General features: G+C 56.5%; 91 protein-coding genes, 3 tRNA genes and 1 riboswitch. Of the genes, 48 read left to right on the forward strand and 46 right to left on the reverse strand.

Annotated elements, in window-relative coordinates; all coding sequences use genetic code 11:
* The 5 genes from ACZYUB_RS12875 to fos form a co-directional block, all read left to right on the forward strand.
* Nucleotides 1–159: DUF7674 family protein (locus tag ACZYUB_RS12875; RefSeq protein ID WP_463948612.1), on the forward strand; the 159-nt coding region annotated here is incomplete at its 5' end.
* A 94-nt stretch (nt 160–253) separates the two neighbouring features.
* Nucleotides 254–502 carry a hypothetical protein gene (locus ACZYUB_RS12880; RefSeq protein ID WP_463948456.1) on the forward strand — a complete coding sequence of 83 codons (249 nt, stop codon included), beginning with the start codon at nt 254–256 and terminating at the stop codon, nt 500–502.
* Between the two features lie 99 nt (nt 503–601).
* Nucleotides 602–1,000 (forward strand): DUF6678 family protein, encoded by a 399-nt coding sequence (locus tag ACZYUB_RS12885; protein WP_463948458.1) that lies wholly within the window; start codon nt 602–604, stop codon nt 998–1,000.
* Between the two features lie 102 nt (nt 1,001–1,102).
* Nucleotides 1,103–1,528 carry a nuclear transport factor 2 family protein gene (locus ACZYUB_RS12890; protein ID WP_463948460.1) on the forward strand — a complete coding sequence of 142 codons (426 nt, stop codon included), beginning with the start codon at nt 1,103–1,105 and terminating at the stop codon, nt 1,526–1,528.
* A 390-nt stretch (nt 1,529–1,918) separates the two neighbouring features.
* A complete protein-coding gene (gene fos, locus ACZYUB_RS12895; RefSeq protein WP_463948462.1) occupies nt 1,919–2,317 on the forward strand; it encodes a FosG/FosC2-related fosfomycin resistance glutathione transferase in 399 nt (132 codons plus the stop codon).
* A gap of 115 nt (nt 2,318–2,432) precedes the next feature.
* On the opposite strand, the gene ACZYUB_RS12900 is transcribed toward fos, so the two are convergent.
* The gene (locus ACZYUB_RS12900) at nt 2,433–3,503 is read right to left on the reverse strand and encodes an ATP-binding protein (RefSeq protein ID WP_463948463.1); all 1,071 of its coding nucleotides are present in this window, start codon (nt 3,501–3,503) and stop codon (nt 2,433–2,435) included.
* On the reverse strand, nt 3,500–4,258 hold the full coding sequence (locus tag ACZYUB_RS12905) for a response regulator (RefSeq protein ID WP_463948465.1): 759 nt from the start codon (nt 4,256–4,258) through the stop codon (nt 3,500–3,502). The genes ACZYUB_RS12900 and ACZYUB_RS12905 overlap by 4 nt, the downstream gene beginning before the upstream one ends.
* A gap of 102 nt (nt 4,259–4,360) precedes the next feature.
* Between ACZYUB_RS12905 and ACZYUB_RS12910 the strand changes: the two genes are divergently transcribed.
* The 5 genes from ACZYUB_RS12910 (at nt 4,361) to ACZYUB_RS12930 (ending at nt 11,429) form a co-directional block, all read left to right on the forward strand.
* Entirely contained in the window at nt 4,361–5,533 is a 1,173-nt protein-coding gene (locus ACZYUB_RS12910; RefSeq protein ID WP_463948466.1) for an efflux RND transporter periplasmic adaptor subunit, read from the forward strand.
* An 18-nt stretch (nt 5,534–5,551) separates the two neighbouring features.
* Nucleotides 5,552–8,695, forward strand: a complete 3,144-nt coding sequence (locus ACZYUB_RS12915) for a multidrug efflux RND transporter permease subunit (protein WP_463948467.1) — start codon at nt 5,552–5,554, stop codon at nt 8,693–8,695.
* A 176-nt stretch (nt 8,696–8,871) separates the two neighbouring features.
* Nucleotides 8,872–9,444, forward strand: a complete 573-nt coding sequence (locus ACZYUB_RS12920) for a TetR/AcrR family transcriptional regulator (protein WP_463948469.1) — start codon at nt 8,872–8,874, stop codon at nt 9,442–9,444.
* A 69-nt stretch (nt 9,445–9,513) separates the two neighbouring features.
* Nucleotides 9,514–10,194, forward strand: a complete 681-nt coding sequence (locus tag ACZYUB_RS12925; RefSeq protein WP_463948471.1) for an NAD(P)H-binding protein — start codon at nt 9,514–9,516, stop codon at nt 10,192–10,194.
* Nucleotides 10,195–10,202: 8 nt separating this feature from the next.
* Nucleotides 10,203–11,429: an MBL fold metallo-hydrolase gene (locus ACZYUB_RS12930; protein WP_463948473.1), complete on the forward strand. Its 1,227-nt coding sequence runs from the start codon at nt 10,203–10,205 to the stop codon at nt 11,427–11,429.
* 159 nt (nt 11,430–11,588) lie between these two features.
* Here ACZYUB_RS12930 and ACZYUB_RS12935 read toward each other — a convergent pair whose 3' ends face one another.
* Nucleotides 11,589–12,473 (reverse strand): LysR family transcriptional regulator, encoded by an 885-nt coding sequence (locus tag ACZYUB_RS12935; protein WP_463948475.1) that lies wholly within the window; start codon nt 12,471–12,473, stop codon nt 11,589–11,591.
* Between the two features lie 203 nt (nt 12,474–12,676).
* On the opposite strand from ACZYUB_RS12935, the gene ACZYUB_RS12940 reads away from it, so the two are divergent.
* The 3 genes from ACZYUB_RS12940 to ACZYUB_RS12950 all read left to right on the forward strand — a co-directional run bounded on the left by ACZYUB_RS12940 (nt 12,677) and on the right by ACZYUB_RS12950 (nt 14,884).
* Nucleotides 12,677–13,753 carry an alpha/beta hydrolase gene (locus ACZYUB_RS12940; RefSeq protein ID WP_463948477.1) on the forward strand — a complete coding sequence of 359 codons (1,077 nt, stop codon included), beginning with the start codon at nt 12,677–12,679 and terminating at the stop codon, nt 13,751–13,753.
* Between the two features lie 238 nt (nt 13,754–13,991).
* Entirely contained in the window at nt 13,992–14,378 is a 387-nt protein-coding gene (locus tag ACZYUB_RS12945; protein WP_463948479.1) for a cyclophilin-like fold protein, read from the forward strand.
* An 86-nt stretch (nt 14,379–14,464) separates the two neighbouring features.
* Nucleotides 14,465–14,884, forward strand: coding sequence for a (R)-mandelonitrile lyase (locus ACZYUB_RS12950; RefSeq protein ID WP_463948481.1), 420 nt, complete (start codon nt 14,465–14,467; stop codon nt 14,882–14,884).
* A 78-nt stretch (nt 14,885–14,962) separates the two neighbouring features.
* Here the strand turns inward: ACZYUB_RS12950 and ACZYUB_RS12955 are convergent, their stop codons facing one another.
* Nucleotides 14,963–15,919, reverse strand: a complete 957-nt coding sequence (locus tag ACZYUB_RS12955; RefSeq protein WP_463948483.1) for a LysR family transcriptional regulator — start codon at nt 15,917–15,919, stop codon at nt 14,963–14,965.
* A gap of 200 nt (nt 15,920–16,119) precedes the next feature.
* On the opposite strand from ACZYUB_RS12955, the gene ACZYUB_RS12960 reads away from it, so the two are divergent.
* The 7 genes from ACZYUB_RS12960 to ACZYUB_RS12990 all read left to right on the forward strand — a co-directional run bounded on the left by ACZYUB_RS12960 (nt 16,120) and on the right by ACZYUB_RS12990 (nt 23,580).
* Nucleotides 16,120–17,277 (forward strand): iron-containing alcohol dehydrogenase, encoded by a 1,158-nt coding sequence (locus ACZYUB_RS12960; protein WP_463948485.1) that lies wholly within the window; start codon nt 16,120–16,122, stop codon nt 17,275–17,277.
* 75 nt (nt 17,278–17,352) lie between these two features.
* The gene (locus ACZYUB_RS12965) at nt 17,353–17,676 is read left to right on the forward strand and encodes a DUF1330 domain-containing protein (RefSeq protein ID WP_463948487.1); all 324 of its coding nucleotides are present in this window, start codon (nt 17,353–17,355) and stop codon (nt 17,674–17,676) included.
* A 37-nt stretch (nt 17,677–17,713) separates the two neighbouring features.
* Nucleotides 17,714–18,262, forward strand: a complete 549-nt coding sequence (locus ACZYUB_RS12970; RefSeq protein WP_463948489.1) for an NAD(P)H-dependent oxidoreductase — start codon at nt 17,714–17,716, stop codon at nt 18,260–18,262.
* 318 nt (nt 18,263–18,580) lie between these two features.
* Nucleotides 18,581–19,501, forward strand: a complete 921-nt coding sequence (locus ACZYUB_RS12975) for an SAM hydrolase/SAM-dependent halogenase family protein (protein WP_463948490.1) — start codon at nt 18,581–18,583, stop codon at nt 19,499–19,501.
* 363 nt (nt 19,502–19,864) lie between these two features.
* Nucleotides 19,865–20,788 carry a homocysteine S-methyltransferase family protein gene (locus tag ACZYUB_RS12980; protein WP_463948492.1) on the forward strand — a complete coding sequence of 308 codons (924 nt, stop codon included), beginning with the start codon at nt 19,865–19,867 and terminating at the stop codon, nt 20,786–20,788.
* Nucleotides 20,778–22,139, forward strand: coding sequence for a basic amino acid/polyamine antiporter (locus tag ACZYUB_RS12985; RefSeq protein ID WP_463948494.1), 1,362 nt, complete (start codon nt 20,778–20,780; stop codon nt 22,137–22,139). The genes ACZYUB_RS12980 and ACZYUB_RS12985 overlap by 11 nt, the downstream gene beginning before the upstream one ends.
* A 559-nt stretch (nt 22,140–22,698) precedes the next feature.
* On the forward strand, nt 22,699–23,580 hold the full coding sequence (locus ACZYUB_RS12990; RefSeq protein ID WP_463948495.1) for an alpha/beta fold hydrolase: 882 nt from the start codon (nt 22,699–22,701) through the stop codon (nt 23,578–23,580).
* Nucleotides 23,581–23,593: 13 nt separating this feature from the next.
* Here ACZYUB_RS12990 and pdxR read toward each other — a convergent pair whose 3' ends face one another.
* The gene (gene pdxR, locus ACZYUB_RS12995; protein ID WP_463948497.1) at nt 23,594–25,018 is read right to left on the reverse strand and encodes a MocR-like pyridoxine biosynthesis transcription factor PdxR; all 1,425 of its coding nucleotides are present in this window, start codon (nt 25,016–25,018) and stop codon (nt 23,594–23,596) included.
* 172 nt (nt 25,019–25,190) lie between these two features.
* Here pdxR and ACZYUB_RS13000 point away from each other — a divergent pair, with 172 nt between their 5' ends.
* The 9 genes from ACZYUB_RS13000 (at nt 25,191) to ACZYUB_RS13040 (ending at nt 37,416) form a co-directional block, all read left to right on the forward strand.
* On the forward strand, nt 25,191–25,628 hold the full coding sequence (locus tag ACZYUB_RS13000) for a rhodanese-like domain-containing protein (protein ID WP_463948499.1): 438 nt from the start codon (nt 25,191–25,193) through the stop codon (nt 25,626–25,628).
* The gene (locus tag ACZYUB_RS13005; protein ID WP_463948501.1) at nt 25,618–26,352 is read left to right on the forward strand and encodes a GNAT family N-acetyltransferase; all 735 of its coding nucleotides are present in this window, start codon (nt 25,618–25,620) and stop codon (nt 26,350–26,352) included. The genes ACZYUB_RS13000 and ACZYUB_RS13005 overlap by 11 nt, the downstream gene beginning before the upstream one ends.
* A gap of 240 nt (nt 26,353–26,592) precedes the next feature.
* Nucleotides 26,593–27,069, forward strand: coding sequence for a YbaN family protein (locus tag ACZYUB_RS13010; protein WP_463948503.1), 477 nt, complete (start codon nt 26,593–26,595; stop codon nt 27,067–27,069).
* Nucleotides 27,070–27,425: 356 nt separating this feature from the next.
* Nucleotides 27,426–29,390: a TonB-dependent receptor domain-containing protein gene (locus ACZYUB_RS13015; RefSeq protein ID WP_463948504.1), complete on the forward strand. Its 1,965-nt coding sequence runs from the start codon at nt 27,426–27,428 to the stop codon at nt 29,388–29,390.
* A gap of 60 nt (nt 29,391–29,450) precedes the next feature.
* Nucleotides 29,451–30,482 (forward strand): FecCD family ABC transporter permease, encoded by a 1,032-nt coding sequence (locus tag ACZYUB_RS13020; protein ID WP_463948506.1) that lies wholly within the window; start codon nt 29,451–29,453, stop codon nt 30,480–30,482.
* The gene (locus ACZYUB_RS13025) at nt 30,479–31,531 is read left to right on the forward strand and encodes an iron chelate uptake ABC transporter family permease subunit (RefSeq protein WP_463948508.1); all 1,053 of its coding nucleotides are present in this window, start codon (nt 30,479–30,481) and stop codon (nt 31,529–31,531) included. Before ACZYUB_RS13020 ends, ACZYUB_RS13025 begins: the two co-directional genes overlap by 4 nt.
* Nucleotides 31,531–32,343, forward strand: a complete 813-nt coding sequence (locus ACZYUB_RS13030; protein ID WP_463948510.1) for an ABC transporter ATP-binding protein — start codon at nt 31,531–31,533, stop codon at nt 32,341–32,343. Before ACZYUB_RS13025 ends, ACZYUB_RS13030 begins: the two co-directional genes overlap by 1 nt.
* A complete protein-coding gene (locus ACZYUB_RS13035) occupies nt 32,337–33,263 on the forward strand; it encodes an ABC transporter substrate-binding protein (protein ID WP_463948512.1) in 927 nt (308 codons plus the stop codon). The genes ACZYUB_RS13030 and ACZYUB_RS13035 overlap by 7 nt, the downstream gene beginning before the upstream one ends.
* A 328-nt stretch (nt 33,264–33,591) precedes the next feature.
* Complete coding sequence (locus ACZYUB_RS13040) at nt 33,592–37,416, forward strand: sensor domain-containing protein (protein ID WP_463948513.1); 3,825 nt, start codon at nt 33,592–33,594, stop codon at nt 37,414–37,416.
* 145 nt (nt 37,417–37,561) lie between these two features.
* Here the strand turns inward: ACZYUB_RS13040 and ACZYUB_RS13045 are convergent, their stop codons facing one another.
* On the reverse strand, nt 37,562–37,750 hold the full coding sequence (locus tag ACZYUB_RS13045) for a hypothetical protein (RefSeq protein ID WP_463948515.1): 189 nt from the start codon (nt 37,748–37,750) through the stop codon (nt 37,562–37,564).
* 251 nt (nt 37,751–38,001) lie between these two features.
* Here ACZYUB_RS13045 and ACZYUB_RS13050 point away from each other — a divergent pair.
* The 5 genes from ACZYUB_RS13050 (at nt 38,002) to ACZYUB_RS13070 (ending at nt 40,643) form a co-directional block, all read left to right on the forward strand.
* A tRNA-Gly gene (locus ACZYUB_RS13050) sits at nt 38,002–38,077 on the forward strand.
* A 10-nt stretch (nt 38,078–38,087) separates the two neighbouring features.
* A tRNA-Cys gene (locus tag ACZYUB_RS13055) sits at nt 38,088–38,161 on the forward strand.
* Between the two features lie 27 nt (nt 38,162–38,188).
* A tRNA-Leu gene (locus ACZYUB_RS13060) sits at nt 38,189–38,275 on the forward strand.
* A gap of 157 nt (nt 38,276–38,432) precedes the next feature.
* The gene (locus ACZYUB_RS13065) at nt 38,433–38,825 is read left to right on the forward strand and encodes a P22AR C-terminal domain-containing protein (protein WP_463948517.1); all 393 of its coding nucleotides are present in this window, start codon (nt 38,433–38,435) and stop codon (nt 38,823–38,825) included.
* 210 nt (nt 38,826–39,035) lie between these two features.
* Complete coding sequence (locus ACZYUB_RS13070; RefSeq protein WP_463948518.1) at nt 39,036–40,643, forward strand: tetratricopeptide repeat protein; 1,608 nt, start codon at nt 39,036–39,038, stop codon at nt 40,641–40,643.
* Between the two features lie 169 nt (nt 40,644–40,812).
* Here ACZYUB_RS13070 and ACZYUB_RS13075 read toward each other — a convergent pair whose 3' ends face one another.
* The 4 genes from ACZYUB_RS13075 to ACZYUB_RS13090 all read right to left on the reverse strand — a co-directional run bounded on the left by ACZYUB_RS13075 (nt 40,813) and on the right by ACZYUB_RS13090 (nt 47,387).
* A complete protein-coding gene (locus ACZYUB_RS13075; protein ID WP_463948520.1) occupies nt 40,813–41,967 on the reverse strand; it encodes a hypothetical protein in 1,155 nt (384 codons plus the stop codon).
* 667 nt (nt 41,968–42,634) lie between these two features.
* Nucleotides 42,635–43,489 carry an energy transducer TonB family protein gene (locus ACZYUB_RS13080; RefSeq protein WP_463948522.1) on the reverse strand — a complete coding sequence of 285 codons (855 nt, stop codon included), beginning with the start codon at nt 43,487–43,489 and terminating at the stop codon, nt 42,635–42,637.
* Between the two features lie 44 nt (nt 43,490–43,533).
* Nucleotides 43,534–44,535 carry a putative transporter gene (locus ACZYUB_RS13085; protein ID WP_463948524.1) on the reverse strand — a complete coding sequence of 334 codons (1,002 nt, stop codon included), beginning with the start codon at nt 44,533–44,535 and terminating at the stop codon, nt 43,534–43,536.
* Nucleotides 44,536–44,555: 20 nt separating this feature from the next.
* Nucleotides 44,556–47,387, reverse strand: coding sequence for a M16 family metallopeptidase (locus tag ACZYUB_RS13090; RefSeq protein ID WP_463948525.1), 2,832 nt, complete (start codon nt 47,385–47,387; stop codon nt 44,556–44,558).
* A 174-nt stretch (nt 47,388–47,561) separates the two neighbouring features.
* Between ACZYUB_RS13090 and ACZYUB_RS13095 the strand changes: the two genes are divergently transcribed.
* On the forward strand, nt 47,562–50,060 hold the full coding sequence (locus tag ACZYUB_RS13095; protein ID WP_463948527.1) for a TonB-dependent receptor plug domain-containing protein: 2,499 nt from the start codon (nt 47,562–47,564) through the stop codon (nt 50,058–50,060).
* A gap of 167 nt (nt 50,061–50,227) precedes the next feature.
* On the opposite strand, the gene cadR is transcribed toward ACZYUB_RS13095, so the two are convergent.
* Entirely contained in the window at nt 50,228–50,659 is a 432-nt protein-coding gene (gene cadR, locus ACZYUB_RS13100; protein ID WP_463948528.1) for a Cd(II)/Pb(II)-responsive transcriptional regulator, read from the reverse strand.
* Between the two features lie 78 nt (nt 50,660–50,737).
* Here cadR and ACZYUB_RS13105 point away from each other — a divergent pair, with 78 nt between their 5' ends.
* Entirely contained in the window at nt 50,738–53,008 is a 2,271-nt protein-coding gene (locus ACZYUB_RS13105) for a heavy metal translocating P-type ATPase (protein WP_463948530.1), read from the forward strand.
* 127 nt (nt 53,009–53,135) lie between these two features.
* Here ACZYUB_RS13105 and ACZYUB_RS13110 read toward each other — a convergent pair whose 3' ends face one another.
* Nucleotides 53,136–53,936: a substrate-binding periplasmic protein gene (locus ACZYUB_RS13110; RefSeq protein ID WP_463948532.1), complete on the reverse strand. Its 801-nt coding sequence runs from the start codon at nt 53,934–53,936 to the stop codon at nt 53,136–53,138.
* Between the two features lie 159 nt (nt 53,937–54,095).
* Nucleotides 54,096–54,521 (reverse strand): ion channel, encoded by a 426-nt coding sequence (locus tag ACZYUB_RS13115; protein ID WP_463948534.1) that lies wholly within the window; start codon nt 54,519–54,521, stop codon nt 54,096–54,098.
* 244 nt (nt 54,522–54,765) lie between these two features.
* Between ACZYUB_RS13115 and ACZYUB_RS13120 the strand changes: the two genes are divergently transcribed.
* Nucleotides 54,766–55,128: a DUF2750 domain-containing protein gene (locus ACZYUB_RS13120; RefSeq protein ID WP_463948536.1), complete on the forward strand. Its 363-nt coding sequence runs from the start codon at nt 54,766–54,768 to the stop codon at nt 55,126–55,128.
* A gap of 68 nt (nt 55,129–55,196) precedes the next feature.
* On the opposite strand, the gene moaE is transcribed toward ACZYUB_RS13120, so the two are convergent.
* The 13 genes from moaE to ACZYUB_RS13185 form a co-directional block, all read right to left on the reverse strand.
* Nucleotides 55,197–55,700, reverse strand: a complete 504-nt coding sequence (gene moaE, locus ACZYUB_RS13125) for a molybdopterin synthase catalytic subunit MoaE (protein ID WP_463948538.1) — start codon at nt 55,698–55,700, stop codon at nt 55,197–55,199.
* Between the two features lie 7 nt (nt 55,701–55,707).
* Nucleotides 55,708–55,953 carry a molybdopterin synthase sulfur carrier subunit gene (gene moaD / locus ACZYUB_RS13130; protein ID WP_463948540.1) on the reverse strand — a complete coding sequence of 82 codons (246 nt, stop codon included), beginning with the start codon at nt 55,951–55,953 and terminating at the stop codon, nt 55,708–55,710.
* 3 nt (nt 55,954–55,956) lie between these two features.
* Entirely contained in the window at nt 55,957–56,439 is a 483-nt protein-coding gene (moaC, locus tag ACZYUB_RS13135; RefSeq protein ID WP_463948542.1) for a cyclic pyranopterin monophosphate synthase MoaC, read from the reverse strand.
* A gap of 1 nt (nt 56,440) precedes the next feature.
* Nucleotides 56,441–56,959, reverse strand: a complete 519-nt coding sequence (gene moaB, locus ACZYUB_RS13140) for a molybdenum cofactor biosynthesis protein B (RefSeq protein WP_463948544.1) — start codon at nt 56,957–56,959, stop codon at nt 56,441–56,443.
* Nucleotides 56,960–56,974: 15 nt separating this feature from the next.
* Nucleotides 56,975–57,715 carry a molybdenum cofactor guanylyltransferase gene (gene mobA, locus ACZYUB_RS13145; protein ID WP_463948546.1) on the reverse strand — a complete coding sequence of 247 codons (741 nt, stop codon included), beginning with the start codon at nt 57,713–57,715 and terminating at the stop codon, nt 56,975–56,977.
* A 2-nt stretch (nt 57,716–57,717) separates the two neighbouring features.
* A complete protein-coding gene (gene moaA, locus ACZYUB_RS13150) occupies nt 57,718–58,893 on the reverse strand; it encodes a GTP 3',8-cyclase MoaA (RefSeq protein ID WP_463948548.1) in 1,176 nt (391 codons plus the stop codon).
* Nucleotides 58,883–59,045, reverse strand: a riboswitch (molybdenum cofactor riboswitch). Its footprint overlaps the gene before it by 11 nt.
* Before the next feature lie 49 nt (nt 59,046–59,094).
* Entirely contained in the window at nt 59,095–59,892 is a 798-nt protein-coding gene (gene moeB, locus ACZYUB_RS13155; protein WP_463948550.1) for a molybdopterin-synthase adenylyltransferase MoeB, read from the reverse strand.
* A complete protein-coding gene (gene moeA / locus ACZYUB_RS13160; RefSeq protein ID WP_463948551.1) occupies nt 59,889–61,190 on the reverse strand; it encodes a molybdopterin molybdotransferase MoeA in 1,302 nt (433 codons plus the stop codon). The genes moeB and moeA overlap by 4 nt, the downstream gene beginning before the upstream one ends.
* Nucleotides 61,191–61,364: 174 nt before the next feature.
* Entirely contained in the window at nt 61,365–61,700 is a 336-nt protein-coding gene (nirD, locus tag ACZYUB_RS13165; RefSeq protein WP_463948553.1) for a nitrite reductase small subunit NirD, read from the reverse strand.
* A complete protein-coding gene (gene nirB, locus ACZYUB_RS13170; RefSeq protein ID WP_463948555.1) occupies nt 61,697–64,213 on the reverse strand; it encodes a nitrite reductase large subunit NirB in 2,517 nt (838 codons plus the stop codon). Before nirB ends, nirD begins: the two co-directional genes overlap by 4 nt.
* A 125-nt stretch (nt 64,214–64,338) precedes the next feature.
* The gene (locus ACZYUB_RS13175) at nt 64,339–65,169 is read right to left on the reverse strand and encodes an ABC transporter ATP-binding protein (RefSeq protein WP_460883581.1); all 831 of its coding nucleotides are present in this window, start codon (nt 65,167–65,169) and stop codon (nt 64,339–64,341) included.
* A gap of 34 nt (nt 65,170–65,203) precedes the next feature.
* Nucleotides 65,204–66,199, reverse strand: a complete 996-nt coding sequence (locus tag ACZYUB_RS13180; protein WP_463948557.1) for an ABC transporter permease — start codon at nt 66,197–66,199, stop codon at nt 65,204–65,206.
* Nucleotides 66,200–66,261: 62 nt separating this feature from the next.
* Nucleotides 66,262–67,626 (reverse strand): CmpA/NrtA family ABC transporter substrate-binding protein, encoded by a 1,365-nt coding sequence (locus tag ACZYUB_RS13185; RefSeq protein ID WP_463948558.1) that lies wholly within the window; start codon nt 67,624–67,626, stop codon nt 66,262–66,264.
* A 422-nt stretch (nt 67,627–68,048) separates the two neighbouring features.
* Between ACZYUB_RS13185 and bluB the strand changes: the two genes are divergently transcribed.
* Nucleotides 68,049–68,789, forward strand: coding sequence for a 5,6-dimethylbenzimidazole synthase (gene bluB, locus ACZYUB_RS13190; RefSeq protein WP_463948560.1), 741 nt, complete (start codon nt 68,049–68,051; stop codon nt 68,787–68,789).
* 16 nt (nt 68,790–68,805) lie between these two features.
* Here bluB and ACZYUB_RS13195 read toward each other — a convergent pair whose 3' ends face one another.
* The 4 genes from ACZYUB_RS13195 to ACZYUB_RS13210 form a co-directional block, all read right to left on the reverse strand.
* A complete protein-coding gene (locus ACZYUB_RS13195) occupies nt 68,806–69,549 on the reverse strand; it encodes a substrate-binding periplasmic protein (RefSeq protein WP_463948562.1) in 744 nt (247 codons plus the stop codon).
* 205 nt (nt 69,550–69,754) lie between these two features.
* Complete coding sequence (locus tag ACZYUB_RS13200) at nt 69,755–70,315, reverse strand: ANTAR domain-containing response regulator (protein WP_463948564.1); 561 nt, start codon at nt 70,313–70,315, stop codon at nt 69,755–69,757.
* A 122-nt stretch (nt 70,316–70,437) separates the two neighbouring features.
* A complete protein-coding gene (gene cobA / locus ACZYUB_RS13205) occupies nt 70,438–71,238 on the reverse strand; it encodes a uroporphyrinogen-III C-methyltransferase (protein ID WP_463948566.1) in 801 nt (266 codons plus the stop codon).
* A gap of 39 nt (nt 71,239–71,277) precedes the next feature.
* Complete coding sequence (locus ACZYUB_RS13210) at nt 71,278–73,968, reverse strand: nitrate reductase (protein WP_463948568.1); 2,691 nt, start codon at nt 73,966–73,968, stop codon at nt 71,278–71,280.
* 499 nt (nt 73,969–74,467) lie between these two features.
* Here ACZYUB_RS13210 and ACZYUB_RS13215 point away from each other — a divergent pair, with 499 nt between their 5' ends.
* Complete coding sequence (locus ACZYUB_RS13215; protein WP_463948570.1) at nt 74,468–74,845, forward strand: hypothetical protein; 378 nt, start codon at nt 74,468–74,470, stop codon at nt 74,843–74,845.
* Nucleotides 74,846–74,944: 99 nt separating this feature from the next.
* On the opposite strand, the gene ACZYUB_RS13220 is transcribed toward ACZYUB_RS13215, so the two are convergent.
* Entirely contained in the window at nt 74,945–76,288 is a 1,344-nt protein-coding gene (locus ACZYUB_RS13220) for an APC family permease (protein ID WP_463948572.1), read from the reverse strand.
* An 802-nt stretch (nt 76,289–77,090) separates the two neighbouring features.
* On the opposite strand from ACZYUB_RS13220, the gene ACZYUB_RS13225 reads away from it, so the two are divergent.
* Entirely contained in the window at nt 77,091–80,099 is a 3,009-nt protein-coding gene (locus tag ACZYUB_RS13225) for a transglycosylase domain-containing protein (protein ID WP_463948613.1), read from the forward strand.
* Between the two features lie 91 nt (nt 80,100–80,190).
* Nucleotides 80,191–80,745 carry a sugar O-acetyltransferase gene (locus ACZYUB_RS13230; RefSeq protein ID WP_463948574.1) on the forward strand — a complete coding sequence of 185 codons (555 nt, stop codon included), beginning with the start codon at nt 80,191–80,193 and terminating at the stop codon, nt 80,743–80,745.
* 132 nt (nt 80,746–80,877) lie between these two features.
* Here the strand turns inward: ACZYUB_RS13230 and ACZYUB_RS13235 are convergent, their stop codons facing one another.
* From ACZYUB_RS13235 to ACZYUB_RS13280, 10 genes are all read right to left on the reverse strand, one after another.
* Nucleotides 80,878–82,527 (reverse strand): alpha-amylase family glycosyl hydrolase, encoded by a 1,650-nt coding sequence (locus ACZYUB_RS13235; protein ID WP_463948575.1) that lies wholly within the window; start codon nt 82,525–82,527, stop codon nt 80,878–80,880.
* 141 nt (nt 82,528–82,668) lie between these two features.
* Nucleotides 82,669–83,115: a GNAT family N-acetyltransferase gene (locus ACZYUB_RS13240; protein WP_463948577.1), complete on the reverse strand. Its 447-nt coding sequence runs from the start codon at nt 83,113–83,115 to the stop codon at nt 82,669–82,671.
* 27 nt (nt 83,116–83,142) lie between these two features.
* A complete protein-coding gene (locus tag ACZYUB_RS13245) occupies nt 83,143–83,583 on the reverse strand; it encodes an Rrf2 family transcriptional regulator (RefSeq protein WP_463948579.1) in 441 nt (146 codons plus the stop codon).
* A 171-nt stretch (nt 83,584–83,754) separates the two neighbouring features.
* Nucleotides 83,755–85,149, reverse strand: a complete 1,395-nt coding sequence (locus ACZYUB_RS13250) for an amino acid permease (protein WP_463948581.1) — start codon at nt 85,147–85,149, stop codon at nt 83,755–83,757.
* A gap of 446 nt (nt 85,150–85,595) precedes the next feature.
* Nucleotides 85,596–86,588, reverse strand: coding sequence for a murein tripeptide/oligopeptide ABC transporter ATP binding protein OppF (gene oppF / locus ACZYUB_RS13255; protein ID WP_463948583.1), 993 nt, complete (start codon nt 86,586–86,588; stop codon nt 85,596–85,598).
* Nucleotides 86,585–87,568: an oligopeptide ABC transporter ATP-binding protein OppD gene (gene oppD, locus ACZYUB_RS13260; RefSeq protein ID WP_463948585.1), complete on the reverse strand. Its 984-nt coding sequence runs from the start codon at nt 87,566–87,568 to the stop codon at nt 86,585–86,587. Before oppD ends, oppF begins: the two co-directional genes overlap by 4 nt.
* 10 nt (nt 87,569–87,578) lie before the next feature.
* The gene (gene oppC / locus ACZYUB_RS13265) at nt 87,579–88,487 is read right to left on the reverse strand and encodes an oligopeptide ABC transporter permease OppC (protein WP_463948587.1); all 909 of its coding nucleotides are present in this window, start codon (nt 88,485–88,487) and stop codon (nt 87,579–87,581) included.
* Between the two features lie 14 nt (nt 88,488–88,501).
* Nucleotides 88,502–89,422: an oligopeptide ABC transporter permease OppB gene (oppB, locus tag ACZYUB_RS13270; RefSeq protein ID WP_463948589.1), complete on the reverse strand. Its 921-nt coding sequence runs from the start codon at nt 89,420–89,422 to the stop codon at nt 88,502–88,504.
* Between the two features lie 91 nt (nt 89,423–89,513).
* Nucleotides 89,514–91,187 carry an ABC transporter substrate-binding protein gene (locus ACZYUB_RS13275; RefSeq protein ID WP_463948590.1) on the reverse strand — a complete coding sequence of 558 codons (1,674 nt, stop codon included), beginning with the start codon at nt 91,185–91,187 and terminating at the stop codon, nt 89,514–89,516.
* Nucleotides 91,188–91,413: 226 nt separating this feature from the next.
* Complete coding sequence (locus ACZYUB_RS13280) at nt 91,414–92,052, reverse strand: YchE family NAAT transporter (protein WP_463948592.1); 639 nt, start codon at nt 92,050–92,052, stop codon at nt 91,414–91,416.
* A gap of 609 nt (nt 92,053–92,661) precedes the next feature.
* Between ACZYUB_RS13280 and adhE the strand changes: the two genes are divergently transcribed.
* Both adhE and ACZYUB_RS13290 read left to right on the forward strand, forming a co-directional pair.
* The gene (adhE, locus tag ACZYUB_RS13285) at nt 92,662–95,325 is read left to right on the forward strand and encodes a bifunctional acetaldehyde-CoA/alcohol dehydrogenase (RefSeq protein WP_463948594.1); all 2,664 of its coding nucleotides are present in this window, start codon (nt 92,662–92,664) and stop codon (nt 95,323–95,325) included.
* Nucleotides 95,326–95,434: 109 nt separating this feature from the next.
* The gene (locus ACZYUB_RS13290; RefSeq protein ID WP_463948596.1) at nt 95,435–96,697 is read left to right on the forward strand and encodes an HD-GYP domain-containing protein; all 1,263 of its coding nucleotides are present in this window, start codon (nt 95,435–95,437) and stop codon (nt 96,695–96,697) included.
* A 78-nt stretch (nt 96,698–96,775) separates the two neighbouring features.
* Here ACZYUB_RS13290 and ACZYUB_RS13295 read toward each other — a convergent pair whose 3' ends face one another.
* Nucleotides 96,776–98,443 (reverse strand): methyl-accepting chemotaxis protein, encoded by a 1,668-nt coding sequence (locus ACZYUB_RS13295; protein ID WP_463948598.1) that lies wholly within the window; start codon nt 98,441–98,443, stop codon nt 96,776–96,778.
* A 189-nt stretch (nt 98,444–98,632) separates the two neighbouring features.
* Here ACZYUB_RS13295 and ACZYUB_RS13300 point away from each other — a divergent pair, with 189 nt between their 5' ends.
* Entirely contained in the window at nt 98,633–99,112 is a 480-nt protein-coding gene (locus ACZYUB_RS13300) for a YchJ family protein (RefSeq protein WP_463948600.1), read from the forward strand.
* 232 nt (nt 99,113–99,344) lie between these two features.
* Here ACZYUB_RS13300 and topA read toward each other — a convergent pair whose 3' ends face one another.
* Both topA and sohB read right to left on the reverse strand, forming a co-directional pair.
* Nucleotides 99,345–101,993: a type I DNA topoisomerase gene (gene topA, locus ACZYUB_RS13305; RefSeq protein WP_463948602.1), complete on the reverse strand. Its 2,649-nt coding sequence runs from the start codon at nt 101,991–101,993 to the stop codon at nt 99,345–99,347.
* Nucleotides 101,994–102,201: 208 nt separating this feature from the next.
* The gene (gene sohB / locus ACZYUB_RS13310) at nt 102,202–103,251 is read right to left on the reverse strand and encodes a protease SohB (RefSeq protein WP_463948615.1); all 1,050 of its coding nucleotides are present in this window, start codon (nt 103,249–103,251) and stop codon (nt 102,202–102,204) included.
* 139 nt (nt 103,252–103,390) lie between these two features.
* On the opposite strand from sohB, the gene ACZYUB_RS13315 reads away from it, so the two are divergent.
* The gene (locus tag ACZYUB_RS13315; protein ID WP_463948604.1) at nt 103,391–104,143 is read left to right on the forward strand and encodes a YciK family oxidoreductase; all 753 of its coding nucleotides are present in this window, start codon (nt 103,391–103,393) and stop codon (nt 104,141–104,143) included.
* 80 nt (nt 104,144–104,223) lie between these two features.
* Nucleotides 104,224–105,189 carry a LysR family transcriptional regulator gene (locus tag ACZYUB_RS13320; RefSeq protein WP_463948606.1) on the forward strand — a complete coding sequence of 322 codons (966 nt, stop codon included), beginning with the start codon at nt 104,224–104,226 and terminating at the stop codon, nt 105,187–105,189.
* Here the strand turns inward: ACZYUB_RS13320 and ACZYUB_RS13325 are convergent.
* Nucleotides 105,160–106,338 (reverse strand): sugar efflux transporter, encoded by a 1,179-nt coding sequence (locus ACZYUB_RS13325; RefSeq protein WP_463948608.1) that lies wholly within the window; start codon nt 106,336–106,338, stop codon nt 105,160–105,162. The genes ACZYUB_RS13320 and ACZYUB_RS13325 overlap by 30 nt on opposite strands.
* Before the next feature lie 115 nt (nt 106,339–106,453).
* On the opposite strand from ACZYUB_RS13325, the gene ACZYUB_RS13330 reads away from it, so the two are divergent.
* Together ACZYUB_RS13330 and ACZYUB_RS13335 are read left to right on the forward strand one after the other, a co-directional pair.
* Nucleotides 106,454–107,599, forward strand: coding sequence for a MalY/PatB family protein (locus tag ACZYUB_RS13330; RefSeq protein WP_463948609.1), 1,146 nt, complete (start codon nt 106,454–106,456; stop codon nt 107,597–107,599).
* Between the two features lie 175 nt (nt 107,600–107,774).
* A complete protein-coding gene (locus ACZYUB_RS13335) occupies nt 107,775–108,758 on the forward strand; it encodes a TAXI family TRAP transporter solute-binding subunit (protein ID WP_463948611.1) in 984 nt (327 codons plus the stop codon).
* Nucleotides 108,759–108,835: 77 nt separating this feature from the next.
* Here ACZYUB_RS13335 and ppnP read toward each other — a convergent pair whose 3' ends face one another.
* Nucleotides 108,836–109,117 (reverse strand): pyrimidine/purine nucleoside phosphorylase, encoded by a 282-nt coding sequence (gene ppnP, locus ACZYUB_RS13340; RefSeq protein WP_460883331.1) that lies wholly within the window; start codon nt 109,115–109,117, stop codon nt 108,836–108,838.
* Nucleotides 109,118–109,371: the final 254 nt, after the last annotated feature.

Genomic DNA, 109,371 nt, shown 5'->3' on the forward strand with positions numbered 1-109,371 from the left:
AGTCCCTATGTTAAAGAGGCGGCCACAATTGGTTTGTTTGAGGGACTTCAAGGCCAAAGTAATACAACATCAATAGAGACCTATCTACATCCAGAGAGCAAAAAGTGGTGGGGCAAAGTAAACGAGTTCTGGGAAAACGGTATATTAATTAGTGAATAACCACCCCTATAACAAGTTGCTTAATTTCGTTACGGATACAAACAACGTATCCTACGCTACGTTGCGGCAGCCAATTAGTAAAGAGTCATAGATCATGCTTGAATTAGTTAAGATACATGGCGACGAGTGGAAGCTGTCAGACATTCAGGAAAATGTAGATTGGTGCAAGGAACAACAATGGATATTCATGAAATATGATAAGCCGAATGATCATGAGCATTGCTTGATTTGCTATTGGACAATTTTTAGATCAGAAAACTGTGAAGATGGTTTTGGATATTACTATGGCGGCAACACTTGGCTGTGCACCGAATGTTATGCCAAATTCATATCAAAAGCATAGCTATAACAAGCGACTTAAAGGCGTTCATACTGCTCACTTGGACGTTCAGCCTTTGGCAGGACGCCTTGTAGTCGACTATTAGAGTTTTCGGAGAGTACAGTGTTAGACAAAGAAATTGCAAATTTTTCATACTCCTGCATGTCCAATTCCAAATGGAGAAAGCTATTTAGCGTGGTAAATGGATCCAATTTAAAGTTCGCCCATTGTGTCTGGAAGCTTGTTGATGAGAGAGAACCAAAAAATGGATTCGTCCCGGATCTCGAACAGTTGGGAGAAAATTATGTCGGCGATTGTGGCGCTTTAAATGGCCCCTTCGAATTCAAACGTATTGAGTGGATTAAACTACCTACTAGCATTGGGTATAAACCATACGATAAAGCTCCAGCTAAATTTTTGACGCAGGATCTATCAGAAATACTGATTCAGCTAAACGCCATAGGAAGTTTTGAGTTAGATGAAAATTCTGAAGGCATAACAATTTATGGTTACAAGCCCTAACAAGTGGTTCAAATCGTTCGCTTCGCTTACATGAGACCAGCTAAAGCCAACCCCTTAACCAAATGTTAGGCACGTGAAATCCCCACCGAGGAAGGACGCATCATGAACGCGGCAGAAATTTTATCCACGCTAAAATATCAAGAAGTTGCATTACACCAAGCCAGTGTCAGAAGCAGCGCAACTGAAGTTTCCAAATTACTGCACGAAAAGTTTTCCGAGTTTGGCCGATCCGGAAATCAATATAATTACGTACAGATCATAAAGTATCTCGTAGACGAAGAACCATCCGATCCAATATTTATATGGTCTCAAGATTATGAAGTTCGATATCAATGTGAAAATACGGCTCTGATAACATACAAATCCGCCCATATCATTGACGACAATGAGCTTATCCATCACACATTGAGAAGCTCACTCTGGGTGAAATCAGATTCTGGCTGGCAATTGATATTCCATCAAGGCACGCCAACCGCTGCATTTGAAAAGTCTCTTGTAAATGAGTCCGCTCAAAATATATGTTCCTAACCTTTCGGTCAACGTGACGACCCAAGGATTCCCTCCACGCCTACGGCGTTCCGGCCGCACGTTACCTCCAACATAATCTATCCTAATCGCGAAGTTAAAATAATGAAAGTGCCGTAGGGCGCAATAGCGCAGCGTATTGCTGCCGGACAAATGACCATAGCAAACCATAAAAACCATCTGCTATTGAAGGTTCTGTAGACTAGTAGACACCTGTTTCTTCCCGTTAACTCGCGACAAAGAAATAACAATGATTGATTGGCAAAGCAAATTATATTATTGGGATATGTCATGAATACTATTATCCTTGGCGCAATACGCTTTGCTATTGCGCCCTACTTGCTCGCTTCACGACCCGGTTATTTAATAATGTTATGTTGAATGGAGAAAACGGTGATCTTAGGTTTGAATCATATAACCATAGCAGTCAGTGATGTCGAGCGCTCTCTTCACTTCTATCGAGATATTCTAGGGTTTACGGCTCATGTTAAGTGGGATAATGGGGCCTATTTATCGGTTGGCGAGCTCTGGTTTTGTCTTTCTGTCGATGCTCCCTGCCCCAAAAGCGACTATACCCATATCGCCTTTGATATAGCACCAGACGAGTTTGAAGCCTTTGCAAAACGCGTCACTTCATCAGGTGTCGAAGTTTGGAAAGAAAATAAGAGTGAGGGGCAGTCACTCTATATCCTGGATCCTGATGGGCATAAATTAGAAATCCATGCTGGCTCACTTCAAAGCCGACTAGCGTCGTTGAAAATAAAGCCATGCAGCGGTCTCATTTGGCTTTAAATATGACTCGCAATTAATATCTAAAACAGAGAATTGAATATTTTATATGACGATACTCCCGATGATTTATATCGGGCTATGGCAAACATTTAATCCGGCGAATCACTAGTAGAAACTAATGCTGACCCGCAGCGCCCTGAATGGGCCAGCAGAGTTCAAAGACGCTACCGCCGCTCGGCGCAGGGTAACAGCGGGCGCTGCCGTGGTGGGCGCTGGCGATGGCGGCGACCACCGCCAATCCCAGGCCACTGCCTGCCGTTTTATCATCGGCAGCCCGACGAAAGGCGGTAAAGATATGCGTCACCAGCTCGGGGGGAACGCCCGGGCCCTGATCCTCAACACACAGATGATAGTGTCCATCCCGCAGCTCACTGCGGACCCGGATAACCCCGGGCAGCGCATAGCAGCGGGCATTTTCCAATAACGCCAGTAGCGCCTGCCGGATCCGGGCGGGATCGCAGCTCACAGGCCCAGCCGTCAGCTCCAGCTCAACGGATTGCTGTGCCAGTTGCAGCATGGGCGCACAGAGCTCGACGACATCCCGGATCTCGGCGGCCAGATCCACGCTCTGCCACTGCAACCGCAGGTGGCCACTCTCCGCGAGACTCACCACCCGCAAGTCTTCCAGCAGGCGCGTCAACCCTTCCACCTGACTCAGCAGGCGGTGAAACAGCGCCTGCTCGGGAGCAAACACCCCATCCGCCAGCCCCTGCAATCGCCCGCGCAAGATGGTCACAGGCGTGCGCAGCTCATGGGCGATCGCCGCATTCCAGAACACCTGCTCCTCACTCATCTGCCGCAGTTTGTCCGCCAGAGTATTAAAGTCATCCACCAGATGTGCCGCCTCCCCCAACGAAGGATCGGCGGCGATCGCCCGTGCTTCCAGATCCCCGCGCGCCATGCAGCGGAGCCCTTCGGCGACTGAATTCAACGGCTGCAGAATTCGCCGCGCCAGCTTGACCGCAACCCCCATAGCCAGCGCCATCGCTGTCAGTACAGTCGCGGCAATCCACGCCCATTCCGGCCACGAAGGAGCCAGCCCCACCTCCTCCGGCACCTGGCTCGGCCAGTAGACAGCCCAGAGGTAATAGAACAAAAAGGAGCCCAGGAGCGCCAACAGCGCGGTGCCCGCGGCGATGAGGATCATCGATAATGCGATCTGACGACTGAGCCCTACCAGCTTCATTCTGCCCCCTGCAACCGGTAGCCCACGCCGCGCACCACGACCGGAATGCCGTGAATATCCAGCGCTTCGAGCTTTTTGCGCAGCTTGCTGATATGGCTATCCACGGTGCGCTCCAGTGCATCCCCCTCGGGTAAACAGGTGGCCAACAGCTCGCCGCGGCTGAAGACCCGTCTGGGCGCCCGGGCCAACTGGACCAGCAGCCGGAACTCGGTCAGGGTCAGCGCCAAGGGGCGATCGCTGGCATTGACCTGAACGCTGACCTCGTGAGAGTCCAGATCGATATGAAATGGCGGTACACGCAATACCGAGTGGGCCTGCCGGGGCGCCTGGTTGCCGGCCCGGCGCAGCACGGCCCGCACCCGGGCCACCACTTCGGCGGGGTTAAAGGGTTTCACCACATAGTCATCGGCACCAATCCGCAACCCGGTCAGCTTGTCGATATCCTGATCCATGGCGGTCAGCATGATGACCGGCGTCTCGCCGCGATGACGCAGTTCGGATAACACGCGCCAGCCATCAAGCCTGGGCATCTGCACATCCAGCAATACCAGATCCGGTTTGAGTTGCAGGTGTAGATCCAGGGCCCGCTGACCATCTGCCGCCTGGACGGTCCTGAATCCATCCCGAGCCAGGTAAGCCGCCAGAATATCGGCAATCTCCGGCTCATCCTCGGCAATCAGGATCAGCGGCTGAAGGGTCGGCACGGGGGTTTGCAACAGGGGATCCGCAACGTGAGGCATTTTTTTAATCTCCATCAGATCTCCATAGTAGCGCAGCAGAAACCCCAATTTCGACATTTAGACTCGCGGAGTAGATCCAGGCATCCATCGTCGTCGGGTCTCACTTCAGGAGATCGCATGAAAACCAGACCACGCTATACCCCGAGCCGCTACTTGTTTCTGCTGGTGCTGCTAGCGGGCTGTCGCCCCCATGATGCCGTCACCGTCGAGGCGACACCCCGGGTTTCCGCCCTGACACTGGCCCCGGTGGCACTCGATGTCACGGAGGAATTACAAGGACGGGTGACGGCCATCCGCGCAGCCGAGATCCGGCCCCAGATCAGCGGCATAGTGCAGAAGCGGCTGTTCGAGCAGGGCAGCGAAGTCAACGCCGGAGCGCCACTGTTCCAAATCAACCCCCGACCGTTCCAGATCGAGGTAGATTCCGCCGCGGCCGCCCTCAAGCGCGCCGAAGCGACCCTGGTGCGCGAGCGTTTACAGGTCAAACGACTTGAGCCGCTATTACGGACCGAGACGATCAGTCGGCAGCATTATGATGATGCGGTCTCGACCCGGGATCAGGCCGCCGCCGATGTGGCCCAGGCCCGGGCCAATCTCGACCGGCGGCAGCTGGATCTGCAGTTTGCCACTGTGGTGGCGCCCATTTCCGGACGGATCGATCAGAGCCTGATCTCCGAAGGCGCCCTGGTCAGCAGCAGCGATAGCTCGCCACTGGCGCGGATCCAGCAGATCGACCAGGTCTATGTCGATGTCCGCCGCCCGGCCTCCTCCCTGGATACCTTGCGCGAAGCCCTGGCCCAGGCTCAAGCACAAGCTCAGGCTCAGGCTCAGGCTCAGGCTCAGAGCGGTCTAACCGTGGCGCTGCTGCGCAGCGATGGCCAGCCCTACCCCGAATCCGGCCGCATCCTGTTCTCGGGGGTCAGCGTCGATCCCGGCACCGGCGACGTGCTGTTGCGCATACAGGTCGATAACCCGCAGCGGCGATTCCTGCCCGGCATGTTTTTACGGGCACGGGTGCCGCAAGCCCGTTACCCCCATGCCCTGACCATTCCCCAGCAGGCTGTGGTCCGCAGCGAGGGCAAAGCCTATGTGTGGACTATTTCGGTGCAGCGCAAGGTTCACCGTCGCGCCATCACCCTCGCCGAGCTGGTGGCTCAGCACTATCGGGTCAGCGCAGGCCTTCGGGCAGGCGAGCGCATCGTTGTCGAAGGCATGGAGCGGCTGACCGAAGATCAGCAGGTCGATGTGCAGGACTGGACGTCCACCGACGCCAGCTCACTCCCCCACTAGCCGCCAGAGGATCCCTGCATGCCACACTTTTTTATTCAACGTCCGGTTTTTGCCTGGGTTATCGCGCTGTTTATCGTGCTGTTCGGGATCCTGGCTATCCCGAAGTTGCCGATCGCCCGCTACCCCTCGGTCGCGCCCACCTCGGTCAGCATCTATGCCACATACCCGGGGGCGACACCGCAAACCATGAACGACAGCGTCCTTGGGCTGATTGAGCGCGAGTTGTCCAACGTCAAGGATCTGCTCTATTTCGAATCCTCGGCGGATACCTCGGGCTCGGCGACTATCACCGCCACCTTCAAGCCGGGAACCAATGCGGATTTGGCCCAGGTGGATATCCAGAATCAACTCAAGGCTATTGAATCGCGCCTGCCCCAGGCGGTCCGGCAGAGCGGGCTGACCGTGGAATCCGCCTCCTCCGGTTTTTTGATGATCGTCGGCCTTAAATCGGAAAGCGGACAATTTGATGAGACCGAGTTGAGCGACTACATGGTGCGCAATGTGGTCGACGAGTTACGACGAGTGGAGGGTGTCGGCAGGATCCAGATGTTCGGTGCGGAAAAAGCAATGCGGATCTGGGTCGATCCCGCCAAGCTGCTAGCATTCGGTCTGACCATGAACGACCTCTCATCGGCCATTAGCCAACAAAACATCCAGATAGCGCCTGGCAGCATCGGCGCCGCCCCCACGCTGGCCGGACAGACGATCACGATCCCGCTGACCATCGAAGGGCAGCTAAGCCGCGTCGAGGAGTTTGCCAATATCGTGCTGCGGGCGACGACTGACGGCGCCAAAGTCGTGTTGGGCGATGTGGCGCGAGTAGAGCTCGGTGCCCAATCCTATGGCTTTATCAACCGTGAAAACGGCAAGAATGCAACGGCAGCGGCGATACAATTGGCCCCGGGCGCCAATGCCGTCATCACCGCCGACAAGATTGCCACCCGGCTCGATGAGTTAAGCCTCAGTTTGCCCGCAGGGATGAGCTACTCGATCCCGTTCAATACCGCGCCCTATGTCAAAGTCTCCATAGAGAAGGTGCTCTATACCCTGCTCGAAGCCATGGCGCTGGTATTTCTGGTGATGTATCTGTTCTTGCAGGATGTGCGCTATACCCTGATCCCGGCCATAGTGGTGCCTATCGCCTTGCTGGGCACCTTCAGCATCATGCTGGTGAGCGGATTCTCCATCAATGTGCTGACCATGTTCGGCATGGTGCTGGCTATCGGCATCATCGTCGATGATGCCATAGTCGTGGTGGAAAACGTCGAGCGGTTGATGGCCCGGGAAGGTTTATCCCCCAAGGCCGCCACCGCCAAAGCGATGCAGGAGATCACCGGCGCCATCATCGGCATCACGCTGGTATTGACCGCCGTGTTTATTCCCATGGCCTTGGCCAGTGACTCGGTGGGTGTGATCTATCGACAATTCACCCTGTCGATGGCGGTCTCCATTCTGTTCTCGGCATTCCTGGCCCTGACGCTGACCCCAGCCCTGTGTGCCACCCTGCTCAAGCCTGTGCTGCGGCCCCACGGCTCCGGCCACGGTTTTTGGCGACGGTTCAACCGTGGCGTGGAGCGGATGACCGAAGGCTATGGCCATAGCGTCCAGACCCTGCTGGATCGCGCCGGTCGCGTCATGCTGGTGTTCGGCCTGCTGTCCCTGGTGCTGGTACTGGCATTCCGGCAACTGCCCTCCGCCTTTTTACCGGAGGAGGATCAGGGCTACTTTGTCACCAGCATCCAGCTGCCTGCCGAGGCAACGGCGGAGCGGACGCTGGCCATCGTCAAACAATTTGAGCAGCATGTGTTGTCCCGTCCGGCCATCGACTCCACCATGGCGGTGGTTGGCTTCGGCTTCTCGGGATCTGGCACCAACACAGCCCAGGCCTTCACCACGCTCAAACCGAACGCCGAACGAGGCAGCTCCTCCACCCGGCAGGAAGTCGCGCTGGCCGACGCGGCCATGGCGAGTGCGCCCGAGGGACAGGTGATGAACCAGATGCCGCCCTCCATTGACGAGCTGGGTACCCATTCCGGCTTTACCTTCTATCTGCAGGACAGAGCCAATCGGGGATATGCGGCGCTGAAGGCGGCGGAGTCGCACTTGCTGGCCCTCGCCGCAGAAAACCCGCGCCTGTCGGAGGTCATGACGGCTGGCTTGCCACCCGGAACCACCATTCATCTGGCGATCGATCGCCAAAAGGCCGAGGCCCTCGGGGTTTCCTTTACCACCATCAGCGATACCCTCTCCACGGCGATGGGATCCCTCTATATCAATGACTTTCCCAATGCTGGTCGGATGCAGCAGGTGATCATGCAGGCCGATGCTTCGGCGCGCATGCAGCTGGAAGATGTGCTCAAGCTCTATGTGCGCAACCTGAACGGCGGCATGGTGCCCTTGTCCGAGGTGGTGATCCCCCGCTGGCAAGATGGCCCTCTGCAGCTGATGCGCTATCAGGGCTACCCCGCGATTCTGATCTCGGGTCAGGCCGCGGAGGGCGTCACCAGCGGGGAGGCCATGGCAGAGATGGAGCGTCTTGCCGAACAGTTGCCCAAAGGCTTCACCATCGACTGGACCGGTCAATCCTTGCAGGAGCGCAGTGCAGCAGCGCAAGCGCCCTGGCTGATGGCGCTGTCGATGGGGGTGGTATTTTTGGTGTTGGCCGCGCTGTATGAAAGCTGGTCCATCCCCTTAGCCGTGATGCTGGTTGTCCCCTTAGGCTTGCTCGGTGCCGTGCTGGCGGTCTTGCTGCGGGATCTGCCGAATGATGTGTTCTTCAAGGTGGGCATGATCACGGTGATCGGCCTGTCCGCCAAGAATGCGATCCTGATTGTCGAGTTTGCCAAGCAACTGCATGAACGGGGACACACGCTGATATCGGCCGCCGTCGAGGCATCGCGTTTGCGCTTGCGGCCGATCCTGATGACCTCGCTGGCCTTTGGCCTGGGCGTTATTCCGCTGATGCTGGCGACGGGAGCCAGTGCGGAAACCCAGCACGCCATCGGCACCGGCGTATTTGGCGGTATGGTGAGTGCCACTCTGCTGGCGATCTTCTTTGTGCCGGTCTTTTTCGTGGTGGTCATGGCTCTGCAACAGCGGCTCCAGGCATGGCGCTCATCCGCGCCCCCGGATCCGCAGCCCGCCTCCTCAATGGACCAGTAGCAGAGAGTGCTCGAAGAGGCCCCCCCGCACGCTGAGCGTTGAAAGCTCCCCGAACCTGCGTCCGGTTTGAAAGCCGGACGCAGTTATCCTCACCATCCACTCCGATTTTTCCCTTGCCTGCCAACGATTGGCCTGCTTAAATGAGCGCGTACTCACTTATTGATTGAAGAAATAGTATGGCCAGACCCCGTAGTGAAGATAAACAACTGGCTCTGCTCGAAGCGGCCACCGAGGTGATTGCGGCGCAGGGCTTGGCGGCGCCGACCTCGCTGATCGCCAAACGGGCGGGCGTGGCCGAAGGCACTCTGTTCCGCTACTTCGCCACCAAGGATGAACTGCTCAACGCTCTGTATCTCTATCAGTGTCGCCGGGCTAGCGAAGCCACCAATACCGCCTGGGATGATTCTCTGCCGATGGAGCCGCGGATGTTGCGCATGTGGGAAGCCTGGATTGACTGGGGGCTAGCCAACTCGGCGGCGTTCAGCGCCATCGCCCAGCTGGAGGTCTCCGACAAGCTGACCACGGCGGCGCGCGATGAGGCGTGGGGGCTGTGTGAATGCGCCCAGCAGTCACTGCATGGTATGGAGTTTCCCGGTATGGATCAGAGCTCCTCGCTGGAGTATTTCAATGCCCTCTCTACCGGCATTGCCCAGGCGACGATCAACTACCTGTTGCAGCACCCGGAACAGGCCGATGCCTGCAAGCGGGCCTCGTTTGCACTGACCTGGCCGCTGCTTCAGCCAAGTTGATTTTTTAACCGTTAGATGAGTGATTAATCAGGCATGTGCCGATTTATTACCCGCTCGATGGAGACCAGGATGCCCACAAACGCCACTTCTTCCCCAACCCACCATACCCGCCGGGTGGCCATTGCCGGAGCGACCGGTCTGGTGGGCCAGCACCTGCTCGAGCAACTGCTGGCCGATGAGACCATCAGCCAGGTGTATGCCCTCGGGCGTCGGGAGCCGGCACTGCGCCATCCCAAACTCACGGCTCTGGTGGTCGACTTTGCTCGCTTGCCCACGCTGCCCGCAGTGGACGAGGTCTATCTGGCCCTCGGCACCACCATTCGCCAGGCCGGTAGCCAGAGTGCGTTCCGCGCCATTGACTTGGAAGCCAATCGGGCAACGGCCGAGGCGGCGCTGGCCGCCGGTGCCCGCCGCATCGCCCTGGTGAGCGCCGCGGGTGCCAATGCCAACTCCCGGGTGTTTTATAACCGCACCAAGGGTGAGCTGGAAGAGGCACTGATGGCGTTGGCGCCCGATGCGTTGCTGATTGCCCGCCCCGCTTTGCTGCTCGGGGATCGGAGCGCACTCGGCCAACCGGTACGGCGCCTGGAGTCTTGGTCGCAACAGTTGCTCCTGCGGGTGGGACACTGGTTGCCGTCCGGTTGGCGTCCGATTGCCGCTGAACGCGTGGCCCGGGCCTTGAGTGGCCTATTAGCCAGCAGCCCTGGCATCCGTATTCTCGGCTCCGCCGAAATGCAGGATCTCCAGTGAGACGGTCGATGATGCAAACCACATCGCGCCGCCGTCGCTATCCCCGCCTCCGCCGCCAATACGGCTGGCTTGGGCTTGCACTATTACTAGGAACCAGCCTGATGACCTATTCCCAATTGTTTGATAGCACACCGCACATCGAGGGCGGACAGGCACTCGCCAGCCGTTATGCCGATGGCCAGTTTCACAATCTGGCCCCGGTACAAGGCTTGAGCTTTGCCGACGGCCTCAAAGGCATGTGGCACTTTTTGATGGATAAATCCGCCGAGGCGGTACCGGATAGCGCCATTCCGCTGCTGCCGCTGACCACCGCCGATCTGCTGGCGGCCGAGGATAACAGCCTGTGGCGGCTGGGCCATTCCACTGTGCTGCTCAAGCTGGCGGGCCAATTCTGGATCACGGATCCTGTGTTTACCGAGCGCGCCTCGCCGTTCGGCTTTGCCGGTCCCAAACGCTTTCATCAGGCGCCGATCACCGTCGACGCGCTGCCGCCCCTGGCCGCGGTGATCCTCTCCCACGATCACTATGACCACCTGGATAAAGCGACGGTACTGACCCTGGCCACCAAGACCCAACTCTTCGTCACCCCCTTGGGCGTCGGTCAGCGACTGCAGGATTGGGGGATTGCAGCGGATAAAATTCGTGAGCTCGACTGGTGGCAATCAACCCGGGTTGGCGCGCTGCAACTGACCGCCACCCCGGCCCAGCACTTCTCCGGACGCAGCCTGAGCGATCGCAACCGCACGCTCTGGGCTTCCTGGGTCATCGCGGCACCGGAGGTAAAGATCTTCTTTAGCGGCGACAGTGGTTACTTTGCCGGCTTCAAGGCCATCGGCGAGCGCTTCGGGCCCTTTGATCTCACGCTCATCGAAAACGGCGCCTACGACAAGGCCTGGGCCGGTGTGCATATGCAGCCGGAAGAGACCCTGCAGGCGCACCGGGATCTGCGCGGCAACTGGCTGCTGCCGATCCACAATGGCACCTTCGATCTGGCGCTACATGCCTGGCGTGAACCGCTGGAGCGCATCACGGCACTGGCCGAGGCCCAGCAGCAGAACATCAGCACACCGCGCTTTGGTGAGCAGGTCAAGATCGCGCAGCCGCAAGTCGCCTACGCCTGGTGGCAGGCCGAACCGGCCCGGGAAGTGGCAAGCCAGAGCAGCAGCGAAGCGGGCTGTCGCTCCAAACTTCTGGATCTTTTTGCCAGCCGCTGCGGATTGAGTGCTGAAAAATAGGCCCCTCATCGCGCGGGTTACGAACCCCTAGGCTGGGGTCACCGGTTTTTTGTAACACTAAGTCCTTTTGCGCGGCTCTCCTATGGCCGCGCTTTTTTTGCCGTATCGTAGCTCAGCTCGATGCAGCTGTGATTGATTTCGGGGCAAGGCTCAGCCGGATCAGAGCTTGAGGGTTTCGATGACCATGCGTAGCGCGGGCGAGACATTGCGGTGCGGGTAATAGAGATGCTGGCCATCCAGGCGATGGCTGAAATTCTGCAACACCTGGATGAGGTTACCGCGTCCGAGATCCTCCGCCACCAGATCCTCGGGCACATAGGCCAGCCCTAATCCCGCCCTTGCCGCCGCCGCCTCCATGTAACTGTCCGAGAAGACCCACTGCCCTTGCGGTTTGTGTTTGACCAACTTGCCTTCATCCCATAGCTCCCACTGATACAAGCTGCCATCGGCAAACTGGTAGGCGATGCAGGGGTGTAGCGCCAGATCGGCCGGAGTCTGTGGAAATCCGTATTGCAGGAAATGCTCTGGCGTCGCCACCATCACCATCTCCATGTCAGGTGCAATCCGCACCGCCACCATGCCTTCATCGACCTCATCGCCCGGCCGGATACCGGCATCAAAACGCTCGTCGATGATATTCACGAAGCGGTTCTCGCTGATGAGTTCCAGGCGAATATCAGGATAGCGTTGCCGAAACGAGGTCAGCTTGGGGAGCAGGACCTTGTCGATGGCATGCTGACTGGCATTGATCCGTACCGTGCCGGAAGGGGTGTCCCGAAAATGGGCGAGCGTGGCCAGCCCGGCATCCAGCGACTGAAAACTGCTCTGGGTGGTTCGATACAACTGTTCACCGGCCGGTGTCAGTGACAGGCGGCGCGTGGTCCGCACCAGAAGTTGCACCCCGAGCCGCGCCTCGAGATCGCGGATGGTACGGCTGACCCCGGACTGCACGAGTCCCAGTCGGGCCGCGGCCTTGGTAAAGCTGCCTTCGCGCGCCACCAGCATAAACACATGGAGATCGTTGTAATTCTCGCGACTTTTCATGGTGTTCCACTCCCTACCATCTACTTTGGGTAGTCGATTTATGGCCTATGGATCGCACCACATTAATCATAAAAACGCATTAATGTTATCAAAAAACCACCTCTAATCATCACTAATTATTCTCCCTAAAATGCAGGGCATGGGTCACAAAACCACCAACGTCTGAGCCACAAACCATGAGTCAACCGCCAAGGAGCCTTGCCATGAATGTTCTACCCAAAAAACTGAGCGCTATCGCCTCTGCCCTGTTGTTGGGCGCAGCATTAACCGGAGTCTCCGCCATGAGTCACGCACAACCAACCGATCCCACAGCCCCCGTCTCCATGGTGACGCAATGGGATAAAACCTTTGCCCAGAGCAGCAAGGTGGATCATCGCAAGGTCACCTTCAAGAACCGTTACGGCATCACGCTGGTGGCCGACCTCTATCTGCCGAAAGACCGGGGAAATAACAAGCTGGCTGCCATTGCCGTCGGCGGCCCCTTTGGCGCAGTGAAAGAACAATCGAGCGGTCTTTATGCCCAAACCCTGGCGGAGCGCGGCCTCGTCGCCCTGGCGTTTGACCCCTCCTATACCGGCGAAAGTGGCGGCCAACCCCGCAATGTCGCCTCCCCGGATATCAACACCGAAGACTTCAGCGCCGCGGTGGATTTTCTCGGCCTGCAAGCCGAGGTCGACCGCAATCGCATCGGCATCATCGGCATCTGTGGCTGGGGCGGCATGGCGTTGAATGCCACCGCCGTGGACAAGCGCATCAAGGCAGTCGTCACCAGTACCATGTACGACATGACCCGCGTGATGTCCAAGGGCTACAACGACAGCATGCCGCTGGAACAGCGTACCCAGATCCTCGAACAACTGGGCCAGCAGCGCTGGAAGGATGCCGAAAACGGGGCTCCTGCCTACCAGCCGCCCTACAACCAACTGAAGGGGGGTGAGGCGCAATTCATGGTGGACTACCACGACTACTACATGACCAAGCGCGGCTATCATGCTCGAGCGGTCAACTCCGGAAATTCCTGGACCCAGACCACGCCGTTGTCCTTCATGAATATGCCGCTCCTCAGTTACATCAAGGAGATCTCGCCACGCCCGCTGCTGCTGGTCCATGGTGAAAATGCTCACTCACGCTACTTCAGCGAAACCGCCTACGCGGCCGCCAATGAACCGAAGGAGCTGTTGATCGTCAAAGGTGCCAATCACATCGACCTGTACGACAACCAGGCGAACAAGATCCCGTTTGACAAGATCGAGCAGTTTTTCAAAACGAACTTGAAATAACCGGCAAGTGCCCGGAGCAAATGGACTCGCTCTGGTCGGTAATACACTAAGTCCTTTGCGCGGCTCGCCTATGGCCGCGCTTTTTTTCAAACAACCTGCCTCGTTCACGACAACGCCTACTGCCAGTAACCCCGAGTTCAAGGGAGGACCTCCGCCAATGTTTGCGTTCCTTCGCCAGCCATTTTTATTGCTGCTTCCGCTATGCAGCCTCGTTGCCCATCACACCCAGGGGGAGACCATGAAGATTCAACTCGAAATCAATGGCCATCACTTGCAGGCCTCGCTCGACGACACACCGAGCGGACGCGATTTCTACGCCCTATTGCCACTGACGCTGAACGTCGAGGAGTATGCTGCGACCGAAACCATTGGTTATCTGCCGCGCAAGCTGACAACCCAGGGAGCACCCGCGGGAATCGATCCGCAGATTGGCGACATCAGCTACTACGCGCCCTGGGGCAATCTGGCACTCTTTCACCACGATTTTGGCTACTCCAAGGGGCTGATCCGCTTGGGTCATATCGACGGATCCCCCGAAGCATTCAAGATCAAGGGGACGACCACTACTCTGATCATCACCCCGATCCCCCATGAAGCCGAGCACACGCAAGAGGCAGCCAAATGAGCCAAGCAGCTCATCATCGCGACCCTGATCATCGGCAATGGCAGGCGTCTCAGCCCTCCCTCATACATCACACAGGAGTAAATAGCATGCACATCCTACGCAATGGTTCCCTGCCCTCCCTGCAAGGCCCTGACACCTGGTTTACCGGCCGCGTCCGTATCGATGGTCTGTATCAACCCGAGGCGCCCGCTCGTTTCTCGGCCGCAACCGTCACCTTCGAGCCCGCGGCGCGAACCGCATGGCATAGCCACCCGCTCGGCCAGATGCTGATCGTGGTGGCCGGTTGCGGCCGCATCCAGCGCGAAGGAGAGCCCATCCAGGAGATCCGGGCCGGTGACCAAGTCTGGATCGCACCGGGCGAACGTCACTGGCACGGCGCGGCCCCCTTGACCGCCATGAGCCATATCGCCATTCAGGAATATGAGGATGGCGAGGCGGCCGCCTGGTTGGAACAGGTCAGCGATGCCGAATATGCCGGGACGCTCGATCAGCCTGCGGCGAAGTAACTACATCGAAGTGACCACTTCAAAGTAACCACATCAAAGTAACCACGTCAAAGTAACTATGACGACCGCTATGCCGCCCTACCGGGCGGCATAATCGTCGAGTGCCGATAGCGGCACATGCAGCGCCTTATCGGCCGCAAAAGCCGCCAATAGATAGTCCACTGTGACCCGGACCCGGGGGGCCATCAAGGCTCGATGGGGGTATTGCAGCACCATCTCGTAATGGCCCGGATCGTGCTGGCCAACCAGCAGCGCCTTGAGCTGTCCAGATTGCAGATAGGACCAGGCATGATGGACCCCGACCTGGGCAATGCCCATGCCCAGCACGGCCGATTGCGTCAAGGCTTCCGGCGCCGAGAGCGTCAGCACGGCGTGCTCCAGATCCTGGGTGATCAGGCTGCCATCGGCACGTCTGAAGCTCCAGGGCGAGACCCGTCCGGCCAGAAAGCGCCGCGCGATAAGCCGATGGGAAGCAAGCGCCTGCGGCGTCGCCGGAATTCCCTGACGCGCCAGATAGTCCGGCGAGGCCACCAGCACCATGTTCAACTGACAGATGGGACGCGCCACCAGCGCAGAATCGGCGACATGCCCACCCCGCAGCGCCAGATCATAGCCATCACGCACCAGATCGATGACCCGATCGTCGAAGTCCACCTCCACCGACAGCGCCGGATAGCGGGTCTGCAATCCTGGCAAGATCGGCATCAGATGATCCCGGCCGAAGGCAGCACTGGTGGAGATCCGCACATGGCCCCGTGTTTCAAAACGCTGCTCGGCGAGCACATCCACCGCCGCATCCAGCGCCTCCAGGGCAATACGCGCCTGTTTCAGGAACAAGGAGCCTTCGTCAGTCAGGCTCAGGGTCCGGGTGGTACGGTTCATCAATCGCACGCCCAGCGCCTGCTCCAGTCCCGCCACATTCTTGCTGACCGCAGCGGCACTGATGCCCAGTGCCCGGCTGGCCGCGGCAAAGCTGCCGGCATCCACCGCTTCGACAAACGATAAAATGGCGCGTACCCGCTGTGATATCTCCATACGGCTTCCTCTCCCTGACCCGCGTTGACCTCGTTCACACCTCGCAATACACAACTCTATGTTACGAAAGCATCAACCATACATCGACTTATGGTTATCAATAATACACGCAATAATGGCGCCCAGATACGGTCAAGCACCCCGCTACCGCTGATCGAAATCCACTGTCGCTTCACCTGAACCTGACGAGGAAACACACCATGTTCAACTTCGAATTTTATAACCCGACCCGCATCGTCTTCGGACGGGAAACAGTCGCCCGCCTGGATACCCTGATCCCGGCAGAGGCGCGCGTATTGATCCTGTTCGGAGGCGAAAGTGCCGAGAAAACCGGCACCCTGCATGAAGTGCGCACCGCTCTGGGAGCACGTCGATTCATGGAATTTGGCGGCATCGAGCCCAACCCGAGCTATGAGACCCTGATGCGGGCCGTGGCGCTGGTGCGCCAGGAGAAACTCGACTTTCTGCTGGCGGTGGGTGGCGGCTCCGTCATCGATGGCACCAAGTTTGTCGCGGCCGCCGCGGAATTTGCCGGGGATCCCTGGAGCATTCTGGAAACCATGGGGCAAGCCGTCACCCGCGCATTGCCACTGGGCGCCGTACTGACCTTACCGGCAACCGGATCGGAGATGAACTATAACGCGGTCGTTACCCGTCAGGAGACCAAGACCAAAGCGTTCTTTGCCTCCAGCCATGTGTTCCCGCGCTTCTCGATCCTGGACCCGGTCAAGACCTATACCCTGCCAGCCCGCCAGTTGGCCAACGGGGTGGTCGATGCGTTTACCCATATCGTCGAGCAGTACCTGACCTATCAGGCAGAGGGTCGGGTACAGGATCGCTTTGCCGAGGGGCTGCTGCAGACACTGATCGAGATTGGTCCCAAGGTGGTCAATGAACCGGCGGATTATGACTCTCGCGCCAACCTGATGTGGACGGCCACCATGGCGCTGAACGGTCTGATTGGTGCAGGCGTGCCGCAAGACTGGTCCACCCACCTGGTAGGGCATGAACTGACCGCGCAATTTGGTATCGATCATGCCCGCACCCTGGCGATCGTGCTGCCGTCCATGCTGCAGACTCGGCGGGCCAGCAAACACGCCAAGCTGCTGCAGTACGCCGAGCGGGTCTGGAACATCACCGAAGGCCGCGACGACGCGCGTATCGATCAGGCGATCGCCCAGACCCGCCACTTCTTCGAGAGCCTAGGGGTTCCCACCCGCTTGCGGGATTACCAGATCAGCGCTGGCGATATCGACACCCTGGTCAGCCGTCTGGAAGCCCATGGCATGACCCAGTTAGGTGAGCATCAGGATGTCACCCTGGCGGTGAGCCGTCAGGTGTTCGAAGCCAGCCTCTAACTCTTCACGAAATAAGTGCGGGCCTGTACGGGCCCGCACCGGATGACTCTTTTACCGAGCCGCAGGAGAACCCGCATGTCCAGACCCGCTTTCTTTATTTTTGATGCCATCGTGCATGATCTTGCCGCCATGAAGCCCTATATGGAACAGGTCGAGGCCACTTATCAGCCCTTTGGTGGCCAACTGCTGGTGCGCGGTGGCTCGCTCGAGATCATCGAGGGCCAAGGTCCGCAGGGGCAGCTGATCATATTGCAGTTCCCCTCACTGGAAGCCGCCCATGCCTGGCATGCCAGTGCAGAGTACCAGGCGATCCTGGCCCACCGCCTGAGTGCAGCAACCACCCACGCCTGGCTAGCCGAGGGTTTATCCCTGGCCCCGCACGCTGAACTGACTGTTTAACCCATTGCCATCCGTTACCCATTTCCGAGGTTCACCCATGAAAACACTGGTTATTGTCTCCCACCCCTACCCTGACCAATCCAATGCCATCAAGGCGCTGCAAGCCGTTGCCGAACAGAGCACGGATGTCACTGTGCGCAATCTGGAGAGTCTGTATGGCTCGGAGCTGGCAGCCTTTGATATGGCCGCCGAGCAACGCGCCGCCGAAGCCGCCGACCGGATTGTCTTCTTGTTCCCGATCCACTGGTTCAACCTGACCCCGATGCTCAAGGCTTATCTCAACGCGGTATGGTCTTATGGATGGGCCTTTGGCCCTGGCGGTACGGCTCTTAAGGATAAGGAGATGCAGCTGGTGGTTACCGCTGGGGCAACGGCGTTTACCTACTCCAGTGCGGGCATGATCCAGAGCTCCATGGAGGAGGTACTGACGCCGATGAAGGCCAGTGCCTACTACATCGGCATGCAGTACAACCAGCCATTGGCTTTCTATGAGGCCATGGGCGCTTCAGGGTCCACCTTGCATGAGATGGAGCGCCGTTTTGCCGAGCGACTGCAGGCGCCCCTGGGCTCTGTGCTAGACCGCTAAACACACCAGCTCTGCTTCCCAATCGCGTTTCCCAATGGCGTAGAGAGCCCGCATCTCATACGCCATTTTTTATGCCGCTTCCTGTACTTGACGACTATCTCATTCTCTCTTGAGCCCCGTGCCGCGCTCTCCCTGGTCCAGCACAGAGCGGCGCTCCGCCATTAGCACACGCCTGCATATCGATTAACACTTTTTTACTAGGTGACGAACGGGCAGAGCAAGACAAGTCTCGCATTGGAATGGCAATATCGGACTGCCGTCCTGTCGGAAACAGGCGGTCGATAACAAGTACTTACGGAAGTTGAATAAGGAAATAACATGTCTCTCCAGAAAACTGCGCTCGCTCTGTTGCTCGGCTCCTGCCTGTTGGCCCCCAACGCCTGGTCTGCCAGCGACACCGATGAAGCCTTGGTGATCCAGACCGATTTTGGCGTCAAAGATGGTGCCGTCTCGGCGATGAAAGGGGTCGCCTTTGGTGTCGATGACGATCTACATGTCTTCGATCTGACACACGAGATCCCGGCCTATAACATCTGGGAAGCGGCCTATCGCCTCTACCAGACAGTGCCGTACTGGCCCAAAGGCACCGTATTTGTCAGCGTGGTTGACCCGGGTGTCGGCACCGATCGCAAATCTGTGGTGCTAAAAACCAAAACCGGCCACTACATAGTTTCACCCGATAACGGCACCCTGACCCTGCTGGCCGAACATCTGGGCATCGCCGAAGTCCGGCAGATCGATGAGAAAACCAATCGCCTGCCAGGCTCCGAGAAGTCCTACACCTTCCACGGCCGTGACGTCTATGCCTATACCGGAGCCCGGTTGGCCGCTGGCAAGATCAGTTACGAGCAGGTCGGCCCCAAGCTGGCCGCTGAGGTGGTCTCGATCCCGTATCAACAGGCTCAGCTCTCGGCCAACGGAGAGATCAAGGGTACGATCCCGGTACTCGATATCCAGTACGGCAACGTCTGGACCAATATCGATGACAGCTTGCTGACCAAGGCTGGCATCCAGAAGGGTGACAAACTCTGCATCCGTATCCTGGAAGGCAAGCAGGAGAAATACAGTGGCAGCGCCCCTTATGTCAGCAGCTTTGGCGATGTGCCCGAGGGACAACCCCTGGTCTATCTGAACAGCCTGCTGCAGGTCTCGCTGGCGCTGAATATGGATAGCTTCTCGGCCAAACATCAGGTCTTCTCAGGAGCCGACTGGCAATTCAATCTGAAGAAATGCCCCTAACAGCCCCCATAGGCTCACGTTTCGGAGTAATGCCTGTCAGTTAGCGCAGGCAAGATAACCATTCGAGCCAACCGTTGGCGGCAGGATTGCCGCCAACAAACGCTCTCCGGTCGCAGCCAGCCACAGGCTAGACACGACGGGAGACGTCCATTCTTCGGCGTACCTTCATTCTCTTCATTCCCTTCATTCCCTTTCTACCCGAGCCGCCTCTTACTTCGCATGCCCTCCTCTATCCCAACGTCATGGACCTGTTGATCGTCGCCAAGCTTGTATTCGTCACAAGAGATGGTAGTCTGGACGTCCAAGTGGCTACACGTCTTAGCGTCTATTTATCGATGCTTAGCGAAAAAATGGAATAACGACATGGAACATCAAACACTCATTCTGGATGGCGGCATGGGCCGCGAATTACAACGTCGTGGCGCGCCGTTCCGGCAGCCGGAGTGGTCAGCCCTGGCCCTGATGGAGGCACCGGAGCAAGTGGTCGCCGCCCATCAGGCGTTTATCGACGCGGGCGCTCAAGTCATTACCACCAATAACTACGCCGTCGTACCGTTTCATATCGGTGAAGGCCGCTTCGCCGAGCGCGGCTCCGAACTGACCGCCCTAGCCGGTAAGCTGGCCCGTCAGGCCAGCCGCGGCAGCCAGACCCGGGTGGCGGGTTCCCTGCCGCCGCTGTTTGGATCCTACCGCGCCGATCTGTATCAAGCCCATCGCGTCACCGAGTTGGCCGCGCCGATCATTGCCGCGCTTTCCGCCCATGTTGATCTCTGGCTGGCGGAAACCCAGAGCCTGATCGCCGAAGTACGCTCCGTGCGCGCCCTGCTTCCCGCCGATGGCAAACCCTATTGGGTCTCTTTTACCCTGCAGGATGCGGTCGTCGATGCCATTCCCCGCCTGCGCTCGGGCGAGCCGGTGGCCGATGCCGTGCGTGCAGCCGTGGAGCTGGGCGCCGAGGCGGTATTGTTCAATTGCAGCCAGCCCGAGGTGATCGAATCGGCCTTGCAGGTGGCCGCCGTCGTGCGGGACGAGCAGCATGCCGAGCTGGCGCTGGGCGCCTATGCCAATGCATTCCCCCCACAACCGGAAGAGGCCACCGCCAATGACGGGCTCGATGAGCTGCGCAGCGATCTGGATCCGCCCGCCTACCTGCAATGGGCCCAGCGCTGGAACCAGGCCGGAGCCACCCTGATCGGTGGTTGCTGCGGCATCGGGCCTGAGCATATCGCCGTGCTCGCCCAAGCCTTTGCCACCACAGCGGCGGAGGTAGCTACCCATGAGCGCTAATCACAAGATTGGGGTCTGGTCGCTGACCGCCCTGGTGTTCAGCTCCATGGTCGGCGCCGGGGTCTTCAGCCTGCCACAGAACATGGCCCAGGTGGCCGCGCCACTGGCCGTGCTCATCGGCTGGGGCATCACCGGCGTCGGCATACTGCTGCTGGCCCTATGCTTCCTGCGTTTGTCCCGGCAGCGGCCGGATCTGGAGGGTGGCATCTACACCTATGCCCGCGCCGGTTTCGGCGAGCTGATCGGCTTTTGTTCGGCCTGGGGCTACTGGCTGTGCGCCACCATAGGTATCGTCTCCTATCTGGTGATCGTGTTTGCCACTCTGGGCCTGTTCACCGATAGCGAGCAGAGCCGGATCTTCGGCGATGGCAACACCTGGCAGGCGGTAGTTTGCGGCTCGCTGTTCGTCTGGGCCGTGCACTGGCTGGTCGCCCGCGGCATCCGCGAGGCGGCCCTGGTCAATCTGCTGGCGACCATTGCCAAGCTGCTGCCCTTGCTGCTGTTTATCGTACTGGCTCTGTTGGCCTTCCGTCTGGATCTAACCCAACTCGACTTTCAGGGCATCAGTCTGGAAGTGCCGGTCTGGGAGCAGGTGAAGCAGACCATGATCATCACCCTCTGGGTCTTTACTGGGATTGAGGGCGCGGTCGTGCTCTCGGCCCGGGCGCAAAAACGCCAGGACATCGGCCGCGCGACGGTATTCGGGGTGCTGCTGGCACTGGTGATCTATGTGCTGGTAACCGTGCTCGCCTTTGGCCTGCAAGCGCGAGAGTCGCTGGCCGGGTTGCACAATCCCTCCATGGCGCTACTGATGGAACAGCTGCTGGGTGAGCCGGGTAAATACATCATTGCCATAGGTCTGGTGATTTCAGTCGCCGCCTCCTACCTGAGCTGGACTCTGTTTGCCGTAGAAGTGCCCTGGAGTGCCGCCACGCATGGCGCCTTCCCGGCTATTTTCCGGCGCCAGAATCGTCAAGGCGTGGCGATCAATTCGCTGTGGCTGACCAGCCTGACGGTACAAGGCTCTCTGTTGGCGGTGCTGTGGAGTGGTGAAACCTACAACACGCTGCTGGCGATTTCGTCCCAGATGATCCTGGTGCCCTATCTGCTGGTGGGTGCATTCTTGCTGCGCTGGAGCTGGCAACAACGAGGTCGGGCACAGGGAACCTTCGGTGTCGGCCAGTATCTGATTGCCGGAGGAGCCACCCTGTACGGGGCCTGGCTACTGTATGCCTCGGGGCTGGATAACCTGCTGTTGTCGCTGTGGCTGTATGTTCCCGGACTGGCCTTGTTCTGGCTCGCCCGACGTGGGGCACAACCGCTTCCCTTGAACGCAGTCGCCAGCGACTGATACCGCATCACAGGCGGGCTATGATCGAGCCATCGGCAACGAGGATCTGTGCATAGCCCGCCGTAGAATAACCTCGTCTATCCCGACGTTGCTGTGGTTGCTACGGATTATTCAGGGAATAACGTACTTTATAGACGAAATAAGGTTTCGGTTATAATTTAAATATAAATGTCACATCTTGGTTATTTCAATATACCTAAAACGCCAACCATCAGGCGGTATTTTTATTATTACAAGTTAATCTGAAATTTATTTAAACCGCAGATCATTTTTAACCAATATTACACCTTAATCATTCAATATAATTCCATGCCGATTGCAGAACCGGATCATGAAAATAACTGCCATGACCTGGATATTAATAGTGGGCGGTTGGAATGCCGCTATCTGGATGACAAGCAACAGGCGCGACCGCGTACGGCCAGGTGTCACCCGTCTGGATACCATGTGAGTGACCCGAACTTCCCACTCCGCTTAAGTTTTGCGATCCATCCGACAACTCTATCCGTCACTTCGTCTAGTATTCCTAGGTTATTTATTGTTCTGGAGGCCCACCGCAATGCCGAATCCCTCTCCGCTACAAAAAAATAATGTCCATATCATGGGTAACCTGTCCGCAGACAACACCATGATTTTTGTACATGGTTTGGGTACCGATCAAACGGCATGGCAACCGATAGCCGCTGAGTTTGAAGCGACACACAGGATCATCTTATTCGACAACATGGGGGCCGGAGCCACGACCCTTGATGAAGACTTTGCCCTGCACTATCACAGCATTGATCGCTATGCGGATGACTTATTGGATATCTGCGGTTATCTGCAAATTGAAAATGCGGTTATCGTCGGTCACTCCGTAGGAGCCATGATCAGTTTATTGGCCGCGATCCAATATCCCGGATGTTTTTCACATCTGATTATGATTGGCGCCTCGCCCTGTTATCTCAACCATCCTGACTATTCGGGTGGATTCACTCCGGCAGATCTTAATAATATCTATAAAGCCGTGACTCATCATTTCGATGACTGGGTCGTTGATTTTGCTTCATCCGCCATGGCCAATCATGATAAGCCACACTTGGCTATTTATTTTGCGCAGACCATTCGTTCATTTCAGCCGGAATTTATGCTGACGGTTCTCTCGTCGATATTAAACTCAGATTTCCGGGATAGATTACCCAGTGTGGTCACTCCGACCTTGATCATTCAATCCCTAAATGATGTGTTTGTGCCCCTGCAAGTTGCCACCTATCTGAATAATCAAATTGCCAACAGCGAATTATCGATTATTAATGCGCAAGGACACTTGCCGCATATTAGCTCTCATCCCGCAGTCGTCGATGCCATCAAAGCATTTTTGCATATCCCCCAGACTCTGACGGCCCCGCCCGCCGCCGCTGTGCGGACGTCCTGCTCCGACTCCGGTACGCCCCAGGCCTGATGAGTGAACGGTGCTAACGCGCCATGACCTCCCCCAGCAGGCGACACAACTCCAGTAACCGGGCGTTGCTGACGGCAGCATAGCCCAATAACCAGCCCTCCTGACGTTCGGCGCCCAGGTAGCAGCCACTCAATGGCCGTAATCCCAATCCGAGTGCGTTGCCGGACGATGTCCAGCGCGATTCCCCACCTCGCGGCAGCAAAGCCGCACACTGCAGGCCGGAATCGGCTCGCAGCGGGGTCAGCGCCGGACAATGCCGGGCCAGCTCGGACCACAGCAGATCACGACGGCTGCGATACAGGGGCCGGACCTGACGCAAATAGGCAGCAAAGTGTCCCTCCTGGATAAAATCGGCGGTCACGGCTTGCAACAGCTGATTACTGTGACCATCGAACGCCGCCCGGGCTTGGGCGAAGGGCTCGACCAGGGCCGAAGGCAAGACCAGATAAGCCAGCCGCAATGAACCAAACAACGACTTGCTAAAGGTGCCGACATAGATCACCCGCCCCTGTTGGTCGAGTCCCTGCAAGGCCGGTAGCGGATGGGCGCTATATTGGAATTCACCATCGTAGTCATCCTCCAAAATCCAGGCGTTATGCCGCTCCGCCTCCGCCAGCAGCGCCATACGGCGGGGCAGGCTCATCACCATACCCAGAGGGTATTGATGGGAAGGCGTGGTGTAGATCAATCGGGGTGCCGGGTGCGAAGCCGCCAGGGCGATCCCCTCGCTATCGACCGGCACCGGATGCACCACGGCCCCGGCGCTCAGCATGGCGCTACGCGCGCCCAGATAGCCCGGCTCCTCCAGCCACACCCGGTCACCGGCATCGATCAACAACTGGGCAATCAGCTGGATCCCCTGCTGCGAGCTGGTGAGGATCAACACCTGTTCAGGCGCACAGACCAGGCCACGGGATTGCACCAGATAGGAGGCAATGGCAGCGCGCAGCTCCGGTAATCCTTGCGGATCACCATAGCTCATCAAGCGTGGCGCCTGCCGCTTCCAGTGCCGTTGCATCAAACTGCCCCAGATATCCCGAGGGAAAACCCACGGATCTCCCTGACCGGAGCCAAAGGTCTCCGGCACTCCGACCGGATCACGGCAGAGTCCGGCATCCAGAATTCGCTGCCCGCGCAAGGACAAGCCTGCCGCCGTGACACAAGCCCGTTTGGGTTGCGGCCGAGCCGCCAGCGCCACAAAGGTTCCAGCCCCCGTGCGTCGTTGCAAGTAGCCTTCGGCCTCGAGTCGGCTATACGCCAGCTCCACCGTGCTGCGGGATACACCCAGATCCTGGGCCAGAGCGCGACTGGCCGGTAATCGACTGTGCAGCAACAGATGGCCCTCCAAAATGGCAGTGCGCAATGCCCGCACCAGGCGTTCATGCAACGGCAAATCGGCCAGCGAAGGGTGAGCAAGCAGAGTGGGCAAGGCGGACATCAAAGACTCCACGTTCAAGGGTGAACCAACATGATGCACCACCAGCGGTTTAAAATTGGTCTGCTCGTTAGTGCAAAATTGGTTGGTTTAACCAGTACATTATGCCGTTAGAGTCATGAATAGCTACCCCGTTTCCTGTCACAGGCAGTGACGAATTCATAAGGAGTTTTCCATGAGTGCTGTTCGTTCCTCCGGCTTGGCGCTACCCGCTGACGCTGCCCGATTTTTTGAGCATCAACTGCAGTTTCGTACCGATCCCGCTGACCTGGCCGCCGATCTGCTCGCCAAGGAGCCAGGCATTGTGGTCATCGACACCCGCTCGACCGAACATTACAGTGCCGGCCATATTCCCGGCGCGATCTCGTTTCCTCATCGCACCATGAACGCCAGTAGTACCGCCGATCTGGATCGGCAGACGCTCTATGTCTGCTACTGCGATGGCATCGGCTGTAACGGCTCTACGCGAGGCGCCTATAAGCTGGCCGCGCTGGGATTTCAGGTCAAGGAACTGATCGGTGGCCTGCACTGGTGGCGTCAGGATGGCTTTGCCATTGCCACCGGTTTGGAAGCCGGTGAACTGACGGATGGAGGGATCGGTTGTGCATGCTAACTCATATATCAACCCCTGGGGTCAGCCGTTGGGGGCTCCGATCCCCGATTGGCAACCACGCCCCTATCCGCAACGCTGTGTGCTGACCGGCTGGGGCTGTCGTCTGGAGCCTCTGGATCCGTCGGTGCACGGCGCGGATCTCTGGCAAGCCTTTGCCCTGGATGATGGCGCGCTCTGGACTTACCTGACCACCGGGCCCTTTGTCGATCAAGCGGCGTTCATGCAGTGGCTGCACACCATCAGTCAGCAACAGGATCCGCTGTTCTTTAGCATCATCGACTCCGCCAGCAACCAGTCGCTGGGATTGGCCAGCTACCTGCGGATTGACCCGGCCGCCGGGAGTGTGGAGGTGGGCTGGCTGCATTTTTCACCAGCCCTGCAGCGCTCTCGACTGGCGACCGCTGCCATGGTGCTGATGATGGAGTATGCATTTTCACTGGGTTATCGCCGCTACGAGTGGAAGTGCAACGCCCTGAATCGTCCCTCCTGGCAAGCGGCCGTCCGGCTGGGATTTCTGTATGAAGGCACCTTCCGCCAGGCGAGGGTCGATAAAGGGCACAGCCGCGATACCGCCTGGTTTTCCATTCTGGATCGGGAGTGGCCGCTGTTACTGCCCTGTTATCAGCACTGGCTGGCCGATGACAATTTCGACAGCCAGGGGCAGCAGCTGAGCCGTCTTTCCCGGCTGACGACCCAGGCCCTGGGGCGCCAGACAGAAGGCTAAAAGCGGCGGGCGGATAGCAAGGCGGATCACAACCGCTATTTTCTATCCGCCCTCTTTTTTCTATCCGCCCTCTTCGGTCTAGGCTGAATAAATGACGAATCGAGCACAACAAAGAGTGGCAACTCGTGGCGTTAGGCCATATGCTCAGCACAGACAAGATGAGAATTAATCGCATATTGCTATTGAATCAGCCCCAGTCCGGTGGTGATCCCTGCAATATACCGACTGGAAATCGCTGTGATGCCAACTGCCAACAAACCAGCACCGCTTGAAAGAGCCTCAGTCACTGCAAGCTCGCCTCGCCAGGTCGAGCGCCACCAGCTGGTGCGTCTGCTATTTCTCATCGCAGGTTTATTATGTGTCGGACTGGGTCTATTGGGCGCTCTGCTACCGTTGCTACCCACCACGCCATTTTTGTTGCTGGCCGCGGCATGCTTTGCGCGTAGCTCGACGCGTATGCACCATTGGCTGCACCACAACCGGCTGTTTGGTGCTTATATCCAACGCTATCGCGCGGGGGATGGCATGCCGCTACGGGCCAAAGTCATGACGCTGCTCATCATGTGGTTATCACTGGGCTATTCCGCCGTCGTGGCCGTTCCTGCTCACTGGTGGCCATTAGCCGTCATACTGCTGCTGATCGGAGTTGCCACCACAGTGCATATTGTCCGGCTCAAAACCTACCGGTTGCCGACATCGAGCTGTCCAGAACGCTAACCCTTCGCCATAGATCCAAGCTTATCCAGCCCCGTCACATAGACCAGACGTAGCCGTGCCGCCGTGGCTAAACCGTCATGGCCGATTCGTATATCCATATCCCTGCTGAATTAAGACTCCACGCCACCACCTGTAGTAATGGTTCCATTTATGTTCATTTTTATGCGCAAGAACAATGGCATAGATCACTCATTGACAGTGATAACTATTATCAATAATATCCTTTCATTCGAGTAGGGAAGCGTTCAGCTCCCCAATGACCCGTCCGATCCCGGCAACCTTTCTTCGGCATATCTCGGCTATGGAATGGTCAATTTCATTTTTTGTGTAGAAGACACACCTGCAAGGAGTCTAATGTGCTGCCCTCATCCAACCCATCTCATCGACTAAACACGCTGGCCAAGGCGATTGTATGCGCCACCCTGCTGCCTGGCCTCGCCATGGCCAATACTGACGCGGAGGCTACCGCCGAGAGTGTGGTGGTGACGGCCAGTCAGACCGAACATACCGAATTGAACGCTCCGGCCAGTGTCTCTGTGGTCACGCGAGAGCAGTTGGATCAACTGGCTGCTACCAACCTCGGCGATGCCATCAAGTCTCTACCTGGGGTCAATGTCAATCCGGCCACCAGCTATGGGCGCAGTGAAATCAAACTGCGTGGCATGGACAGTGACTACACCTTGTTGCTGATCAATGGCCGTCGTATCAATTCTCGCGATGCCCTGAGCTCCTCGTATGGCAACGATTTTGACTTGTCATCGATCCCCATGGTTGCCGTCGAGCGCATCGAGGTGATCCGTGGTGCCATCTCGTCCCTGTATGGTGCGGATGCCCTCGGCGGTGTGATCAACGTGATCCTGCGCGAGCCAACCTCCAAGACCAAGGGCGCACTGGAATATGCCTATCAGGAACCGACTTCCGGTCAGAGTGGCGATTTGCACGATGGCAGCGGCTATTTGAGCGGCGCCCTGATCGACAACAAATTGCTCGGTCAGGTCATTGTCGAGCAAAAGCATAAAGATGCCTGGAAGAGTGAACAATCGACCAACCCGAACGCCGATGCCAGCGAAAAACAAGAACGCAGCAGTCTGCTCTCCTCACTGAAATATCTGCTCGACGAGCGACAAGATATTACCCTGGATGCCAGTCTGACCCGCGACGATCGCCTGGCGCACTGGAACAACTACGGCGCCACACCGACCAACCGTCAGGAGATGGATCGCGTGACGCTGGGGCTGGCTCACAACGGACGCTGGCAAGCGGGTAACAGCCAACTGCGCTATTTCTATGAAGATGTCGATCTGATGGATGACTCCGAACTCAATGGCGCCATCGGCAACATTAACCAGCAGAATCATACGGTGGATGGCCAGCTCAGCACGCTGCTCGGCGACCACTTGCTGACCGCAGGTGCCGAATATCGGCAGACACAACTGCAACACTCCATCAACCTGAAGTCTGGCGATGCCAAAGTCGATCAACAAGCCGCCTACCTGCAGGACGAATATGGCATTGGCGATCTGGCCTTGACCGTCGCCGGACGACTGGATCACCACGACACCTATGGCAGTGAGTTCAGTCCACGGGGTTATGCCCTGTATAACCTGACCGAGCGCTGGGTCGTCAAGGGCGGTGTCGGCAAAGCCTTCAAGGCGCCCACTCTGGCACAGTCCGACGAGGACTACAGTGTCACCGCGTGTCGCGGTCGTTGTGTCGTGGTCGGGAACCCAGATCTGAAACCGGAAACCGCCCTCAGTTACGAGCTCGGAACTGCCTATCAGGATACAAGCTGGGGAGCCGGCATTACCGCCTTCGATAACCAGATTGAGGATATGATCCAGAGCCAGAGCTGGAAAACCAATCCCGGCGCACCGGTCCTCACCTACCAGAACATCAGTCAGGCGCGCCTGCGCGGGATTGAGTTCATGCCCTGGATGGATGTCACTCAGAATGTGAAACTGGATGCCAACTACACACTCGTCAAAGCCAAGGATGAAACCACGGGTTTGGAGTTGCTGCAAACCCCCGAGCACACCGCCAACCTGACTCTGAACTGGCAAATGCTGAGCAACCTCAACGCCTTCAGCCGCTACCAATACACAGGTAGCCAGCTGATCTATGTGGCCTCGGCCAATGCCAACCAGAAGAGTGCGGCATTCCATACCCTGGATCTGGGTACCAACTACAACCCAATCCAGCCATTGACGCTGAAACTGGGCATGAACAACCTGACAAATACCAAACGGGATGAGGTCGCCACCGCCGCCGATACCGTGCTGCAAGGCCGGACCGTGACCGCAGGATTCGCCTACCAACTGTAACCCGGCAAGCGGCCACTCCAGTGGCCGCTGACCTGCTCCCTATGTCGCGTGAGGTGTTTCATGCATCGTCATCATCGCAGGCTGGCCAGTATCGGTTTGCTGTTGCTCGGTAGTTTTATGCTGTTATCCATGGCGGTCGGTGCGGGCGAATATGGGCTGTCCGAATTATTCGGCTATTTATTCGGCTACCTGGGTGGCGATACCGCCTTACACAGCAATCCTCACTTGACCATGATCCTGTACACGCTGCGCTTGCCACGGACGCTCTGTGCCGTGCTGGTCGGCAGTGCCCTGGCGGTGGCGGCAAGCCTGCTGCAAAGCGCCACCCGCAATCCTCTGGCAGAGCCCGGACTCCTCGGCGTCAATGCCGGTGCGGTTCTGGGTCTGATCCTGGGGCTGACCTATGCCGGTATCAGCTCTAGCTTCGGCTATCTGCTCTGGTCCGCCGGGGGGGCGCTGCTGGGCAACCTACTGGTTTTGGCCTTGGGCTCGTTACTATCCGCAGGTCAACCCTTGACCCTGATCCTGGTGGGGGTCGCCTTGAACGCCATCTTCAGCGGCCTGTCCAGTTTCCTGCTACTGGCCAATCAGGCGGTGCTGGATCAGTTCCGGTTCTGGGATATGGGCTCGGTCGCGGCGGTCGAAATGGCCGCCCTTAAATTTCTGCTGCCGGTGGTGTTACTGGCCTGGCTGCTGATCCTGCCGGTGTGCCGCAGCCTGAGCCTGATGCAGATGGGCGATACTCAGGCCCGCGCCCTGGGCGTCGCCACGCAGCGGGTCCGCCTGATCATCCTGCTAGTGGTCACCCTGCTGACCGGGAGTGCGGTGGCTTTAGCCGGACCGATCGGCTTTCTGGGGTTACTGGCCGCAGTGCTGGCGCGGCAGGTTGCGCCGGTCGCGCTAGGCCGCCAGCTGCTATTTTCTGCACTGACGGGCGCACTACTGCTGTTAGTGGCGGACATTCTGGCGCGCTGGCTGATCCAGCCGTTCGAATTGGCCGATGGCACCTTGCTGGCCGTGGTGGGCGCGCCTGTCTTGATCGGCATGGTCTGGCGGACGCGCACTCCCTGGTTAACCGGGAGAGCGGCATGACGACATCGCGGTTCATCCCGGCAGGACAACTCCTACTCCGCATAGGGCCCTATGCCTTGCTGTTACCCCGCCGCGGCCTGCTACTGGGCACTGTGCTGACGCTGCTACTGGCGATCGCGTCCCTGTTGGCTCTGGGCGTTGGCACCCTCTGGTTAACACCGGAGCAGATCTGGGACGGACTGCTGCAGCGTGGCCCGGCAATGCCGCAGCTGCTGATCCATGGCATCCGCCTCCCCCGGATCTGCGCAGTCCTGCTGGCAGGAGCCGCGCTCGGTATCGCCGGTTGTCTGCTACAGACGCTGGTCCGGAACCGCTTGGCGACCCCTGACATGGTCGGGGTCAATGAGGGCGCCGCATTGGCCATCATACTGTTTACCATCCAGTTGGGTATTGGCAGTTGGCCCTGGTGGGCGGCCCCCCTCGGCTCGGTGCTGGCCGCTGCCGCCCTATATGCCTTGTGCCGGGATCCGGGGGAGCAGGGCTATCGCTTCGTGGTCATCGGTATTGCGCTGTCCGAGTTGTTCAATGCGCTGGGACAATTGGCGATGTCGAGCCAACCACTGGTCCATCTGGCCAGCCTCTATCTGTGGTCGATGGGCCACTTCGCTGGCCAGGGCTGGAGCACGCTGCAGCCGGTATCGCTGTGTCTGCTGCTGCTGTGTCCTTTGCTCATTGTGCTGCAGCGCCCACTGACCTTGTTGCTGCTCGATCCGGCCAGTGCCCGCAGTCTGGGATTGATGATGGTACCGCTGCAACTTTCGGTGCTGGGATTGGCCATTCTGACGGCGGCGTTGGGAACCGCGATCGGCGGGCCTGTGGTGTTTATTGCCATGGCCGCGCCCATCATGGCCACCAGCCTGTTGCGGCAACCGGGAGCCCCGCTGTGGCTGGCCGCCTTGTGTGGCGCCTTACTCCTGCTCGGTAGTGACACCTTGGTCCGACTGCTGGCCTATCCCCAGGAATTACCAACCGGGCTGATGACACGCTTGCTCGGTGGCTTATTACTACTCGGTCTGTTGCTGCGCCGCCGCCCCTCCGGAGACCACTAATGTTGCTTGATGTTGAAGATTTACATTTTTCCTATCCGCAAAAAACCGTGCTGCAAGGGATCAGCTTTCAATTGGCGCCCGGGCAACTGGTCGGTATCGTCGGCCCCAATGGCTGCGGCAAATCGACGCTGCTGAAACTGCTGGCTCGCCAGCAGATCCCGGATCGCGGAACCATCCGCTTGGGTGGTCAGCCGTTACCCCTTTATGCCCACAAGACCCTGGCCCGGCAGTTAGCTTACTTGCCCCAGCGTCCGCTGCTGCCCGCTGGCATACGGGTGGATCAGTTGGTGCAATATGGTCGCTATCCCCATCAAAACTGGCTGCGGCAGTGGAGTGACGAGGACAGCCGTCTGGTCGCCACGGCTCGGGATCGTCTGCAATTAGCCAACATCTGGCAGCAGCCGGTCGCCTCTTTATCCGGCGGGCAGGCGCAACGTGCCTGGCTCGGCATGATCCTGGCCCAGGACAGCGAGCTGATCTTGCTGGATGAACCAACCAGTGCACTGGATTTGGGCCACCAGGCCGATGTGCTCGAGGCCATCCACCAGATGACCCAGCTCGGCAAGACTGTGTTGATGGTGATCCATGATCTGGGAGCCGCCGCCCGTTATTGCGACCAGTTACTGGCCCTGGCAGACGGCCAGATCGCCGCTTGGGGTCCGGCGCGCGAGGTGATTAACAAACCACTGATCGAACAGCTATATGGCACGGAAGTGGACATTCTCCAGGCACCCTTCGATGCCGCACCTGTCATAGTCCCACGCCGTCGCCCCCTGCCCCCTGAGCTCACGACCAAGGAAATTCCATGCTGAAATTAGTGTTCCACCGTTGGCAACGACTGTTAACTCTCGCCCTGTTTGGCTCTCTGCTCTCAGGCCCGATCCAGGCGCGTCCAGTCACCGATGCCCTGGGGCAAGTCCATCAGGTTCCGGATCACCCGAGCCGAGTGGTGACCTTGAGTGAAATCGATCTGGATATTGCCCTCGCCCTGGGCATCACGCCGATTGGAGCCGTCAACGGCCGTGGGCAGAGTGCACTGCCCCGTTATCTAGCGGCCGCTGGCGGCCAGAAAGTGCCTTCCATCGGGGCGCTGGATAATCCGAATCTGGAATTGGTACTGGCTCTGGAGCCGGATCTCATCCTCACCGGGCCGATAAAACCGGAACAACTGGCTCTGCTCAACCAGATAGCGCCGACTCTGGTCACCGCCAACTGGGGTGCGCCCTGGCAGGAAACGCTGCATCGGGTCGCGGGTATTCTCAACCGGCAAGCCGAAGCGACGGCCTTTATGGCGCGCTATGAGGCTCGGCTGGCCCAAGCCCGGCAATTGCTGGCATCCCATCAGGGTGAGAGTCTGAGCATAGTGCGCTGGAATCCGAAGGGGCCGGCCTATATGCACCGGGATGCCTTTGCCAGTCGGGTGATCCAGCAGCTGGGATTGGTGCGCCCCCCCCTGCAACAGGAACCAGGCCATACCCACTCGCCGTCACTCAGTTTGGAATCCCTAGCCCGTCTGGATGGCGATTGGTTGGTGATTGGCACACTCAGTACCAGTGGCGAGGCGGTGGATGCCATGGAGCAAGCGGCACAGAGCCCGGCGTTTCGTCAGATGGGGGCCATCCAGCGCGGCCATTATGGCCGCGTCGATGGTTCACTCTGGACCTCGGTGGGCGGCCCGCTAGCGGCCTTGCAAGTTATCGAAGATGTCGAACAACTGCTGAGCCCACGCTAAACATAGCGGTCGACAGTGGCTGTCACCGGGTTCCATCCGATGACAGCCACCCAGCCTACATCGTGCAATATACACACGACTCACAAGGGTAAACTGCATAAATGTGATTGTTTCCACAGCAATTTCATCATTATTCCCATCTTCGAGCACGGAATGTACACTCAAAGCACGTCATTCTATGGCTGACGCGTTCAACGTGTACGCTGACGGTCTCGACGACCCAAACGCCCATCGGTTGATCGTGAGTTATGATGCACATCCGGTGTTCAGTGCAGCTGCGGGTCAGTCGGGGACCGCGTCGTCAGTAGCCCTGAGAGGTGGTAAATCGATGTTCAAATCGCCACGCAATCGTTTTATCCTGTTGGCGGTCAGCAGTTATCTTGTCCTGGCCTTAGTGTGGATCTTCCTCTCCGATCATCTGCTGATGTTGCTTGCCAGCTCTGACGCTGTAGTCGAGTTATCGACGGTTAAGGGGATCTTTTTTGTTGTGGCGACCGCCGCGCTGTTTTATTTTACCTTGCGTGCCATTCCTGATCGCAGTGCCGGGCCTCGCAGCTCACTCCTGGAAGCCATCTCGATCGGTATCAGCCATAGCGCGCAATCGCGCTGGTTGATGTACGGCTTTGCCATCACCATAGCGCTTTCCATGCTGGCGCTGCGCATGGCGATCCCGCTCGAGTTGAGCCGACAACCCCTGATGATCCTGTTTATGCTGCCCATCATCCTCAGCGCCCTGATCGGGGGCTTGGGACCGGGTCTACTGGCCACGGCGCTATTGTGTCTGGGCATTGACCTGCTCGCCAAGCCTGCGCTGCATGCCTTCACGTCTCCAGCCTATGTGCACCTGCAATGGGTGTTTTTGATGGTCAACGGCATCGCGGTCAGTATTCTCAGCGCCCTGCTTCAACGCTCCATCGCCACATTGGAAGTGAATCAACGGCTGATGGACTCCATTGTGACCGGCACCTCCGATGCGGTTTTTATCAAGGATCGACAAGGCCGTTATCTGATGGCCAATGCCGCCGCCTCGGCCTTTGTCGGTAAAACGCCGCAGCAACTGCTAGGTCTTGATGACAGAGCCTTATTTGACGAGGCATCGGCGCAGAGCTTGCGCGACACCGACAGCGCAATCATGGCCGCTGGCAAAGTACAAACTCATATCGAGCACCTCAATATCCAGACCGGACAGTCGCTGGTGTTTATGGTGACCAAGGGCCCGGTACTGGATAAGAGTGGCGCCGTCATCGGACTGTTTGGTATTTCGCGGGATATTACCAGCCAACAACAGGCCCAGGATGCGCTCAAAGCCAGTGAGGCTGCGCTACGGCATGCCCAGCGCCTGGCCAAGGTGGGCAACTGGGAATGGGATCTGCAAACCGGGATCCCTCGTTGGTCCGACGAGATTTACCAGATATTTGGTCGTGATAGCCAGCTCCCCGCCGCAGGTTACCCCGAAGTTCAACGTTACTTTACGGCCGAGAGCTGGCAGCAGCTGGATCCGCTGGTCACCCGGTGTCGGGAGCTCGGCCAGAGCTACGAATGTGATGTCGAGATCATTCGCAACGACGGCGAACATCGCTGGATCACGGCTCGCGGCGAAGCCATCACCGACTCACGAGGTCACATCAATCACCTGCATGGCACCATGCAGGATATTACCGATGCCAAATTACTGGCCCTACAACTTCAGGCCAGCCAGGAACGCCTGCAACTGGTGGTCGAGGCCACCAGCGATGGTTTCTGGGATTGGGATATATCACGCCAGAGCATCTACCGCTCGCCCCGCTACTACGAAGTCACCGGCTACTCCGCCGACGAAGATACCCATGATTTCACGTTTTTTACCACCATGATCTACCCCGTTGATCGGGAGGGCGTGCTCAATCATATCAATGCACATCGTCGTGGTGAGACCAGCCGTCTGGATTTCACCTTTCGTCTCGTCACCAAGAGCGGAGGAATTCGCTGGATGCGAGTGTTGGGGCGCGCGGTACACCGCGATGCCAGCGGCGAGGCGACCCGTCTGATTGGATCCTTATCCGATATTTCCGAACACAAGCGGGCCGAAGAGGCACTGCTGGAACGCGAGCAGCAGCTCGCCCGGGTCATTGAGGGCTCCGATCAGGGGTATTGGGAGTGGAATCTGCAGACCAACGAATTCGTGGTCAGCCCACGCTGGGAGACCATGCTGGGGTATGAGCCAGGTGAGATGGAAGTTCAACCCGATAACTGGCCTGCAATTGTGCAGAGTGACGATCTGGCAATCGCCAAAGACTCGATCGCGCGCCATTTACGCGGCGAAATCCCCAGCCATGAAGTCGAGATCCGCTGCCGCACCAAAGCCGGTGGCTGGCGCTGGATCCTCTCCTGCGGACGCATAGTCACCTGGGATGACCAAGGTAATCCGCTGTTGATGTCCGGCACCCACACCGATATTACCGAGCGCAAGATCCTCGAGCAGGCACAAAAGGAAGCGGCGGTAGTGTTCGAAAGCAGCTATGAAGGCATCATGGTGGTCAATCCGGACAATATCATCGTCAAGGTCAATGCGGCATTCAGCCGGATCACCGGGTATCCGGCCGAAGAGGCGATTGGTCAACCAACCAGCCTGCTCTCCTCCGGGCAACATGACGAAGCCTTTTACCAGGCGATGTGGCACTCGGTGCATGAACATGACTTCTGGCGCGGTGAAATTTGGAATAAGCGCAAAAATGGTGAAGTCTATGCCGAGTTGCTCTCCATCTCGACGGTACGCAATGCCCAAGGCGAACTTTTACATTATGTGGGTCTGTTTTCCGATATAACCCAACTCAAAGCCCATGAATTCGAGCTTGACCGGGTCGCCCATTATGATCCGTTAACCGGGGCCCCTAATCGGCGGCTACTGTCGGATCGGTTGCATCAAGCCATAGTCCGCTCGGTGCGGCATCATAAGTCCTGTGCCATCTGCTTTCTCGATCTGGATAATTTCAAGACCATCAACGATCGCTACGGCCATGAAGTCGGCGATCGACTATTAATTGGCGTAACCAACAATCTTCTGAAGGTTCTACGCAACGAAGATACCCTCTCCCGGATCGGTGGGGACGAATTCGTGATCCTGCTGGCCGATATCACATCGGCGGAAGACTGCACTCTGATCCTGGAGCGTTTACTCGCCGCGATCGGCGAACCCGTCAGCGCCAACGACATCCGGATCACCATTTCGGCCAGCATAGGCGTCACCCTCTACCCGGAAGACAATGAAGATCCCGATACCTTGCTGCGCCATGCCGATCAGGCCATGTATCAGGCCAAAGAAGCGGGGAAAAACCGTTACCAATTGTTTGATCCAGAGAGCGATCGCAAGGCACAAACCCACCGTAAGTATCTGGAAACCATGCATCAATCGCTGCTGAACCAGGAATTTGTACTGTTCTACCAACCCAAAGTGGATCTGGATGACGGCAGGGTCATTGGCGTCGAAGCGCTGATCCGCTGGCAACACCCCGAGCTGGGTCTGCTCGCGCCCGCGGATTTCTTGCCTCATCTCCATGGCAGTCACCTGGAAACGACCTTCGGCGAATGGGTAATCAGCACGGCGATGACCCAAGCCGCCGCTTGGCATAGCGCGGGTTTACTGATGACCGTCAGCGTCAATGTCAGCGCCAGTCACTTGCTCCAACCCGGTTTTTTCGCCCACCTGCAGGCGACACTGGCTCAGCATCCCGAGGTCAAACCCGAACATTTTGAATTGGAAGTTCTGGAGAGTGCCGCGATTGCCGACATAGAGCAGGCCATCGGGATCTTGCTGGATTGCCGCCAGCTGGGCATTCATTTTGCCCTCGACGATTTTGGCACCGGCTACTCGTCCTTGACCTATCTGCGCAAGCTACCCATAGATACCTTGAAGATCGATCAAAGCTTTGTCCGCGATATGCTGACCGACAACGATGATCTGGGCATCGTCGAGGGCGTGATCCAGTTGGCGAATGTGTTTCATCGCCAGGTGATCGCCGAAGGGGTCGAAACCATGGCCCACGGCAAGAAGTTACGCCTGTTGGGCTGCCATCTGGTTCAGGGGTACGGGATAGCGCGGCCGATGCCCGCGTCGGCAGTCGAGGAGTGGTGTATCCAATGGCATAACGACAAGCCTTGGCTCGCCTTACAGTAAACCGGGCAAATGGCTCGAAGAGAAACTAAGTTGAGTCAACGCTTGAATAGACGCCTAGCGGGATGTGATGGATGCTAATGACGGATCCGTGGGCCAGGTGCCGGCGGCCGCGTATACGGCTCGCACCGGCGTTCCAAGCGGCACACTACGCGCCAATAGGAAACTGTTCGCCCTGATTGATTTCCGCCTCCCGGTGTTCAGCGGCTTGCTCAATGATCGGCCAGCTGCTGGGTTGTGCACGGCGTGCCGACACAATCAACGCATCCAGGTTGGTACGATTGTTGGCCTTGCGAAAGTGATGTAACCAGTCGTTCAGCGTGTGTAATTCGTCCATCGATAGTCTCCCTCAATCATCTGATGAGTGCTGTAAAAATACACAGTATCACAGTTAACCCTCGCTGTCTGTGTCCGTTAGCTATTCAGCGAGCCGCGTTACTTCCCAATAGCCATCAGGGTCGCGACAAACGAATCAGCAAGACAACTGCCGATTTGCTAAGCAATTGAAAGCTGAGTAGTAAAAATTGTTTTGACCCGCGGAGTTCTCTACGTATAATGCGCCGGTCTTCTGCAGACAATGTCTGTAAAGCGGGAATAGCTCAGTTGGTAGAGCACGACCTTGCCAAGGTCGGGGTCGCGAGTTCGAGTCTCGTTTCCCGCTCCAAGTTCTCAAAGGCGCGTTAACAAAGCGGTTATGTAGCGGATTGCAAATCCGCCTAGTCCGGTTCGACTCCGGAACGCGCCTCCAATTTCTCAGTCTTGTACTGATTCCGATGCCCGGTTGGTGAAATCGGTAGACACAAGGGATTTAAAATCCCTCGCTGGCAACGGCGTGCCGGTTCGATTCCGGCACCGGGCACCATTCAAATCAAGCACTTACGCACCCTACTCCGCAATCCAATATCTCCGAGGGAATATCCGGGGAATATGATTGGGGAATATGCGTTTTCAAGATTTGCATATCCATTCACTTCTCCTTGCTTCATCCAGCTCAAGTTATAACAACAGGGGCAGTACAGATGGAACATCCCATCTTCTCCCTGCGCGGCGCCCATCTGATCGCCATGTTCTCGCGCACCGCGTTGGCTAAAGAATTCCGCCGCTGGGTACTGGATGTGCTGGATAAGGAAGTCGGTACCGGCCAGCATGTCACCCTGATCGATGACGAACTGCACTCACTGGCCTGGTTGTGGCGCGCCGCCGATAACATGATGGATGCGGCCAAGAGCATCTACCCCCTACTGAGGGTCGCCGAACACAAAGAGGCCGCCCGCTACTACTCCATCATCCACGAATACGCCTTCACCCTGCAGCAAGCCAAACAGATCCTGGCCGACAAGACGCGACTGGTTCAGCCCAGCAGCCTAGGCAAGCGTGATTGGGACCGGTTAACCCCCTATCTGCACCACTAAACGATTCAAAAAGTTAGTAACGTGAACCCAGGTTGCCATATTGGCGGGGGCCTAGCCCCCGCCAATCGACAGCACCTATGGTTTCGGGCAAGATAGCTCCATTCGAAAATGAAATCGAAATTTCATATACATTCAATTGGTTGCAAACAAAGCCTTGGCCTGTGGAGAACAGTCTGGCTTCACGTTGCAACAGATCACAGGTAATCGAATATGGATAAGTCTGAGTTACCCGAAGAAATCACAGCACTGATAAAGGCAGCAGAAGCTGGGGATGCTGAGGCCCAGTTCGAGCTCGGCAAGAAGTATTGCGAAGGACTAGGCGTAGAGAAAAACTATAACTTGTCTATTGAGTGGTTTCGCAAAGCAGCTGAACAGAACAACCCTCGTGCTCAGAATGCTATAGGGGTTATGCATAAAAATGGTTTTGGTGTAGAGAAAGACAATAATGTCGCTGTCAACTGGTTTCGACAAGCGGCTGAACAGAACTATCCTGCGGCTCAGAATAATCTGGGATCTATGTATGAATTGGGTGAAGGCATAGAACAAGATTACAGTGAAGCTGTCGACTGGTATCTCAGGTCTGCCGAACAGGGACACGGGATAAGTCAGTTTAAGCTGGGTTATATGTACGATATTGGACTAGGAGTAAAGCAAAGCGACACTGATGCGGTGCTCTGGTATGAAAAAGCCGCCGAACATGAGCAAGAAAAAGTTAGTGGCTATGCCAAATTCAACCTTGGCCTGATATTTCTTCATGGGGAGGGTGTATATAAAAACTATATCAAGGCACAAGAATTATTTAGCCAAGCATCAAAAATCACTATCTCGGACATACGCTTTGATGCTATTGAAAATCAAGATCAAGCTGAACGTTATGCATTATCAGAAAAAATGACTGATATACGAGAAAAGATTTTACATGAGCTCAAGGCCGATATTACAACAACTCCAACAATGACCCATTACACTTCCCTTATGACTGGTCAAGCCTTACTGTTTGAAAAAAGCCCTCTACGCCTAGGCCATATTAATGCACTCAATGACCCCAATGAAGGCAAGTTGCTTTGGCACTATCTAGGCCATACACCGGCCGAAGGAAAGCCAGTATTTATAGGATGCTTCCTACCCGAAGATGACAGCTTAAACATGTGGAGATTCTACAGTAAAAACCTTAATAACGAAGATGCTTGTGGTTGTGCCATCACTTTTGACTCGGAAAACTTCTTTGATTTTAACTTACTAAAAGAACCTCCGATTGATACGCAACAAAATGAGTCAAGAATGTTTTTTTCGAACACAGGTAAATCACCCAAAGAGAGTGCCACCTTTTATCGAATAATTTACATAAGCGATGGAATGCATATTCATGGAGACAATGGCAAAGAAACCCTTAAAAAACTTTTCATTCAATTAAAAAAACAGGTTGAATTATTCTTGGGAAATAAACCAGGTGGCGAGAAATTAAAAAATTTGTCCAGATTACTGGGACCATTACCATTTCTTCTCAAAGATGCTGACTATGAAGCGGAACAAGAGCATCGGATTATTGTCTCTCATCTGGAATATGGTGCGAAAGAAATTCAGGCTCTGGAGCCAATGATGGAGAACGGAATCCCTCAAACTGCTCCCAAACTCTATCTGGAACTGCATCGGGCGAATCATTTAGACCCAGTTAAGCATGTGACTCTTGGCCCTAAGGCACCACATCAGGAGATGATGGCACCCTATTGGCATCACAAGCTAGCGAGTGACTTCCCCGAGCAACTAAAAGACAAGCCAGATTTTTATATAAGACCTTCCAAATGCGCTTATAAGTGATCGAATAAATGGCCCGAGATGGGCCATCTATCTTAGCGCGCACGCGACTGGGAACGACTGATACCTGAACTGCATAGATACTGAGATTGGTAAAGATAAAAACCCCTCAAATGAGGGGTCTGAATAAGCAGGTTTATTTTGCACTCTAGAGAACCACACAACTGCAGGTTTAATCATCATTTTCCTTTTTATTTTGAACTATCCCGCCGAATACTGGTTCAGTTGATAAAAAAGGATTTTGGAGTCCCCTGCCAATAATTGGTGCTGTCAGCGAGTTTATCCCACCAGAAGGCTGATTAGAAAAATAATTAGAAAAAGTGGGGCGCTGAGCTGTAATGGATAATAAGTGTGATGAGTTCAGACCGGCACCAGCAAGGGCAAGACCAAGGGAAGGCGCCATTTTTTCAGAGCCTATAAAAGAATTGAAGTGATGGTTAGACTTCTTTAGTTCAGAAACTTCACTTTGTAACTTTCTAATGATTTCCTGTGAATTATCATCTTTTGAGCGAAGCTTTTTCAGCTCATCCAAAGATGATTCAAGAGACGCTATTTTATCATTATAACCAGACTCCAGATCAGCTCTCTGGCTTTCTATTAAACTTAGGTACTCAGCAAGCTGTTTTGCATAAGTTCCCATTTCATCAGCGCTACCGGAAAGACGATTGAATATAGTCAAAAAATATGAAACCATTAAATCATTTGAAAAATTAGGATACCTTACAGTATGATCTATTTCGCTCCACCCTTCTTCAAATATTGTTCTAACCTGAATTTCAACATGTATTTCTCTGCTCATTGGTCTTGTGGATGCAATGTAATGTATAGATCGATACCCTGCTTTATGTTCTTCAACATTCAATCCATATTCTCTATATTTATCTAATAATTGAACAAGATCACCATTCCTGACGTAAGCTTTTGGCTGCTCTGCTGATTTCCAACACTTTCTGAGATCATCGACTATATCGAAGACATCATCCTTAAATAAATGAATAATCCTGACACCAATTAAATCGGTTATCTTATCAAAATAATTACCCGCATTGATATCGTTATATTTTTCAGCCTTCTCAACTCGTTTCCTAATAATTTTAACAAGTAGATGTTCGGTATCTTTAACACGCCATCTAACCGAATGCGTTTTACTAAAACGTTGTGTGGAATTCGCAATAAAAGCAGCAGCCTGCAATAGGTCAGGCTTATTTTCTTCATAGTTACTCGCTATTGAAACGAGAGTATCCCACTCAATTTCAGCAGCATTCCAATCCTCTTCAGACACATTGTTATCATTGAGGAATTGTTCTTTTTTCTTGATAAAGGCCATCGCATATTACCTAATAAATGTCTTTAAAATCGGATCTTACATAGATACTACGAGATAAAAGAGACCCATTAAAGCACCACGATGAACCAAATGTGGGATGTGCAAGTAAACGCAACATTCCACAAGGATCAAACAGTCGATCCGATGATCACACGCGCCCACTGCTGGCGCGGCTTGGGCCGATCCGTCCCCCTTCTTGCACCTGCATGGAAACCGCTACAAAAAGCGGGCAGGCGTGGCGGGGCTCCGACCGCGCGCCAGTTGTTGCCATAGCGAGGGGGGCGACCAAGGCGAGAGCCAGACGGCAGGATACGGCAGGAAAAAAGAGCCCCTCTTGCGAGCAATGCCAGTCAGTTAGCGAGGGAGAGATAGCCTTTTGAGCCAACCGTTGGCGGCAGGGATGCCGCCATCGAGCCCCCAGGGAAGGGTTTACGGCGAGTTGGCGAGAGAGGTTGTCTCTCCCGAACCTCTTAACCGACAAGCATTAGCCCTCTTGCGAGGGGCTAAAAGTACAATGTTTCGCAGTTACTTTGGCTGCCACCTGGCGGGGCGGCAATTACTAGCCAGCTGGGTGTTTACCATGCTGGCACCAGGCAGATCTAAATCGCTACCGCGCAACGGAGCCCGCAACCATCTGGATTAGCGGGGATGACGGGTTATCATCACCTCACTGCACCTCGTAGCGGACTGTGATCCGGTATAGCCGCTGCTGCCACTGGAGGTCCGTCGGAGCGTCTGGATAGGGAGCCGCTTCCTGCACCATTCGCCGGGCTGCCCGATCAAATTCGCGGATGCCCGAGCTTTTGCCCATTAACTGTTTGATCAGTTGCCCCTTGCGGTCGATGACAAATTCCACCACCACCTCGCCCGCTCGGCGGGATCCCAACACCTTGGGAATGCGCTGGTGAGACAGCAGATGTTGCCGCACCTTGAGATCATGACTGGCCGAATTGGCCTGCCCTCCCCGCTGGGCGCTTTGCCCGGCATCCGCTTGCTTGTTGTGGCTGACATGAGCCCCGGTTTTGCCTTGCTGTCCAGCTTTGGCTCCAGCCGCAGCAGGTCTGGGCATGGTCGCAGATGCAGATGTGCGAGGGCTTGGTGGCTGCACTGCTGTTGATGGGGCTGCGGGGGCTGGCTTGTCCTTCAGCACGGGTTTCGTCACCGGCTGAGCAGGTGTCGGTATGCTCGATGCACTGCGTCGGGCGAGTACTGGCGGCTTAAGCTTGGTCTGTTGCGTAGCCTTTGGGGTTTGCGACAAGGCTTTGGTGTGCGGCTTGGCCTCTCGGGGTGGCGCGGTAGCGGCGACCGCCGGTGTCACGGTGCGACTGGCCGTATTGGCGCCCGCCATGGCACTGCTCAATCCCAAGCTGATGAGTTTGACTGAATGCCGGGTCACGGCTGCAGGCGGCGGTAAATCCCGCGGTTGCAACAGGGCGAACCCGGCCGCCCCATGCACCAAGATCACCAGCAGCATAAGCCCAGCCTGGAGACGATAACCCAGCCAGTTAGGATGAACTGGCATGGCGTAATATCCCCCACCAAGGCTCAGGGATTGAGATCCTTTACTCATGACGAAGCGACGGGCTCCGGTTCGTCCATGGCCAGGATCTGCTGTTCAAACGCATTGAGTCGCTTGTAGACCGAGGCTAACTCCACCAGTGACGACCAGCTCATCACCAGGAATTGCAATGACTCCACCACCCGGCCAAAGGCACGCAAAATCTGCTGCATGATACCCAGGGTAATGGCACCACTGACGATGGTCGGTGCCAGGACCACATACGGCAGGATCGAGGAGAGCTGCAAATAGGACCACTTAGCGAGATCAAAGTAGAGGTAATGGCGGTACATCAGGATGTAGTTTTGTCGGACATGAGAGAACAATTCAGATAGCGTCATCGGGCTCGCCCGCTCTGGCTGATCTTCACCCAGGACCAGCTCCTTGCGCAACGCCGCTTCGGCTTTCTGGTTGTTGAACTCCAGTCCCGGTAACTTGACCCCGACCAGCGCCAGAACCAGAGTTCCAACGATGGCAGAGATGATGGCGACATAGATCAGGGCATGTTCAACATGCCCCAATACCGGTACCACGGAGACATGCTTGCTCAGCGACCACAGCAGCGGCTGAAAGGCGATGAGGGTCATGATGGAGCGCAGCAGCGAGACACCCAGCGCTTCCATGATCCGCGCAAAGCGCATGGTATCTTCCTGGATCCGCTGGGCCGCCCCTTCGATATGGCTGACCCGCTGCCAGTTGCGGCAATAATAGTGATGCATGGCGGTACGCCAGCGGAACACATAGTGGCGGATAAAAAATTCCAGCAGCACCGCAATGACCACAAAAACGGCCGAGATACGGGCAAACTGCCAGAGCTGTCCGATTAACTCGTGCTCGCCAATGGAGTGCGGTGTGGCCAGAGCCTTTTGCAACAGGTTGTAAAAATCCCCGAACCAGGCGTTGATGCTGACATCGATCTGGACCTTCAGCCAGGTGGTAACCAGGATGAGCAGGGTGCCGAGTAGCGACCAGGGCATCCAGCGTCGATCAAGAAAAAAACTGCGAAACATAAGACGTGATTCCTCTAGGGCTACTTGGCGTCGTGACGCGGTAGCGTGATCAGTGACACATGGTTAGGAAGCGGGAATATGGCGGCCGTCGCACTCGCCAGGTGTTGACGATTGATCCACTGCGCTAGGTGCGGACTATGTTCCAGATAGCGCATATCCCCATAGGCACGGTCACTCAGGATCAGGCGCCGCAATTGGGTATTGGCATCGGTTTGGCGGATCTGCTCGGCAAACCGAATATCGGATTGCAGTCGCGGGAAATTCAGGTTCGCCAGTTGCGCAGGCAAGTCGGACATCACCGCCAGGGCCGCTTGGTGCAGCTCTTCGGCACGCTCGGGAGCACAGCTAAAATTGAGCGTTGCCACCACCCGGTCACTGTCCGGATCCAGCTGCATTTCAAACGCTACGCTGTAGACGCCGCTGCGCCGCAACCGCAACTCGGCCCGCAATGCCGATTGCACCAGGGGATTGAGTGCCGAGACCACGAAGGCTTGTTCGGGGGTCCAGCGCATGGGTGTAAAGCCTTCGACCCGTACCGTGGCTTTTTCACTGTCATACATGGCAAGCTGCTGATGCCGCTGCCCCGGTTGTTGCAACGTCAGCTGTGGTGTTAATAGCGGGTGCCGCGGGATAGATGCCAGATAGCGTTGTACCAGCGTCGCCAGCGGCCGCTCCTCCAGCGGACCAATCAGATAAAAGGTGGTGGGAGCCGCCAGATGCTGGCGTGCAATCTGTTCAAGCTGCGCCCGCGCTGGCAAGGTGCGTGTGACCGCTGGAGCGGCTGCGCCGTAGCGAAGCTGATAGAAAGCCCGGGTACTCTCCGAGGCCGGTTGCTGTGCTTGATACAGCGCCTCTTGTCCGTCAGGCAAGGCCTGCTTGCGGATCAGCCCTGAGTGGTGGCTATGCCAATACTCACGGAATAAGCCCTCCAACTCCCCTGCCCGTGCCACAGCACCCACATCCAGCTGCCCGGCTTGCAGCTGCCATGTCCAGTGCGGTACGGCCACGGCTTGCCACTGCTTCTGCTGTTCGGCAGACCAGAAGTTAAACCCGCTTTGTTGCCACAATTGCACCGCGATCTGACTCAGCTCGGCCGGATATTGCTGGTTCATATAACCGGGCTGGGACAAGGCGCGGATATAGACGCGACCATCCGGTGTCGGACGATTCAACCACAACAGACGATCCCCGTTGCTCAGTTGCCACTCCGTCACCGGTACTTCACCGTATCGCTTGGTGAGCAGGATGTCGCCGCCTATGGATGCAGGCACGGCAGGAAGTCGCGGCGCGGTCGGTTTGGCGGCGAGTACGGAGGTGACGCCAGAGCGGCCATTGTTATCCGGATGTACACGGGCATCCCGTGTCACAGGCGCCGACAGGCTCTGCTGTTGCAGCTGCAGGATCTGCGCCTCTATCGCGTCCCGATCCGGAGTCTCTGCCCGGATATGGGCTGGAAGCTGGAAATAGACGAAGCGATCGTCGGCGGCAAGAATTTGGCGTAAGCGCTGGTTCAGATCCGCCAGTTGCAGTTGCTCAATCGAGCGCTTGGTGCGTGCGGCATAGATCGGATACGCCTCCAGGACACTCTCCTGCAGCACGGCTTCGGTGATCTTGTCCTCCCACTTTGCCAGGTCACGCGCCAGTACCGCTTTTTGATTGTTCTCCAGAGTCTTCAGCGCCTGAGCTTTGGCCTGGGCGAAGGCTTTCTGGTCCAGACCATGCTGCCGTAACCGTTGCAACTCGGTCAGGATCAAGGTCAAGCCTGCCGCATAATCCGTGGTATTAGCGGCTATGGCCAAGGTTTGTCGTTGTGGCGTCGGCTCATCCAGAGACAACACCATGCTTTTGACGGTGGCTGGCAACACTTGCTGGCGAATATGGTCGCGCAGCAAACGACGCAGAAAGTAGTTCTCCAGTGCTTGCTGCTGGCCGGCCAGTGTTGTTCTGGGATCTTGGGGGATTCGCAGCCCGAAGGCGACCCGGCTGCTGCTGCCCTGGGGATCTTGAATTTTACTCACCACCAGATCCTGATGCAGTGGCAACTGGACATAGGGGCGCTCGACCTTGGGCCCTGCCGGTACGCGGCCAAATGTCGATTCCAGGGCTTGGCGTAATGTCGCCTCATCAATGGCGCCGGAGGCAACCAACGTCATGTTGTTGGGCACATAGAGGCGCCGATAGAACTCCTGCAACGCCGTGACCGGCGTGGCCAGCAGCTCCTCGCGCCGACCTATGGTGGTACGGTCTGCATAGCGGGAGCCATTGCGGGTAATGGCTTTTTTCTGTTGGTTGATTCGGCTGGCGACTCCACCGTCCTGGCGCATCTCCTCGAGGATCACTTGCCGCTCCGCCTGCCAGTGCGCTTCATCAAACTCGGCAAATAGAGCCAACTCCGCCAGCAGAGCCACGGCGTGAGGCAGATCCAGTGCATCCTGCGGCCGGGTGCGGATCATGTACTGGGTCTCTGTCGCCTGGGTGACCGCATTGATCTGCAGACCTGTTTTCCAGCCGATGTCCTGCAGGTAGCGATGGATGGTTTCAGGATGCCCTTGGGTTGTTTGAAACACCATGTGTTCGACCCCATGGGCAATCCCCGAAGGCCCGGTTTCATCAATGGCACCGGCACGGACTATGAGTCGAAGATTGAAGGGCTCGCTGCTCTTACCACTGTTGTAGGCCACATAACGCAACCCGTTATCCAGCTGGCCGCGGATCAGTTGCGGGTCCCAGGCCGGAGCCTCGGGTTGTTGAATTTCAGCATGCGCCTGTACACATAGAATGAACCATGAAAAAAGACTCAATAGCAACCAAATCAGCTGTGTGAGTGGCGATCGCGCAGTGGAAAATTTCATCAATATCCCTAGAGGCAGAACCTAATATCTTGATGGTTACAAATCTTATTGATAGTCATTATCAAGTGCAATATTATTCTGCGCCTTCACCGGCCTGGGCGTTTGATTGCTGACAGAAACAGCAATCAGCGTTCATCCGATAACCACATGGTGTTCAAGGGCAAGGAAGTAGCGATGAAATTATCTCTCTGGATTGGGTATATGGGCTGCGCAATTGGCGTGGCCCACGCAGAGCAAGTCAAGGAAAGCCCGGTCGATCTCGGCGCCATGGAGATCGTGGCAACGCAGGAAGAAGAAGCGGAGACTGACGCCAAAAAGCAAGCGCCAGCCAGTCACTATGAAAGTTATGATCCGGTCGATTCGGGCGCGAGTGTCATCGGTCGGGAAACCGTTGAAACCAGCAAGGAAGGAGGAATTGATACCACCAGCCTGCTGGAAAGTTTGCCTTTCGTGCAAATGGATACCAAGCGGCAATCCGCCGATCCTGAAAGTATCCAATCCATTCGTCCATCCGATTTTTCTATTTCCGGCGGCAATTATTATGACAACAACATCAAAATTGATGGTGTTACCGCTACCTCCATCATGGATGTCTCAAGTCAGAGTCGCGAAGATTTCAACGAAGTATTTGGACAAACCTCCCAGACCTTATATGTCGATCCATCCTTGATCGAGCAGGTCAATGTGTTCGATTCCAATGTTTCTGCGCGTTATGGCGACTTTACCGGTGGCGTGGTGGACTACCAATTGCGTCAACCCGCTCGTAAATTTGGCGTTCGCGCCAGTGCCGGTATGCAAAATGATTCGATGGTGAAATATCACCAGGGCAAAGCCAGTGATGATACGGATACTCAGGAAGGTCCACCCGATTTCACCAAATATCAAACCACGCTTTCGGTGGATATGCCGTTAACCGATAAATTATTTACCCTCGCCTCTATCACCCGCACTGAATCATCGGTTCAATATCAGATGGCTGAGGATTATGGCGCTCAGCAACATAAATCCGGTGATACCTCGGATAACTATTTTCTGAAAAGCCGCTATGAATACAGCCCGGAATTAACCCTGGAAGGGCAGTTTATTTACAGTCCGTATCGCAGTGAACAGCAGCCGGATAATAGTATCAACAGCCTGAATATCAACCATAGTGATGGTTTATCCAGCTATCTGGCGCTGAATGGGATTACCGATGAGAGCCATTGGCAGCACAAAGTTTCTTATCAGGAATCCGATGCCAGTCGTACCTGGCCCGGTGATCGTTATTCATGGTCCTCGAAAGCAGATTCCATTGACTGGTGCAGTGATAACAATTGTGCCGAAGGCGGATTTGGTGATCTGGACCAATGGCAGCGGGATAGCACCTACGATTTCAGTATGACTCGCCCACTAGGCGCGGGTGAATTAAGCCTTGGCTCGGAACTCAAACTGACCGAGGCGCGCAAGCGGCGTCCTGAAGATAACTACTACTACTCGACCAGTAAATTAATGAATTCGGGAGTCACCGCAGCGTGTGCCGAAGATGATTTGGCTTGTAAAGAAGATGTCGTCCTGAGCCAGCGTTCCGATTACAACGCCTATGATGCCGAGGTCGATATTTTCAGTCAGGCCCTGTGGAGCGAATATTTCCAGCAAATTGGTGACTGGGGCCTGCGTGCCGGAGCCCGGATGAGCCATGACGATTTTCTGGATAATTACAATACAGCGCCGCGTTTATCCGCAAACTGGGAATTTATACCGCAATGGTTTTTAACCATGGGCGCCAACCGGTATTATTCCGCCAATATGCTGGGTTATGCGATTCGCTCGCAATATCCGGACAGTTATATCTATCGTCGTACTGTAAACACCAGTACCGGAGCAGTTGGTGATTGGCAACTGTTTAATCAGTCCAGAGCCACGGATTACCGCCAAGCCGGCTTGGATACCCCCTACAGTGATGAACTCAGTGCAGCATTAACTATTCCGACCCTGATGAGTGGTAATGCGCGGATAAAAGCGGTATATCGGCAGAATCGGGATGGTTTCGCCAGTACCGATAAACAAAAAGAAGTATCGGAAGCAGATACAGGTAAAACCTATACCACCACAGTTTATAATCTGACCAATGATGGCAAGAGTGACTATAAAGGTTTGGCACTGGAGTGGAGTGGTCAGCATGAAAACCATAGTTTTAATGCCAATGTCACCTGGTCAAGAACGCGTACCTATGGCGTAGGAAATACCTATTTTGACTATACAGATCCAAGTGAGCAGATCTATTACCAGGGTCAGCTGATCAGCATGGATGAATTATATGAGCAAAATACCCGTAGCAACTATGCCGCGCCAATAAGAGCCTCCGTCGGTTGGACAGCCATGTGGTTTGTCGATAAATTGATGACCAATGCCACGGTCAATTATCGCGGCGCCTATGATTATCTTGGCGATACCGACGAAGATATTGAAATTGATGGTACTAATTATGATGTTTATGCCCAGCAAACATTGAAATCATTTACCACCTTGAATATAAACACTCGCTATCAGCTATTTCGCTATATGAATCAGTCGGCCAGTGTTGATATGCGGGTTACCAATGTATTCAATGCATTCCCCGAGACGCAGTCCTCCAGCAGTTCGTCCTATTTATTAGGTCGCTCCTGGTGGCTCGGTGTGAATTACATCTATTAATCGATCGTTCACCAGGCTGCCACGCACACCGGCTCCTGGATAACAGATTTACCCTACAAAAATATGGGGCTGCTCTTTCGAGCGGCCCCGCTTCGTGCACTAAACCAGATCCCTCCTGGCCTGGACAGCTGAAGTGCCGCATCACACCATAGCTGTCGCGGGAGTTCTTACTCCAGATGGCTATGTTTTTTAGCGCCGTCGTCACTGCTCATGGTGGCCAGTCCGCGTAGAATGCCGCAACGATCCAGTCCATCCTCACTCTGGCATTGCTGACGCAGCGATGTCAGTTGCTGCCGCAGTTGCACCAACTCCTGGATCCGCAGCTCCACATGCTCCAGATGGGCATCCAACCATTCATTTACCGCACCGCAGCGCTCTGGCGGTGAATCCATCAACGCCAACAAAGCCCGGGTCTCCTGCAGCGTCATATCCAGGCCACGACAGTTGCGGATCAGCCGCAACCGCTCGGCCAACTCGGGCGGATAATTCCGATAGTTGCTGGCCGTCCGCTCGGTGGCGGGTAGCAAGCCCTGTTTCTCATAAAAGCGGATCGTATCCGTGGAGCACTGTGCCAACAGTGCCAATTCGCCAATTTTCATGATCCCGCGCCCAGACTATTGACCTTGTAGTAACTCCAAGGTGTCTACTGAAGTGAACTTGTTGTCAAGGAAATCCTCATGACTCACGACTGTGACCCCAAGATCCCCGCTTCACCTGCACCGGACAAGCCCGCTGGCCGGTTGAACATTCGTGCCATCGCGCCTGCCGGAGCCTCCGCCACACCGGCAGCGAAAGCCAGCTGTTGCACCCCCATGCCGGCGACGCTGGAGGCTTTGAGCCCCTCCCAAACCGGCACCGATGGCACCCGCACCGCGATCCGGATCCTGCAGATGGATTGCCCGACCGAGGAGGCCATGCTGCGCAAGAAGCTGGCGACCTTGCCGGTGGTCAAGAGTCTGGAGTTCAATCTGATGCAACGAGTATTGACCGTGGTGCATGAGCCGGAGGGATTGACGGCCATTCTGGACGGGATCCGCGCCCTCGGCTTCGAGCCCGAAATCCAGGCCGGTCCTGACACGCCGCCACTGCCCGCCGCACCGAGCCCGTGGTGGCCATTAGCCATTGGCATAGTTACCGCCACTGCCTCCGAGGTTGCCCACTGGGCTGAGCTCCCGACCCTGCTCGTCGCATCCTTGGCGCTACTGGCGCTGCTGTGTTGCGGGGTGACGACCTACAAGAAAGGCTGGTTGGCGCTGCGCAACGGTAATTTGAACATCAATGCGCTGATGAGCATCGCCGTCACCGGCGCTTTGGCGCTGGGGCAATGGCCTGAGGCGGCGATGGTGATGGTGCTGTTTACCCTGGCGGAGTGGCTGGAGGCCAAATCGCTGGATCGCGCCCGACATGCCATCTCGGGATTGTTGGAGTTGACGCCAGAGCAAGCGACGGTAGAGCAAGCCGATGGCTCCTGGCGCGAAGTCGCCGCCAGCGCCGTGCAAGTGCAGCAGCGGGTCAGAATTAGGCCCGGAGAGCGCATCCCCTTGGATGGTATCCTCGAGCAGGGATATTCCAGCGTCAACCAGGCGACGATCACCGGCGAGAGTCTGCCGGTAGACAAAGCGGTTGGTGATCCCGTCTTCGCCGGGACGCTCAACGGCACCGGCTCCTTTGAATATAGGGTCACCGCCGATACCCGCCATTCCATGCTGGCGCGGATCATTCATGCCATTGAGGCAGCGCAGGGAGCCAAGGCCCCAACCCAGCGTTTCATCGATCAGTTTGCCCGGCTCTATACCCCGATCGTCTTTGGACTGGCGATACTGATTGCCCTGCTGCCACCGCTGTTGTTTGCACAGAGCTGGCCGGAGTGGATTTATAACGCGCTGGTATTGCTGGTGATCGCCTGTCCCTGTGCCCTGGTGATCTCGACGCCCATCACCCTGGTCAGTGGTCTGGCCGCCGCAGCCCGACACGGGATCCTGATCAAGGGCGGTGCCTATCTCGAAGCCGGTCACCAGCTAGCCTGGCTGGCGTTGGATAAAACCGGAACCCTGACTCACGGCCAACCGGAACAAACTGCCTTCGAAACCCTGGGCTCGATGGATGCTCTTCACTGTCGCCAATTGGCACTCAGCCTGGCCCAGCGCTCGGATCATCCGGTATCCCAGGCCATAACCCGCGCCGCACGCCACGAAGGCCTGATTGCCACCCAGGTCGATGCATTTGAGGCACTACCGGGGCGCGGCCTGTATGGAAAAATCAAGGGTAAAGGCTATTGGCTGGGTAATCAGCAGCTGCTCCAGGAGCTCAAACGGGGTCACGCCGAGCTGGGATTGCGCCTGACACAGCTGGAACAACAGGGGCAAACTGTGGTGTGCCTGCTGGATGAGCAGCAGGTGCTGGCGCTGTTCGCCGTAGCCGATACGGTCAAAGCCAGCAGCCGCACCGCCATTGCCGAGTTGCACCAGCTGGGCGTCAACACCCTGATGCTGACCGGGGATAATGCTCATGCCGCCGCGGCCATCGCCAGCGCCGTCGGCATCCAGCAGGTGCGCAGCAACCAGCTACCCAGCGACAAGTTGCAAACCATCGAAGCCCTGGTGGCTCAGGGGGTAACGGGCATGGTCGGTGACGGTATTAATGACGCCCCTGCACTGGCCCGCGCCAACATTGGCTTTGCCATGGGCGCACTGGGCAGTGACACGGCCATTGAAACCGCGGATGTGGCCTTGATGGATGATGATTTGCGGAAAATCCCGACCTTTATCCGGCTCTCCCGCACCACGCGTCAGATCTTGATCCAGAACATCACGCTGGCCTTAGGAGTCAAAGCCCTGTTTCTCATCGCCACCTTGCTGGGCCATGGCACCCTGTGGATGGCAGTGTTTGCCGATGTCGGCGCCAGCCTGCTGGTGATTGGCAATGGACTCCGGCTGCTGCGCCAATAACGAGGCCCAGGGTTCAGGGCATGGTGCAGGTCGCACAATGGTGATACAGCCGAGATGTTTCCCGGCAAAGGAATAGGAGCTCAGGCTCGACGGGGTTGAGTCTGAGCCGATTCAAGGCCTGGGCGATTCAAGGCGTAGGAGGAACGGAGTAAATCAGGTTATCCGAATGAAAATAGCTATTGACCAGACGGGCGACCCAGCCCTCGGCCACCATCTCGGCGAGCGCCTTATCCAGCAAGGCAACTTCCTTCTCGATCCCGGCTGCCTTGCTGTAACCAATATAGAGATCTATGGGTTGTTCCGGTTGATAGAGGGTGCGTACTATCTGTTTGCTGAGTCCCATCTCGTGCAATGCGTAATCGACCTGACAATCGGTGCCGATAAAGAGCTGGTTGCGCTGTTTGAGCAACTTGCCGGGCAGCTGGCTCTCGTTCATCACGGCGTTCTTGTTGAGCCGTCGGTCACTGTCAAAGGGCTCAAAATAGGCAGAGCCACGGACATAGCCGATCTTCTTGCCTCGCAGATCGGCATAGCTGCGCACCTGTTGCGCCATGGCTGGCAAGGCATAGAAAGCGGGATGGCATTGGTAGTAAGAGGTCGACAGATAGCCAATATAGCGGCTACGGGCCGGTGTTTTGGCCAGACTGGTGAGCAAATCGACCCGCCCGCCCTGCATATCCTGCAAGGCACGGACAAAGGGGTAGCGCAACAGATAGATATCGATGCCGGTACGAGTTGACAGTTCTTGCAGCAGCTCCCGATCGATGCCATCAAAGCCCGAGTCGGAGCTGATCGAATTGGTATCAATAATAAATGGAGGCCAATCATCCATAGCCGCAAACAGCATTTTTTTAGCCTGTACCGGCGTAGTGATGCACATCAGGAGTAGTGCCAACAGCCCCCATCCGGATATGAACCTGCGACTCATCGTAATCGCCATGACTTACCTCATTGTTGAGCAGCCACCCTGTGAAACCATCCTGGACGCTCTCCTGCCCCAGCGAGCCAACGGGCGTTGCAGAAACCAGTCGCTCGCTTGATGCCAAAACCTGGCCTACCAGGGCACAGCGACCATACAAACCACACGCTAAAACGACTCGCCCAATTGCCGCTTGAGCTGATGTTGCATCACTGCCAGCATGCAGGCGCCGGATAAACCGATCATCAAGGCGCCATTGATCGCCTCCAACGGCCCCAGCATCCGCCATTGCTCGCTCATCACCAGATCACCATAACCCAGGGTGGCAAAATTCACCGCTGAGTGGTAAATCGCCACATCCAGGCTCTCAAATTCACCCAACAGTAAGAACAAGCAGCCCCATAGGGTCAGTTGCAAGCAGTTACCCAGCATCAGGATGACGATCACCCCGAACAGCGGCAGCGATACGGTGAGAAATGAGCGATCACGCTCCACCCGCGCCAGATAGAAACGCAGGCTACCCATGCTGATCAGCGACTGCAGCAGTAGACATACCAGGATGACCGGCAGACCAATCAGTAAATTTAGAAACATCGGCACGCCCCTTTGATGCCATAGCCGCTATCGGCATGATTTTTATCGCATTACCCGACAGTATAGGCGCAATCAGGACGACGAAAGCGGATCCTGCGCCACAGATACCAGGATCCCACCCAGGCGAGCGGCGTGCCACTTTCCGGGATCACGTGGTGATTGTTGGCTATTTCCGCTGTCGGGCTTGTGCGTGACCCCGTTTTGCTTCAGGATCTAGCCGTCATTTTCCACTATGGATACCGCAATGAGCCAACTGACCAGCGATCTGAATGCCAACTACGAACTTCTCCTGACCCAAGCCCGTGAAACCGGTGTGCTGTGGGGTCTGCAATTCGGCGAGGATTGGGTTGTTTGCGACTCAAACGACTTTGCTGAAACCGACGTGTTGCCATTGTGGTCCAATGAAGCGGCGGCCCGCGCTCACTGTGTGGAAGAATGGTCGGACTACAGCCCGGTCGCCATCGATCTGGAAACCTTCTTCGAGGAGTGGGTCAATGATCTGGGCGAAGATGGCGTGCTGATCGGCACCAACTGGAATGCCGATCTGGATGGTCTGGAAGTCGACCCGCTGGAGCTGGCCAAAGACCTGGCCCAGGTTGACGACTAGTCACATAGTGTCACCGCGCTGATTCACACAGCCCTCGCCAACGCGAGGGCTGTTCTTTTTGTGCATCCTCACCAGCGCGCCGCGGCTTGCTGATCGCAAGCTCGGGCCTCCACCCAACGACTGCTGCCATCGGCCAGGCGCTCTTTTTTCCAGAACGGTGCCTGGGTTTTCAGTGCGTCCATCAAAAACTCACAGGCCGCAAAGGCTTCACCGCGATGGCTACTGGCCACCAGGACCAGCACGATTTGATCCGTCGCCTGGAATTCACCCACCCGATGGATCAAGGTGACCGCTTCCAGCGACCAGCGGCTACGGGCCTGTTGTACTAACTCACGCAGCGACTTCTCGGTCATGCCCGGATAGTGCTCCAGGGTGAGCCCGACCACTGCATCCCCCAAGTTGATATCCCGCATCCGGCCGACAAAACTGACCAGGGCACCGATGCGCCCCTGCCCTGCCAGACGCTGGTATTCAACCGCCAACTCGAAGTCAGCCTCTTGTACCAGAATGCGGTCTGGCACTGCCAGGGTCTCTTTCGCATCGGACAATGAGCGCTCTGCTAGTGATGACATATCCAGCTCAGCCTCCTGTCACGGGTGGAAAAAATGCGACTTCATCCCCATCCGCCAGCGGCGTCGACCAGGATTGCACGCTCTGATTCACCGCTACCAGCACCGACTCGGCCGCCAGCGCGCGCTGCCAGTGTGGACCTCGCACCACCAACGCCTGGCGCAAAGCCTCGACCGTCGGATACTCGGCCGCCACCTCGAGCTGACAGGTCCCGAGCTGCTCGCGCAGCGAGGCAAAAAATTTCACCTGGATCATGGCTTACTCCTGCCGTTGGTAGTCGCCGGACTTGCCGCCAAGCTTGCTGATCAGGGCTATCTGCTCGATCACCATGCCCTTGTCCACCGCCTTGCACATATCATACAGGGTCAGCGCAGCCACCGAGGCTGCGGTAAGAGCCTCCATCTCGACGCCGGTCTGTCCCTTGAGCCGGCACAGGGTCTGGATGATGACAGACGAATTTGCCTCATCGATCTGCAACTCCACCTCCACCTTGGCCAGCGCCAGCGGGTGGCATAACGGGATCAGATCGCTGGTTTTCTTGGCCGCCATGATGCCAGCGATCCGCGCCGTGGCGAACACATCGCCCTTGTGATGGCCCCCTTCGAGGATCAGTCGCAGCGTAGCGGGTAACATCCGCACTCGCGCCTCGGCGCGGGCCTCGCGATAGGTTTCGGTCTTGGCCGAAACATCCACCATATGGGCTTCGCCGTTGGCCTGGACATGGGATAACTGCTGGCTCATCTCAGACTCCGCTTTTTAAATGCATGACAAAACTGCATGGCCGGGTACGAGCATCCAGCTGGAGAGCGATGATCTGCTGCCAACCGGTGCGGCAGGCATTATTGGAGCCCGGCAAGCAGAAGATGATGGTGCGGTTGGCCAGTCCGGCCAGTGCCCGGCTCTGGATGGTGCTGGTGCCAATCTCGGTGTAGGAGACTTGGCGGAATAACTCGCCAAAGCCTTCCACCTCCTTGTCAAACAGCGGCTTGACCGCCTCCGGCGTGGTATCGCGGCCGGTAAAGCCGGTGCCACCTGTGATGATCACCGCCTGGATCTGAGGGCTGGCAATCCATTGGCTCAATACCGCGCGGATCTGGTAGATATCATCAATGACGATCTGCTTGTCCGCCAACCGATGACCGGCGCCTTGCAGAGCGTCCACCAGCAGCAGACCTGAGCTGTCGGTTTCGGCGGTACGGGTATCGGAAACGGTCAATACCGCAACGTTCAAGGGTTTGAATTCCAGGGCCGCATGGCTCATATCGGTGTCCTTTTTTCATGTGATAGTTCGGGTAATAGTCGAGTGATGATCTGATGCAGCACCAGGGCTGTCGTCTTGTGCAACATGTTGGCTTGCGTCGGCATATCGCCGCCACTCTTCGGGGGTATTGGTGTTGCCCAGGGTGCGCTGCAGCACCTCGGGAGCCATATCCGGCAGCAGCTGGTTCGCCGCGCACAAGGGCAAATCTAACTGATGCAACAGCGCCTGGACCGCATAGTCGCGTCGCTCACCGCTGCCCAGCAAGGTCTTCAGCACCGGCAGGGCTCCCGGCTGCAGCAGTAAGGGGAACTGACTTCCCTGCACTCCGCTCCCTACCGGATGAGCCGCACCTTGTCGGGCCAGGGCACGCAGCAGGGGGGATGACATACCCGGCATATCCACCGGCAGAATAAGCCAGCGTGCCTCGGGATAGCGCTGCAGGGCCGAGGCGATCCCGGCCAGAGGACCTCGCCCGCGCCAGGCCGGATCATCTGGAATAGCGGCAAACCCCGGATAGTCGCCGCTCAGCCAGACGCCGCCACAGCCCGCCTCGCGCAGCAAACGTAGCCCGCGCTGCAGCAAGGATTCCGCACCCAGCGGACCCTTCAGTTGCAGCAGCGCCTTGTCTTGTCCCATCCGCGAGGAGCGACCGCCACACAGCAGCAAGCCAAACAGCGGTGGTGACATCGCAGGTGAGGATGGAGCCGCTGACGCTGTGGCGGCAGAAGGCATAGCAAGAGGTTCGAGTGGACTCATATTCAGCCTCCAATCGAGGCCAGATGAGCACGAATGCCCGGGTCGCCCAGATGCAATTGATGCGCCTTGGCCTTGAATTGCAAGGCCTGCTGCAATCGCTGCTGCAATTGCTGCTGCAGTCGGGGATCATCGCTGGCCAGCAGATCCCGCAGCTCTATGCCTCCATCGCCAAACAGGCACAGATGCAGTTGCCCCAGCGCCGACACCCGCAGCCGATTGCAGCTGTCACAGAAACCGGCGCCATAGGGCATGATGAGCCCCACCTCGCCGACGTAATCGGCATGCCTGTACACCCGGGCCGGGCCATCCTCAGCCGCCCGCGCCTTGAGTTGCCACCCCTGGCGCAGCAGTTGTTGCTCGAGCTCGGCCCCGCGCAGATGGTGTTGGGCAAAATAATCCCCCGCCACCCCGGTCTGCATCAATTCGATAAAGCGCAGCTGGATGGGTTGATCCTTAACCCAGGCCAAAAAATCGTCGAACTCGTGGTGATTGAGCCCTTTGAGCAGCACGGTATTGACCTTGATGGTGCCAAAACCAGCCGCCCAAGCCGCTTCCAGCCCGGCCAAGATATCGCCGAGCCGATTTTCACCGGTGATCAGACGAAACTGGCGCGGATCCAGACTGTCGATGCTGACATTCAGGCTATCGAGTCCGGCAGAGCGCCACAGGGCGGCTCGCTCTTTGAGGCGATAACCATTGGTGGTCATCACCAACTGATCCAAACCCGGCAGAGCGCGCAAGTCGCCGATAATGGCCTCCAGATCCCGTCGCATGGAGGGCTCACCGCCGGTGAGGCGGATCTTGCGCGTTCCCAGGGAGACAAAGCTCCGCGCCACCCGCAGCAATTCACTGCGGGAGAGAAAATCGCGCGAACCATCGGGCTTATAGCCATTGGGCAGGCAGTAGCTGCAGCGAAAGTTGCAGACATCGGTGATCGACAGTCGTAGATAACCAAAGCGCCGGGCAAAGCTATCCACCAGCACAGGCTCCGCCAGCGACTGTAAGGCGGCCGAGCGTTGTGGGACCGCTAGCCGTGAGAGGTCGCCTCGGGCCGGCAGCGGCGTACTCGCCAGGCTCAGCGCACCATCGCGCCGCGTCTCGACGCTAGGTTGCCGCGTATCGACACTAGGTTGCCGCGACTCGACGCTAGGCGCCAGGCTCGTTTCAATTATGGACATAAACACCTTTCCAAGTCGGGAGGCGGCTTGGTTTCCCGCACCACCCTCGCCAGTCGAGCGGTTTACGAAGAGCAACCGTCGGCTGGCTCGGCCTGAGCGCCCTGCTCCGCGTCGCGAAGGTTAGGCCCACAGGCTCGGGTTTATTGTGTCGTTGTCTCCCGCCCAAGAACCGTTTTAGGCTAGTGGCGGGAGTTCCCCTTTTTAGCGCTGCGGATGCTCCGCGCTACCGCAGACCCGGCATTCCGGATCCCGGGGCAAGCGCAAGCGCTGAAACTCCAGACTCAGGCCGTCGATCAGCAACAGCTCGCCACACAGCGGTTGGCCGATGCCGGTGATGAGCTTCAACGCCTCCAGTGCCTGCAAGGAGCCCACCATGCCCACCACGGGCCCCAGCACGCCATTGACCACGCAGCTACCATCCGGCTCGGTAAACAATCGGCTCAGACAGTGATAGCAAGGCTCGTTCTGCCCCCAGCTAAAGACGCTCAGTTGCCCCTCGCCGCGGATGGCCGAGCCGGAAACCAGCGGCACCCCGGCGGCTCGACAGCACAGATTGATCAACTCGCGACTAGCGCGGTGATCCGTGCAATCGAGCACCAGATCCTGCTCGGCCAGATAACCGGGCAACATCACCTCATCGGCATATTCCGGCAACGCCAGCAGTTGCAGGTGCGGGTTGAGCGCCCGCAGCGCGGTGGCTGCCGAATGCACCTTGTAGTGCCCCACCCGATCATCCTGATGCAATACCTGACGAGCCAGATTGGAATGCTCGACCTGGTCGCCATCCAGCAGGGTCAGTCGGCCGACACCGGCGGCCGCCAGATATTGCGCCGCCGCGCAGCCCAAGCCCCCCAAGCCGATAACCAGCACCCGGGCGGCCTTGAGCGCCTCCTGGCCTGGCAGATCCCAGCCTTTGAGATTGATTTGGCGATGATAACGCAGCAGTTCGGCGTCACTCAGGGAACCAGTGGCTACCGCATGTTGATGCTCCTGAATCATTGCAGCACCTCATCAAACAGTTGGATCTCGACGCACGCCCCGGCCGGTAGTTCGCGCGCTCCCGGGTAGCGTTGCGGGTCTAGCCGAAGCAGGCAATTTGCGCGCGACAGAGCACTGAACATGGCCGAGCCCTGACCACCGGCACTGGAAACCTGCAACTGGCCATCGGCTGCCAGCTCGGCAATCCCCCGTTGAAAATCGATACGCCCCGGGCTTAGCCGCACCGGCATCGCCAATCGGGCGGGCAGCCGCAACACGGGCTTGGGCTGGGCACCCATCAGCTGATCCAACGCCGGACGCACCAGCAGCACAAAGGTGACCAGAGCCGAGACCGGATTGCCCGGCAAGCCAAAGAACCAGCAACCGCGCGCGGCGCGGGTCAATTGCCCGCAGGCGAAGGGCTTGCCCGGTTTGATCGCCACTTTCCAGAACTCCACCTCACCGAGCTCGGCCAGGATCTCCTTGGTGTAATCGGCCTCACCCACCGAGACACCGCCCGAGGTGATGAGCACATCCGCCTCGGCATCGGCGCGCAGGAAGGCTTGTCGCAGCAGCGCCTTATCGTCGGGAATAATCCCCAGATCCAGCGCCTCGCAGCCCATACGAGCCAGCAGGGCGGCGATGGCATAGCGATTGGAATCGACGATCTGCCCTGGCGCCAGCTCGCTGTCGACGGCTCTGAGCTCATCGCCACTGCTAAAAAAAGCCACCCGCAGTCGACGATAGACGCGGACACGGGCCACCCCCAGCGTTGCCAGCAGGGGCAACTCCCGGGCCGTGAGCCGGACGCCAGCCGCCAGCACCGGCTGGCCCGGTTGTAACTCCTCACCCTGGCGGCGGATATTCTGTCCTACCAGCACATTGGCCGGAAAATGGATGCGCTCGCCCCCCTCGGCAAGCGGCTCGACGCGGGTCTGCTCCTGCATCACCACAGCGTCTGCGCCCGCTGGTAACGGCGCACCTGTCATGATGCGAATGCAGTGCCCCGCAGGCCACTCTCCGTTAAAGGGCTGTCCGTTAAAGGGCTGTACGTTGAAAGGCTGTCCGGCAAAGGCCTTGCCCGCCAGTAACAAGCTGGAGGATCCGGCCAGATCGGCCAGACGCACGGCATAGCCATCCATCGCCGAGTTATCAAACGCCGGAACGTTCACGCTCGAAACCACGGATTCAGCCAGGATCCGACCCAGTCCATCGGCCAGTGCCACCGACTCCACCTCGCACACCCGAGGCAACGCGGCCAATCGGGCTTGTGCCGCTTCCAGCGACAGGGCATCCGAACTATCACAACAGGCCATCATCTATCCTTCTTGATGTATGCCGATGACGCACATCCAGGGCAATTAACAACACCACCAGGGGGATCCGCAGGTCGGCGTTATGACCCATTTACCGGGAGTGCGTCATAAAGTTGCAGCATTGTTACTACATTCGCGCCATCAGGCCAAGCTCTGACTGACAGAGCTTGGCTCGAGTTATGGCTGCAAGCTGCGGATATAGACGCTTTGCCCCTCCAGCTTCACCGCCCAGGTGCGTACCGCAACCCCCTCCTCTTCCAGACAGCGGCCATCGCGCAGGGCAAAGTGCTGTTTGTACAGCGGTGAGGCGACACAGGGCTCACCGGCCACATCGCCGACGATGCCGCGCGACAACACAAACGCCTGCCCTAGCGGATCCCAGTTATCCAGGGCATAGAGCGCAGGCTCCAGCGCCGGCACATAGAACAGCGCCACCTGCTCGCCATCGACCAGGGCGGCGGCCCCGACATCGGCCGTCAACTCCGGTAATTCGCATACTTTGGTCCAGTTCATACCAGCTCCTTGATCTCGATAGTCTCTTCTTCAGCCTGGGGGAATGACTGGCCGCGCAGCAGGGCACGCGGCGGCATATAGGCCGCTTCACTGTTGATAAACGGCTTGAAGCGCTTGAGCTTCTCCGGATCAGCCAACGTCCCTTGCCATTCACACTCGAAGGTGGCCAGTTGATGGGCCATCTGCGCCTCCAGCTCGGCGCCGAGCCCCAACTTGTCGTCGATGATCACCGACTTGAGGTACTCCAGACCACCCTCCATGTTCTCCATCCACACCGAAGTCCGTTGCAGACGATCGCCGGTCCGGACATAGAACATCAGTATCCGGTCGATATAGCGGATCAGTTGCTCATCGCTGAGGTCGGTGGCAAACAAGTCGGCGTGACGCGGCCGCATGCCGCCGTTACCACAGACATAGAGATTCCAGCCCTTTTCGGTGGCGATGACGCCGATATCCTTGCTCTGGGCCTCGGCACATTCCCGGGTACAACCGGAGACCGCAAACTTGAGTTTGTGCGGCGAACGTAAGCCCTTGTAGCGGTTCTCGATGTCGATGGCCATGGTGATGGAATCCTTGACCCCGTAACGGCACCAGGTCGAACCGACACAGGATTTCACCGTGCGCACCGACTTGCCATAGGCCTGCCCGGTCTCGAATCCGGCATCGATCAACTCCTGCCAGATGGCCGGCAACTGATCCACCCGGGCGCCGAACAGGTCGATACGCTGACCGCCAGTGATCTTGGTATACAGGTTGTACTTCTTGCCCACGGCTCCGATGGCGATCAGGCCATCCGGGGTGATTTCGCCCCCCGGAATGCGCGGCACCACCGAGTAGGTACCATCTTTTTGCAAATTGCCGAGGAAGGCATCGTTGGTGTCTTGCAACGGCCGATGGGGTTTCTCCAGCACATGTTCGTTCCACAGCGAAGCCAGCACAGAGCCAACCAGCGGCTTGCACACCTCGCAGCCCAGCCCCTTGCCATGCTTCTCCAGCACGGCGCCGAAGTGTTTGAGCTCACCGACCCGGATCAGGTGAAACAGCTCCTGACGGGTGAAGGCAAAGTGTTCACAGACATGGTTATTGGCCTCCATGCCCAACTCCAGCAGAGTCTGACCCACTACCTGCTTGACCAGATTCGAGCAACCGCCACAGCCAGTCCCGGCCTTGGTGCAGCTCTTCACCTCGGTGAGGGTATGGTTGCCCGCCTTGACCGCCGCCACTATGTCACCCTTGGTGACGTTATGGCAGGAGCAGATGGTGGCCGTATCCGGCAGGGTCAGCTGGGGGGCACTGCTCTGGGTTTCGCCCAGAATCAACCCCAAGGGGGACTCCGGCAGCGTCACCTCGTTCAGGTAATACTGCAGCAGGGTGTCGTAGTCGCTGTTATCCCCGACCAGGATGGCGCCCAGCAGCCGCTGGCCGGTCTCGTCGATCACCAGCTTCTTGTAGATACCGGACTGACGATCCAGGGTCAGCACCTCCTGAGCCCCGGCGCTCTGGGCATGGGAGTCGCCGATAGCGCCGACATCCACCCCCATCAATTTGAGCTTGGTGCTCATATCCGCGCCCTGAAAACTCCCCGCCTGCCCCAACAAGGTAGCTACGGCGGCACGGGCCATCTGATAACCCGGGGCGACCAGGCCAAAAATCTTGCCCGCCCAGAGCGCGCATTCGCCGATGGCCAGCACCTCCGGCTGACTGGTCCGGCACTGCTCGTCGATGACGATACCGCCGCGCTCACCCACCGCCAGGCCGGCACTACGCGCCAGCCGGTCTTCGGGGCGGATGCCGGCAGAAAACAGGATAACGTCGGTCTCCAGATAGTCACCGCCCTTGAACACCATGCGATGACGAGCACTCTCGCCATCGACGATGCACTCGGTGGCGGTGTTTACGTGGACCTGCACCCCCAGGCTCTGGATCTTGCTGCGCAGCAGATCCCCGCCCACCGCATCCAGCTGTACCGGCATCAAGCGCGGCGCAAATTCGATGACATGGGTCTCCAGCCCCAGCAGGCGCAGGGCATTGGCCGCTTCCAACCCCAACAAGCCACCGCCGACCACCACACCGGTGCGTCCTCCGGCACAGGCATCGCGGATCGCTTCCAGATCCGCGAGTGTACGATAGACATAGCAGCCGGCGCGGGTGTGACCCGGGATCGGCGGCACAAAGGGGTAAGAGCCGGTGGCCAGCACCAGCTGGTCATAGCCATAGACCTCACCATGACAGGTGGTCACCGTCTTGGCCGCCAGATCCAGCGCCTCGGCGGCACTGGCCAGGATCAGCTTCACGCCTTGAGCGGCGTACCACTCCGGATCGGCCATTTGCAACTCTATGGGTGCCCGGCCACCAAATACTTCCGACAGATGCACCCGGTCGTAGGCGCTGTCCGGCTCAGCCCCCAGCACGGTCACCGCAAAAGTATCCAGCCCTCCGGCGTTGACCAGTTGTTCAATAAAGTGGTGTCCCACCATGCCGTTGCCGACCACCAGCAGTTGCTGTTTGTTCATCTTTTTTCTCCATCCCGGCGGGCATACCGTCTCGTCATGCCACACGCCTCATTGAGTGTTTTGCCCCTCCCCGGATCGGGTACAGGGCAAAAATCCTGCGTCCCCAGGGTCATCCGGGGAGCCCGTTACGCCACGGCGCTGCGGGCCTCAGCCTTGGGCTTTTTTAGCGGTGTCACCTTGCTGTGTTTTTCATACAGGAAGCTCAGTACCCGCTGGCGCAGACGGTGATATTCCACATCCTCGGCCAGAGCCACCCGGTTACGCGGCCGCGGCAGGCTAATCTCGAGGATCTCGCCGATGGTGGCCGATGGACCATTGGTCATCATGACGATGCGATCCGAGAGCAGCACCGCCTCGTCCACGTCATGGGTAATCATGATGACGGTGTTGTTGAGTTCGGCCTGGATCTCCATCAGCGCATCCTGCAGGTGAGCCCGGGTCAGGGCATCCAGAGCACCGAAAGGTTCATCCATCAGCAGTACCTTGGGGGACAGCGACAGGGCGCGGGCAATACCGACTCGCTGTTTCATGCCACCGGATATTTCGTGGGGCTTCTTCTCCAGGGCGTGATCCATCTGCACCAGGGAGAGGTAGTAACGCACCCGTTCGGCGACCGCCGCCTTGGGAGCCCCCTTCATCACCTGTCGCACCGCCAGCTCGACGTTCTCGTAGACCGACAGCCAGGGCAGCAGGGCGTGATTCTGGAACACCACGGAGCGTTCGGGGCCCGGACCTGCGACCTCACGGCCATCGAGGATGATGCCGCCGGAGGTGGGATCGTTCAGACCCGCCACCAGATTCAGCACCGTACTCTTGCCGCAACCGGAGTGGCCAATCAGCGAGATAAATTCGCCCTTGGCGATCTTCAGATCGACGTCCACCAGGGCTTCAAACCAGCCGGAGGGGGTGGCAAAGCGCATGCCGACATTGCTCAGATCCAGATAGTGTTTTGACATGGGAATTCTCCTTCCTTTCTGCGACCGGGATGACTCAGCGCAGTTCGCTGCGCTTGTCCCAGGAAATCCATTTCTGCAAGGCCAACATGCCGCGATCCAGCATGAAACCTATGACCCCGATGGTGACGACAGCGACCATGATGCGTGCCAGCGACTCCGAGCTACCATTCTGGAATTCGTCCCAGACGAACTTGCCGAGACCGGGGTTCTGCGCCAGCATCTCGGCGGCGATCAGCACCATCCAGGCCACCCCCAGCGACAGGCGCAAGCCAGTGAAAATCATCGGGATGGCCGAGGGCAGCACGATTTTGCGCACATGGGTCAGCGGGGCGAGTTTCAGCACCCGGCTGACGTTTTGCAGATCCGGATCGATACTGGCCACCCCGACAATGGTGTTGAGCAACGTCGGCCACAGGCTGCACAGGCTGACCGTGAAGGCCGAGATGACGAAGCTCTTGGCCAGAGCCGGATCTGGTGACACATAGACGGCGCTGACCACCATGGTCACCAGCGGCAACCAGGCCAGAGGCGAGATGGGTTTGAGGATCTGCACCACCGGATTGATGGCCTGATACAGAGTCTGGTTCAGACCGAGCAGGATCCCGGCCGGAATGGCGATCAGCACGGCGATGCCAAACCCGGTGGCGACGGTCACCAGACTGGTGAGGATCTGATCGAAGAAAGTATCCCGTCCGGTATAGGGGCGGACCTTCACCTCGGCTTGCGGGTTGGCCGCCAGCTTCTGGGCATTGCGCTCTGCCTGGCGGGCATAGAAAGCGTCCCGCTTCTCCCGTTCGGCGCTGTGCTCCTGGTACAGAGCGACCAGCTGTTTGCCGGTGGCAATGGGACCGGGCAGATTGCCCAACGAGGTCTGCACCTGGCTGGCCAGCATCTGCCAAACCAGCAAAAAGGCGAGGATCCCCAACATCGGCAGCAGACTGCTGCGCCAAGCGCGAGCGCCGCCCGCCTTCAGCTGGGTCAGGCCCCAGGGACCGGCAAATGGGTTGATACGATGAATCATGGTTTGCATAGTTCGGTTCCTTGTTCAGCTCGGGTGGCTATCAATAGCCACCCGCTAGGTCCATCGGGTCGTTACAGTTTTTGCTCGCCCTTGAGGCCAATGGTGAATTGCTGCAGATAGGCATTCGGGGTATGACCGTCATAAGTCACGCCATCGATAAAGTGGTTATCCGCCGGTTTATAGCCGCTCTCGCTGGCAAAATCCGGGAAGTCGCTGGCCTTCATCTTGCCTTCGGCAATCAGCTCCTTGGCGGCGATGGCATAGACATCCGGGCGATAGACCTTCTTGGCCATCTCCGCATACCAGCTGTCCGGTTTGGCCTCGGCAATCTGGCCCCAGCGCCGCATCTGGGTCATGTACCAGATGGCATCCGAGTAGTAGGGATAGGTAGCGTGATGACGGAAGAAGACGTTGAAGTCCGAAGCCGGGCGCTTGTCCCCCTTCTCGTACTCGAAGGTGCCGGTCATGGAGTTGGCGATCACCTTGGCATCGGCCCCCACATAGTTGGGGCGGGAGATGATGTTCACTGCCTCAAGTCGGTTGGCGTTGTTGTTGGCATCCAGCCAGTAGGCGGCGCGGATCAGCGCCTTGATCAGATGGATATGGGTATTGGGATACTGGTCAGCGAAGGCTTGGGTAACACCAAAGACCTTTTCCGGGTTGTTGTTCCAGATCTGTTCATCGGTCACCACAGGCACGCCAATCCCCTTGGCAACAGCCGCCTGGTTCCAGGGCTCACCGACGCAGTAACCGTTGATGGTTCCGGACTCCAGAGTAGCTGGCATCTGGGGTGGTGGCGTCACGGAGAGCAATACGTCGCCCTGGAGTTGACCGGAGTTGTCGCCCTTGGCCGGCGCATAAAAACCGGGGTGAATACCACCGGCGGCTAACCAATAACGCAGTTCATAGTTGTGGGTGGAGACCGGGAACACCATGCCGAAGTTAAAGGCCTTACCCTGCTCCTTGTAGCTGGCAACAACTGGCTTGAGGGCATCGGCCTGGATCGGATGCAGGGGTTTGCCATCGCTGCCCTTGGCCAGATTGGGCAACATCTTCTGCCAGACATCGTTGGAAACGGTAATGGCGTTACCATTGAGATCCATGCTGAATGCAGTGACTACCTCGGCCTTGGTGCCGACCCCCAGGGTGGCACCGATCGGCTGACCGGCAAGCATATGGGCACCATCGAGTTGGCCATCGATCACCCGATCCAGCAACACCTTCCAGTTGGCTTGCGCTTCCAGGGTGACGTACAGCCCCTCCTCTTCGAAAAAGCCCTTTTCATAGGCCACGGCCAAGGGCGCCATGTCCGTCAGCTTGATAAAGCCCAGTTTGAGCTCCTCTTTTTCCGGGGCGCCGACGGCGGCTAGAACGGACTGGCTGATCACAGCGGCGGTGATGCCAAGAGCCAACAGAGTTTTTTTGGATGCGTGCATGGTGGTTCCTCCCTGAAACAAAAACGCCCCGCAGATCCGGAGATCTGCGGGGCGTCGTTGCCATCTGTTCATATCAATGGGTCATTCGTTCTTCAGGATTAGGGCCTGGTAACCATTCGACCGCCGTTGGCCGAGGTCGGGCACCTGCTCCTGACTCAAGGAGTACTATTCAGTTTCTGTGCCAAGATGAAAAAGTAGTTAACCGGCCATTAACATGGCTTTTTTAGCCATCTTCAGCCGATTTTTGCCCAGCAAGCGTCGAAGGGGTGCACCAAGATGGCGCCACCGCACCACAGCCAGTCATAACTGTGACCGCTCGCCCAACTGCAATCTCGGTCTGGAATGGCATTCCCTGTGGCAACAGGCTACTGAACCAGGCCACTTTTCTGCATAATGGGCCACCGCTAGCTTCCGGAGTTGCCATGTCCTCCCTCCCGTTCAGTCACGATCAACAACAGGGCTTGTATCGCGCCATCTACGAGCGGCGGGATGTGCGCTCGCAGTTTCTGCCCGATCCAATACCGGCCCCGCTACTGGCCCGTTTGCTCCATGCCGCTCATCACGCGCCATCCGTCGGCTTTATGCAGCCCTGGGATTTCATCGTCATCGACGATCCGGCCATCAAGATGCGGGTCAAAGCCCTCTTCGATATCGCCAACGGTCAGGCGGCCGAACGTTTCGCGGATGAAGCCGGTGACAAGGCCACCCTGTATCGGCGCCTGAAGCTGGAAGGCATTCTGGAGAGCCCCATCAATCTGTGCATCACCTGTGATCGCGGTCGGGGTGGCCCGACCGTCCTGGGGCGGACCAGCATTCTGGAGATGGATCTGTTCAGCGCCTGCCTGGCGGTGCAGAACTTGTGGCTGGCGGCGCGGGCCGAAGGGATCGGCATCGGCTGGGTCAGTATCTTCGACAATGAGCAGTTGGCCCGGACGCTGGGCTTGCCGAGTCATGTCTACCCGCTCGCCTATCTGTGTATCGGCTATGTCAGTGAGTTTCTGCCGGAGCCGGAGTTACAAGCCAAAGGCTGGCGTCAGCGCCTACCATTGACGGAGCTGGTACACAGCAACCACTGGCAACAGAAAGTGGAGAACCAGGAGTTGTTACAGGCACTAGAAGAGGTTCGGATCCCTGCCTACTGCCAACCGGAGCAAAAGAAATAGCCAGTGGCCAAAGCGCTTAATACTGGGCCCGGATCTGCGCCAGTTCGCCACTTTGTAGCAACTGGCGCAAGTCTGTCTCGAACGCCGAAGCAAGGTTCAACAGTTTCGAGCGGCGGGAGAGTCCGAAATAGACGGCTCTGGGCTCGTCGAATCGCAGAGCTGCCTTCTTGAAAGTCCCCTGCCAGTTGAGATGTTTGATCCAGTAATCCCCTTCACTCTCGGTACTGAGTACCGCATCGAGACGCCCGATGGCCAGCTTCTTGAGATTCACCAGACTCGTTACTGCGGACTCCTTGTACAACTGCGGGTCGCTATCAAAACGGGGGGAGTACTTGGCGCCGCGTTTAACGCCGATGGATAACCCCTCGAGTTCCTCATAGCGATTGATATTTCGGGGATTGCCCGCCTGCAGATAGAACACCTTATCGGTATGGGTCTGATAGGGCACATCCAAATAACGGATAAAGGTTTCCCTGTCCGCCGTGCGCATCAGATTGCTGACCACATCGGCATCACCGCTCTTGAGCATCGCCAGACAGCGGGCCAAGGGAGCCGGTTTAACCACCAACCGCAGATCATGCTTGGTGGCCAGCCGCTGCAGAATATCCATATCGATACCGGTATATTCCTGGCGTGGTGAAAGGATTTTCCAGGGCGGTGCTTCACTAAAAGCCACCACCAACGTTTGTTGCGCCTGTGCACCCCAACATCCTGGGCTCAACAGCATGGCCAAGGCCATCCAGCGCAGCGTCCTCCTCATCCCTGTCTCCCTACATTCTGCCCCTATCCATTCGGGATATGAAACCTGCCCTTACACGCGCCACTCGACCCAGTAAAACATCTATCTAATTGATTACTATTGAAGTATTAACGAATTGATAGCCAACTCACCTTACAGAGCGCGAAAAACGGGTACAGGACGCAAGGTTAAAAATTGGTGGATAGTCACAAAAATAGCAGCAAGTTCAATCCGATAGCTGAAGCAACAGGCGTCGGGACAACTCGCCGAGGCTGATGCCATGCTGCATGGCACTGCTGCGCAAAGCCGCAAACGCTGCCTCCTCATCCAGCCCATGCCGTTTCATCAGCTGTCCTTTGGCGCGATCAATCAGCTTGCGCTCTTCCAGCTTCTGACTGATATCCGCCACCGCCTCACGCTGACGCCGCACCATGGCATGCTGGGCCCGCGCCTGCTTGATCCAGCTCTCTACCGGCTCTTTGTCCGTCAGTCGATGGGGAACCAAGGTGACACCGGCATCCAGTAACTGTGCCTGCAGATGGTCGGGGAGTGCTTCGGTAAACAACACCACGGGAATGCCCTGCAGAGCCAGGGTGATCGCCAGCACGCGCCATTCGGCGGTCAGGCGTCGGCAATCCAGCATGGCGCCATTGAGCGCCGCTGGTAAGCGCAAGGGGTCGCTGCTGGAGGCCAGGACCGGCTCATGACCATACCGGCTAAGCAAGAGTGCCAGCCGGTTAGCCTGCGCCACCTCGTCAGCGTAGATCAATATTCTGGAAAAACTCATCCCTGCTCCCAGCCCTGGGCATGCGCCGTCCCGGCGTTGATATCAAGAGCAAGGCTACCTCAGAGCTCTTGGCATAAAAAAGCATTATTTTTGCAACATTATGAAAAGCTCGTGGCAGCCCGTTATGCCACCTGGGACAACAGGGTTTCCCCGATCTGGGCCAGTTGCTCCCGTAACCGCACCACTTCGCCCACCAGGATCAACACCGGGGTCTGCCCCTTGAGTCGTTCGGCCTGCTGCGCCAAATCACTCAGGGAGCTGATCACCACCTGCTGATGCCGCATGGTGCCGGCAATGATCAGGGCTACCGGTAGGGATCCATCGGCTCCAGCACTCAGCAGACCTTGCTGAATATGATCCGCCTGCTCCAGCCCCATGTAAAACACCAGCGTATGACCACCGCTCACCAGGGCCTGCCAGCCGTGAAACAGTTGCTCGCTCTGCTGCGCCTCAGCCTGCAGATGGCCGGTCACTAGCGTCACCGAGCGGGAAATCCCGCGATGGGTCAGCGGGATGCCGCAACTGGCGGCGCATCCCAGCGCCGCCGTGATGCCGGGGACCACCACAAAGCGGATGCCGCGCGCCTGCAGCGCCAGTGCTTCTTCTCCACCCCGCCCGAACACATAGGGGTCACCGCCCTTGAGGCGCACCACCCGCTTGCCCTGCAGGGCCAGGCTGATCAACAGCTCACCGATCGCCTCCTGGGACAAGCTTTTAACCCCGCAGCGCTTGCCCACATCATGGCGCTGAGCCCGTGCCGGGATCAGTGCCAGGATCTCCTCACCCACCAAGCGGTCATACACCACGGCATCGGCCTGTTGCAGCAGGCGCAACGCCTTGAGGGTCAGCAACTCCACATCGCCGGGGCCAGCCCCCACCAGTGCCACCTCGCCCGGACGTAACCCGGCATTCCGTTGCATCATGCTCAGACTCCTTGTTGCTATTGCCATCACTTACTGCAATCACTGGGGGCGATGTTTTGCCACCAGTTTGTCCAACTCGACCACACAGGTACCGCAATTGGTACCGCACTTGAGCAGGGCCTGTAATCCAGCGCGCTCATGGATCCCTTGTTGTTCAATCGCCTCGACAATCTGCCGCTCACTGACCCGAAAGCAGGAGCAGACCATGCGACTATCGCCCGCCAGCGCCTGCTCTACCGTGGTTGCCAATGACGCGGCGGCCAACGGCACTGCCAGCAGACCCGCCAGCAAGCCGACGTTAACCTGCCACGGGCTGCCGCCACAGAGCAGGATGCCACTGATGCGGCCCTGATTCAGCGCCACCGCCAACCAACCCTGGCCCTTGAGCGGCAGGCGTATCCAGTGCCCCTGCGCCGCCAGCCCTTGCCATAGCTGTTCGGCGGAACAATCGGCATCCGCCAGCAAACGGCACTCACCACCATCCACCGGGCGACGACTCCACCAGCCCGGATCTCGTCCCAGTCCCTGTAGATTGGGCTCATGCTGACCGATCCAGACCCCATGCCACTGGGCGATAAATGGCCGCACCTGCACCCGGGTCTGCTTGAACTGGGGTTGGCCGGAGACCGGATCCACCACGGGGGCCACCAAACGGTTCACTCCGCCTCGGGCGGTAAAACTGTCGCTCCAGTGCATCGGCATAAAGGCTTCGTTATCCGCCAGGCCATCATCTCGCTCCAGCCGGGCCAGCACCTGATCCCGTTTCGACCCCAGCCACACCAGTTGCCCCAGCTCCAATCCCGAAGCCAGCAGGGTGTGGTGATTGACCGACACCTTGGGATAGGGTTCATTTTCCATCAAGCGCACCAGATGCCCGGTGCGAGTCATGGTGTGCCATTGATCGCGAACCCGGCCGGTATTGAGCAACCAGCCCGCTCGCTCGCTATCCACCGGATCGGCATCCAGAACCGGCAACAGCGGCGCCGCCGCAATCAAGCGCGCCTTGCCATTCGGCGTCGAGAACCGCCCCTCGGCAAACAGACGCTCGGTCCCCTGCACGCGGCGGGCGCCGGCAATGTGCGCTGCATCCTGGGCAACCAGCGGCCAGCGAGTCGGTTGCCAGCTATCAAGCTGGGCATCATCCAGTTGGGCGATGGCGCCCAGATCCAGCTGCCGCACGCCCTGGTTCTCATGAGCCGTGAGAGCGGCAAATTCGCGCAAGATATCGTTGAGACCGTCATAGCTGAAGCCCTCGGCAAAGCCCATGCGCTTGCCCACTTCGGCCAGTGCCCACCAGTCCGGTCGCGCCTCGCCGGGGGCTTGGGTAAAGGGACGCTGCCGACTGATGCAGCGTTCGGAGTTGGTGACAGTTCCGCCCCGCTCTCCCCAACCGGCTGCCGGTAATAGCAGATGAGCAAATTGGGCGGTATCGGTCCGAGCGGTCATCTCGGAGACAATCAGAAACTCGCAGTTGGCCAAGGCTTCGCGCACCCGCGCCGAATCTGGTAACGAGATGGCCGGATTGGTGGCTATGACCCACAGCGCGCGGATCTTCTTCTGCCGTACCGCTTCGAACAGATCCACCGCCTTGAGCCCGGGCTGCCGGGCTATGGTCGGCGATTGCCAGAAATCCTGCACCCGCTGGCAGTCGGTGTCATTAAACCCCATATGGGCTGTGAGTTGGGTGGCCAGCCCCCCGACCTCGCGCCCGCCCATGGCATTGGGCTGTCCGGTCATCGAAAAGGGGGAAGCACCCGGCTTGCCGACCCGTCCGGTCAGCAGATGGGCATTGATGATGCTATTGGCCTTGTCGGTGCCCTGATTGGATTGATTCACTCCCTGACAGAAGAGGGTGACAGTCTTGGGCTCCGCCGCAAACCAGCGGAAAAATGCCCGCAGATCCACCTCGCTAAGACCACAACGCCGGGCGATGGCGCTCTCGTCATATTCGGGATCGTCCAGCAAGGCGGCAAGTGCAGGGAAACCATCGACATGGGCATCCACATAAGCGCGGTCCACGGCACCGCTTTGTAGCAGGTAACGGCACAAGCCATGGAACAACCAGACATCGCTGCCCGGTTGCAGCGGCAGATGCAAGTCCGCCTGCTCGGCGGTCATGGTTTTGCGCGGATCGATCACGACCAACTTCATCTGCGGATTGCGGGCCCGGGCCTGCTGAATGCGGCGAAACACCACCGGATGAGTCCAGGCGGTATTGGCACCCACCAGCACCAGCAGATTGCACAGTTCCAGATCGGCATAGCAAGCTGGCACCACATCCTCACCGAAGGCCCGGAGATGAGCCATGACCGCCGAGGACATACACAAGCGGGAGTTGGTATCGATATTGGCGGCGCCTATGTAGCCCTTCATCAATTTGTTGGCCACATAGTAATCTTCGGTCATCAGTTGGCCCGAGACATAGAACCCGATGGCCTCGGGACCGGACTCGGCGATGATCTGGGAAAAGCGACTGGCGATCTCGTCCAGTGCTCCATCCCAACCCACATGCTTGCCATTCAGGCGCGGGTAGAGCAGTCGGTGCGGATATGCCATGGTATCCAGCAAGGTAGAGCCCTTGATGCACAGTGCCCCCAGATTGGCTGGATGGCTAGCATCCCCTTCGAGCTGATCACCGGAGATCCGGATCCCGCAGCCAACGCCGCAGTAGGCACAGGTCGTCTGAACGGATCCATCGGCAGTGGGCAGGACAGCGCTCGGGTTTGACATACGGCAAAGACTCCCTTCGAACCCGGAATTCGGGTATACACCCGACACTCGGGCAAAAAAAAAGCGCCGCCCTCCTTGCGGAGGGACAGGACGCCAGTGTCCAAACGTGCATTTTCAAACTAACTTCTGGATAAAAGCAAAAGCCGTGCCGGATACTCAGGCACCCCAAAATCCAGAAGTTGTTGGCTAAAACCTCGAATACAGGCCCAACCCAGCACCGACCACGAGCCACTCTGGTGCCTTGCCGCGGGAGAATGCCCAGCCATGGTGCAATTTCGGTTGCAATGAGAGATGCCCCTCGGTGACGGCAGGGAGTGCAATGTCGGCAGAGATAGGAGGCGACGCTTCGTCGGCTTCGTCACAGCGCCGACATGAAGAGCGGGATGAGATGAGGAATCGGTTGGCAGGCAGGCGTTTGCCGTGCAGGCTAGTTGCTGACGGGTCTGAAGGCCTCCCCTCCCGCTCGGGAATCACATTGAACCAGGAGCCTATTTTGTCCATGGCTAGTTTGTCTATAGATAGTGCCGCCATCGAGGAGACCTTGCGGGGCCTCGAATGTCGTACCAACTTCAAGATCCGCAATCTGACCGAGTACATGCTGTCTCACAGCAAACACGCCTTTTATCTGTTGGCCGATAGCCGTCATAGCCGTCTGGTGCTGATGCCAGCCTTGCAGCCCTTCGTCGCTGACTTCGCCGCGATTCCCGGCGTTCATGTCCAGACCGATTATTGTCATCATGCCGAGATGACCCGCTTCCCGAAGCGCCTGCACACCGGCCGCACCGAGACCCACTATGGCCTGGCCTTCGAATTCGACAACATCAGGGCCCTGGAGCTGTTTATTCTGCAGTTGGACGGCATTATTCGTCGCAGCTAGCTCCTCATTTTGAGAGCGACAAAAATAGCACGGGCCGGTTAATACCGGCCCATCTACACCATGGGCTTGCCCATGCAGGACTATCGCTATCCGATTGACCTACAGCGCTGCCTCGGGTAGTGGCTGCCGGAAACGGGCCGTCCGCACCGCCAGCCACACCAGCCCCAGAGCTGCCCAACTCAGGCCCAGATAGAGTGAGCTCAGCTCCAGATTGAGCCACAGCACCAGGATCGTCAGCGCACCACACAGCGGCAGCAGCAGATAACGCAGGGTATCGCGCCAGTTATGACGACGCCCCTCCCGGATATAGAACTGGGCAATCACCGACAGATTGACGAAGGTAAATGCCACCAGGGCACCGAAATTGACCAGTGCCAAGGCCATATCCAGATCGAAAGAGACTGCCGACAACGCCACCCCACCGACCAAGGCGACATTCAGCGCCGGGGTATGCCAGCGCGGATGGACATAACCGAAGAGCCGCTCCGGTAACACCCGATCCCGCCCCATCACATAGAGCAGACGCGAGACCCCGGCGTGTGAGGCCATGCCCGAAGCCAGCACCGCCACTGTCGTCAGCACCAGTACAATCGACTGAAATAACTGGCCACCGACATAGAGGGCAATCTCGGGCAATACGGCATCCGGTTGCTGGAAGCGGGAGATATCCGGGAAATAGAGCTGCAGAAAATAGGAAACAGTAATAAAGATCACACCGCCGATCAGTGCCGTCAGAAAGATCGCCTTGGGCACCACGCGTCCGGCATCCGGGGTCTCTTCGGAGAGATTACTGATGCCATCGAAGCCGAGAAACGAAAAACACAGCACGGTAGCGCCAGTGATCATCGGCACGACCGCGGCATCCAGTGAGTAGAACGGGCGCAGACTCGCCACAGTCCCCATCCCCTCACCCGCATAGACACCATGGGCGATTAGACCAATGAACACCAGGATCACGGCAATCTGCATGCCGACGATCAGGCTGTTGAGATTGGCCACCAGATTGATGCCGCGCAGGTTAAAAAAGGTCATCAGGGTGACCAGTCCCAGAATAAATACCCAGGGCTCGACACCGGGAAACAGCGCCGTCAGGTAGATCTTGGCCAGCAGCATATTGATCATCGGCATGAACAGGTAATCCAGCAACGATGACCAGCCAACCATAAAGCCGACATAGGGGGTAAACGCCTTCTGGGCATAGGTATAAGCCGAACCTGCGGATGGAAACCGTCGCACCAGAGCGCCATAGCTCAGCGCCGTAAACAGCATGCCCACCAGCGCCATCAGGTAGGAGGTGGCCACATGACCATCGGTCAGCTCGGTGACGATGCCGAAGGTATCGAATACCGCCATCGGCGTCAGATAGGCCAGGCCCATCATCACCACTTGCCACAGGCTGAGCGTTTTACGCAGCCCCGGAGTATTAGCCTTGGAGATCGTCATACTGGGACTCCCGCAAAACTAAACCGCAAATGAGCTCGGTTAACCAGTAAGCGCAGCGCCCCTATAGCGCTGGCAGCGGCAGGGCTTCCGACCTCGACGGTGAACGGCAATGGCTGGTTCATCTATTTCCTCAAATCAATCTGGAACAACATGGGTTCGTTGCAGGCCTTCCGGCGCACGAACGCGGCTATCATTTCCAGTCCTCAGGACTGGCCTCGGTTACCAAACGGGATAGAAAAAATGACCGGCTTTACACAGAGCCGGTCATTTCAGGGGCGCTATTTTGCCCTATATACAGCGCGTAACTCAATATCTTGCCGCCGGAGATTCCAGCGCGGCGACGGCAGCGACAGACTGTTGTGGTTGCCGGTCGGGAAACTGCAGGCCACACGCCCTACCGCCCGTGGAGGACCGGCACCGGGTCGCCATAAGATCTGCAGATGTGATTGTTTTTTGTACTAAAAGTAAACAAAACCCAAGCTGCTTCACTCTCCTGATGCATTATTTGATAAAGCGGTCACCCTGCACGCGCTGGAGGATTACACTGAACAAAAGCGCTCATCTGGATACACCTGATCTCGCAGGCTCCGATGAGTCAGATCCACTCGTTCACGGAGCATTGGCCATGGATGCCGTCGAACCGGTTGTCAGCAGCATACCATCTACGGAGTCAGGAACATCCGGCGCCGTCTTATCCTCAGACGGAACCAACCCGATACCGCAGGCTGCCGCCCCCCAGGACACAACGACCGAATCCCCCGAAACACCCCGGCCAGCCCCGACCCGTTCCAGCTCCCGCCTGATGCGGTTCTTGCGCCGGATCCCCGGATTCTTGGTGGTGCTGGCGCTTGCCATCGCTCTGGCTGCGCTGCTGTTCGAGATGCAAACTTCCTGGCTGCAAGCCCACTTACTCTCTGGATATAGTCAAACACTCAGCTGGCGACTCGCGCTAGGTCCGAGCCAGGCCATCCACTTTCCGGCAGCAGGTCCCTATGATCAACGCCTCGGCTATGCGCGTCTGGGCAGTTTTTTGCCCCGCCTTGATGAGCGCGGATTTGCCATTTTGAGTCAGGCCGAATTTTCACCGGCCCTGATGCACTACAGCCAGCAGGGGCTATTTATACCCTACGCCGAAAAGAGCCAGGCGGGATTGACCCTGTTTGACTGCCGCAACGAGCCGTTTCACGTCAGCCGCTATCCGCGCCATCAGTACCTGGAATTTGCCACCATACCGCCGCTGGTATTGCAGTCCCTGCTCTATATCGAGAACCGGGATCTGCTCAGTGATGAGTACCCGCTGACCAATCCAGCGGTTGATTGGCCCCGTTTTGCCAACGCCGCACTCTCCCAGTTAGGCAAACAGGTTGGCATTCAGGATCACGGCTCCGGTGGCAGCACGCTGGCCACCCAGATGGAAAAATTTCGCCACTCCCCGGAAGGCCGCACCAGCTCGAGCAAAGAAAAACTGCGCCAGATGGCCTCGGCCAGTGTTCGTGCCTATCAGGGCGGCGTGCTAACCCTACCGGCACGCCAACAGCTGGCGCTGGATTACCTCAACTCGGTGCCGCTGGCCGCCGCACCCGGTTATGGCGAGGTACATGGTCTGGGGGATGGCCTGCACGTCTGGTTCGCCGCCGACGTCGCCCGGGTGGATGACCTGCTCGGCCGCGCAGCCAGCACGCCGGAAGATCTGCTGGCTCAGGGGTTGGCCCTGCGCCAGGTGGTCGCCCTGCTCATCGCCCACCGCCGCCCCTCGTTCTACCTGCTCAAAGGTCGCAGCGAGCTGGAAACCCTGACCGATAGCTATCTGCGCTTGTTGGCCCAATCGGCGGCCATCTCGTTGCCACTGCGGGATGCCGCCCTGGCACAGCGCTTGGTATTCCGCAACTTCAGCACCCAACCGGCCTTCGAGCGCATCGATGGCAACAAGGCCCGCTATGTCACTCGTGGGCGACTGGGCAACATGCTGGCGCTGAACTTGTATGATCTGGACCATCTGGATCTCAGTGTGCACAGCCATCTGAATAACGATTTGCAGCAACAGGTCAGCCAATATCTACGCAGTCTGGCCGACCCCGAGGTTGCCGGTAGCGTCGGCTTGTATGGCGAACGGCTGCTCTCCCCGGAGAAAACTGCTGCCGTGCGTTACAGCTTCACGCTGTTCGAGCGCAGCCCACAGGGTTTTCTGGTGCGGGTGCAAACCGATAACACGGATCAACCCTTCGATATCAATGACGCCAGCAAGTTGGAGCTGGGCTCCACCGCCAAGTTACGGGTGCTGACCAGTTATCTGCAAATCATCGCCGAGCTGCATCAGCGTTTTGCCCTGATGTCACCGGAGCAGCTGCGCCAGCAACCGGTGGACGCCCAGGATAACCTCAGTCGCTGGGCCATCGATTATCTGTTACGCAACCCGGATCGTCAGTTGACGTCCATGCTGCAAGCCGCGCTGGATCGCCGCTACTCGGCCAGTCCCTATGAGAGCTTCTTCACCGGCGGTGGCTTGCATACCTTCAGCAACTTCCGCAAGGAGGACAATGGCCGCTTGCCGACTCTGCGCCAGGCTCTGCAGGAGTCCATCAACCTGCCGTTTATCCGTTTGCTGCGCGATGTGGTGCGTTACAGCCTGTATCAGGATCCGACTCGCCGCCTGTTACTGCAAGACGACAAGGATCCCCGCCGCCAGGAGTATCTGCGCCGCTTTGCCGATCGGGAAGGGAAAACCTATCTGGGACGCTTCTGGCGCAAATATCAGGGCAAAAACCAGGAGGAACAACTCAAGACCCTGCTCGATGGTATGCATCTGACCCAAAGCAAACTGGCGGCGGTTCATCGCTATCTGCGACCACAAGCCACGCCCGCCGAACTGGCCAGCTTTATTCACGAGCATCTGCCCAGCGAGCCCTTGGCTGCCAAACGACTGGATTATCTCTACCGCACCTATGGTCCCGGAGCCTTCTCCCTACCCGATCAGGGTTATGTGGCTCGGGTACACCCTCTGGAGCTGTGGCTGCTGGATTATCTAGGCCACCATCCACAAGCCACCTTTGCCGATGCAGTGGCCGCAAGTCAAGAGCAGCGGTTAGAAGTTTACGGCTGGCTGTTCAAGTCCCGGCACAGAACCGCACGGGATAGTCGCATCCGCACCATGCTGGAAATCGAGGCGTTCAGTGATATCCACCAGCGTTGGCAAAAACTCGGCTATCCCTTTGACCACCTGGTCCCGTCCCTGGCGACCGCCATTGGTAGCTCCGGAGATAGACCGGCAGCGCTGGCCGAACTCATGGGCATCATCCTCAACGATGGTGTCCGTCTGCCGGTGCAACGCCTCTCCTCGTTGCACTTTGCCACCGGAACTCCTTTTGAAACCCTGCTGGCACCCAAGCCCGATCAGGCCACTCGGGTGTTGCCCAGCGAGGTGGCCCAGGCACTGCAGGCTGCCCTCTCTCAAGTGGTAGAAGCCGGAACCGCCCGGCGTCTGGCAGGCAGCTTCCAGTTAAGCGACGGTACCCTGCTGCAGCTGGGGGGCAAAACCGGGACCGGCGACAACCGCTTGGAAAAAGTGGGCCGCTACGGCCAGATCCTCGAATCCCGGGTGCTCAATCGCACCGCCACGTTCGTGTTCTATCTGGGTAGTCACCACTTTGGTACGCTCACCGCCTATGTAGAAGGCAGCTCGGCGGACAGCTTCCGCTTCACTTCCGCCCTGCCGGTGCAAGTGCTCAAAGGGATGGCCCCTTTACTAGCGCCCTATCTGGCGCCCGGAGTACAGACCCAGTGTCGGGCTGATCCGGAGCTGGCAAACCGCTAACCCCAAGACCGGCTGGTTGAGCCAGCCGGTCCTGTGGATGTCCACTATCTCCTTCATGACAAGCCACTCTCAAGATCCGGAGCCTCTCATCATGAGTGAATATGAAAACATGCTGGCCGGCGAACTCTATGATCCCGCCGACGAGACCCTCAGCGCCATGCGCGCTCAGTGTCGGGATATGCTGTTTCAGCTCAGTCAGTTGCCGCCCGCCGCCAAAGCACAACGCCGGGCGCTGTGGTTGCAACTGCTGGGTAGCACAGATGGGGAGTTCTCGATACATCCCCCGTTTCATTGTGATTACGGCCGGAACATTCACCTCGGCGCCCGCTTTTATGCCAATGCGGGCTGCACCATTCTGGATGTGGCAACGGTCACCATAGGCGACGATGTGATGCTGGCGACCGGCGTACAGCTCATCACCGCAACCCACCCCACGGACTCGCAGACCCGGTTATCCGGGCTGGAATACGGCCGACCAATCACTCTCGGCGACAAGTGCTGGTTGGGTGCAGGAGTCATTGTCTGCCCGGGAGTCACCATTGGCGAAGGCGCCGTGATTGGTGCCGGGAGCGTCGTGACGCGGGATATTCCCCCTTATACGGTTGCGGTCGGCAATCCATGTCGGGTACTGCGCTCGACAACTTGAGCCGGAGCCTCACCTCGGCAGCAATTTACGCTTCCGACACGTTTTCCGACACAATCAATTAAGAAAGCCCCGCTCTTCCGAGTGGGGCTTCAAGAGATGCCAAGCGACAGGCTCCAGATTACAAGCGGATAGTTACAGGCGATAGATTCGGACCTCGCGGGGTGCCAGATCCAGCGCCAGGTGCCCCTGCTGATCCGTCGTCTCGACCTGGGAGCCAAAACCGCTCAGTGGCGTCAGTTGCTGTTGCGAATTGCCCAACGCCAGATCCACCTGACCGTTACCAGTCCCGTAATTGATGACCACCAGCAGATTTTCTTTGGCGTCATGGCGGCGGAATGCCAGTACCTGATCCTGGCTCAAAAGGGTCAGTTCGCCATCGCGTAACGCCGGGTGCGCCTTGCGCACCGCGATCAACTGCCGGTAGAAATTCCAGATCGAATCCGGTTGTGCTTGCTGTGCGGCGGCATTGTAGTGCTGCCGATTCACAGCCGGTGCCCGAAATGGTGTTGCCGTGCTGAAGCCGCCCTCGGCACTCCAGCTCATGGGCGCACGCAGACCCCAATCGCCACCGTTGCCGTCACTATGCCCCATGCCGATCTCTTCGCCATAATAGATAAACGGCTGGCCAGGCAGGGTCAACTGGGTCGCCACCGCCACCTTGTAAGCCGCCTCATCGCCATCAAAGGCCTCAATCAGGCGAACACCGGCATAGGAATCATGACTACCGAGTACCAACCCCATGTTCGCCAGCGGGTACTGCTGTAACTTTTGCTGCAGCTCGCCGGTCACTGTGCCCGACAACACCGAAGCCCGCACCGCATCATTGAAACCGAACGCAAAGGACGAACCGCAAGAGTCCTCACCCGCGGCCCCCACCGGATCGGCGGGCTCCTCACAGACCATAAAGCGCCCCGGGTAGTTGACGGTCACCAGCGTCTGAAGATCATGCAATATCACCTTGTTCTCAGGCTGGGATTCGTAGGCGTTCTTACCGTTTTCTACCAGTTGTCCCACCGCATCGAAACGGAATCCATCAACACCCGCATTCAGCCAGTAGCGCAAGTTATCCTGATGGTAGGCCAGAACGTCGGGATTCTTCAGATTGAAGTCCGGCATCTGCTCCCAGAACACGCCGTAATAGTAATTCTGGCCCGGTCGGCTGCGATGCCAGGAACCACTGCCATCCCAGTTGGTCCAACCCGGGTCATGATCCTTCCAGATATACCAGTCACGTTTGTTATTGAGCTTGTTCTTGGAGTCCAGAAACAGGGGGTTCTGGTAGGCGCTGTGGTTGATCACATAGTCCATGATCACGCCGATGCCCCTGGCATGGGCTGCCGCCAGGAACGCCTTGAAATCCGCCTCCGAACCATAATCCGGTTCGACTTTGCGATAATCGGTCACCGCATAACCATGATCCCGATCCTGGCTCTGATTGACCGGCATCAGCCAGATCCCCTGCACGCCCAAACTGGCCAAATAGTCCAGTTGCTGAGTCAAACCATTGAAATCGCCAATGCCATCACCATCCGAATCCTTATAGCCGCGAACATAGATCTCGATAAACACGGCGCCCTTCGCCCAATCCTTTGGCAGAATACTCTTGGGGGCCGCCACTGCGACAGGGCTCAAGTCCAGGGTGGCCGACGTCAGATCGGCCGGTTTGACCGGGGCCACCGTCGGCGTTGCCGCGACACTGGAGACGGGAGGTGCGGGTGGCGTGGAACAGGCAGACGTCAGCGCAATCGCCAACGCACTCAGCAGCAAGGGGGAATTATTCATCGCATATCCGGACAGAAAAAGGGACAAACCGGCATCAGTCACGGACGCATAGCCGCCAGCGCCAACGAGTCGATACCATCACAACCCGCATCGACGAGTCGCCGTTGATAGGCGCGACGCCGATGGGCCATCAACTGTCGGTTATAACGATTTCGCCAGACAAATGCTGTTATCCAGGTCGATATATGGCCCATAGTTTGCCGTCACCACAAATCCGCGTTTGTGATACAGAGCCAGCGCCTCCGGCTGTCCCTTGCCAGTTTCCAGGACCAGACGGCTTACACCGAGTTCATGAGCCCAGAGCTCCAGCGTCACCAGCAATTGCTCGGAGAAACCTCGGCGACGCCACTCGGGACGCACATACATGCGTTTGATTTCGGCCGTCTGTGTATCCAGTGGTTTGAAGCAGCCACAGGCGACTGCTTGACCATCCACAATCCCGATCAACGCGGTTTCCAGTAGCGCCAGGCGATTGTGGGTGGCATAGGCCTCCTGCTGTTGGCCGTAGCGCCCTTGCAGATCGGCATCTAATTGGCGAGTCAGGGCCGTAAAGCGCGGATCCTGATTGGTGGTGCGTACTAGCTGCATACAAGCTCCTGATGAAAAATCGGCAACCTAGAGATTCAGTAATGGAATGGCGAGCTGCTGGCGGATTGCCGTGGAATTGCGGATCAAATCGGCTAACGAATGACGGCACAAGCTGGCGAAGAAGGCCTCGACCGCTTCGGCCAGTACTCCCTTGAGTCGACACACCGGCAACAACTGACATAGGGGCGAGCCACACGCCACCAGCTGCATTGTGCCTTCCAGCGACTGTATCACCTCCCCCAGATTGATCGCCTCAGGCGGCAACCCCAGAGAAATCCCGCCGCCTTTGCCTCGTCGGGTCGATACCCAGCCGAGCTTACCCAACTGGTGAACAATCTTGTTAATGTGGTTATGGGGCAGATCAAAGGTGGCACAGACCTCCTCGATACTGGAGCGTCGCCCCTCAGGTTGGAGCGCCAGAAAGATCAGGATCCGTAAGCCATAATCGGTGTAGCGGGTTAACTGCATGGGATCCTCTCGTCGGGATGCGTGTTCAAACGATACACGGCTCGCTGCCATTTCTTAACCCGCAGCCGGTTAAATTCTGAAAATTTCCGCCGGGTGCAGGGAGACAAGCATGAAAAAGCCAGCGACGATGCGCTGGCTTCTTGCTTTCCGGTGATAGACTCACCCGCCATGTTATTCGGCCATAGCCCGAGTCATACCCGTGCCGTTTTTGCCCTTGTTGCGGACATAAGACTTGTACTGATAACCCGCCCAGATCAGCCCCAACCAGACCGGAACCAGATAAACAGAAACTGTCTCACCCAGCAGGTAGAGAATGACCAGCATGCCCGCCAGGAATACCAGGCACAGGTAATTGGCAAACGGATACCAGAAAGCCTTGAACACGGGCACCACCTGTTCAGCGTTTTTGGCGCGCCGGAATTTCAGGTGAGTCAGGCTGATCATCGCCCAGTTGATCACCAAGGCCGCCACCACCAGTGCCATCAGCAACTGAAACGCTTTGCCCGGGATCAGATAGTTAATCACCACGCAGATCAGTGTCATGAGTCCGGACAGCACGATCGCCGTCACCGGCACGCCGCGTTTGTCGACCTTCATCAGCGCACGGGGAGCATTCCCCTGCTGTGCCAGACCGTGAAGCATACGACTGTTGCAATAAACACAACTGTTGTAGACCGACAGCGCTGCCGTCAAAACCACCACATTGAGAATGTTGGCGGTGAGATCGCTGCCGAGCGCCGAGAAAATCAGCACAAACGGACTGCCACCTTCGGCCAGTTGATCCCACGGATAAAGAGCCAGCAGCACAGCCAGCGCCCCAACATAAAAGATCAGGATGCGATAGATCACCTGATTCACGGCGCGAGGGATGCTCTGCCGTGGGTTGTCGGCTTCTGCTGCTGTGATACCCACCAGCTCCAGGCCACCAAACGAGAACATGATGATGGCCAGCGACATGACCAGACCATGCCAGCCATTGGGCAGGAAACCACCCTTAGCCCAGAGGTTGGTAATCGAAGCCTGAGGACCACCGGTGCCACTGAGCAGTAAATAGCTACCAAAGACGATCATGCCGATAATGGCAACCACCTTGATGATGGCAAACCAGAACTCCATCTCGCCGAAGTGTTTGACGTTGGAGAGGTTGATGGCATTGATCAGCACAAAGAAGACTGCGGCCGAAACCCAGGTCGGGATCTCGGGCCACCAGTACTGCACATACAGGCCAACCGCCGTAAGCTCGGCCATGCTGACCAGCACATAGAGCACCCAGTAGTTCCAGCCCGCCAGGAAACCGGCAAAGCCGCCCCAATATTTATTGGCAAAAAAACTGAACGAGCCAGATACCGGCTCTTCGGCCACCATCTCCCCCAGCTGACGCATGATGAGAAAGGCAATAAAACCACCGAGCGCATAACCGAGCAGCACCGCAGGGCCGGCCATCTTGATGGTCTGGGCTATGCCCAGAAACAGGCCGGTACCTATGGCACCGCCCAGAGCAATAAGTTGGATATGGCGATTCTTCAAGCCGCGCTTGAGTTCACCCTCGTGGGGTCTGACTTCCATGGAAACATCTTCCTCTTGTAGTGCAGTAGTCTGGTTGAATCGTCGCTGGGCCATCTCAAAACGGCTGCCGGACCCCATCACCACGCTGCACTGGGGCGCGGGATCAGGTCACCAAACCACCCTGTCCCCCTTGGTGTAGCCGTTAACCACACGCGGGCTAAATAGACGGAATAGTAGCGAACGAGGCATCAGCCTTTAGCACAGTCTCAAACCGGCGTTTTGCCGGAATGCTGGCCAAAGTGACGGTGGGTCTCTCCTTGGGTTGGCTTTGCCGTAGTCTAGAATACCGATCAGTGCCAATTATTCCAGCATCCAATCGGAATATATCCTCGGTACCTAGTGGTAATCACGGTTTGATGGCTTCATTAGCAGTCGGTTAATCTGCCACTCAGGGTTAAAAAAAGAGCGCCCTAAGGCGCTCTAGCATCGACTCATACCATCATCACTTAAACAGCAACTTTCAAGCAGGAGACGGCATGGTCATCGTTACCCGTGATGCCCGGGCGCGTTTTGGCGCACTCGGGGCCCGCGATCGGACAACGGGTGCGGAACACGCAGCCGGAAGGCGGATTGATGGGTGACGGCAAGTCCCCTTCCAGGATCTGGATGGTCTTGTTGCGCTCCAGATCCGGATCCGGAATCGGCACCGCCGACATCAACGCCTTGGTGTAGGGGTGCAGCGGATTGGAGTAGATCGCCTTGCGGGTTCCCAACTCGACCGCGTTCCCCAGATACATCACCAGCACCCGATCCGAAATGTGCTTTACCACCGACAAATCGTGGGCAATAAACACCAGGGACAACCCCATCTCGGTCTGCAGCTCTTTAAGCAAGTTGACCACCTGCGCCTGGATGGAGACATCCAGCGCCGAAACCGGCTCATCACAGATGATCATCTTCGGCTCGAGGATCAAAGCGCGGGCAATACCGATACGCTGGCACTGGCCACCGGAGAACTCATGCGGATACCGGTTGATAAGATTGGGCAGCAGACCCACCTTCATCATGATGCTCTTGACCCGGTCCATCACCTCGACTTTGCTCAGCTCCGGATAGAAGGTCTGCAGTGGCTCGGCGATGATGTCGCCAATGGTCATCCGCGGATTCAAGGACGCCAGGGGATCCTGGAATATCATCTGGATCTCTTTGCGTTTTTCCCGCAGCTCACGAGCCGGCAGTTTGGTCAGGTCCTGCCCCAGCCAGACCACCTTACCTTCGGTGGCTGGCACCAGACCGATGATGGCGCGAGCAAAGGTGGATTTACCACAACCGGACTCTCCCACCACGCCTAAGGTTTCCCCTTCGTACAACTTGATGGAGACCCCATCCACCGCCTTGAGATTCAGGGCTGGTGACCAGGGCCAGCTTTTGTCGCTTTTGATCTTGAAATGGACCTTGAGGGTATCCACATCCAGCAACAGCTTCTTGTCGCTCATCACGCCTCTCTCCCCTGCTCAATCTCTTCCCAATCCCAATGACAGGCGCGCAGACGGCCATCATGGAAACCTGACAACTCCGGTGCCTTGCTGCGGCAGATATCACTGACCCGATGGCAGCGCTCCTGGAATGGGCAGCCCTTGGGCAAGCGCAGCAAATTGGGCGGATTACCGGGGATAGTCGCCAGAACTTCGCCTTCGCTATCCAGACGCGGGATCGCCTTGAGCAGTCCTTCAGTGTAAGGGTGGGAGGGACGATAGAAGATATCGTTGACCTTGCCGTACTCCATGGTCCGACCGGCATACATCACCAGCACCTTGTCGCACAGACCGGCAATAACGCCCAAGTCATGGGTAATCATGATGATGGCGGTATTGAAGTCACGCTTGAGCTCGTTGAGCAGGGTCATGATTTGCGCCTGGACAGTCACATCCAGTGCCGTGGTCGGTTCATCGGCAATCAGCAGCTTGGGGTTACACAGCAACGCCATGGCAATCATCACCCGCTGACGCATACCGCCCGAGAACTCATGGGGATACATATCCATCCGCTTGCGCGCTTCCGGGATCTTGACCGCATCGAGCATCCGTACCGAGGCTGCATAGGCATCGGCCTTACTCATTCCCTTGTGCAGCAGCAGCACTTCCATCAGCTGGGTACCGACCTTCATATAGGGGTTCAGCGAGGTCATGGGGTCCTGAAAGATCATGGAGATCTTTTCGGCACGGATACGGTTCAGCTCTTTGACCGGCAGGTTGAGGATCTCTTTATCCTCGAACTTGGCCGAACCGGTAATGACACCGTTCTTGGCCAGTAGTCCCATCAGGGCAAAGGCGGTCTGGCTCTTGCCAGAGCCCGACTCTCCGACGATCCCCAAGGTTTCTGCGGCATCCAGCGAGAAATTCAGATCATTGACCGCAACTACGTTCCCTTCCGGGGTTTTAAACTCGACACGCAGATCATTGACAACTAACAGTGACATGACGTGCTCCTTAACGGTCTTTAGGATCCAGGGCGTCACGCAGACCATCACCCAGGAAGTTGAAGCAGAACAGGGTCACCACCATGAAACCCGCCGGGAACAGCAGGTGCCACAATGCGACTTCCATTGATTTGGAGCCCTCATCCAGCAAGGCGCCCCAGCTGGTCATCGGCTCTTGTACACCCAGGCCAAGGAAGCTCAGGAAGGATTCAAACAGGATCATGCCCGGAACCAGCAGGGTCGAGTAGACCACCACGATCCCCAACACGTTCGGCACTATATGCCGGGTGATGATCTTCCACTGGGAGACACCACAGACATGAGCGGCCTCGATAAACTCCTTGCTCTTGAGGCTCAGGGTCTGGCCACGGACAATCCGCGCCATATCCAGCCAGCTGACCGCACCGATGGCGATAAAAATCAGCCACAGGTTACGCCCGAAGAAAGTGACCAGCATGATGACGAAGAACATGAAGGGGAACGCGTAGAGAATTTCCAGCGTCCGCATCATGATCCGGTCCAGACGACCGCCGATGAAGCCGGCTGCAGCCCCATACAGAGTACCGATCACCACGGCCACCAAAGCGCCGAGGATCCCGACCATCAGCGAAATACGTCCACCCATCAAGGTACGGACAAATAGATCGCGACCCAGGCTGTCGGTACCAAAATAGTGGCCGGTTGTTACATCAGGCCCGGTATGCATGGCCCCCCAGTCCGGCTCATCGAATGCATAGGCAGACAACAAGGGGCCCAGGATCACCAGCAGGCTGATGAGGGAAAGAATGATCAGGCTGGCCAGCGCCGCCCTGTTTTTGAAGAAGCGGCGTGCGGCATCTTGCCACAGGGAGCGCCCCTTGATTTCCAGCTCACTCGCAAAGGAGGAGACGGCTTGTTGCTTGGGTTTGCTAAGCACCATATTCCACCTCAGGCTCAGTAGCGGATCTTCGGATCGATGAAGGCATACAGAATATCCACCACCGCGTTAAAGGTGATGGTCAGGGCACCCACCAGAATGGTCAGGCCCAGAACCATGGAGTAATCCCGGTTCAAGGCGCCATTGACGAATAACTGGCCGATACCCGGTAAGCCGAAGATGGTTTCAATCACCACGGAGCCGGTAATGATACCGACAAAGGCTGGCCCCAGGTAGGAGACGACCGGCAGCATGGCCGGACGCAGGGCATGGCGCAGAATGATGTGATGGAGCGGCAACCCCTTGGCCCGCGCGGTGCGGATAAAGTTGGAGTTCATGGTTTCAATCATGCTGCCGCGCATGATGCGCGCAATCGAAGAGATATAGTACATGGTCATGCCGATCACCGGCAGGATCATGAACTGCAGATGGCCACCATTCCAGCCGCCCGCAGGCAACCATTGCAGAGTTATGGCAAAAATCAGCGTCAGAACGGGCGCCAGCACAAACGAGGGCATCACCACCCCGAGCATGGCCAACGACATACTGCCGTAGTCCACCCAGCTATTCTGTCGCAATGCTGCCACGATGCCGAGGCTAACCCCCAGTCCCAAGGCTAGCAAAAAAGCAAAGGAGCCTATGGTGGCTGACACGGGGAGCGCTTTACTCACCAGATCATTCACCGAGAAGTCTTTGTATTTGAACGAAGGACCCAAATCACCCTGCGCAAGGTTGCCCAGGTAGGTCAAATATTGTTGATACACAGGCTTATCCAGCCCGTATTTTTGTTGAATGTTGGCCATGACTTCAGGCGGCAGACCACGTTCAGTCGAGAACGGGTTACCGGGTGCAAACCGCATCATGAAAAATGAAACCGTGATGAGCACCAGCAGAGTCGGAATAGCTTCCAACAGACGTTTTAGTATGAATTTTAACATATCGATTCCGGCACAGGCTTCAAGCCTCGCTTTGCCAAGCAGAAGAAACCCGCCGAGAAGGCGGGTTTCTCATCATGGCTCCAGGAGACTCTTAGTGAGCAATGATATACATGTCCTTGGTGTAGAGGTTATCCAACGGATTGTTGGGGTAACCACCGACATAAGGCTTGACCAGACGAGCAGTCACATACTGGTAGATGTTAGCCAATGGCATATCTTCAGCCAGGATAGCTTCAGCTTCGGCATACAGCTTGTTACGGGCTGCAGAATCAGAAACTTCACGGCTCTTGGCCATCAGTTCATCGTACTTCGGATTGGAGTACTTACCATCGTTGTTACCATGAGTGGTCTGTTTCAGATCCAGCATGGAAGAGGCTTCGTTGTAGTCGGCGATCCAGCCAGCACGAGCTACGTCAAAGTTACCGCCTGACTTGGTTTCCAGGTAGGTTTTCCATTCCTGGTTCACCAGCGCCACGTCGACGCCCAGAGTCTTCTTCCACATAGCAGCAACAGCCACAGCTACCTTCTTATGGTTCTCACTGGTGTTGTACAGCAGTTCAAACTTCAGCGGATGCGCTTCGTCGAAACCAGCTTCTTTGAGCAGCTTCTTGGCTTCTTCGTTGCGTTGTTCCTGGGTCAGCTTGGCATAGGCCGGAGTTGCCGGTACGAAACCGTCCACAAAGTCCGGAACCAGACCATAGCCTGGCTTTTGACCCTGGCCCATGACGGAATCGGCAATCACAGCACGATCGATGGCGAAGGCCAGTGCTTTACGCACACGCACATCATCAAACGGCTTCTTCTTGCAATTGAATTCGTAGTAGTAGGTCCCGACGTAACCGGTGACACGAACTTCATCCGGACGCTCTTTTTGCAAGCGCTTGAATTGTTCGATCGGGGTCTCGTAAGTCATTTCGACTTCACCCGCCAGATAACGGTTCATGTCGGCATTTTGCGACTGGATCGGCAGGTAGGTGACCTTGTTGATGGTGGTGTTCGCATCATCCCAGTAAGTCTTGTTGCGCTCGAGAACAATCTTCTCGTTCACAACCCACTCTTTGAGGTTGTATGCACCGTTGCCAACCAGATTACCTGGTTGAGTCCACTTGTCGCCGTATTTTTCGATGACCTTTTGTGGCTCAGGATAAACAGTGGTGTGAGCCATCATGCTGACGAAGTAGGAGATTGGTTTCTCCAGAGTCACTTCGAAAGTATGGTCGTCAACAGCTTTGACGCCCAGCTCTTCCGGCTTGACCTTGCCATTGATCACGGCAGTGGCATTCACGATACCAGGAGTTTCCAGATACCAGGAATAAGGTGAGCCAGTCTTCGGATCGACCACACGGCGGAATGCGTAGACGAAATCGCCCGCAGTCACAGGATCACCATTGGACCATTTGGCATCTTTACGCAGATAGAAGGTATAAACCTTGTTATCTTTGGTTTCCCAACGTTCAGCGACACCTGGGCGGATTTCACCGTTTGGCCCAGTGGTCACGAGACCTTCATACAGGTCACGTTGAATATTGGATTCGACAGTTCCTTCTGTCTTGGCCGGATCCAGGGTTGCTGGCTCGGCACCGTTACCTTTCACTAATTCTTGAACTGGCGCTAACTTGACGTCTGCCTTGCTCAAAGGCTTGGCAGCCTCTTGCTTGGCGGCAGGAGCTGCTGCTTTGGTTTCTGCTTGTTGTGGCTGTCCACAGCCCCACAGCAGGATGGAAGTAGCAACCGCCATTGCGAGCGCTTTTTTATTATGAGTCATGTCCTTACTCCGTATCAGATTATCCTTGTCGAACTGACCGGCCACAAATGAGCCGAAGGTCAATATTCGAACCAATGAATAATTCCCTGACATGAGCAAGAATGCAATAGATTTTATGGGGATACGCAGGAATGACGGGGCGTTTACAATCCGTTTACCCTGATATGCAGAGTAAACGAATAGTTATCGAGCAAATGCTCATTTTTGGTGCTTGATATGCACCAAATTACATCAACCCCGGGAACATATGTTTCAATCCAGCCACCATGATCTCGATGCCTAGTGACATCATAATCAAACCCATGATCCGGGTGACGACGTTGATTCCCGTTTTGCCCATGACTCGGAACAACAATGGCGCCGCCCGAAAGACAAGCCAGGAGAAGAGTGAAAAGATCACAACCACTAAACTCAGACCAAACAGCTGACTTGGGGTATGGAATTGGCTCGAATAGACAATCGTCGAACTGATCGCTCCTGGTCCGGCCATCAGGGGAAGAGCCAGCGGCACCACGGCGATGGATTCTTTGGCGATGCTCTCGCCCTTTTCTTCCTTGTTATGCTTCACCTCACCCAGTTTGCCTTGCAACATGGACCAGGCAATCAAGGTGATTAGCGAACCACCGGCAATACGGAAGGACGCGATAGATATACCAAACACATCCAGAATAACCTGGCCGCCGAACATCGAAACCCACAGGATGACCATCACCGCGATATTGGCCGTGGTGTTGGTTTTCATCCGTTCCTGCGAACTCTGATGACTGGTCAGGCTGACAAAGACCGGCAACAGGCCGAGAGGATTGATGATGGCCACCAAACCGATAAAAAACTTCAGATAGAGCGAAAAATCCAGATGTTCCATAGCAGGCTCGGCATGTTGAAAACCAACGAACTAAATTATATACGATTTTGAAGCGCGGCGATTATCCAGAACCAAGGATAAAAGGCCAATCAATAAAATTAATCCAGGCCATCCGCATTAGTTTTTTTCATTTAAAGCACTTGAATTCTGTCCGAAAAATGAATTCCATCCACTCGACAGAGACTCGCATCAGCGACGATTTTTTACCCTGAACATGAATATAACCAACAAGTTAAAATTGTGTATCGACTCAGCTAGCGTTTCGGCAACCTACTCATGAGCGAACATATGGATGCCATCCGAGCCCTTAAGGCGCCAAAACTCAGAATCCTTCCTTTTCGGCAAGACCATTTGTCATCCGAGCGCTCGTAACAAGAGTTGAAACAAAATTTCTTTTGTCATTTTACAACAATTGACATGGATCAAGTTGGGCAGGGAAAGCTGCTCCTATAATCCAGTTCGAAAATTGTTTCCTAAGCGACGTACGTAGGAAAATTGTCGTGAAGCCAGCATTGTGTATACTCGTTTTTCGCTGGTCAAACGTCATCACATCTTATTAACGCCAAACATTAGTAAACAGTTTTCAAAAACTCAGTAGGAGAAAACGCTATGGCAGTATCAAACCTTGCCGAATTGGACGAGCTGGTTGCTCGTGTTAAGGAAGCGCAACGTGTTTTCGCTACTTTCTCTCAAGAGCAAGTAGACAAAATCTTCCGTGCCGCCGCTCTGGCTGCCAACAATGCCCGTATTCCGCTGGCCCAGATGGCTGTCGCTGAATCCGGCATGGGTATCATCGAAGACAAGGTTATCAAGAACCACTTCGCCTCCGAGTACATCTACAACAAGTACAAAGATGAAAAGACCTGCGGCATTCTGAGCGAAGACGACGAGTTCGGTACCGTCACCATCGCTGAACCGGTTGGTATCATCTGTGGTATCGTTCCGACCACCAACCCGACTTCAACTGCAATCTTCAAGTCTCTGATTGCGCTGAAGACTCGTAACGCTATCATCTTCTCCCCGCACCCACGTGCCAAGAACTCCACCAATACCGCAGCCAAGCTGGTACTGGATGCAGCGATTGCCGCCGGTGCTCCGGCTGACATCATCGGCTGGATCGATCAACCGTCTGTTGAACTCTCCAACGCCCTGATGAAGCACAACGACATCAACCTGATCCTGGCCACCGGTGGCCCAGGCATGGTGAAGGCCGCTTACTCCTCTGGTAAGCCGGCTATCGGTGTTGGTGCCGGTAACGTTCCTGTTGTTATCGATGAGACCGCTGATGTGAAGCGTGCTGTTGCTTCTATTCTGATGTCCAAGACCTTCGACAACGGTGTGGTTTGTGCGTCTGAACAAGCCGTTATCGTCGTCGACAGCGTCTACGAACAAGTGAAAGAACGTTTTGCCAGCCACAAGGGCTATGTTCTGTCCAAGGAAGAAGCCGACAAGGTTCGCAAGATCATCCTGATCAACGGCGCCATGAACGCAGCTATCGTTGGTCAACCTGCCACCAAGATTGCCGATATGGCCGGTGTCAAGGTTCCTGCTGATACCAAGATCCTCATCGGTGAAGGCGTCAAGGTTTGCGAAGAAGAAGAATTCGCTCACGAGAAACTGTCCCCGACTCTGGGTATGTTCCGTGCCAAGAACTTCGAAGAAGCTGTCGACATGGCCTGTGATATGGTCAACCTCGGCGGTATCGGTCACACCTCTGGCCTGTACACCGACCAGGACTTGAACGCCGATCGCGTGAAGTACTTCGGTGACAAGATGAAGACCGCACGTATCCTCATCAACACCCCTACCACTCACGGTGGTATCGGTGACCTGTACAACTTCGCAATGGCTCCTTCCCTGACTCTGGGTTGTGGTTCATGGGGTGGTAATTCCATCTCCGAAAACGTTGGTCCTAAGCACTTGATCAACAAGAAGATGGTCGCTAAACGGGCTGAAAATATGCTGTGGCACAAACTTCCGAAATCTGTTTATTTCCGTCGTGGTTCTCTGCCGATCGCTCTGAGCGATCTGGAAGGTAAGAAGCGCGCCATGGTGGTCACCGACCGCTTCCTGTTCAACAACGGTTATGCCGATGAGCTGGTTCGCCTGCTGAAGGGCATGTCCATGGAAGTGGAAGTATTCTACGAAGTAGAAGCTGACCCGACTCTGTCTATCGTCCGTAAGGGCGCCGAGATGGCCAACTCCTTCAAGCCGGACGTGATCCTGGCTCTGGGTGGTGGTTCACCAATGGACGCCGCCAAGATCATGTGGGTAATGTACGAACATCCGAACACTGCCTTCGAAGATCTGGCCATGCGCTTCATGGACATCCGTAAGCGTATCTACAAGTTCCCGAAGATGGGTCAAAAGGCCGAACTGGTCTGTATCACCACCACTTCCGGTACTGGTTCAGAAGTTACTCCGTTTGCCGTAGTTACTGACGACGCCACTGGCGTGAAGTACCCACTGGCCGACTACGAGCTGACTCCGAACATGGCTATCGTTGACGCCAACCTGGTTGCCAACATGCCGAAGTCCCTGTGTGCGTTCGGTGGTGTTGATGCCGTGACTCACGCCATGGAAGCCTATGTATCCGTTATCGCTAACGAATACTCTGACGGCCAGGCTCTGCAAGCTCTGAAGATGCTGAAGGAATACCTGCCTTCCAGCTACAAGAACGGCAAGGCTGACATGGTTGCTCGTGAGAAGGTTCACAATGCCGCTACCATCGCCGGTATCGCATTCGCCAACGCCTTCCTGGGTGTGTGCCACTCCATGGCCCACAAGCTGGGTGCTGAATTCCACATTCCGCACGGTCTGGCAAACGCTCTGTTGATCAGCAACGTGATCCGTTACAACGCGAACGACAACCCGACCAAGCAGACTGCGTTCTCCCAGTATGACCGTCCACAAGCGCGTCGTCGTTATGCCGAAGTGGCTGACCATCTGGGTCTGACTGCTACCGGTGACCGCACTGCAGCCAAGATCGAGAAGCTGCTGGCCTGGCTGGATGGCCTGAAGAAGGATCTGGACATCCCGATGTCCATCCGCGAAGCAGGCGTACCGGAAGAGAAGTTCCTGGCTGCTGTCGATAAGCTTTCTGTCGAAGCCTTCGATGACCAGTGCACCGGCGCCAACCCGCGCTACCCGCTGATCAGCGAGCTGAAGCAGGTTCTGCTCGACTCCTACTATGGCCGTCCTTATGTTGAAGGTTCTGCTGTTGTAGTTGAAGCCAAAGAAGAAAAGAAAGAAGAAGGTAAGAAGAAGAAGTAATTCTTCCCTTTATTACCCGTGAATAGGAAGGCCCGCACATTGTGCGGGCCTTTCTTTTGCCTGACAGCCACAGATTTGCTAGTTTCATCAGATATGGCTGGAGGAATTAATGAGCGATATATCAGTCCCAATTGCTGACTTACGAGTAGGGCATTACGTCAAACTACCGCTGAGTTGGAAACAGCATCCGTTTTTATTCAGCTCATTTCGCATCAAGGACGAGTCGCAGCTGCAGATCATTCAGAATATCGGGTTGCGCGAGATCATCGTCGATCCAGATAAGAGTACAGTGGAGGTCATTATCACCCCTGTGGTGACAGAAGCGACCACTGTAGCCCCCGATCTCGAGCCGAAACCAGACCCACAGAAAGTCGAACAACAGCAACTGCGGCGCTCGATTCGTAGTGCGGAGAAAGCCTTTACCAATTCGGTATCGCCGCTGCGTGAATCGCTATCCCAATTGAACTTGAAGCCGGACGAGGGGCTTGGCACAGTCGCCGAGCTGGTGCGTAATGCCGGACTCCATCTAAGCCAGCAGGAGGGCCCCGTCGGCTTTCATCTGGTACGCATCGTCAATCAAGCCGATAGCCTGCTGCTGCATAGTCTGAATGTGGCGTTTATCGCCATGCTGATCGCCAAAGAAGCCGGCTGGAGCCCGCTGGAGATCGAGGATGCCGGCCTTGCTGGCTTGGTACATGACATCGGTGAAATCAAGATCCCGAGCCAAATTACCCGCAAGCGCACCGAGCTCAGTAAGGCTGAAATCAATTACCTGCGGATGCATGTGCAATATGGCTACGAGCAATTGACCAACTTGAATGCCTTCTCGCTGAAAGTACGGCAAGCCGCATATCAGCACCATGAAAGGCTGGATGGCTCTGGCTATCCGCAGGGGCTCAAGGGCGATCAACTGGACCCGCTGTCGCGCCTCATCGCCGTCGTGGACAGCTATGATGAGCAATTGCACCCGCGCAATGCAACCCGCCCCGGGATCCCCAATCAAATCATCTCGGGACTCTTCAAACGTGCGAGCAAGCAGCTGGACAGCGGCTTTATGCAGCTACTCATCAAGGTCATGGGCGTCTATCCTCCCGGCAGCTTGGTCTTGCTCAGCGATGGCACCTTGGCGCTGGTGATGTCCAGTGAACCAGGTGCTCCGCTCAAGCCCTGTGTCTTGCCATTCACCAAAGGAAGAGTCCAGGAGGGGGTTGATCTGATTAACCTGAAGGATGACGACAGAACGATCAGCAAAGTGGTGGATTATGAAGAGCTAACCCCACCCCAACGGGAGTTTTTTAGCCTCGGCAAACACTACTGTTACTATTTTTCTACCTTTACGCCTCCGGGAGAGCCCTCCGTCACCCCCGAGTGAACACCTCATTGCGGATGATTCATTCAGCGCAAAAGAACAAGGGGGCTAGGCCCCCTTGAAAACAAGAAACACCTCGTACTAGTAGCGAAACCGCATCACCAACTCTTTAAGGTGATGGCCGGTATCCGCCAGATCCCGGGTCGTCAACTCCGACTCTTCGGCCGCCAGCGACAACTGCTCGACGATGTGCTGGATGGCCACCAGATTGCGGTTGATCTCTTCGGATACCGCATTCTGCTCCTCGGCCGCCGTCGCAATCTGCAGATTCATATCATTGATGGTATCCACGGCTGCCGCGACGCCATCCAGAGAATGGGATATCTGGGCGGTTTCATGCACCGTGTGTTTGCTGTGCTCCTGACTGGTCGTCATCACCTGCACCGCCTCGGACACACCAGCCAGCAAGCGTTGCAGCATATTATTGATTTCCAGCGTGCTCTGCTGGGTTCGTCCGGCCAGAGAACGCACTTCATCGGCAACCACCGCAAAACCTCGGCCTTGCTCGCCGGCGCGAGCCGCCTCGATAGCGGCGTTCAGCGCCAGTAGATTGGTTTGCTCGGCAATGCTGCGGATCACCTCGACCACAGAGCCAATCTTGCTAGTCTCCTGCGCCAACTGCTCGATGACCTGAGAAGCTTGATCCACTTCATTGACCAACTCGTTGATGCTCCGTGAGGCCGTGGCGACGACGCCCCGCGCGGCCGCCGCTTCATGGCTAGCAGCTGAGGTGGCCGTGGCCGCATTCGCCGCACTGGAGGCCACTTCTTGCGCCGTAGAACTCATCTCGGTGACCGCGGTGACCACCTGTTCGGTTTCGCGACGGTGGCCTTGCATTTGCTGGATAAACTGGCCGGAAGAGGCTTTGAGCCGCTCCGAGACCTCAAATACATGCTGACTGGTAGTACCGACTTGCGCCACCACGCCCTGCACTCGCTCTACGAAATGGTTGAATGCGCGACTCAACTCCCCCACTTCATCCTTACTGGTACTGTGCAAACGTCGGGTCAAATCCCCTTCGCCATGAGCAATATCATCCAGTGCGTGTACGACAGCTTCCAAAGGCTGGGAGATCCGATTACCAATAATCGCCGTTACTCCGGTGGTAAACAGTAGAACCAAGAGTGAGATCAATAAATTTCGTTGAATAGCCGTATGTAATTCTTGCTCGGCAATCGTCCGTTGTGCAGCCAGTTGGGCTTCAATATCGTCAATATAGAATCCAGTACCGACAATCCAGTTATATTTATCCAGCGCTTTACTGAAGCTCAGCTTGGCGACCGCTTTATTCACTGAAGGCTTATGCCATTGGTATTGGGTATAGCCATCGCCGGAACGTGCTGCGGCTATAATATTTTGTATGAATAATTTGCCATCGGCATCTTTCAGATTGGCCAAATTTTTACCTTCTAGTTCCGGCTTTGGGCCGAGAACCTGGTTGACACCGTTAAAGTCATAGACGAAAAAATAGCCATCCGCATCGTAACGCAAATCGCGCAAGACACTTTTCACTCGCTCACGAGTGTCGGGAGTGTCTGCGTCTTGATAAATTTTTGCAATCGAGCTCTCTGCCAATGCCAGATATTTAACTAATATCTCTTTCTTCTCAGTGAGCAATTGCGTCTTTAATAAGGTTTGTTTTTCTTCAAGCTGTGCTTGACCTAAAAAATAGTTGGTCAAGTTCATCACGACCACAACCAGAATCAAAGAGATGGCGGCCAAGCTGACTATTTTGGTCTTGATCTTCATAAAACCTATCCTTGTTTCATATGACTACGCATGTAACTCGACCTATCGAGTACTACCATTCCATTATGCCGTCCAATAGGCGCGATATTGTTGCATCGACGCGCATTACGTATTGAAAACTGATTTTTATCTGTTGTTTTGGGAGCTGTCTCTTATAATTTCAATCCCTTTACGACACCGGAATCCGTCATGTCTCTTTGTCCTTGTCGCAGTGGTCTGCCCCTCGAGGAGTGTTGTCATCCCTATCTAACCGGGGATTACCAAGCTCCCACACCCGAGCGACTGATGCGCTCACGATTTAGTGCCTTCACTCTGCATGAATGGCCTTACATTTTGCGAACCTGGCATCCCGAGCACAGACCCGCTTGCAGTATCGCCGAATTAGCAGCAGAGGCTGAAGAGACACAGTGGGTCAGCTTAACGGTATTAGCCAGTGGACAAGACCTTGGCACCCATAGCGGTTGGGTTGATTTTTGTGCCTATTATCGCGATGCGACCGGGTTACATATTCATCATGAATTATCTTCCTTTGTGCGCGAGCAAGAGCAATGGTTTTATACACAAGGGAGGTTTTTACCTGTACCCGCAGAATTAAAATTAAAGCCTAATATGCCGTGCCCTTGCGGCAGTGGAATTAAATACAAGAAATGTTGCACCATTATTAAATAATAATGGTCACTGGGCATTTAAAGACAAGAGAATCCATTATTAATCATCTGGTGTTTATGGGGTATTTTATCTATCTATTGATAAAGACATATACACAACCCACCGATTAGGTAGCAATAAATTAATTAGAATACCACTACCAATTAAAACATTGCTTCAATAACCGAAAAGACAAGGGAGGCACACTGTGCCTCCCTTGTTTAAATCTCGACATATTACCCATTATGACGATTTATTTTTTATCATCCGTTTTTTTGCTGCTCTTGGCTTCAGCCACCGACCAGCGGCCGGCGGAATAAAACGCCGTCCAACCTGTCGCCTTGCCATTCACCTCGGTCATCACATATTGCTCCTTGGTTTTGCGGCTAAAACGAACAATCGCCGGATTACCTTCCGGATCCGCCACAGGAGCATCGGCCAAATATTGATGTTTCGGTGCCAGACGATCCTTGAAGCGTTTCAACTCCGAAACCAGTGGGGCTCGGGTTTCACGGGACTTCGGGAAATTGCTCGCGGCGAGGAACAAGCCGGCAGCGCCATCACGCAGCACAAAATGCGCATCGGATTGTGTGCACTTGAGCTCGGGCAAGGGAACTGGATCCTCCTTGGGTGGAGCTATATCACCGTTGCGCAGGATCTTGCGGGTATTCTTGCAACTCTCGTTGCTGCAGGCCATGAACTTGCCAAAGCGTCCAGTCTTGAGCTGCATTTGCGAGCCACAGCGTTCACAATCGATCACCGGGCCTTCATAGCCTTTAAGGCGGAACTGTCCCTGTTCAATCACATAGCCATCGCAATCCGGATTATTACCACAGACGTGCAACTTACGGGTTTCATCAATCAGATAGGAGTCCATCGCCGTGCCACAGACAGGGCAGCGGCGCATGGCACGTAACGCATTGACCTCGCCCTCATCCGAGTCAGCGGCAATAAACTCATCACCCGGCACCAGGTTGATGGTCTTCTTGCAACGCTCTTTGGGCGGCAAGGCGTAACCAGAACAACCCAAAAACACCCCGGTGGTCGCAGTGCGGATCCCCATTTTTCGGGCGCAGTCCGGACAGTCGATATCCGTCAGAATCATCTGATTGCTGCGCATGCCACCCTCAGCCGCATCGGATTCCGCTTTATCCAGAGTCGCCTTGAAGTTGCGGTAGAAGTTATCCAACTGCACCTTCCATTCCAGCTCACCTTCGGCAATCTCATCCAGCGAGTTTTCCATCTGTGCGGTGAAGTCGTAACTCATCAGATTACTGAAGCTTTCCACCAGACGCTCGGTGACGATTTCACCCATTTTCTCGGCATAGAAGCGGCGATTTTCCACCTTCACATAGCCACGCTCCTGAATGGTGGAGATGATGGCCGCATAGGTGGAGGGCCGACCAATACCACGTTTTTCCAGCTCCTTGACCAGTGCCGCTTCGGTAAAACGGGCTGGCGGCTTGGTGAAGTGTTGCTTGGGATCCAGGGCGATCAGTGCCAGTTCATCACCGGCGGCAACGGCTGGTAACTCGATATCATCCCCCTTGCGTCCCATCGCCGGCAGAGCCTTGGTCCAACCGGCAAAACGCAGGATACGTCCCTTGGCACGCAGTTCATAGTTCGCGGCGGCCACGGTCAATGTGCTGGAGTCGTATTGTGCCGGGGTCATCTGACAAGCGACAAACTGACGCCAGATCAGGTCATACAGGCGAACCGCATCCGCTTCCATGTCCTCGATCTTCTCGGCCCGCAAGCGCACGCTGGAAGGACGAATGGCTTCGTGCGCTTCCTGGGCATTGGCCTTCGAGCCATACACTAACGGTGCCTCAGGCAAATAATCGGCACCAAACTCCTGCAGGATGTAGTCACGAACCGATTCGACCGCTTCCTGACTCAGGTTGGTGGAGTCAGTTCGCATGTAGGTGATGTAACCCGCTTCGTACAGACGCTGGGCCATCATCATGGTTTTCTTAACCCCATACCCCAAACGGGTACTGGCCGCCTGTTGCAACGTCGAGGTGATAAAAGGTGCCGACGGCTTGCTGCTGGTCGGCTTATCCTCGCGCCCGACCACATGGTAGCGGGCTGATTGCAGCACATCACAGGCACGCTTGGCATCCGCCTCGACCGCAGGGTTATAAGCGGCGCCATCGCAGCTCACCACCTGCATGCGCAGCGCATTCTTAGCTTGAGTCCGCAGATCGGCATGTACGTCCCAGTACTCTTCCGGGACAAAGGCCTTGATCTCGCGCTCTTTTTCGACGATCAGACGCACCGCGACCGACTGCACTCGTCCAGCCGACAAACCGCGCGCCAGTTTTTTCCATAACAGCGGCGATACCATATAGCCGACGACCCGATCGAGGAAGCGACGCGCCTGCTGGGCATTGACGCGATCCTGATTGAGAATACCGGGTTGGGAGAAGGCTTCTTGAATCGCGCTCTTGGTAATTTCGTTGAACACCACCCGCTTGAAGCGAGTCTCATCGCCACCGATCAGTTCCCGCAGGTGCCAGGCAATGGCTTCCCCTTCGCGGTCCAAGTCGGTTGCCAGATAGATGGTGTCGGCTTTTTCGGCAAGACTCTTGAGCTCATTCACCACCTTCTCTTTGCCCGGCAACACCTGGTAGCGGGCGGCCCATCCATGTTCCGGATCTATCCCCATGCGGGAAACCAGAGACTGGTAGTCGCGCTCAGCTTTCTCGGCATCTGTCATGCCTTTGCTACTTTTGCGAACGACCGGTTTTTTCTCTTCTTTTTCCGTCGTACTTGCAGAGCCGCTGGTTGGCAGATCACGCACATGACCGATACTCGACTTCACAATGAAGTCCTTACCCAGATATTTGTTGATAGTCTTGGCCTTGGCCGGGGACTCAACAATCACCAGTGATTTGCCCATAGACGCTTACTCTGTCCTTAATGACGCTGGCTGAAAAACAGTATGATGCCGCTCAGTTGGCGGCATCGGTTATTTATTAAAATGGAAGGCGAATCGCTCGGACGCAACCTTTTTTATTCGACAAACCGGGATGCGTTAATTTTATGTGCGGCTTGATGAGAGAATTTCAAGCTCGCCATCTCCCCATCCTGAACCGGCACCCTAACGACTAAAACGGAAGGCGCAGACGCTGCAGCACCCCCAGCACCGCCTGCTCCAGCAGGCTTGCCGTCTGCTGGCCAAAACGCTCGCCAAGCCCTTTATGGATCTTGTAGTGCACTTTAACCACTTGTTTTTTCTCATAATGCTCGACCAGGTAATCATCGCTGGTACGCAGCTCATCCACCAGATTCAACTTCAACGCTTCAGTGGCTAACCAATGTTCGCCGGTTGCCACTCGATCCAGTTCGATGCGGGGGCGATTTTTAGCCACAAACTGGCGGAATTGTTGATGAACAGATTCCAGCTCTTCACGAAACTTTTGCCGCCCCTGTTCATCATTTTCACCAAACAGGGTCAGCGTCCGTTTGTATTGTCCCGCGGTATGTTGCTCATAATCGATATCATGCTTTTGCAACAGACGGTGGAAATTGGGTAATTGCGCCACCACACCAATCGAGCCCACGATAGCAAATGGAGCCGCAATAATATGTTGTGCCACACAGGCCATCATATAGCCGCCGCTGGCCGCTACCTTGTCGATCGCCACGGTCAGATGCAGGCCGTGATCCCGCAGACGTTGTAACTGGGAAGCACAGAGTCCATAGCCATGTACCACGCCCCCACCCGACTCGACGCGGACCAGAACCTGATCCTGACCTTCGGCCAGCGCCAGAACGGCAGTCACTTCCTCACGCAGATTAGCAACCTCCTTGGCTTCCATTCCACCCTTGAAATCGATGACGAATAATCTCGGTTTCACCTCAACGGCTTGTTTCTTCGCCGCCTTGAGCTCTTTTTTACGCTGCTTGTTGTGCGCTTTGGCCTGCTCGTCATTCAACAAGGCTAACTGCAGATGTTCGCGGGTTTGCTGATACTCTTCAGATAAATCCTGTAACTCGAGCTGTCCCTTGCGCGCTTTTTGCCGCGCCGCCATGGTCAGGACAAACGCCAACAGGGCGCCAATCGCCACAATCAGGATCAAGCTCTTGGCCGTAAACAGCAGAAAAGCGTAGAAATAGTCCAAATTTGACTCCAGGATGACGGGAAACCGGCCCATTCTACGAACTTTTTGCCACTTGGCAAAATTCGTTGCCATATCCCATGAATTTTCCAGTCAAATTCACGGGAATCTCTGGCGACCGATACGGCAAACTGTTTACACTTGAGCGTCAAAATCAGGAGGAGTCGTTGCTAACATGTTGAACTATCAAGCAGATCCTGAGTTGTTACGCAATAAAGTCATTCTGGTGACCGGCGCCAGTGACGGTATTGGTAAAGAAGCGGCGTGGACCTATGCGCGCCATGGCGCTCAACTGGTATTGCTGGGCAGGAGTCAGAATAAGCTCGATCGGCTCGCCTCTATGATTGAGCATGAGACCGGGCTCTTGCCAGTGGCCTATGCATTGGATTTTCTCACCGCAGGCCCACAGGAGTATCATCAACTGGCAGAGCAGTTAACCAGCACCTTTCATCGATTGGATGGCCTGCTGCTGAACGCCGGTATACTGGGCACATTAGGTCCTCTCGAGCAAGCCGATCCTCAGGAGTGGCAACAAGTGCAGCAGGTCAATGTGACCGCAGCCCTACTGCTGATCCAGGCGCTGCTACCTCTGCTGCGCCGCAGCCCCGCCGCCGCCATACTCTTTACTTCATCCGGTGTTGGCCGGCGTGGCAGAGCAAACTGGGGCGCCTATTCCGTATCCAAGTTTGCAACCGAAGGATTGATGCAGGTGTTGGCCGATGAATTGGCCACGACTCATATCCGAGTCAATGCGATCAATCCTGGTGCCACACGTACCGCCATGCGTGCCAAAGCCCGTCCGGATGAGGATCCAGGCTGTTTGCCCGCGCCCGCGACTCTGATGCCCGTCTACCTTTATCTGATGAGTAACGATGGCCGAAGCGTGCATGGTCAGAGTGTGGATGCACAACCGCCGCGAAACGGGTAACTTATTATCTGCAGCGCCTAGAGTTCTCTAGACTAGTAATGGAACACCGCTGTTCCGTTTGATATGGAATCCCACGCATTATGTTTCGACCCAAGAGCACACTTGAGCAATGGCGAATTTTTCAGGCCGTCGTCGAATTTGGCGGTTATGCACAGGCCGCCGAGAAGCTGAATAAAAGTCAGTCATCGCTGAACCATGCGGTTGCTAAATTGCAACAGACCCTGGGTGTCGCATTGCTGGAAGTACGTGGCCGCAAAGCCTTTTTGACCGAAGAGGGTGAGGTATTCCTGCGCCGGGCAAAACAGCTGACCCAGCAAATGGAAGAGCTGGAGTTGCTGGCGTTCAACATTCATCAAGGTTGGGAAGCCGAGATCCGGCTCGCCGTCGAACTGGTCCACCCCCGCCCGCTGATCAATAGGGCTCTGCAACTCTATTATCCCAAGTCACGCGGCACACAATTGCAGCTGATGGATACCGTCCTCACCGGCTCTCAGGACGCCATTTTAGAGCAACAAGCCGATTTGGTGATCACAGGCCATGTGCCTAAGGGTTTCCTCGGCGAACCCCTGGCCGAAATCACCCTGTTACCCGTCTGTCATCCCCTGCATCCACTGGCCAGAATTACCACCGGCCTAGCACAGGCGGATCTGAGCCAGGAGTTACAGATCGTCATCAAGGATACCGGCAAAAATCCGCAGGAATTGACCGGCTGGCTCAAGGCTGAACAGCGATGGACGGTGAACAATTTTCATGAGGCAATTGGCATTTTGCTGTCCGGGCTCGGCTTTGCCTGGCTGCCTATCCATTTAGTTGAACCCTTGCTGCAACAGAACCGGCTGCATCGGATCCAGTTGCGGGAAAGCAGTGCACGCAAGTTCTTCACCCACCTGGTAGTTCCGAACCCGGAACGCCTCGGCCCAAGCGCATCGCGACTACTGGAGTGTCTACGCAGCAGCCACAAGCTGCAGCAGCCGGAATTGGCGACCCGAGCCAGCATTGAACTCCCCCAGGTCGAATTATCGGACAGCACGCACACGCCAGAGTAGAACCATAGCCAACGCCGTCACCGCGATGGCCAGGACAAACACGCCAAAATAACTCCAATACTCCGCAATCAAACCGGCCAATAAGCCTGCAAGGATAGCCCCGGAGCGAATACTGTTGGTGAACAGGGTTGTCGCCTGACCCAACTGGCCCGGCATCAGATCCTGGAAGTAAATCATCCCCAGCCCCGCCAATATGCCGATGAATAACGCATTGGCCACTTGCAGCGCTAACAGTGCCTGCGGTGAGCTGAAACTGGACATCCCGACGTAAAAACAGCAACCGGCCAGTGCCGCCACGAACAACATAGGTTTCTTACCCCAGCGGGCACTAAGATAGCCGGCTACCAGCATGATCGGGATCTCCAGTGCGGCAGCAGTCCCCATCATCCAACCGGCAAGTCCTTGCGATAGATGCAATTCCCGGGAGACATAGAGCGGCATATTGATGAGATACATGCTGTTGCACATCCACAGCAGGGTCGAGGCGAAAAATAACCAGCGGACATCCCGACTATGACGAAATCCCGCCAGCTCAACACGGGAGCCAGCCAGCGGTAATGGGCTATTCGGTAACCCCCACCATACCAGCACCACACTGCACAGATAGACTCCGGCCCCGAGTAAGAACAACCAGGTAAAACCCGCGTGGATCGAAACCGCAAAGGCCAACGGCGGACCCAGCACCCAGGCCAGGGAGAACTGGGCTCGCATCAGCGAAGTAAACATGACGCTTCGTTCACCACGCGCATCACTATGCTCACGAGCCAGTGCGAATAATTGCGGTGATGCGGTGGCGCCAATACTCAGCAACACAATCCCCAAGCTCACCAGCACCCAGAAATTACGGCTCAATGCGAACACCAGACACGCCAGGATCCCGAACGAGAGACAAAACTGGATCAGTTTTTTCCTGCCACCCTGACGATCCGAATAGCGAGCTAGCGAGTGGCTAAGCAGGATCCCGGCCAGCGCATTGCAGGTATAAAAGCAGCCAACCGCAAATGGACTAGCGCCGACTTGCTCGGTCAAGAACAAACTCATGGTCGGCACGAAAAGGGCGGCGCCAGTTCCCGACAAGAAGGTCACCGCCATAAAGACCAGCAGTGTCCGGTTGAAATGCAGGCCCCAGCGGTTACTGATGCGCGACATATAATCTCCGATAATAGCCCTGACGCCTTTCCTCGCATGGAATTCACCACACCATGGGTTGCCGTCGTTCAGAATTCTTTTTACAGTGTCACTTTCCCCTGCCAGTGAGAGTGACATGTTTGATTTCGATGGAGTGATTGATCGCCGCGGCACACAAAGCCTGAAGTGGGATAAATATGGCGATAAAGACATTCTACCACTATGGGTTGCAGATACCGACTTCCAAGCTGCCCCCGCTATTCTTGAAGCCTTGCATCAGCGGATTGATCATGGCGTATTTGGTTACAGTCGCCCCTCCCCGCGCTTGATAAAACTGATCCTGGAACGCATGCATTCCCTGTACGGTTGGCAGGTTGAAGCCGACTGGTTGTTGTTCATGCCAGGTGTCGTTCCCGGACTGAATTTCGCCTGCAAAGCCTGGTGCCGGCCAGAGCGCAGCATCATCAGCCCGACCCCGGTTTATTATCCGTTCCTGAATGCCCCAGGCTATAACGAACGTCGCATCAGTCATCTGCCGATGCAACTGGTGGCCGATCGTTGGTTGCCCGATTTTGAACGACTCGAGCAGTTGGCCGTTGATGCTGACCTGCTGTTGCTATGCAACCCCCATAACCCTGGCGGAACTGTCTTTACCCGAGCCGAGCTGGAGCGCATCGCAGACATTGCCGAACGACACCAGGTGACCGTTTGTTCCGACGAAATCCATTGCGACCTGCTTCTGGATAAAGACGCTCGCCATATTCCCTTTGCCAGCCTCTCCGCCGCCGCAGCTCAGCGCAGTGCTGTGCTGATGGCACCGAGTAAGACCTTCAACATTGCCGGTCTCTGCTGCTCATTTGCCATCATTCCCAATCCGACCCTGCGTCACAAGTTGCAACAGTCGATGCGCGGCTTGATGGCCGACAACAATCTCCTCGGCTTTATCGCTGCAGAAGCCGCCTATGCCGAAGGGGAAGAATGGCTGGCCGCTCAGCTGGAATACCTGCGGGATAATCGCGATCTGCTGATGCGCGAGCTAGGCTCCTTGCCCGGGGTGAAAATTGCTCATATCGAAGCCACCTATCTGGCCTGGATCGATGTCTCCGGTCTCAAGTTGGAAAATCCGATTGCCAGCTTTGAAGCGGGTGGCGTCGGTCTCTCACCTGGAGCCCAGTTCGGCGATGGCAATTTTATTCGCCTCAATTTTGGCTGCTCCAGAGAGCTGCTGACCGAAGCCATCCGCCGGATGCGTCAGGTCATTCTGGCACGAATCCGCGACTAAACAGCCATGTCAGAGGTTGCGGCATGCCGCAACCTCTACTCTTGCTCAATCAGCGGGTTATTCGTGCGTCATCTATCATTACATTGCATTAGCCCGATAACCCCGTTAAGGTTTGGCTGATTGCGCTTGCCTAAATCACTCAGTAAGTCGAAGCAGTCTCAGCTTAAGGAATGCCATGACCATGCGTAGATTTTTCTGCCGTGTACTATCCGCAGCCATTGTCGCCAGCGCGCTGCCCGCAGTAGCCCTCGCCGCACCACAAGCCTCCTCGCTTATTATTGCTACCGGAAGCGTAACGGGCGTCTATTATCCGGCAGGCGGGGCTGTATGTCGGCTCATCAATAAAACATCAGGCCCATTGAAACTTCGATGTTCAGTTCAAGCAACCAGTGGCTCTATCTATAACCTGCAGGCACTTCGTGCTCACAAAGTGAATTTAGCCGTTGTACAGTCTGACGCCCAGATGGCAGCCCTTAAAGGGCAAGGAGAATTTACTCCGACTGGAGCTGATAGTGAGCTACGCAGCTTATTTGGCCTCTATGTTGAACCCTTAACAATAGTCGCCAGACAGGATGCCAATATTCAGCAATTAGATGATTTACCCGGCAAGCGCGTCGACATTGGCAACCCTGGCTCAGGCGATCGCAGCACCATGGATATATTGATTCATAGCCAAGGCTGGGACCTCGAAACCTTCTCCGAAATTTCCGAGCTCAAAGGCGCCGAAAGAGCCCAAGCGCTGTGTGATAACAAGATCGATGCCTTTGTCTACGTGGTCGGTCATCCAAGTGGCACCATTAAAGAGGCAAGTAGTAGTTGCAATATTAACTTGGTCGAAATATCGGGTACTGGTGTTGATAAGTTATTATCGGCTCATCCTGAATACAGTAAAACCATTATTCCAGGCCAACTCTATCGCGGCGCAGATCAAGATATTCCGTCGTTTGGTGTCTCAGCAACTCTGGTCACAAATAGCCAGTTGCCGGACGATATTGCCTATCAATTGGTGAAGGCTGTGTTTGATAATTTTGAGCAGTTCAAGCGACTTCACCCGGCATTTTCACAATTAAATAAACAACAAATGGTCAGCCAAGGTCTCTCCGCACCATTACATCCGGGAGCAAAACGTTACTTCATCGAGGCCGGGCTGATCAAATAAACGATTCATAATTTGGAATCCTGTGAACATAAAAAAAGCGGCACCCAGTGCCGCTTTTTTATTTTAAATTAGCACTATTATTTGAACTCACACAAATAAGCAGTTTCTTCATTCACTTGCAGTTGGAATGCACTATTACCTGGCACATCAAACTGCTCACCAGCACCAAATGTAACCCATTGATCCTGCTCAGGCAGCAGAACTGTCAAGGCGCCGCGGATAACTACCATCAACTCGGGTGCACCGGTATTAAAGGTATATTCACCCGGAACCATAACACCAACCGTTGCCTTACCTGCGGTGTTGGTAAAACCAATCGATTTTACCTGCCCTTCAAAATATTCATTCACTTTTAACATGCATCTGCATCCTTGTTTGCATTAGTCGAGCTGGAGTGTGGGATTAAGCTCCCAGCATCCTTCATTCAGGGAGGGCCTATTATGACAAGCTTCATACTCGGATCAAGGGGGCTTAGGGCTTTCATTTTTAATGGCGGAAGCAATGCTCAGTCCCCAAAATGGTCTTTATGATAGAGGCATCAGGGCCCTTAAAAATAAATACAAAAAAGCCCCGATATTGCTATCGGGGCTTTTGTTGACTTCTCGGTCTAATT

The sequence above is a fragment of the Pseudaeromonas sp. HNCC25DJ182 genome, from assembly GCF_055413365.1.

What these genes read in the sequence shown, in the direction of transcription:
- ACZYUB_RS12880 (WP_463948456.1), top strand. Translation starts at nt 254, where the DNA reads ATGCTTGAATTAGTTAAGATACATGGCGACGAGTGGAAGCTGTCAGAC.
- ACZYUB_RS12890 (WP_463948460.1), top strand. Translation starts at nt 1,103, where the DNA reads ATGAACGCGGCAGAAATTTTATCCACGCTAAAATATCAAGAAGTTGCA.
- ACZYUB_RS12900 (WP_463948463.1), bottom strand. Translation starts at nt 3,503, where the DNA reads ATGAAGCTGGTAGGGCTCAGTCGTCAGATCGCATTATCGATGATCCTC.
- ACZYUB_RS12905 (WP_463948465.1), bottom strand. Translation starts at nt 4,258, where the DNA reads ATGGAGATTAAAAAAATGCCTCACGTTGCGGATCCCCTGTTGCAAACC.
- ACZYUB_RS12910 (WP_463948466.1), top strand. Translation starts at nt 4,361, where the DNA reads ATGAAAACCAGACCACGCTATACCCCGAGCCGCTACTTGTTTCTGCTG.
- ACZYUB_RS12915 (WP_463948467.1), top strand. Translation starts at nt 5,552, where the DNA reads ATGCCACACTTTTTTATTCAACGTCCGGTTTTTGCCTGGGTTATCGCG.
- ACZYUB_RS12920 (WP_463948469.1), top strand. Translation starts at nt 8,872, where the DNA reads ATGGCCAGACCCCGTAGTGAAGATAAACAACTGGCTCTGCTCGAAGCG.
- ACZYUB_RS12925 (WP_463948471.1), top strand. Translation starts at nt 9,514, where the DNA reads ATGCCCACAAACGCCACTTCTTCCCCAACCCACCATACCCGCCGGGTG.
- ACZYUB_RS12930 (WP_463948473.1), top strand. Translation starts at nt 10,203, where the DNA reads ATGATGCAAACCACATCGCGCCGCCGTCGCTATCCCCGCCTCCGCCGC.
- ACZYUB_RS12935 (WP_463948475.1), bottom strand. Translation starts at nt 12,473, where the DNA reads ATGAAAAGTCGCGAGAATTACAACGATCTCCATGTGTTTATGCTGGTG.
- ACZYUB_RS12940 (WP_463948477.1), top strand. Translation starts at nt 12,677, where the DNA reads ATGAATGTTCTACCCAAAAAACTGAGCGCTATCGCCTCTGCCCTGTTG.
- ACZYUB_RS12945 (WP_463948479.1), top strand. Translation starts at nt 13,992, where the DNA reads ATGAAGATTCAACTCGAAATCAATGGCCATCACTTGCAGGCCTCGCTC.
- ACZYUB_RS12950 (WP_463948481.1), top strand. Translation starts at nt 14,465, where the DNA reads ATGCACATCCTACGCAATGGTTCCCTGCCCTCCCTGCAAGGCCCTGAC.
- ACZYUB_RS12955 (WP_463948483.1), bottom strand. Translation starts at nt 15,919, where the DNA reads ATGGAGATATCACAGCGGGTACGCGCCATTTTATCGTTTGTCGAAGCG.
- ACZYUB_RS12960 (WP_463948485.1), top strand. Translation starts at nt 16,120, where the DNA reads ATGTTCAACTTCGAATTTTATAACCCGACCCGCATCGTCTTCGGACGG.
- ACZYUB_RS12965 (WP_463948487.1), top strand. Translation starts at nt 17,353, where the DNA reads ATGTCCAGACCCGCTTTCTTTATTTTTGATGCCATCGTGCATGATCTT.
- ACZYUB_RS12970 (WP_463948489.1), top strand. Translation starts at nt 17,714, where the DNA reads ATGAAAACACTGGTTATTGTCTCCCACCCCTACCCTGACCAATCCAAT.
- ACZYUB_RS12975 (WP_463948490.1), top strand. Translation starts at nt 18,581, where the DNA reads ATGTCTCTCCAGAAAACTGCGCTCGCTCTGTTGCTCGGCTCCTGCCTG.
- ACZYUB_RS12980 (WP_463948492.1), top strand. Translation starts at nt 19,865, where the DNA reads ATGGAACATCAAACACTCATTCTGGATGGCGGCATGGGCCGCGAATTA.
- ACZYUB_RS12985 (WP_463948494.1), top strand. Translation starts at nt 20,778, where the DNA reads ATGAGCGCTAATCACAAGATTGGGGTCTGGTCGCTGACCGCCCTGGTG.
- ACZYUB_RS12990 (WP_463948495.1), top strand. Translation starts at nt 22,699, where the DNA reads ATGCCGAATCCCTCTCCGCTACAAAAAAATAATGTCCATATCATGGGT.
- pdxR (WP_463948497.1), bottom strand. Translation starts at nt 25,018, where the DNA reads ATGTCCGCCTTGCCCACTCTGCTTGCTCACCCTTCGCTGGCCGATTTG.
- ACZYUB_RS13000 (WP_463948499.1), top strand. Translation starts at nt 25,191, where the DNA reads ATGAGTGCTGTTCGTTCCTCCGGCTTGGCGCTACCCGCTGACGCTGCC.
- ACZYUB_RS13010 (WP_463948503.1), top strand. Translation starts at nt 26,593, where the DNA reads ATGCCAACTGCCAACAAACCAGCACCGCTTGAAAGAGCCTCAGTCACT.
- ACZYUB_RS13020 (WP_463948506.1), top strand. Translation starts at nt 29,451, where the DNA reads ATGCATCGTCATCATCGCAGGCTGGCCAGTATCGGTTTGCTGTTGCTC.
- ACZYUB_RS13025 (WP_463948508.1), top strand. Translation starts at nt 30,479, where the DNA reads ATGACGACATCGCGGTTCATCCCGGCAGGACAACTCCTACTCCGCATA.
- ACZYUB_RS13030 (WP_463948510.1), top strand. Translation starts at nt 31,531, where the DNA reads ATGTTGCTTGATGTTGAAGATTTACATTTTTCCTATCCGCAAAAAACC.
- ACZYUB_RS13035 (WP_463948512.1), top strand. Translation starts at nt 32,337, where the DNA reads ATGCTGAAATTAGTGTTCCACCGTTGGCAACGACTGTTAACTCTCGCC.
- ACZYUB_RS13040 (WP_463948513.1), top strand. Translation starts at nt 33,592, where the DNA reads ATGTTCAAATCGCCACGCAATCGTTTTATCCTGTTGGCGGTCAGCAGT.
- ACZYUB_RS13045 (WP_463948515.1), bottom strand. Translation starts at nt 37,750, where the DNA reads ATGGACGAATTACACACGCTGAACGACTGGTTACATCACTTTCGCAAG.
- ACZYUB_RS13065 (WP_463948517.1), top strand. Translation starts at nt 38,433, where the DNA reads ATGGAACATCCCATCTTCTCCCTGCGCGGCGCCCATCTGATCGCCATG.
- ACZYUB_RS13070 (WP_463948518.1), top strand. Translation starts at nt 39,036, where the DNA reads ATGGATAAGTCTGAGTTACCCGAAGAAATCACAGCACTGATAAAGGCA.
- ACZYUB_RS13075 (WP_463948520.1), bottom strand. Translation starts at nt 41,967, where the DNA reads ATGGCCTTTATCAAGAAAAAAGAACAATTCCTCAATGATAACAATGTG.
- ACZYUB_RS13080 (WP_463948522.1), bottom strand. Translation starts at nt 43,489, where the DNA reads ATGCCAGTTCATCCTAACTGGCTGGGTTATCGTCTCCAGGCTGGGCTT.
- ACZYUB_RS13085 (WP_463948524.1), bottom strand. Translation starts at nt 44,535, where the DNA reads ATGTTTCGCAGTTTTTTTCTTGATCGACGCTGGATGCCCTGGTCGCTA.
- ACZYUB_RS13090 (WP_463948525.1), bottom strand. Translation starts at nt 47,387, where the DNA reads ATGAAATTTTCCACTGCGCGATCGCCACTCACACAGCTGATTTGGTTG.
- ACZYUB_RS13095 (WP_463948527.1), top strand. Translation starts at nt 47,562, where the DNA reads ATGAAATTATCTCTCTGGATTGGGTATATGGGCTGCGCAATTGGCGTG.
- cadR (WP_463948528.1), bottom strand. Translation starts at nt 50,659, where the DNA reads ATGAAAATTGGCGAATTGGCACTGTTGGCACAGTGCTCCACGGATACG.
- ACZYUB_RS13105 (WP_463948530.1), top strand. Translation starts at nt 50,738, where the DNA reads ATGACTCACGACTGTGACCCCAAGATCCCCGCTTCACCTGCACCGGAC.
- ACZYUB_RS13110 (WP_463948532.1), bottom strand. Translation starts at nt 53,936, where the DNA reads ATGAGTCGCAGGTTCATATCCGGATGGGGGCTGTTGGCACTACTCCTG.
- ACZYUB_RS13115 (WP_463948534.1), bottom strand. Translation starts at nt 54,521, where the DNA reads ATGTTTCTAAATTTACTGATTGGTCTGCCGGTCATCCTGGTATGTCTA.
- ACZYUB_RS13120 (WP_463948536.1), top strand. Translation starts at nt 54,766, where the DNA reads ATGAGCCAACTGACCAGCGATCTGAATGCCAACTACGAACTTCTCCTG.
- moaE (WP_463948538.1), bottom strand. Translation starts at nt 55,700, where the DNA reads ATGTCATCACTAGCAGAGCGCTCATTGTCCGATGCGAAAGAGACCCTG.
- moaD (WP_463948540.1), bottom strand. Translation starts at nt 55,953, where the DNA reads ATGATCCAGGTGAAATTTTTTGCCTCGCTGCGCGAGCAGCTCGGGACC.
- moaC (WP_463948542.1), bottom strand. Translation starts at nt 56,439, where the DNA reads ATGAGCCAGCAGTTATCCCATGTCCAGGCCAACGGCGAAGCCCATATG.
- moaB (WP_463948544.1), bottom strand. Translation starts at nt 56,959, where the DNA reads ATGAGCCATGCGGCCCTGGAATTCAAACCCTTGAACGTTGCGGTATTG.
- mobA (WP_463948546.1), bottom strand. Translation starts at nt 57,715, where the DNA reads ATGAGTCCACTCGAACCTCTTGCTATGCCTTCTGCCGCCACAGCGTCA.
- moaA (WP_463948548.1), bottom strand. Translation starts at nt 58,893, where the DNA reads ATGTCCATAATTGAAACGAGCCTGGCGCCTAGCGTCGAGTCGCGGCAA.
- moeB (WP_463948550.1), bottom strand. Translation starts at nt 59,892, where the DNA reads ATGATTCAGGAGCATCAACATGCGGTAGCCACTGGTTCCCTGAGTGAC.
- moeA (WP_463948551.1), bottom strand. Translation starts at nt 61,190, where the DNA reads ATGATGGCCTGTTGTGATAGTTCGGATGCCCTGTCGCTGGAAGCGGCA.
- nirD (WP_463948553.1), bottom strand. Translation starts at nt 61,700, where the DNA reads ATGAACTGGACCAAAGTATGCGAATTACCGGAGTTGACGGCCGATGTC.
- nirB (WP_463948555.1), bottom strand. Translation starts at nt 64,213, where the DNA reads ATGAACAAACAGCAACTGCTGGTGGTCGGCAACGGCATGGTGGGACAC.
- ACZYUB_RS13175 (WP_460883581.1), bottom strand. Translation starts at nt 65,169, where the DNA reads ATGTCAAAACACTATCTGGATCTGAGCAATGTCGGCATGCGCTTTGCC.
- ACZYUB_RS13180 (WP_463948557.1), bottom strand. Translation starts at nt 66,199, where the DNA reads ATGCAAACCATGATTCATCGTATCAACCCATTTGCCGGTCCCTGGGGC.
- ACZYUB_RS13185 (WP_463948558.1), bottom strand. Translation starts at nt 67,626, where the DNA reads ATGCACGCATCCAAAAAAACTCTGTTGGCTCTTGGCATCACCGCCGCT.
- bluB (WP_463948560.1), top strand. Translation starts at nt 68,049, where the DNA reads ATGTCCTCCCTCCCGTTCAGTCACGATCAACAACAGGGCTTGTATCGC.
- ACZYUB_RS13195 (WP_463948562.1), bottom strand. Translation starts at nt 69,549, where the DNA reads ATGAGGAGGACGCTGCGCTGGATGGCCTTGGCCATGCTGTTGAGCCCA.
- ACZYUB_RS13200 (WP_463948564.1), bottom strand. Translation starts at nt 70,315, where the DNA reads ATGAGTTTTTCCAGAATATTGATCTACGCTGACGAGGTGGCGCAGGCT.
- cobA (WP_463948566.1), bottom strand. Translation starts at nt 71,238, where the DNA reads ATGATGCAACGGAATGCCGGGTTACGTCCGGGCGAGGTGGCACTGGTG.
- ACZYUB_RS13210 (WP_463948568.1), bottom strand. Translation starts at nt 73,968, where the DNA reads ATGTCAAACCCGAGCGCTGTCCTGCCCACTGCCGATGGATCCGTTCAG.
- ACZYUB_RS13215 (WP_463948570.1), top strand. Translation starts at nt 74,468, where the DNA reads ATGGCTAGTTTGTCTATAGATAGTGCCGCCATCGAGGAGACCTTGCGG.
- ACZYUB_RS13220 (WP_463948572.1), bottom strand. Translation starts at nt 76,288, where the DNA reads ATGACGATCTCCAAGGCTAATACTCCGGGGCTGCGTAAAACGCTCAGC.
- ACZYUB_RS13225 (WP_463948613.1), top strand. Translation starts at nt 77,091, where the DNA reads ATGCGGTTCTTGCGCCGGATCCCCGGATTCTTGGTGGTGCTGGCGCTT.
- ACZYUB_RS13230 (WP_463948574.1), top strand. Translation starts at nt 80,191, where the DNA reads ATGAGTGAATATGAAAACATGCTGGCCGGCGAACTCTATGATCCCGCC.
- ACZYUB_RS13235 (WP_463948575.1), bottom strand. Translation starts at nt 82,527, where the DNA reads ATGAATAATTCCCCCTTGCTGCTGAGTGCGTTGGCGATTGCGCTGACG.
- ACZYUB_RS13240 (WP_463948577.1), bottom strand. Translation starts at nt 83,115, where the DNA reads ATGCAGCTAGTACGCACCACCAATCAGGATCCGCGCTTTACGGCCCTG.
- ACZYUB_RS13245 (WP_463948579.1), bottom strand. Translation starts at nt 83,583, where the DNA reads ATGCAGTTAACCCGCTACACCGATTATGGCTTACGGATCCTGATCTTT.
- ACZYUB_RS13250 (WP_463948581.1), bottom strand. Translation starts at nt 85,149, where the DNA reads ATGGAAGTCAGACCCCACGAGGGTGAACTCAAGCGCGGCTTGAAGAAT.
- oppD (WP_463948585.1), bottom strand. Translation starts at nt 87,568, where the DNA reads ATGTCACTGTTAGTTGTCAATGATCTGCGTGTCGAGTTTAAAACCCCG.
- oppC (WP_463948587.1), bottom strand. Translation starts at nt 88,487, where the DNA reads ATGGTGCTTAGCAAACCCAAGCAACAAGCCGTCTCCTCCTTTGCGAGT.
- oppB (WP_463948589.1), bottom strand. Translation starts at nt 89,422, where the DNA reads ATGTTAAAATTCATACTAAAACGTCTGTTGGAAGCTATTCCGACTCTG.
- ACZYUB_RS13275 (WP_463948590.1), bottom strand. Translation starts at nt 91,187, where the DNA reads ATGACTCATAATAAAAAAGCGCTCGCAATGGCGGTTGCTACTTCCATC.
- ACZYUB_RS13280 (WP_463948592.1), bottom strand. Translation starts at nt 92,052, where the DNA reads ATGGAACATCTGGATTTTTCGCTCTATCTGAAGTTTTTTATCGGTTTG.
- adhE (WP_463948594.1), top strand. Translation starts at nt 92,662, where the DNA reads ATGGCAGTATCAAACCTTGCCGAATTGGACGAGCTGGTTGCTCGTGTT.
- ACZYUB_RS13290 (WP_463948596.1), top strand. Translation starts at nt 95,435, where the DNA reads ATGAGCGATATATCAGTCCCAATTGCTGACTTACGAGTAGGGCATTAC.
- ACZYUB_RS13295 (WP_463948598.1), bottom strand. Translation starts at nt 98,443, where the DNA reads ATGAAGATCAAGACCAAAATAGTCAGCTTGGCCGCCATCTCTTTGATT.
- ACZYUB_RS13300 (WP_463948600.1), top strand. Translation starts at nt 98,633, where the DNA reads ATGTCTCTTTGTCCTTGTCGCAGTGGTCTGCCCCTCGAGGAGTGTTGT.
- topA (WP_463948602.1), bottom strand. Translation starts at nt 101,993, where the DNA reads ATGGGCAAATCACTGGTGATTGTTGAGTCCCCGGCCAAGGCCAAGACT.
- sohB (WP_463948615.1), bottom strand. Translation starts at nt 103,251, where the DNA reads ATGGGCCGGTTTCCCGTCATCCTGGAGTCAAATTTGGACTATTTCTAC.
- ACZYUB_RS13315 (WP_463948604.1), top strand. Translation starts at nt 103,391, where the DNA reads ATGTTGAACTATCAAGCAGATCCTGAGTTGTTACGCAATAAAGTCATT.
- ACZYUB_RS13320 (WP_463948606.1), top strand. Translation starts at nt 104,224, where the DNA reads ATGTTTCGACCCAAGAGCACACTTGAGCAATGGCGAATTTTTCAGGCC.
- ACZYUB_RS13325 (WP_463948608.1), bottom strand. Translation starts at nt 106,338, where the DNA reads ATGTCGCGCATCAGTAACCGCTGGGGCCTGCATTTCAACCGGACACTG.
- ACZYUB_RS13330 (WP_463948609.1), top strand. Translation starts at nt 106,454, where the DNA reads ATGTTTGATTTCGATGGAGTGATTGATCGCCGCGGCACACAAAGCCTG.
- ACZYUB_RS13335 (WP_463948611.1), top strand. Translation starts at nt 107,775, where the DNA reads ATGACCATGCGTAGATTTTTCTGCCGTGTACTATCCGCAGCCATTGTC.
- ppnP (WP_460883331.1), bottom strand. Translation starts at nt 109,117, where the DNA reads ATGTTAAAAGTGAATGAATATTTTGAAGGGCAGGTAAAATCGATTGGT.